General features: G+C 63.7%; 113 protein-coding genes, 1 tRNA gene and 1 pseudogene (2 of these 115 only partly in view). 79 read left to right on the forward strand and 36 right to left on the reverse strand.

The window, feature by feature from the left end; genetic code table 11:
* From F0185_RS14650 to F0185_RS14715, 13 genes are all read left to right on the forward strand, one after another.
* Window positions 1-183: the final stretch of a putative O-glycosylation ligase, exosortase A system-associated gene (locus tag F0185_RS14650; protein WP_167225565.1), read on the forward strand. It extends 1,152 nt beyond the left edge of the window; the window shows 183 of its 1,335 coding nt (coding positions 1,153-1,335); the start codon falls outside the window, past its left edge; its stop codon occupies window positions 181-183.
* Window positions 180-1,226 carry a polysaccharide deacetylase family protein gene (locus F0185_RS14655; protein WP_229477014.1) on the forward strand — a complete coding sequence of 349 codons (1,047 nt, stop codon included), beginning with the start codon at window positions 180-182 and terminating at the stop codon, window positions 1,224-1,226. The genes F0185_RS14650 and F0185_RS14655 overlap by 4 nt, the downstream gene beginning before the upstream one ends.
* A 255-nt stretch (window positions 1,227-1,481) precedes the next feature.
* Window positions 1,482-1,727, forward strand: a complete 246-nt coding sequence (locus tag F0185_RS14660; protein WP_099873596.1) for an acyl carrier protein — start codon at window positions 1,482-1,484, stop codon at window positions 1,725-1,727.
* On the forward strand, window positions 1,727-3,520 hold the full coding sequence (locus F0185_RS34825) for a hydrolase 1, exosortase A system-associated (protein ID WP_229477015.1): 1,794 nt from the start codon (window positions 1,727-1,729) through the stop codon (window positions 3,518-3,520). The genes F0185_RS14660 and F0185_RS34825 overlap by 1 nt, the downstream gene beginning before the upstream one ends.
* Before the next feature lie 58 nt (window positions 3,521-3,578).
* Complete coding sequence (locus tag F0185_RS14675; RefSeq protein WP_166891467.1) at window positions 3,579-4,205, forward strand: tetratricopeptide repeat protein; 627 nt, start codon at window positions 3,579-3,581, stop codon at window positions 4,203-4,205.
* Window positions 4,206-4,262: 57 nt separating this feature from the next.
* Complete coding sequence (locus tag F0185_RS14680) at window positions 4,263-5,474, forward strand: VanZ family protein (protein ID WP_167225567.1); 1,212 nt, start codon at window positions 4,263-4,265, stop codon at window positions 5,472-5,474.
* 59 nt (window positions 5,475-5,533) lie between these two features.
* Window positions 5,534-6,250, forward strand: a complete 717-nt coding sequence (locus F0185_RS14685; protein WP_167225569.1) for a tetratricopeptide repeat protein — start codon at window positions 5,534-5,536, stop codon at window positions 6,248-6,250.
* A gap of 164 nt (window positions 6,251-6,414) precedes the next feature.
* The gene (locus F0185_RS14690; protein WP_167225571.1) at window positions 6,415-7,230 is read left to right on the forward strand and encodes a tetratricopeptide repeat protein; all 816 of its coding nucleotides are present in this window, start codon (window positions 6,415-6,417) and stop codon (window positions 7,228-7,230) included.
* A gap of 269 nt (window positions 7,231-7,499) precedes the next feature.
* The gene (locus F0185_RS14695) at window positions 7,500-7,889 is read left to right on the forward strand and encodes a hypothetical protein (RefSeq protein WP_167225573.1); all 390 of its coding nucleotides are present in this window, start codon (window positions 7,500-7,502) and stop codon (window positions 7,887-7,889) included.
* A gap of 327 nt (window positions 7,890-8,216) precedes the next feature.
* Window positions 8,217-8,498, forward strand: coding sequence for a hypothetical protein (locus F0185_RS14700; protein WP_167225575.1), 282 nt, complete (start codon window positions 8,217-8,219; stop codon window positions 8,496-8,498).
* Window positions 8,499-8,501: 3 nt separating this feature from the next.
* Window positions 8,502-8,759, forward strand: coding sequence for a T6SS effector amidase Tae4 family protein (locus tag F0185_RS14705; RefSeq protein WP_167225577.1), 258 nt, complete (start codon window positions 8,502-8,504; stop codon window positions 8,757-8,759).
* Entirely contained in the window at window positions 8,756-9,166 is a 411-nt protein-coding gene (locus F0185_RS14710; RefSeq protein ID WP_229477017.1) for a hypothetical protein, read from the forward strand. Before F0185_RS14705 ends, F0185_RS14710 begins: the two co-directional genes overlap by 4 nt.
* A gap of 181 nt (window positions 9,167-9,347) precedes the next feature.
* Window positions 9,348-9,626: a hypothetical protein gene (locus F0185_RS14715; RefSeq protein WP_167225579.1), complete on the forward strand. Its 279-nt coding sequence runs from the start codon at window positions 9,348-9,350 to the stop codon at window positions 9,624-9,626.
* Between the two features lie 16 nt (window positions 9,627-9,642).
* Here F0185_RS14715 and prsR read toward each other — a convergent pair whose 3' ends face one another.
* From prsR to F0185_RS14740, 5 genes are all read right to left on the reverse strand, one after another.
* Complete coding sequence (gene prsR / locus F0185_RS14720; protein WP_370664017.1) at window positions 9,643-10,995, reverse strand: PEP-CTERM-box response regulator transcription factor; 1,353 nt, start codon at window positions 10,993-10,995, stop codon at window positions 9,643-9,645.
* Window positions 10,996-11,032: 37 nt separating this feature from the next.
* Window positions 11,033-13,108: an XrtA/PEP-CTERM system histidine kinase PrsK gene (gene prsK / locus F0185_RS14725; RefSeq protein WP_167225581.1), complete on the reverse strand. Its 2,076-nt coding sequence runs from the start codon at window positions 13,106-13,108 to the stop codon at window positions 11,033-11,035.
* Window positions 13,109-13,214: 106 nt separating this feature from the next.
* Complete coding sequence (locus F0185_RS14730) at window positions 13,215-14,621, reverse strand: TIGR03013 family XrtA/PEP-CTERM system glycosyltransferase (RefSeq protein WP_166891494.1); 1,407 nt, start codon at window positions 14,619-14,621, stop codon at window positions 13,215-13,217.
* Window positions 14,622-14,689: 68 nt separating this feature from the next.
* A complete protein-coding gene (locus F0185_RS14735) occupies window positions 14,690-15,727 on the reverse strand; it encodes an SDR family oxidoreductase (RefSeq protein ID WP_370664018.1) in 1,038 nt (345 codons plus the stop codon).
* Window positions 15,728-15,793: 66 nt separating this feature from the next.
* A complete protein-coding gene (locus tag F0185_RS14740; RefSeq protein ID WP_167225585.1) occupies window positions 15,794-17,086 on the reverse strand; it encodes a nucleotide sugar dehydrogenase in 1,293 nt (430 codons plus the stop codon).
* Window positions 17,087-17,952: 866 nt separating this feature from the next.
* Here F0185_RS14740 and F0185_RS14745 point away from each other — a divergent pair.
* Together F0185_RS14745 and F0185_RS14750 are read left to right on the forward strand one after the other, a co-directional pair.
* Entirely contained in the window at window positions 17,953-18,405 is a 453-nt protein-coding gene (locus F0185_RS14745; protein ID WP_167225586.1) for a hypothetical protein, read from the forward strand.
* A gap of 92 nt (window positions 18,406-18,497) precedes the next feature.
* Complete coding sequence (locus tag F0185_RS14750; RefSeq protein WP_166891505.1) at window positions 18,498-18,833, forward strand: aminoacyl-tRNA hydrolase; 336 nt, start codon at window positions 18,498-18,500, stop codon at window positions 18,831-18,833.
* Window positions 18,834-18,847: 14 nt separating this feature from the next.
* Here the strand turns inward: F0185_RS14750 and F0185_RS14755 are convergent, their stop codons facing one another.
* Entirely contained in the window at window positions 18,848-19,660 is an 813-nt protein-coding gene (locus F0185_RS14755) for an ATP-grasp domain-containing protein (protein ID WP_167225589.1), read from the reverse strand.
* Window positions 19,657-20,148, reverse strand: coding sequence for a hypothetical protein (locus tag F0185_RS14760; RefSeq protein WP_167225591.1), 492 nt, complete (start codon window positions 20,146-20,148; stop codon window positions 19,657-19,659). The genes F0185_RS14755 and F0185_RS14760 overlap by 4 nt, the downstream gene beginning before the upstream one ends.
* Window positions 20,149-20,281: 133 nt before the next feature.
* On the opposite strand from F0185_RS14760, the gene F0185_RS14765 reads away from it, so the two are divergent.
* Window positions 20,282-20,827: a tetratricopeptide repeat protein gene (locus tag F0185_RS14765; RefSeq protein WP_229477018.1), complete on the forward strand. Its 546-nt coding sequence runs from the start codon at window positions 20,282-20,284 to the stop codon at window positions 20,825-20,827.
* Window positions 20,828-20,848: 21 nt separating this feature from the next.
* Here the strand turns inward: F0185_RS14765 and F0185_RS14770 are convergent, their stop codons facing one another.
* The gene (locus tag F0185_RS14770) at window positions 20,849-21,160 is read right to left on the reverse strand and encodes a hypothetical protein (protein WP_167225593.1); all 312 of its coding nucleotides are present in this window, start codon (window positions 21,158-21,160) and stop codon (window positions 20,849-20,851) included.
* 121 nt (window positions 21,161-21,281) lie between these two features.
* Between F0185_RS14770 and F0185_RS14775 the strand changes: the two genes are divergently transcribed.
* Window positions 21,282-21,551, forward strand: coding sequence for a MoaD/ThiS family protein (locus tag F0185_RS14775; RefSeq protein WP_166891517.1), 270 nt, complete (start codon window positions 21,282-21,284; stop codon window positions 21,549-21,551).
* A gap of 2 nt (window positions 21,552-21,553) precedes the next feature.
* Entirely contained in the window at window positions 21,554-22,642 is a 1,089-nt protein-coding gene (locus F0185_RS14780) for a WD40/YVTN/BNR-like repeat-containing protein (protein WP_167225595.1), read from the forward strand.
* Here the strand turns inward: F0185_RS14780 and F0185_RS14785 are convergent.
* Window positions 22,621-23,259, reverse strand: a complete 639-nt coding sequence (locus tag F0185_RS14785; protein WP_167225597.1) for a TetR/AcrR family transcriptional regulator — start codon at window positions 23,257-23,259, stop codon at window positions 22,621-22,623. The genes F0185_RS14780 and F0185_RS14785 overlap by 22 nt on opposite strands.
* Before the next feature lie 126 nt (window positions 23,260-23,385).
* Here F0185_RS14785 and F0185_RS14790 point away from each other — a divergent pair, with 126 nt between their 5' ends.
* Window positions 23,386-24,423: an MBL fold metallo-hydrolase gene (locus F0185_RS14790; protein ID WP_187362532.1), complete on the forward strand. Its 1,038-nt coding sequence runs from the start codon at window positions 23,386-23,388 to the stop codon at window positions 24,421-24,423.
* A 324-nt stretch (window positions 24,424-24,747) separates the two neighbouring features.
* The gene (locus F0185_RS14795; RefSeq protein WP_167225600.1) at window positions 24,748-25,101 is read left to right on the forward strand and encodes an energy transducer TonB; all 354 of its coding nucleotides are present in this window, start codon (window positions 24,748-24,750) and stop codon (window positions 25,099-25,101) included.
* A gap of 53 nt (window positions 25,102-25,154) precedes the next feature.
* On the opposite strand, the gene F0185_RS14800 is transcribed toward F0185_RS14795, so the two are convergent.
* Window positions 25,155-27,608: a TonB-dependent receptor gene (locus tag F0185_RS14800; protein WP_167225602.1), complete on the reverse strand. Its 2,454-nt coding sequence runs from the start codon at window positions 27,606-27,608 to the stop codon at window positions 25,155-25,157.
* A 277-nt stretch (window positions 27,609-27,885) separates the two neighbouring features.
* On the opposite strand from F0185_RS14800, the gene F0185_RS14805 reads away from it, so the two are divergent.
* From F0185_RS14805 to F0185_RS14885, 17 genes and pseudogenes are all read left to right on the forward strand, one after another.
* Window positions 27,886-28,929, forward strand: a complete 1,044-nt coding sequence (locus F0185_RS14805) for a LacI family DNA-binding transcriptional regulator (protein WP_167225604.1) — start codon at window positions 27,886-27,888, stop codon at window positions 28,927-28,929.
* A gap of 198 nt (window positions 28,930-29,127) precedes the next feature.
* Entirely contained in the window at window positions 29,128-31,389 is a 2,262-nt protein-coding gene (locus tag F0185_RS14810) for a glycoside hydrolase family 65 protein (RefSeq protein WP_187362533.1), read from the forward strand.
* Window positions 31,386-32,030, forward strand: a complete 645-nt coding sequence (gene pgmB, locus F0185_RS14815) for a beta-phosphoglucomutase (RefSeq protein WP_167225608.1) — start codon at window positions 31,386-31,388, stop codon at window positions 32,028-32,030. Before F0185_RS14810 ends, pgmB begins: the two co-directional genes overlap by 4 nt.
* 69 nt (window positions 32,031-32,099) lie before the next feature.
* Complete coding sequence (locus F0185_RS14820) at window positions 32,100-33,311, forward strand: MFS transporter (protein WP_187362534.1); 1,212 nt, start codon at window positions 32,100-32,102, stop codon at window positions 33,309-33,311.
* 51 nt (window positions 33,312-33,362) lie between these two features.
* On the forward strand, window positions 33,363-34,373 hold the full coding sequence (locus F0185_RS14825) for a substrate-binding domain-containing protein (protein WP_167225612.1): 1,011 nt from the start codon (window positions 33,363-33,365) through the stop codon (window positions 34,371-34,373).
* A gap of 582 nt (window positions 34,374-34,955) precedes the next feature.
* Window positions 34,956-37,076, forward strand: a complete 2,121-nt coding sequence (locus F0185_RS14830) for a heavy metal translocating P-type ATPase (RefSeq protein WP_370664021.1) — start codon at window positions 34,956-34,958, stop codon at window positions 37,074-37,076.
* A gap of 133 nt (window positions 37,077-37,209) precedes the next feature.
* Window positions 37,210-37,670 (forward strand): annotated as a pseudogene (locus tag F0185_RS14835) (efflux RND transporter permease subunit); the annotation flags it as partial.
* Between the two features lie 250 nt (window positions 37,671-37,920).
* Entirely contained in the window at window positions 37,921-39,261 is a 1,341-nt protein-coding gene (locus F0185_RS14840; protein WP_167225616.1) for a reverse transcriptase family protein, read from the forward strand.
* 72 nt (window positions 39,262-39,333) lie between these two features.
* The gene (locus F0185_RS14845) at window positions 39,334-39,864 is read left to right on the forward strand and encodes a hypothetical protein (protein ID WP_167225617.1); all 531 of its coding nucleotides are present in this window, start codon (window positions 39,334-39,336) and stop codon (window positions 39,862-39,864) included.
* A complete protein-coding gene (locus F0185_RS14850) occupies window positions 39,861-40,433 on the forward strand; it encodes a hypothetical protein (RefSeq protein WP_167225619.1) in 573 nt (190 codons plus the stop codon). Before F0185_RS14845 ends, F0185_RS14850 begins: the two co-directional genes overlap by 4 nt.
* Window positions 40,434-42,809, forward strand: a complete 2,376-nt coding sequence (locus F0185_RS35460) for a S41 family peptidase (RefSeq protein WP_167225621.1) — start codon at window positions 40,434-40,436, stop codon at window positions 42,807-42,809.
* A gap of 42 nt (window positions 42,810-42,851) precedes the next feature.
* Window positions 42,852-43,076 carry a bifunctional polynucleotide phosphatase/kinase family protein gene (locus F0185_RS14860; protein WP_167225623.1) on the forward strand — a complete coding sequence of 75 codons (225 nt, stop codon included), beginning with the start codon at window positions 42,852-42,854 and terminating at the stop codon, window positions 43,074-43,076.
* Window positions 43,077-43,106: 30 nt separating this feature from the next.
* A complete protein-coding gene (locus F0185_RS14865; RefSeq protein WP_167225625.1) occupies window positions 43,107-43,364 on the forward strand; it encodes a hypothetical protein in 258 nt (85 codons plus the stop codon).
* The gene (locus tag F0185_RS14870; protein ID WP_167225626.1) at window positions 43,354-43,842 is read left to right on the forward strand and encodes a hypothetical protein; all 489 of its coding nucleotides are present in this window, start codon (window positions 43,354-43,356) and stop codon (window positions 43,840-43,842) included. Before F0185_RS14865 ends, F0185_RS14870 begins: the two co-directional genes overlap by 11 nt.
* Window positions 43,843-44,026: 184 nt before the next feature.
* On the forward strand, window positions 44,027-44,470 hold the full coding sequence (locus tag F0185_RS14875; protein WP_167225628.1) for an AAA family ATPase: 444 nt from the start codon (window positions 44,027-44,029) through the stop codon (window positions 44,468-44,470).
* Entirely contained in the window at window positions 44,460-45,218 is a 759-nt protein-coding gene (locus F0185_RS14880; protein WP_167225630.1) for a tRNA(His) guanylyltransferase Thg1 family protein, read from the forward strand. The genes F0185_RS14875 and F0185_RS14880 overlap by 11 nt, the downstream gene beginning before the upstream one ends.
* Before the next feature lie 126 nt (window positions 45,219-45,344).
* The gene (locus F0185_RS14885) at window positions 45,345-45,887 is read left to right on the forward strand and encodes a phage holin family protein (RefSeq protein ID WP_167225632.1); all 543 of its coding nucleotides are present in this window, start codon (window positions 45,345-45,347) and stop codon (window positions 45,885-45,887) included.
* A gap of 48 nt (window positions 45,888-45,935) precedes the next feature.
* Here the strand turns inward: F0185_RS14885 and icmF are convergent, their stop codons facing one another.
* From icmF to F0185_RS14900, 3 genes are all read right to left on the reverse strand, one after another.
* Window positions 45,936-49,223 (reverse strand): fused isobutyryl-CoA mutase/GTPase IcmF, encoded by a 3,288-nt coding sequence (gene icmF, locus F0185_RS14890; RefSeq protein ID WP_167225634.1) that lies wholly within the window; start codon window positions 49,221-49,223, stop codon window positions 45,936-45,938.
* Between the two features lie 247 nt (window positions 49,224-49,470).
* Window positions 49,471-53,034, reverse strand: coding sequence for an indolepyruvate ferredoxin oxidoreductase family protein (locus F0185_RS14895; protein WP_167225636.1), 3,564 nt, complete (start codon window positions 53,032-53,034; stop codon window positions 49,471-49,473).
* A 221-nt stretch (window positions 53,035-53,255) separates the two neighbouring features.
* Entirely contained in the window at window positions 53,256-54,188 is a 933-nt protein-coding gene (locus F0185_RS14900; RefSeq protein ID WP_167225638.1) for a LysR substrate-binding domain-containing protein, read from the reverse strand.
* Window positions 54,189-54,305: 117 nt separating this feature from the next.
* Between F0185_RS14900 and F0185_RS14905 the strand changes: the two genes are divergently transcribed.
* Complete coding sequence (locus F0185_RS14905) at window positions 54,306-55,526, forward strand: HD-GYP domain-containing protein (protein WP_167225640.1); 1,221 nt, start codon at window positions 54,306-54,308, stop codon at window positions 55,524-55,526.
* A gap of 67 nt (window positions 55,527-55,593) precedes the next feature.
* Here the strand turns inward: F0185_RS14905 and F0185_RS14910 are convergent, their stop codons facing one another.
* Window positions 55,594-56,634 (reverse strand): GGDEF domain-containing protein, encoded by a 1,041-nt coding sequence (locus F0185_RS14910; protein ID WP_167225642.1) that lies wholly within the window; start codon window positions 56,632-56,634, stop codon window positions 55,594-55,596.
* Between the two features lie 488 nt (window positions 56,635-57,122).
* Here F0185_RS14910 and F0185_RS14915 point away from each other — a divergent pair, with 488 nt between their 5' ends.
* The 16 genes from F0185_RS14915 to F0185_RS14990 all read left to right on the forward strand — a co-directional run bounded on the left by F0185_RS14915 (window position 57,123) and on the right by F0185_RS14990 (window position 71,333).
* The gene (locus F0185_RS14915) at window positions 57,123-57,305 is read left to right on the forward strand and encodes a Flp family type IVb pilin (RefSeq protein WP_166891577.1); all 183 of its coding nucleotides are present in this window, start codon (window positions 57,123-57,125) and stop codon (window positions 57,303-57,305) included.
* A 299-nt stretch (window positions 57,306-57,604) separates the two neighbouring features.
* A complete protein-coding gene (locus tag F0185_RS14920; RefSeq protein ID WP_167225644.1) occupies window positions 57,605-57,784 on the forward strand; it encodes a Flp family type IVb pilin in 180 nt (59 codons plus the stop codon).
* Between the two features lie 91 nt (window positions 57,785-57,875).
* Complete coding sequence (locus tag F0185_RS14925) at window positions 57,876-58,409, forward strand: A24 family peptidase (RefSeq protein WP_167225646.1); 534 nt, start codon at window positions 57,876-57,878, stop codon at window positions 58,407-58,409.
* A 107-nt stretch (window positions 58,410-58,516) separates the two neighbouring features.
* A complete protein-coding gene (locus F0185_RS14930; protein WP_187362535.1) occupies window positions 58,517-59,944 on the forward strand; it encodes a DUF8689 domain-containing protein in 1,428 nt (475 codons plus the stop codon).
* The gene (gene cpaB, locus F0185_RS14935) at window positions 59,941-60,834 is read left to right on the forward strand and encodes a Flp pilus assembly protein CpaB (RefSeq protein ID WP_167225648.1); all 894 of its coding nucleotides are present in this window, start codon (window positions 59,941-59,943) and stop codon (window positions 60,832-60,834) included. The genes F0185_RS14930 and cpaB overlap by 4 nt, the downstream gene beginning before the upstream one ends.
* 43 nt (window positions 60,835-60,877) lie before the next feature.
* On the forward strand, window positions 60,878-62,404 hold the full coding sequence (locus F0185_RS14940) for a type II and III secretion system protein family protein (RefSeq protein ID WP_167225650.1): 1,527 nt from the start codon (window positions 60,878-60,880) through the stop codon (window positions 62,402-62,404).
* Window positions 62,405-62,413: 9 nt separating this feature from the next.
* Window positions 62,414-62,686 carry a hypothetical protein gene (locus F0185_RS14945; RefSeq protein ID WP_167225652.1) on the forward strand — a complete coding sequence of 91 codons (273 nt, stop codon included), beginning with the start codon at window positions 62,414-62,416 and terminating at the stop codon, window positions 62,684-62,686.
* Window positions 62,683-64,179, forward strand: a complete 1,497-nt coding sequence (locus F0185_RS14950) for a pilus assembly protein TadG-related protein (protein WP_167225654.1) — start codon at window positions 62,683-62,685, stop codon at window positions 64,177-64,179. Before F0185_RS14945 ends, F0185_RS14950 begins: the two co-directional genes overlap by 4 nt.
* Complete coding sequence (locus F0185_RS14955; RefSeq protein WP_167225656.1) at window positions 64,176-64,670, forward strand: TadE/TadG family type IV pilus assembly protein; 495 nt, start codon at window positions 64,176-64,178, stop codon at window positions 64,668-64,670. Before F0185_RS14950 ends, F0185_RS14955 begins: the two co-directional genes overlap by 4 nt.
* A gap of 16 nt (window positions 64,671-64,686) precedes the next feature.
* Complete coding sequence (locus F0185_RS14960; RefSeq protein ID WP_167225658.1) at window positions 64,687-65,265, forward strand: TadE/TadG family type IV pilus assembly protein; 579 nt, start codon at window positions 64,687-64,689, stop codon at window positions 65,263-65,265.
* A gap of 32 nt (window positions 65,266-65,297) precedes the next feature.
* Window positions 65,298-66,473 carry a CpaE/TadZ family protein gene (locus tag F0185_RS14965; RefSeq protein ID WP_166892204.1) on the forward strand — a complete coding sequence of 392 codons (1,176 nt, stop codon included), beginning with the start codon at window positions 65,298-65,300 and terminating at the stop codon, window positions 66,471-66,473.
* Window positions 66,474-66,500: 27 nt separating this feature from the next.
* Window positions 66,501-67,847, forward strand: coding sequence for a TadA family conjugal transfer-associated ATPase (locus F0185_RS14970; protein WP_166892201.1), 1,347 nt, complete (start codon window positions 66,501-66,503; stop codon window positions 67,845-67,847).
* 8 nt (window positions 67,848-67,855) lie between these two features.
* Window positions 67,856-68,833, forward strand: coding sequence for a type II secretion system F family protein (locus F0185_RS14975; RefSeq protein WP_167225660.1), 978 nt, complete (start codon window positions 67,856-67,858; stop codon window positions 68,831-68,833).
* Window positions 68,834-68,842: 9 nt separating this feature from the next.
* On the forward strand, window positions 68,843-69,781 hold the full coding sequence (locus tag F0185_RS14980) for a type II secretion system F family protein (RefSeq protein WP_167225662.1): 939 nt from the start codon (window positions 68,843-68,845) through the stop codon (window positions 69,779-69,781).
* Between the two features lie 31 nt (window positions 69,782-69,812).
* Window positions 69,813-70,925: a tetratricopeptide repeat protein gene (locus tag F0185_RS14985; protein ID WP_167225664.1), complete on the forward strand. Its 1,113-nt coding sequence runs from the start codon at window positions 69,813-69,815 to the stop codon at window positions 70,923-70,925.
* Between the two features lie 96 nt (window positions 70,926-71,021).
* Window positions 71,022-71,333 (forward strand): BON domain-containing protein, encoded by a 312-nt coding sequence (locus F0185_RS14990; protein ID WP_167225666.1) that lies wholly within the window; start codon window positions 71,022-71,024, stop codon window positions 71,331-71,333.
* A gap of 37 nt (window positions 71,334-71,370) precedes the next feature.
* Here F0185_RS14990 and F0185_RS14995 read toward each other — a convergent pair whose 3' ends face one another.
* The 13 genes from F0185_RS14995 to petA form a co-directional block, all read right to left on the reverse strand.
* The gene (locus F0185_RS14995; protein WP_167225668.1) at window positions 71,371-71,574 is read right to left on the reverse strand and encodes a hypothetical protein; all 204 of its coding nucleotides are present in this window, start codon (window positions 71,572-71,574) and stop codon (window positions 71,371-71,373) included.
* Between the two features lie 163 nt (window positions 71,575-71,737).
* On the reverse strand, window positions 71,738-72,325 hold the full coding sequence (locus F0185_RS15000; RefSeq protein WP_167225670.1) for a hypothetical protein: 588 nt from the start codon (window positions 72,323-72,325) through the stop codon (window positions 71,738-71,740).
* 148 nt (window positions 72,326-72,473) lie between these two features.
* A complete protein-coding gene (locus F0185_RS15005; RefSeq protein WP_167225672.1) occupies window positions 72,474-72,998 on the reverse strand; it encodes a DUF2867 domain-containing protein in 525 nt (174 codons plus the stop codon).
* A gap of 133 nt (window positions 72,999-73,131) precedes the next feature.
* Complete coding sequence (locus F0185_RS15010; protein WP_167225674.1) at window positions 73,132-73,914, reverse strand: 3-hydroxybutyrate dehydrogenase; 783 nt, start codon at window positions 73,912-73,914, stop codon at window positions 73,132-73,134.
* Window positions 73,898-75,133, reverse strand: a complete 1,236-nt coding sequence (locus F0185_RS15015) for a DUF3734 domain-containing protein (protein WP_167225676.1) — start codon at window positions 75,131-75,133, stop codon at window positions 73,898-73,900. The genes F0185_RS15010 and F0185_RS15015 overlap by 17 nt, the downstream gene beginning before the upstream one ends.
* On the reverse strand, window positions 75,126-75,692 hold the full coding sequence (locus F0185_RS15020; RefSeq protein ID WP_167225678.1) for a carboxymuconolactone decarboxylase family protein: 567 nt from the start codon (window positions 75,690-75,692) through the stop codon (window positions 75,126-75,128). The genes F0185_RS15015 and F0185_RS15020 overlap by 8 nt, the downstream gene beginning before the upstream one ends.
* A 315-nt stretch (window positions 75,693-76,007) precedes the next feature.
* The gene (locus tag F0185_RS15025; RefSeq protein WP_167225680.1) at window positions 76,008-77,087 is read right to left on the reverse strand and encodes a Fic family protein; all 1,080 of its coding nucleotides are present in this window, start codon (window positions 77,085-77,087) and stop codon (window positions 76,008-76,010) included.
* 204 nt (window positions 77,088-77,291) lie between these two features.
* Window positions 77,292-77,367 (reverse strand) — tRNA-Thr (locus F0185_RS15030).
* 26 nt (window positions 77,368-77,393) lie between these two features.
* The gene (locus tag F0185_RS15035; RefSeq protein ID WP_167225682.1) at window positions 77,394-77,918 is read right to left on the reverse strand and encodes a ClpXP protease specificity-enhancing factor; all 525 of its coding nucleotides are present in this window, start codon (window positions 77,916-77,918) and stop codon (window positions 77,394-77,396) included.
* A gap of 105 nt (window positions 77,919-78,023) precedes the next feature.
* Window positions 78,024-78,635 (reverse strand): glutathione S-transferase N-terminal domain-containing protein, encoded by a 612-nt coding sequence (locus F0185_RS15040; RefSeq protein ID WP_054265664.1) that lies wholly within the window; start codon window positions 78,633-78,635, stop codon window positions 78,024-78,026.
* Between the two features lie 104 nt (window positions 78,636-78,739).
* On the reverse strand, window positions 78,740-79,501 hold the full coding sequence (locus F0185_RS15045; protein ID WP_167225684.1) for a cytochrome c1: 762 nt from the start codon (window positions 79,499-79,501) through the stop codon (window positions 78,740-78,742).
* A gap of 29 nt (window positions 79,502-79,530) precedes the next feature.
* Window positions 79,531-80,943 carry a cytochrome b gene (locus F0185_RS15050; protein ID WP_166892096.1) on the reverse strand — a complete coding sequence of 471 codons (1,413 nt, stop codon included), beginning with the start codon at window positions 80,941-80,943 and terminating at the stop codon, window positions 79,531-79,533.
* Between the two features lie 2 nt (window positions 80,944-80,945).
* Entirely contained in the window at window positions 80,946-81,551 is a 606-nt protein-coding gene (gene petA, locus F0185_RS15055) for a ubiquinol-cytochrome c reductase iron-sulfur subunit (protein WP_166892092.1), read from the reverse strand.
* 294 nt (window positions 81,552-81,845) lie between these two features.
* Here petA and mscL point away from each other — a divergent pair, with 294 nt between their 5' ends.
* The 5 genes from mscL (at window position 81,846) to F0185_RS15080 (ending at window position 85,291) form a co-directional block, all read left to right on the forward strand.
* Window positions 81,846-82,265 carry a large conductance mechanosensitive channel protein MscL gene (mscL, locus tag F0185_RS15060; protein WP_167225686.1) on the forward strand — a complete coding sequence of 140 codons (420 nt, stop codon included), beginning with the start codon at window positions 81,846-81,848 and terminating at the stop codon, window positions 82,263-82,265.
* Window positions 82,266-82,278: 13 nt separating this feature from the next.
* Window positions 82,279-83,427 carry a Do family serine endopeptidase gene (locus F0185_RS15065; protein ID WP_167225688.1) on the forward strand — a complete coding sequence of 383 codons (1,149 nt, stop codon included), beginning with the start codon at window positions 82,279-82,281 and terminating at the stop codon, window positions 83,425-83,427.
* A gap of 48 nt (window positions 83,428-83,475) precedes the next feature.
* Window positions 83,476-84,165, forward strand: coding sequence for a DUF2461 domain-containing protein (locus F0185_RS15070; protein ID WP_167225690.1), 690 nt, complete (start codon window positions 83,476-83,478; stop codon window positions 84,163-84,165).
* An 11-nt stretch (window positions 84,166-84,176) separates the two neighbouring features.
* A complete protein-coding gene (locus F0185_RS15075; RefSeq protein WP_167225692.1) occupies window positions 84,177-84,506 on the forward strand; it encodes a cupin domain-containing protein in 330 nt (109 codons plus the stop codon).
* Window positions 84,507-84,652: 146 nt separating this feature from the next.
* Window positions 84,653-85,291, forward strand: coding sequence for a type 2 periplasmic-binding domain-containing protein (locus F0185_RS15080; RefSeq protein WP_167225694.1), 639 nt, complete (start codon window positions 84,653-84,655; stop codon window positions 85,289-85,291).
* A 33-nt stretch (window positions 85,292-85,324) separates the two neighbouring features.
* Here the strand turns inward: F0185_RS15080 and F0185_RS15085 are convergent, their stop codons facing one another.
* The 5 genes from F0185_RS15085 to F0185_RS15105 form a co-directional block, all read right to left on the reverse strand.
* Window positions 85,325-86,365 (reverse strand): NAD(P)H-dependent glycerol-3-phosphate dehydrogenase, encoded by a 1,041-nt coding sequence (locus F0185_RS15085; protein ID WP_167225696.1) that lies wholly within the window; start codon window positions 86,363-86,365, stop codon window positions 85,325-85,327.
* Window positions 86,366-86,370: 5 nt separating this feature from the next.
* On the reverse strand, window positions 86,371-86,814 hold the full coding sequence (locus tag F0185_RS15090) for an SH3 domain-containing protein (protein ID WP_167225698.1): 444 nt from the start codon (window positions 86,812-86,814) through the stop codon (window positions 86,371-86,373).
* A 122-nt stretch (window positions 86,815-86,936) separates the two neighbouring features.
* Window positions 86,937-87,410, reverse strand: coding sequence for a protein-export chaperone SecB (secB, locus tag F0185_RS15095; RefSeq protein WP_166892068.1), 474 nt, complete (start codon window positions 87,408-87,410; stop codon window positions 86,937-86,939).
* Between the two features lie 148 nt (window positions 87,411-87,558).
* The gene (gene grxC / locus F0185_RS15100; RefSeq protein WP_166892065.1) at window positions 87,559-87,822 is read right to left on the reverse strand and encodes a glutaredoxin 3; all 264 of its coding nucleotides are present in this window, start codon (window positions 87,820-87,822) and stop codon (window positions 87,559-87,561) included.
* A 13-nt stretch (window positions 87,823-87,835) separates the two neighbouring features.
* A complete protein-coding gene (locus F0185_RS15105; RefSeq protein WP_167225700.1) occupies window positions 87,836-88,237 on the reverse strand; it encodes a rhodanese-like domain-containing protein in 402 nt (133 codons plus the stop codon).
* A gap of 148 nt (window positions 88,238-88,385) precedes the next feature.
* Here F0185_RS15105 and gpmA point away from each other — a divergent pair, with 148 nt between their 5' ends.
* From gpmA to F0185_RS15200, 19 genes are all read left to right on the forward strand, one after another.
* Complete coding sequence (gpmA, locus tag F0185_RS15110) at window positions 88,386-89,132, forward strand: 2,3-diphosphoglycerate-dependent phosphoglycerate mutase (RefSeq protein ID WP_166892059.1); 747 nt, start codon at window positions 88,386-88,388, stop codon at window positions 89,130-89,132.
* Window positions 89,133-89,183: 51 nt separating this feature from the next.
* On the forward strand, window positions 89,184-90,668 hold the full coding sequence (locus F0185_RS15115; protein WP_167225702.1) for a murein hydrolase activator EnvC family protein: 1,485 nt from the start codon (window positions 89,184-89,186) through the stop codon (window positions 90,666-90,668).
* Window positions 90,669-90,690: 22 nt separating this feature from the next.
* Window positions 90,691-92,193, forward strand: coding sequence for a S41 family peptidase (locus F0185_RS15120; protein ID WP_167225704.1), 1,503 nt, complete (start codon window positions 90,691-90,693; stop codon window positions 92,191-92,193).
* Window positions 92,194-92,218: 25 nt separating this feature from the next.
* Window positions 92,219-92,974, forward strand: a complete 756-nt coding sequence (locus F0185_RS15125) for a HesA/MoeB/ThiF family protein (protein ID WP_167225706.1) — start codon at window positions 92,219-92,221, stop codon at window positions 92,972-92,974.
* A 304-nt stretch (window positions 92,975-93,278) separates the two neighbouring features.
* Window positions 93,279-95,399 (forward strand): amidohydrolase family protein, encoded by a 2,121-nt coding sequence (locus tag F0185_RS15130; protein ID WP_167225708.1) that lies wholly within the window; start codon window positions 93,279-93,281, stop codon window positions 95,397-95,399.
* 268 nt (window positions 95,400-95,667) lie between these two features.
* Window positions 95,668-96,150 (forward strand): type II secretion system major pseudopilin GspG, encoded by a 483-nt coding sequence (gene gspG, locus F0185_RS15135; RefSeq protein WP_167225710.1) that lies wholly within the window; start codon window positions 95,668-95,670, stop codon window positions 96,148-96,150.
* A gap of 15 nt (window positions 96,151-96,165) precedes the next feature.
* Window positions 96,166-96,645 carry a type II secretion system minor pseudopilin GspH gene (gene gspH, locus F0185_RS15140; protein ID WP_267875869.1) on the forward strand — a complete coding sequence of 160 codons (480 nt, stop codon included), beginning with the start codon at window positions 96,166-96,168 and terminating at the stop codon, window positions 96,643-96,645.
* Window positions 96,646-96,674: 29 nt separating this feature from the next.
* Window positions 96,675-97,067 carry a type II secretion system minor pseudopilin GspI gene (gene gspI, locus F0185_RS15145; protein ID WP_229477020.1) on the forward strand — a complete coding sequence of 131 codons (393 nt, stop codon included), beginning with the start codon at window positions 96,675-96,677 and terminating at the stop codon, window positions 97,065-97,067.
* Entirely contained in the window at window positions 97,064-97,741 is a 678-nt protein-coding gene (locus tag F0185_RS15150; protein WP_167225714.1) for a PulJ/GspJ family protein, read from the forward strand. The genes gspI and F0185_RS15150 overlap by 4 nt, the downstream gene beginning before the upstream one ends.
* On the forward strand, window positions 97,741-98,754 hold the full coding sequence (gspK, locus tag F0185_RS15155; protein ID WP_167225715.1) for a type II secretion system minor pseudopilin GspK: 1,014 nt from the start codon (window positions 97,741-97,743) through the stop codon (window positions 98,752-98,754). The genes F0185_RS15150 and gspK overlap by 1 nt, the downstream gene beginning before the upstream one ends.
* An 18-nt stretch (window positions 98,755-98,772) precedes the next feature.
* Entirely contained in the window at window positions 98,773-99,990 is a 1,218-nt protein-coding gene (gspL, locus tag F0185_RS15160; protein ID WP_167225717.1) for a type II secretion system protein GspL, read from the forward strand.
* Window positions 99,987-100,520: a type II secretion system protein M gene (locus F0185_RS15165; RefSeq protein WP_167225719.1), complete on the forward strand. Its 534-nt coding sequence runs from the start codon at window positions 99,987-99,989 to the stop codon at window positions 100,518-100,520. The genes gspL and F0185_RS15165 overlap by 4 nt, the downstream gene beginning before the upstream one ends.
* Window positions 100,517-101,296: a type II secretion system protein N gene (gene gspN / locus F0185_RS15170; protein ID WP_167225721.1), complete on the forward strand. Its 780-nt coding sequence runs from the start codon at window positions 100,517-100,519 to the stop codon at window positions 101,294-101,296. The genes F0185_RS15165 and gspN overlap by 4 nt, the downstream gene beginning before the upstream one ends.
* Complete coding sequence (gspD, locus tag F0185_RS15175; RefSeq protein WP_167225723.1) at window positions 101,296-103,539, forward strand: type II secretion system secretin GspD; 2,244 nt, start codon at window positions 101,296-101,298, stop codon at window positions 103,537-103,539. Before gspN ends, gspD begins: the two co-directional genes overlap by 1 nt.
* A gap of 22 nt (window positions 103,540-103,561) precedes the next feature.
* The gene (gene gspE, locus F0185_RS15180; RefSeq protein WP_166892026.1) at window positions 103,562-105,007 is read left to right on the forward strand and encodes a type II secretion system ATPase GspE; all 1,446 of its coding nucleotides are present in this window, start codon (window positions 103,562-103,564) and stop codon (window positions 105,005-105,007) included.
* Between the two features lie 10 nt (window positions 105,008-105,017).
* On the forward strand, window positions 105,018-106,238 hold the full coding sequence (gspF, locus tag F0185_RS15185) for a type II secretion system inner membrane protein GspF (protein WP_166892023.1): 1,221 nt from the start codon (window positions 105,018-105,020) through the stop codon (window positions 106,236-106,238).
* A gap of 11 nt (window positions 106,239-106,249) precedes the next feature.
* Window positions 106,250-106,849, forward strand: coding sequence for a type II secretion system protein N (locus tag F0185_RS15190; RefSeq protein WP_167225725.1), 600 nt, complete (start codon window positions 106,250-106,252; stop codon window positions 106,847-106,849).
* 10 nt (window positions 106,850-106,859) lie between these two features.
* Complete coding sequence (locus tag F0185_RS15195; RefSeq protein ID WP_167225727.1) at window positions 106,860-109,094, forward strand: patatin-like phospholipase family protein; 2,235 nt, start codon at window positions 106,860-106,862, stop codon at window positions 109,092-109,094.
* 202 nt (window positions 109,095-109,296) lie between these two features.
* Complete coding sequence (locus F0185_RS15200) at window positions 109,297-109,551, forward strand: type II toxin-antitoxin system Phd/YefM family antitoxin (protein ID WP_167225848.1); 255 nt, start codon at window positions 109,297-109,299, stop codon at window positions 109,549-109,551.
* A 120-nt stretch (window positions 109,552-109,671) separates the two neighbouring features.
* Here the strand turns inward: F0185_RS15200 and F0185_RS15205 are convergent, their stop codons facing one another.
* Window positions 109,672-110,406: a helix-turn-helix domain-containing protein gene (locus tag F0185_RS15205; protein WP_166892008.1), complete on the reverse strand. Its 735-nt coding sequence runs from the start codon at window positions 110,404-110,406 to the stop codon at window positions 109,672-109,674.
* A 143-nt stretch (window positions 110,407-110,549) separates the two neighbouring features.
* On the opposite strand from F0185_RS15205, the gene F0185_RS15210 reads away from it, so the two are divergent.
* Window positions 110,550-111,125, forward strand: a complete 576-nt coding sequence (locus tag F0185_RS15210; protein WP_167225729.1) for an outer membrane beta-barrel protein — start codon at window positions 110,550-110,552, stop codon at window positions 111,123-111,125.
* 64 nt (window positions 111,126-111,189) lie between these two features.
* Here F0185_RS15210 and F0185_RS15215 read toward each other — a convergent pair whose 3' ends face one another.
* The 3 genes in view from F0185_RS15215 to hslU are tightly spaced (at most 11 nt apart) and all read right to left on the reverse strand, a layout consistent with a single transcriptional unit that may run on beyond the window.
* Window positions 111,190-111,387 carry a hypothetical protein gene (locus tag F0185_RS15215; protein WP_167225731.1) on the reverse strand — a complete coding sequence of 66 codons (198 nt, stop codon included), beginning with the start codon at window positions 111,385-111,387 and terminating at the stop codon, window positions 111,190-111,192.
* Window positions 111,384-111,584: a hypothetical protein gene (locus F0185_RS15220; RefSeq protein ID WP_166891999.1), complete on the reverse strand. Its 201-nt coding sequence runs from the start codon at window positions 111,582-111,584 to the stop codon at window positions 111,384-111,386. Before F0185_RS15220 ends, F0185_RS15215 begins: the two co-directional genes overlap by 4 nt.
* An 11-nt stretch (window positions 111,585-111,595) precedes the next feature.
* On the reverse strand, window positions 111,596-112,811 hold the 3' portion of the coding sequence (gene hslU, locus F0185_RS15225) for an ATP-dependent protease ATPase subunit HslU (RefSeq protein ID WP_306667699.1). 125 nt of this gene lie beyond the right edge of the window; the window shows 1,216 of its 1,341 coding nt (coding positions 126-1,341); its start codon lies beyond the right edge, outside the window — the gene reads right to left on this strand; the stop codon is at window positions 111,596-111,598.

Here is a 112,811-nt window from a genome sequence, read left to right on the forward strand (position 1 = left end):
AGCCTGCTGTATTACGACGTGCCCTATTACCTGATGGCGGCGGTGGTCAGCACCGGCTACATTGTCGAGAAAACCCTGGAGGCCGAGGCCGCCGCCGCCAAAGCGGCCGCGCGCGAGGCCGCCCGCGCCGCCCAGCTCGACGCCCATGCGCATGCCCAGGCGCACGGTGCGGCTATCCCATGACCCGTTTCACCACGAAAGAGCATGCCATGTCGCTACAGCGCACCGATCGCATCGATTCCGCGCCGGCAGGACCGGCCTGGGCCGGCATGGCCAGTCGCGCCATGCGTCATCTGGGATTTTTGGGCAGTGCGCGCCAGCGCTTGTCGATCCTGATTTTCCACCGGGTGCTGCCGCGCCAGGATGCGATTTTTCCGGACGAGGTCGATGCGCACCGTTTCGACGCCCAGCTGACCCAGCTGAAACAGTGCTTCAACATCATGCCGCTGGCCGACGCCGTGCGCGCCTTACAGGCGGGCAAGCTGCCGCCGCGCGCGGCCTGCATCACGTTTGACGACGGGTATGCCGATAACGCCACCATCGCGCTGCCGATCTTGCAGCGGCATGGGGTGCACGCGACGTTTTTCATCGCCAGCGGATTTCTGGACGGCGGGCGCATGTGGAACGACACGGTGATCGAGCTGATCCGCCGGGCGCCGGACCGGATCGACCTGCGCGCGGCCGGGCAGGACGCGTTCGAGCTCGATACGGTGGCCAAACGGCAGGCGGCGATTGCGACATTGCTCGGTGCGCTCAAGTATTTGCCGCTGGACGAGCGCCTGCGCCAGGTGGCGGCGCTGTGCGCGCTGGTGCCGGTTCAGTTGCCGACCGACCTGATGATGACCTCCGACCAGGTGCGCCAGCTGCACCGGGCCGGGATGGGCATCGGCGCGCATACGGTGAACCATCCGATCGTGGCGCGCATGGAGGCGGCTGCGGCGCGCCAGGAAATTGCCGACGGCAAGGCCGCGCTGGAAGCGATCATCGGCGCGCCGGTGACCTTGTTCGCTTACCCGAACGGCAAGCCGGGACAGGATTACCTGGCCGAGCATGTGGCGATCGTCAGGGAACTGGGGTTCGAGGCGGCGGTGTCGACCTCGTGGGGTGCGGCGCGGCCGGGAGGCGACCTGTTTCAATTGCCGCGATTCACGCCGTGGGACCGCAGCCAGTTCCGTTACATGCTGCGCATGATGCAAAATTTGCGGCGCAATGGCGACACGGTGTAAGGCGCGCACGCGGGGTGGCGGCCTGGACTGTTGGTCGGGACGCCGTGTACCATGTCACCCTGCTGATCCGGCGCCAGAATGCTGCGGAAGAACCGTTTGCCACGAACCGAAAATCCGTCGTTCCCGCGCAGGCGGGAACCCAATTTCGTAGATCAGCCTGGGTCTGCGGCACGAACTTGGGTTCCCGCCTTCGCGGGAACGACGGAGGAAAAGTTATCGTCAACAATATTTCACGTACCTCCATCTAGGATTTCCATGTATCTCGAAGACATCAAAACCATCCTCACCGACGTGCTCAGCCTGGGCGACGCCGGCAAGGAACTGAACGAACAATCGGCCCTGTTGGGCAGCATCCCCGAGCTCGACTCGATGGCGGTGGTGAACCTGATGGCCGCGCTCGAAGAACACTTCGGCATCACCATCGACGACGACGAAATCAGCGCCAGCACCTTCGAAACGCTGGGCAGCCTGAACGCTTTCGTCAAGCAAAAACTGGCCTGATGACTGCCCATCCCAAGCCGCCGGGGGCCGAGCCCTTCTTTCTCCAGACGGGCTTGGGACAACGTTTTTGCCTGTTCCACCCGCCCGCCGGCGCGCGCTGCCGTGGCGCGGTCCTGTACGTCCATCCTTTCGGCGACGAAATGAACAAGGCGCGCCGCATGGCCGCCGTGCAGGCGCGCGCGCTGGCGGCGCAGGGCTACGGCGTGCTCCAGCTCGACCTGGCCGGTTGCGGCGACAGCGGCGGCGAATTTGCCGAGGCCCGCTGGGACACCTGGAAAGGCGACTTGGCCGCCGGCTGCGCCTGGCTGTCGGCGCGCCTGGACGCGCCGCTGACCCTGTGGGGCCTGCGCCTGGGCGCCTTGCTGGCGCTGGACTACGCGCACGAGGCCGGTCATCCCATCGCCCGCCTGGTGCTGTGGCAACCGGTACAAAACGGCGCCACCTTCCTGACCCAATTCCTGCGCTTGCTCACCGCCAACGCCATGCTGGCCGAGGGCGGCGACGGCAAAGCGGCCGCCAAAAGCGGCGGCACGGCCGCCTTGCGCGCCACCCTGCTCGGCGGCGAGATGCTGGAAGTGGCCGGCTACGAAATCGCCCCCGCCCTGGCCGCCGCCATCGATAGCAAGGACGCGGGCACGCTGGCGCCGCTCGGCTGCCCGGTGCACTGGCTGGAAACGGCGGCCTCGGCCGAGCGCCCGCTCACGCCCGCCGTCTCGCGTCTGGCCGACGCCTGGCGCGAGGCCGGGGTCGACCTGCACCTGCAACAAGTGACCTGCACGCCATTCTGGTCAACCCAGGAAATCGCCGAGTCGCCCGAACTGCTGGCCGCCACCTCGGCCCTGTTCGACGCCGCGCCGCCAGCAGGGCAGCCCGGGCAGGCCGCAACGCACGGCACGCACGGAACGTACCCTGTGCCGCCCGCGTCAGTGACCCCGGGTCCCGCCGCCTGCCGTGAGGACGTGCTGCGCTTTAGTTGCGGCGGCGAGGCCCTGTTCGGCATTCTCAGCGTGCCCGCGCAACCGGCCAAACGGGCCGTGCTGATCGTGGTCGGCGGCCCGCAGTACCGGGTCGGCAGCCACCGCCAGTTCACCACGCTGGCGCGCGGACTGGCGGCGCAAGGCATCGCCGCGCTGCGCTTCGACTATCGTGGCATGGGCGACAGCCACGGCGCCATGCGCGACTTCGAGGTGGTCGGCGAGGACTTGCGCGCCGCCATCGATAACTTGTTCACGGCCCTGCCCGGCGTGGAAGAGGTGGTCATCTGGGGCTTGTGCGACGGCGCCTCGGCCGCGATTTTCTACGCCGCCGACGATGCCCGCGTGAGCGGGCTGGTGCTGCTCAACCCGTGGGTGCGCACCAGCGGCGGCCACGCCAAGGCCACCATCAAGCACTATTATCGCGCACGCTTGTTTGACCCGGAACTGTGGAAAAAGATCCTGCGCGGTCAATTGAATGTGGGTGCGGCGGCCGCCTCGTTCCTGCGCATCGCCGGCGCCGCTGCCGGCAAGGGCGCGGGGAAGGACCAGGCCGGCGCCGCGCCGGCCGCGCTGCCCGAGCGCATGCGGGCCGGCCTGGCGCGTTTTCGCGGCAAGGTGCTGTTGATCATCAGCGGCGCCGACCTGACGGCCCAGGAATTTCTCGACACCGCCGCCGGATCGGACCAGTGGCAAGCCGTGCTGGCCGCGCCGCAAGTGTCGCGCCAGACATTAGTTGAAGCGGACCACACATTTTCGCGCCGCGTGTGGAAAGACCAGGTGCTGCACTGGACCGGCGACTGGCTGCGCTCGTGGTAAGCCTGCGCTCGTGGTAAGCCTGCGCGCCGCCGCCTTCACGCCCCCCCAAAGGATATCGATGAAACTATTGCCTTACCTGTTAGCCGGCACTGTGCTGCTGACCTCGACCGGCGCCCACGCGCTCAATTATTGCGGCGAACTGAAGAATCACTTCGGTCCGCTCGATTACCGCAAGCGCGGCGAGGTCAACCTGGAAATCGTCGAGAACGCCCACTTCACGCCCGAGGTGGAAGCGGGCATCAAAGGCAACACCAGCTATCTCGGCGGCGACCTCGACTACACCCTGCGCGCCATTCCCAACCACCCGCGCGCGCTGGCCACGCTGGCCATGGTCGCCTTGCGCGACAAGCAAGTCAAAGTGCCGGCGACCAAGTGGCCGGTGGAATGCTATTTCAACCGCGCCATCCGCTTTGCGCCCGATGACGCCGCCGTGCGCGCCACCTACGGCACCTACCTGCTCGCGCTCGGCAAGACCGACGACGCGGTCGGCATGTTCGCCACCGCCGTCGAGATGGCGCCGGAAGACCCGACCATCAATTACAACGCCGGGCTCGCTTACCTGAAGAAAAAAGAGTACGCCAAGTCCAGATTGCACGCGAAAAAAGCGTACGCGCTGGGCTTTCCTTTGCCTGGGCTCAAGAACAAGCTGGTCGAGGCCGGCAAATGGGACGAGCCGGCGCAATGACGGGCACGCCGCCACCGGGCTGGCGCCGCCTTCCCGGCACCCACTAGGGCGCACCCGATGCGCCGCCTGGTCCTTGTCTTCCTGGTCCTGATCGTCTACGGCAGCCTGTATCCGTTCAGCGGCTGGAGCGAGCCGATCGCTCCCCTGTTTGGCTTCCTGTTCACCAGCCCCGCGCGGGTGGAAAAGGCCGACCTGGTCCAGAACGTGCTCGCCTACATGCCGTTCGGCCTGTTCATGGTCGCCTGGCTGATGCGCGGCACCCGCTTTCACGTGGCGCTGGTGACGGCGGCCGTGGCCGGCGGCTTGCTGAGCCTGTCGATGGAAGCGATCCAGCAATTCCTGCCCAGCCGCGACGCCTCGCGCATCGACCTGGCATTGAATATTTTCGGCAGCGTGGCCGGCGGCCTGCTCGCGTCCCTGCTGCACGGCCACACCCTGGCCGGGCCGCGCCTGGTGGCAGTGCGCGCGCACTGGCTGCGCAGCGGCACCCTGCCCAACCTGGGGCTGGCGACGCTGGCGCTGTGGGCCTTGTCGCAAACGAGCCCGCTGGTGCCGACCTTCGACATGGGACAGGTGCGGCACGGGCTGGCGCTGCTTTACCGCTCGCTGCGCGAACCAGAGACGATGCAGATCGCCCAACTGCTGACCTACGCCTGCTACCTCGCCGGGCTCGGCTTGCTGGCGCGCACCGTCACGCGCGAGGACAAGCCGGCCTTGCTGTTGTTCGGTTCGCTGGTTGCCTGCGTGCTCGTGCTCAAGATCATCGTCGAGGGACGCCAACTGTCGCTCGAAGCGGTGGCCGGGGCGTTTGCGGCGTGGATGTTCTTGCTGGTCGCCGGCCGCCTGCGCCAGGCCGCGTGGATGGGCATTGCGCTGATCGGCGCCGCTTTTGTCATCAGCGAACTGGCGCCGGGGCCGGACGGCATGGTGTACGGCTTTAACTGGATTCCGCTGGTGGGGCAGATGCGCTCCTTGTCGGGCTTGCAGAATATCCTGGAGATTTTCTGGCCGTTTTTCGCGATCGCGTATTTTGCGCGATTGCGCACGCCGATCGGGCGCCGCCAGCCGGTGGTGGTAATCGGCACGGTGGCCATTGCGGCGGTCGTGTTCTGGCTGGAATGGTCGCAGCAAGGCTTGCCGGGGCGTTTCGGCGATATTACCCAAGTGCTGCTGGCCTGCGCCGGATGGATGATCCCGTGGATGTTCGGCGGGCCGGACTTTAGCGGGACGCCTGCCGCAACAAGGGCGGCGGGCCGGATCGATCCCTGATTCCGCAAACCGTCGCGCCGCCATGGCACTGGCAGTCAAGCCATGGGGCTTTCTGTAAGATGGCAAGGTTCGCTTATGATCGAGATTCGGAAAACGAAAGGAAGAACCAGATGTTAATGTCAGAAGAACGCAAGATCCCGGCGCGCAGTCCGGAGCTGGCCCCGTTGAAACGCGCGGCCGAAGATGGCGACGCCGAGGCGCAGGTCGACTACGCGAAATACCTGCATCAGCAATTCGACGATCCGGCCGAGGCATTCCGCTGGCTGGAACGCGCTGCCGCGCAACAGCATCCGGAAGGCCTGTATATCCTGTCCTTGTTCTATCTTAACGGCTGGAATGGGGTGCAAAGCCCCGGCGTCGGGTTCAAGCTGATGGAGGCGTCGGCCGAGACGGGCTTCCCGGCGGCGCAACTGGACCTGGGCTTAATGTACATCAAGGGCACCGGCACCGCGCCTGATTTGCCGAAGGCGGCGCAATGGATTGCCAAAGCGGCGGCGGCGGGCCTGCCGGTAGCCGAGTATGAAATGGGTTTGCTGCATTTGAATGGCGAAGGGGTGGAACGCGATTTCCTGACAGCGCTGGGGTGGTTCAAGAAAGCGGCGGATCAGCATCATCCCGATGGTCTGTTCTATATCGGCGCCGCCGTGTACGAAGGGTTGGGGACGGATAAAAACCCGGCGCATGGCTGGGAGATTATTCAAGAGGCCTTGCGCATGGGGTCGACGGTGGCGCGAAACAACATCCAGAACTATCCGGAGCCCGCCGCCGCGCCCTGACCGGCGCTACCGGCGCTTGCCTGATCCAGATGAAGGGTTGCGCCGGACGCCACCCGAAGGCGTAAATATTTACACTCCCTCCATTCTCCTTTCTATAATGGGCCAACGGTCTGCAAGATAGCCGTCCGAACATATCCCGATGATGGTTTTGAAGGAGCGTCACCATGCAAAAAAATGAAAAAACCCGACAGCGGATCGGCAATGACCCGTTCAAGCGCCCTGCGCGTGGCGCGTTGAAAGCGCGCCTGCTGCTGTGCGCGGCAGTGTTGCTGGCCTGCGGTTCGGCCTCGGCCGAGGTGCAGAGGGCGGAAGCACAAAACCGCAAGACGATTGCCGAGGAACGCAAGATCCCTGCGCGCACGGCTGAACTGGCCCCGTTGAAACGGGCGGCCGAGGATGGCGACGCCGCGTCGCAGGTCCAGTATGCGAAATACCTGCATCAGCAATTCGACGATCCGATCGAGGGATTCCGCTGGATGGAACGCGCTGCCGCGCAAAACCACCCGGAAGGCTTGTATGGGCTGGCGCTGTACTACACCAACGGCTGGAGCGGCCTGAAAAGCCCGGGACTGGCTTTCAAGCTGATGCAGTCCTCTGCCGAGAAGGGCTATCACTGGGCGGAACTGGACCTGGGCTTGTTCTACATAAAAGGCACCGGCACTAAAAAGGATTTGAACAAGGCGGCGGAATGGATTTCGAAGGCGGCGGCCGCCGGCCTGCCGGTGGCCCAGTATGAAATGGGTTTGCTCAATCTGAATGGTGAAGGGGTGAAGCGCGACTTTTTGGAAGCACTGAGGTGGTTTGATAAAGCGGCACAGCAAAACCATCCCGACGCGATGTTCTATATTGGCGCCGCCATGTATGAAGGTTCGGGTACCGATAAAAACCCGGCGCAGGGCTGGGCAATGATCCAGGAAGCGCTCAGGTTAGGGTCGAAGGTTGCCAGCGACAATAGCAAGAACTACCCCAAGCCCCGCTAAGGCGCGTCCTTGATCAGTGCGAATGGCAAAGAGCCGGCCACCCCGGCTTTTTGCCTGCTTTCCACGCGATGTTGATGACTGAGAATGCCCACGGGGTCAGGGCCGACATTCGCACACGAACAGAACAGTTACGAAGAATAGGCTCTGTCGAATACAGTTGACGTCGGCTGCATATTCGCGCAGCGCGATTGTCCCGTTGGTGTGCGTTTGTCGGCACTAACCTCTCCCTTTGAAGCTGCTTTAAGATGGGTAGCTTGAGGAAGTCCGCGATGAAGAAAAAATATTTGCGTATCGTGATGATATTTCTAATTCTGATAGTCGCGGGCATTGTATTCATATCGCGAATGCCTCGACTCGATTCTGATGTGGCGGCATTTCAGCATGGCGAAAACAGCGCCACGATTTCATCATTAGGCACCGCTATTGAAATGTGGGGCAGGAAGCATGGGCGGGTTCCAACCGATGAAGAAAAATTCTCGGTACTTGGGTTGTCCGTCAGGACGATTGCAGATGGATGGCAGAGGCCTTTCATTTACAAAAGTCAGCGTACTCAAGGTCCACAGGCATTCTTGTTGTACTCACTCGGCCCTAATGGTATTGATGAAGGCGGGCATGGCGACGATATCGTCTACCGCCGAGAGCGGAGCGAGCAAAACTGAAGGGCTCTTCGCGCATGGTCAAAAAGCTGCCCGCACGCATGATTCCCTGCAGGGGAAGGGGCAGTGCCGACATTCGCACACGAACAGAGCCTTTAAGTAGAGTAGGCCATGTCAAGTACAGCTGACGCGACTGTCTTGTTCGTGTTCGTTTGTCGGCACTGACCGTCTCTCCACGGTGTTTCCCGACCAAACGCAATTTTGCCTGGAATTCTATAATGTCAAGTTGACAACGCGCCGTATGATGCCTATATTGGTTTGAGCGGCAGCACTGTCAGCGCAAAGGCAGTGTGGCGCGAAAAGGGAGCAGTTCTCCAGAATTTTAATTGAATGAAAATGAAGGATATCTTTGTGATCAAGCCAAATTTTCAGAGGCTATGGCTGGAGTTTCCAGACCATGTCCAATATAAGACGATGAAAGACTTGTACACCATGCTCGGCGGCGCCGCTGAGAAAAACATAAATTCGCCTGGTTTCGGGCCTACCGGAAATGCGTGTGCCAGTCGCTTGAGCGTGGCCTTCAACAAAGCCGGTGCTCCTATCAGCACAGCAATGGCGAATGCAGTCAACGCGCGCACGCTGGGTACAAGCGACGGTTCGCGAATTATCTAAGGCGTGGCCGACTTCAGAAATTACCTGCTCAAAGTCCTGGGCAAACCAAGCGTGGATAACATGAGTCCCTATGACGACGAGTTCAATAATCGCAAAGGTATTATCGCCTTCAGCGTCAATTGGACCGGTGCTACCGGACATATCGCTCTGTGGAATGGATCGAGCTATCGTGAGCCAGGCCACGATAATTATTCAAGCTATGTCAACCCGGCTAATCCTGACGTTAAAACGTCAAAGGGCGAATTTTGGGAACTTGCATGATGCGCGTGGTCTGCATCGCATGGGGGCTGGCGCTTGCCGGCTGCGCCTCCAGCGTGAATACGGCGGGCGCGCCACGGCCTGCAGTACAGCGCGACGTCGAAGGCTATGCAATAGCGAGCTGCATGACTTATCAAGCGGATGCTTTTACCAAGGATCAAGGCGATGCCTGGGCGTCCGTGATTGTGCAGCGGATGAAAGGCGATCTTGATGCCATGGTGGAGATCGCAGAGCAGGTCAAGCGGGAAAACGCAGCGAGTGGGGTGGCTGTGATGCGTGACGAGTCAGAGCCGCAAAAGGGCAAGGTGTTGCCTGTACTGCACTGTGTCGAGATGATCGACAGGCCAGCTGTGCGGGCAGCCATTCAAAAAGCCGTCGCGGCGCTTCGTCCATCGTACGGTCAGGAATAAGGGTCGGACGAGCCCAAGGGGCTTGTCAAATCCGTCGCCATGTCTGGCCAGTTCATCACCTGGCCCTTTGACGGGGGGAGGCCGGCAGCGCTGCGGACGGGGTAAGCGCCACCAGGGCGCTGTGAACCAGAATTGAGCAGTCACCCTTCAGAATCATCGTCATCATTCGAGAATTCCACCAATGACCCTGTCTACTATATTCCTCTGCCTGCTGGCAGCGAAAGCCATTTCCGAACTGCTCAGCCTGTTCCTGACCCACCCGCTGGTGGACCTTGGCGCCGGCCTGTTCTTTGGACTGGGTTCCGCCGCCATGCTGGCCGGGAGCCCGGGCAATGCGTTCGCCTGGGTCGCCCTGGCCCTTGCGCTGTACTGGCTGGTGCAAGGCGCTACCGCCCTGTCGCGGCAAAAAGGTCGCAAGGCCAAACTGGCTGGCGCCGCGTCAGCAGCCAGCGCCTCCTGAGCCCCATGAGCCGACCTTAAGCGCCGCCCGCCGCCGCCGACTTGATCGCGTGCCGGCCCATCAGGTCATACAAGGTCGGCCGGCTAATCCCCAGCAACTCCGCCGCCCGCACGATATTCCCATCGACCCGCGCCAGCGCCTTGACGATGGCCGCATACTCGGCCTCGTCGCGCACCTGGCGCAGGTTGATCGGCTGTTCCGGTTCCGCCGAGGCCGACAATCCCAGATCGTCCGCCGTAATCTGCGGCCCGTCCGCCATGATGATCGCGCGCTTGATGCAGTTTTCCATCTCGCGCACATTGCCCGGCCACGGATAGCTTTCGATCACGCCAATCGCTTCCTGGCTGAAATGCAAGGTCGGCCGCGATTCCTGCGCGCAGAACTTGTTCTTGAAATGGTGCGCCAGCAAGGCGGCGTCGCCCACCCGGTCGCGCAGCGGCGGAATGGTGACCACGATTTCCGACAGGCGATAATACAAATCCTCGCGGAAGCGCCCGCTGGCCGACAGCGCCTTCAAATTCTGGTGCGTCGCGCACACAATGCGCACATCGACCGCAATCTCTTCATGCCCGCCCACGCGCTCGATCACGCGTTCCTGCAAAAAGCGCAGCAATTTGGCTTGCAGCGACATCGGCAAGTCACCCACTTCATCGAGGAAGAAGGTGCCGCCATGCGCCAGCTCGACCTTGCCCTTGGTCTGCTTGGCCGCGCCCGTGAACGCGCCTTTTTCGTAGCCGAACAATTCGCTTTCGAGCAAGTTCTCGGGAATCGCCGCGCAGTTGATCGCCATGAAGCGCTGGTTGGCACGCGGACTCAACTGGTGCAGCGCGCGCGCCAGCACTTCCTTGCCGGTCCCGCTTTCGCCCAGCACCATTACCGACGCCGACGTCGGCGCCACTTTTTCGATATTGCGGCACACGCGCTGCATGCCGGCGTCGCGGCTGATCACGCCGCTCAGCGGCGAATCAACCTGCGACTGGCGCATGCGACGGTTTTCCTGCTGCAAGGCGTGCAGGTAGAAGGCGCGCTGCACCACCAGCCCCAGCATTTCTGGGTCGAACGGCTTCTGGTGGAAGTCGTACGCTCCCAAGCCAATCGCTTCGACCGCGTGCGCGTGATTCTGGTTCCCGGTCAGGACGATGACTTTGGTGTCTGGGGCCAGCGCCAGGATCTGGCGCAGGGTGGCCAGCCCTTCGGTGGCGCCGTCAGGATCGGGCGGCAAGCCCAGGTCCATGGTCACCACCGCCGGTTCGTGGCGGCGCACTTGCGCCAGCGCGGCGTCGCGGTCGCCCGCCACCACCACCTCGTAGGCGTCGAAGCACCAGCGCAGCTGCTTTTGCAGGCCGGGGTCGTCTTCGATGATGAGCATCTTCATTTTGTTTTGGGTCACAGCGATCCTCTGGCCGTCATGCGGCTTTATCGACAGTTTGAGTGTCCTGCTGGCAAAGCGGCAGGGTGATTCTGAACGTGGTGCCTTGCGGCGGCGTGCTGCTGACCTCCAGGTTGCCGCCGAGCTCGTGAATGTATTCGCGGCTCTCAAAGGCGCCAATCCCCATGCCGGCCGATTTGGTCGATTCGAACGGCTTGTACAGGCGCTCGCGGATGAATTCTTCGCTCATGCCTTCGCCGGTGTCGCGGATCTCGATGATAACCGAATCGCCCGCACGGCTGAGCGTAATTGCCACCTGGCCTTCCTTGGGCGTGGCTTCGATGGCGTTCTGGATCAGGTGGCCCACCACCCGTTCCAGGCGTTCCCAGTCGGCCACCACGCGCAGGCGCGGTTCGGCAATCGTGAGCAAGGGACGCGGTTCGAAGGCGGCCTTGTTGGCCACCGCCTGGGCCAGCAGTTTTTCGATCGACAGCGGGGCCGGGCGCTCCTGCGAGGCGCTGCGGCTGAGTTTTTGCAGCATCAGGCGCATCTTTTGCACCGACAGGGTCACCGTTTCGAGCATGTCGCGCTGGAATTCGGGGTTGTCCTTGTGCTTTTCGGCATTCGGAATCAAGAGGCCCAGTTGCGACACCAGGTTCTTCAAGTCGTGCACCACGAAGGTCGACATGCGGTTGAACGATTCGAACTGGCGCGCCAGCATCAGGGCGCTGGCCGCTTCATGCTGGGCCAGGTAGCTGGCGGCCTGGCTGCCGGCAATCTTGAGCAGGTCGATCACTTCCCAGTTCAGGGTGATCGCGCTGCGCGGCTGCAACAGCAGCATGAAGCCGAACAGGCGCCCTTGCAGCATCAGCGGCACCACCAGCCGTCCGCGCGGAAATTTACCCAGCCAATCGGGCAGCGCCAGGCCTTCGTATTTATCCGGGTCCGCGGTGAACTCCTGCAGGTCGACCACCCACTGGCGCGATTCCAGGAAGCGGCAGAAGGCTGAATCGTCCGGCTCGGACGGGGCCAGCTCCGGCATGTGCCAGTTGGCCACCGGTTCGCACAGGCCCGCTTCGCGCCGGATCCACAGCATGCCGCCGGAACTTTCGACCAGCTCGCCCACCGCTTGCAAGGTACGCTCGCCCAGGTTGGGACCGGCTTCCGACAGGGTGCGCGTAAAGCGCAGCCATTCTTCGCGGTAGTCGTAGTTGTAGCTGTAGAAATGCTTGCTGATGAATACTTTCAGCCAGGAGCGGAAAGTGCCCGAGAACAAAATGCCGGCCAGTAGCACCAAGGCGCCGAACAGGAAGGCCATCTGCATCAGCGAGCCCCACTGGCCGCCGAAGTAGCGCAGATAATAGCCGGCCGCGCCCATGGCCAGCAGGTAAGCGGCCGAGCCGAACAGGGCCGCTGAATGGAACAGCAGGCGGCGCGACACCGCGATGTGCGACGACCACGACGCGCTGCGCGCCACCGACACCGCGATCAGGGGCGCGGTCAGGGCGTCGACCACGCCGCGCGCGGACCAGATTTCGGGATTGATCTGACGCATCAGCAGGGCGTTGCTGTACAGATAGAAATCGAAGACGAAGATGCCGCCGATGCCGAGGCAAGCGAATTTGATGGCCCAGCGTTCCTGCACCGGCTTGTTGCGGTACAACTGTTCGACCAGCAGCATGCCGAGCACGGCCATGCCGATGCGCGCCATCACGCCCACGATGCCGCTTTGGTGGCCTAGCACGGCCGGCATGAATTCGGACAGGATCTTGTCGGCCAGCACCATCAGGTAGAGCAGGGCGATGGCTGGCAGGGCCGGGGTGCGGCGCAGCTGGCGCCAGCTGGTGCCTTCGAAGTGGCCCAGCAGCGACAGCAGCACCACGGTCCAGGCGCCGTTGCGCGCCACTTCCAGCAGTTCGCCGGCCCAGATGTGGGCCAGCACGCCCCAGGCCTGGGCCGCCAGGGCGCCGCCCCACAGCATGGTCAGCGCGCAGGCGCAGGCCAGCACGGACGCATGCTGGCGGCTGCGCCAGCGCGTCAGCAGGACGACGCCGAGCAGCGCAAACGCGAGCGCGGCGATTGAATAGCTCATGGTGGCGATGTTGCTCAGCATTCCGATGCGCTTGTCTTTCCGGTGTGGATCACGGTGTGGAGCAAGGCGCCGGGCGAGGCCGGCGCCAGGGCCTGCCCCAAGGAGGGACCCAAGGTGCAGGCCGCGGTCAACGCCCGTGACTGCCCATGACCACCTTGAGGGTGTCGATCAGGATCAGCAGGTCGAGGAACAGGCTGTTGTTTTTCACATAATACAGATCATACTGGAGCTTTTGCACCGCGTCATCGACAGATGCGCCGTAACCGTAGCGTACCTGGGCCCAGCCGGTGATGCCGGGCTTGATGCTGTGGCGTACGTTGTAGTAGGGAACCTGCTCGCTCAACTGTTCGACGAAGTAGGGCCGCTCCGGACGCGGACCGACAAAACTCATCTCACCCTTGAACACGTTGAGGATCTGCGGCAATTCGTCGATGCGGCATTTGCGGATGAAGTTGCCCACGCGCGTGATGCGCGGATCGTTCTGGGCCGCCCATTGCGGCTTGCCGCCCTTTTCGGCATCGTTGAACATGCTGCGGAACTTGAGCACCTTGAAGGTCTGGCCATTCGTGCCGACCCGTTCCTGCTGGTAAAAAATCGGGGCGCGGTCTTCGATGTAGATCGCCAGCGCGGTCAGGAACATCACCGGCAGCGATACCACCAGCAAGGTGCCGCTGACCACCAGGTCGAAGGTGCGCTTGACGAAGATGCGGATAAAACTCTGGTCGAAGCCGCCGCCGAATACCAGCCAGCTCGGCTGCAAGGAATCGACCCGGATCTGGCTCGTCTCGCGCTCGAAGAAGGTGGCGGCGTCGATTACTTTCACGCCGTACAGTTTGCACTCGAGCAAATCCTTGATCGGGAAGGCGCCGCCGCGGCGGTTTTCCACCGACACCACGATTTCCTCGACATCATGGCGGCGCGCCAGGGTCAGCAGCGATTCGCCGCCGCGCACTTCCAGCAGGGCCGAGGCCGGCACGCGCGAGTCCTCGGATGGCATGGCGATGAAACCGGCGATTTCGTAGCGGTGGTAGACCTGGTCGCGGTTGGCCAGTTCGCGGCATTCGTTGGCCAGGGCGCCGCCGCCGACGAACAGGATGCGCGATTCGAATTTGCGCGCTTCGGATGTCTTGAGGAAAATTGTGCGCGCCACAAAGATGCCGGCGGCCCCGATCATAAACACCAGCAACATGATGCCGCGTCCGAAGTACAGGTTCGGCACCACGTAGAACAGCAGTGTCAGGATGCAAAAGCCCATCGCGAACGAGGGCAGCAGCTTCTGGAAGAAGGGATTGCGCAAGCCTTCGGTCAGGTTCAGCTGGTACATGCCGAGCGCGCTCATGCTGAACACGATGGCGATGGCGTAGGCGATCGCCGAAATCAGGAAATTGTCCAGGTGCGGCGGCAGCGAGGTCTTGCCGTCTTCGTAAACGCGCAGCGCCGCGCCCGCGTACGCCGAGCCGATCAGGATCAGCACTTCGACAAACAGCAGCACGAACACGACGCGTGAGACATAGTGATTAGAAATCCGAAGCATTTTTCCACCCCTGGACAGGATAAGTGGCGTTGCATGGCGGGCACTGTGCTGCCTCCGCCGCAACGCTTTTAATTGTTATAAGTCAAATTCCGGATGTACCACGCCATGGCTTGTTGCATGCCCTCGCCGATCCGGTGGGTGGGGGCAAAGCCGAGCAACTTGATCGCTTTGGAAATATCGGCCTGCGAGTGACGCACATCGCCGGCGCGGAAAGGCGCGTACTGTGGCCGATGGTCGCGCACGTGCGGAAACTGTTCTGCCAGCAAGTCGCACATCATCGCGTGCAGCTGGTTCAGGCTGGTGCGCTCGTTGAGCGCGACGTTGTAGACCTGGTTGCTTGCTTCCGGGTTGTCGGCCAGGGCGGCCAGCAAGTTGGCCTGCACCACATTGTCGATGTAGCAGAAGTCGCGGCTGGTTTCGCCGTCGCCATTGATGAACAGGGGCTTGTTCTTGATCAGCGCGGCAATCCATTGCGGGATCACGGCGGCGTAGGCGCCATCCGGGTCCTGGCGCGGGCCGAACACATTAAAGTAGCGCAGGCCGATGGTCTGGGTGCCGTAGCAGCGCCCGAACACTTCGGCGTACAGTTCGTTGACATACTTGGTGATGGCGTACGGCGACAGCGGGCTGCCGATCTCGTCTTCGACCTTGGGCAGGGCCGGATGGTCGCCGTAGGTCGAGCTCGAGGCGGCGTACACGAAGCGTTTCACCTTGGCGTCGCGCGCGGCCACCAGCATGTTCAGGAAACCGGTGACGTTGGTGTCGTTGGTGGTGATCGGGTCTTCCATCGAGCGCGACACCGAGCCGAGCGCCGCTTCGTGCAGCACATAGTCGGCGCCGGCCACGGCCTTGGCGCAGTCGCTTGGGGTGCGGATGTCGCCGCGGATAAAGGTGAAGTCGGCCCAGGCCGCGCTGCCGACCAGCTCGCGCACCTGGTCCAGGTTGTGCTGGTGGCCGGTGGCGAAGTTGTCGAGGCCGGTGACCTTCTGGCCGAGCCGCAGCAATGCTTCGACCAGGTTCGACCCGATGAAACCGGCCGCGCCCGTAACCAGCCAGTGGCTGCGGTGCGCGCGCAAGTGCTGTTGAACCTCGATAAATTTACCCACGACAGACTCCAGTTTCTTATTCATGCTGCATACAGGGAAGCGCCAGCGGGCGCTTCCCGAAGGCCCCTACAGGCGCCAGACGGAAAAACCGGCGGCGCGCAAGGCGTCCTGGTCGAACAGCGATTTGACATCCATGAAGCAGCCGCCCTTGTTCAGTTTGGCCTGGAGGTCGGACAGCGGGCGCGCCAGCAATTCCTTGTGCGAGACCGCCGCGATGATGGCGTCCGCCTGCGGCAACTGTTCCCAGCTGTCGAGCTTGACGCCGTACTCGTGCATGGCTTCGGCGGCGTCGGCCACCGGATCGTGCACGTGCACCTGCACGCCGTAGGTTTCCAGCTCAGTGATGATATCGGCCACCTTCGAATTGCGCAGGTCCGGGCAGTTTTCCTTGAAGGTGAGGCCAATCACGTTCACTTTCGCGCCCTTGACGTTGAAACCGGCGGCAATCATGGACTTGACGGTCTTTTCGGCTACGAACTTGGCCATGCCGTCGTTGATGCGGCGCCCGGCCAGGATCACTTGCGGGTGGTAGCCGATCATTTCGGCCTTGTGCGTCAGGTAATACGGATCGACGCCGATGCAATGCCCGCCTACCAGGCCCGGGCGGAACGGCAGGAAGTTCCACTTGGTTCCCGCCGCCTTCAGCACTTCCAGGGTATCGATGCCAATTTTATCGAAAATGATGGCAAGTTCGTTCATCAACGCGATATTCAGGTCACGCTGGGTGTTTTCGATGACCTTGGCCGCTTCCGCCACTTTGACGGAGGATGCGCGATACACGCCGGCCGTGATGATCGATTCGTACAGCTTGGCCACTTCGTCGAGGGTCGCTGCATCGTCGCCCGACACCACTTTCAGGATGGTGGTGAGCGTGTGTTCCTTGTCGCCCGGATTGATGCGTTCCGGCGAGAAGCCGACGTGGAAGTCTTCCATCCACGTCAGGCCCGAATGCTGTTCGAGGATCGGAATGCAGACTTCCTCGGTCGCGCCCGGATATACGGTGGACTCGAAAATGACAATCGCGCCCTTCTTCAAATGCAGGCCGACGGTCTTGCTGGCGCCCGCGAGCGGGGTGAAGTCGGGATTGTGGGCGATGTCGACCGGGGTCGGCACGGCCACCACGATGTAGTCGGCGCCGGCGATGGCGGCCGGGTCGGCGCTGACGGTCAGGTGCTGCGCGGCGCGCAACTCTTCACTGCTCAGTTCGCCGGTAGGGTCGATGAAGCGCTGATAGCTGTCGATCTTGCTGGTCGACAGGTCGAAACCAATGGTCGTACGTTTCTTGCCGAATTCGACAGCCAATGGCAGGCCGACGTAACCGAGGCCAACGACGGCCACTACTTTTGCTGCTGCTTCCATCTGGGATTCCCTGTTCAAAACGTATTTTGTTATTATAGCAACAGAATTACGCCTGCAAAATTTACAACTTGAAAACAAACGTGCGCCCTGTCGTTGCAGGGCCCTCGCAAAGGCGGGCTCTGCCGGGACTGTGGCGTGGGCGCCGCGCGCTCCTGCCAGCGCCCGCTAAAGGCCATCCCCTTAACGCCGGCCAACGGTTTTTGGCCGACACGCGGCAGCTGTCGCCGAGCAATAAATAATGATCGGAACTGTATACTTAGGAATATACACTCTTTCCTTGCGAAATAGCAAAGTTCGTTACAACTTAACTAACTATTAGAGAAATGCTTGTTGTTATTTTTATGTGTCCATGACAGGGCGGGTCGTTCGCGGGAGCAGCGCACCCGGAGGCGTCCGGATGCGACGGCGCAAGCCGTGCCGCGTTCCGGAAAAGGCCGCATAAGTCGGGCCTGAATCCTTATTGTAATGACGTGCAAGCGGGCCAAAAAAGTATTATTGGTAACTGTTGCGTTTTTGCCCTGACAGTTCTTTCAGCTATGAGAATGGCTGGGTTGGCCCGGATTGACGCCCACGCATCCGGTCCATCGCAGCGCCATCAGGCGGCCGCTCCACCGTCGCCCCCGCGAAGGCGGGGGCCCAAGTTCTTGGCGCTGTCAAGGCCTTCCTGCCCGCGCGGCCGAACGGCCCGGCCCGAAGTGTCGAGTTTATCCACGAGCGGTATCAATCCGCGCTACCGTGCGCGATATTTCCTTTTTTGAAACCTTGTTACCTATACTGCGACTCATTCGAACTTGCAGTGCGTCAGCCAGACTGGATGACGCTGCAAGGGCGTGTTGCAGTGCGTTTTTACTCAGGAGATTGGTAACATGGTCAAGGCAAAACATATTCTGGCATTGGTAGCGGTATCGAGCCTGCTGTCGGCATGCTACGTCGTTCCGATCGATCAATATCCGCCGCGCGGCAACGGCAACTACAACAACAACGGCGGCGGTGTCGCCATCGTGCCGGTGCCGGCCATTCGCCCGATCTACACGGCGCGCCTGTACCCGTCCAACGACGAGGCATCGCGCATGGGCCGCATTTCCGGTACCATCAGCAATCCTGAACGCGGCCATGGCGAATTCTCGTTCGCGGCCGGCGGCGAAGCGTTTTCCGGCGAGGCGACGCGCGATCCGGGCGCGGCCAAGGGCGTGGCCAACGCTTCCGGCAACCGTGGCGGCTATGTGCGCTGCGACTACGTGATGACCCGCGCCGAAATGGGCTCAGGCACCTGCGTGTTTTCCAGCGGCGCCCGTTTCGACATGCACATCACGCAGTAAGCGGCGGCGCAGATACTGAACACGCAGGGTGGGGTGCATGACACCTGGCGTGGGCAGTATCTTTCCAATCCGCTTTGTGAGTAGCCGTAAAGATGAAAATGTATATCCTGGTGCGCGACGACGTGCCGCTCGGTTTTGCGATGGTGGCCGTGGCCCATGCCTCGCTGGCCGGCTACCTGAAGTTCAAGGACACGCCTGAGGTCCAGGCGTGGCTGGCCGGCCCGTTCTTCAAGGCGGTCTGCATCGTCAACGCCAAAGAGTTCGAGAATGCGAAGCAGGTGGCCGACCATGTCGTGCTGACCGAGTCCGCGCTCGAGAACCGCGAAGTGGCCATCGCCTTCCGTCCGCGCGAGGAATGGCCGAAGATGTTCAAGTTCCTCAAGCTGTACCGCGCGGCGCCCGTCATCGCCGTTGACGGCGGCACGTAACGACGCTCGCCGGTTCAGGCTGGCCTGCTGTCGAGCATCGCCATGAAACGCTCGACCGGCCACTGCTTGCGGTCCGATACCTGGCCGTCGCCCAGCTCGATCAGTCGCCGTGTCCCCTCGCTGGAAGCGACCACGTCAACCGAGAAAAACGGGCTGTCGATGCGGCTTGCCAGTGCGTGCACGAGCGCAGGCACCGTGCCGTCGCGGCCAAACGCCTGTCCGCGCAGCACGAAATAGCGCTCCTCGCTGTTGGCTTGCAACTGTTCAAATTTGCGGATGCACACGCCGCCCTCGACCGCGCCCCGGTAGCGTTCGATCAAGCTCACCACCTCCGCAATCTCGTGCGGCGTGGCCGCCACCGAGCCGCGCTGGGTGGTCAGCGATTTCACGTAGTCTTTCACGAAATAGGCGGGCCAGTTTTTGCCTTCCACGGCGGCGGCAAAGTCGGCGTCGCGCGCGACGATCACCGTTTCCGGCGTAAATTCTTCGCACAGCGGATACCACTCGGGCAGGTAGTGGCAATGGCGGTACTGGGCCGGACTGGTCAGCATCGCGCAATCCTGCCCGGCAATGGCCTGATGCAGGCGCGCGTAGCCATCCGGCGTCAGCATCCAGCCACGGTACAGCACGCTGACACCGGCGGCGAGGGCCGGCTGCGTCTTGAATTGCCCCGCTTCAAAATCTTCGAAGGAAAACAGCGAACAGGCGAATCCGGCCGCGCGCGCGGCGTCGTATTCCTCGCCATAGGCCTCGTCGGCAAGGCGTTTGTTGAATGGATCGCAGGGAAACAGCAGCTGCACCGATGGGGTAGGGTGGAGGTCGGTCATTTGTTCGGTAGCCCTTTGTAATAGTCGGCCACGTTATATCCAGCTCCCTTGCTGATGCGCTGAGATGCCTGTGTCCATGGCCAGAAGTTGGCCCCCGACCTGGTCCGCATTGCCGGCAGCGTTTTTCCCTCCAGCGTGGCCATGCCCCACACGCCGCCATGATTGAGGCGATAAACTTCACCCAGGTAACTGCCGTACATGCGCGCCACTGCCGTGACTTGCTCTTCCGAAGGGCGCGGCGATTTGGTGGTGTACGCGGTGTGGGCGCGCGCCAGTACGGCGTCAAGCTGGGCCATGCTGGCGTCGGTGCCGTCGAGCTTGATGCTGAACTGGTCGCGTGCGGTCGCTACGGCCTGCGCCGCGTAGGCCGTGGCTGCGCGCTGCACCGCCGCGTCGGGCGCGAAATCAGGAGTCGGCTTGTCGGCCGCCACTGCACCGGCACCGCTTAGCGTGGCGGAAACAAGCAGAAAAATTTTGATGGACGGCATACGCATTTTCTAGAGGGAACGATGCGATTTTAACACTGCAATATTGGCCCAAACAGCGTCTGCGTCCGTGCGGAGATGGGGGTTGCGAGAGGCGACGGGGGCGGATGTGGCGGCACGTGGCACAATCCGTCTCATGAAACCACGACGCACTAAGATTGCTCCCCTTGCACGTTACCTTGTCGCTTCGCTGCTCGTGTTATTGCCGCAGCCAGCCCATGCAGCTGCGCCACCCCAACTGCCCGATGCTGTCTCTGCGAAAGTCACCGCCCTGTCGACTAGCGGCGACGTCTTGGTCAAACAGGGAAAAAGCCGCGAGGGAGTGCAAGCGTACGTGAAGGCACTCAACCTTCTCCCCGAACCGGTCACGCAATGGGAAGCCGCCACCTGGCTGTTGGTGGCGATCGGGGATGCCAACTTTAAAGCCAAATATTATGAACAAGCCAGGGCTGCCTTGCAGGATGCCATGCACTGCCCTGGCGCCCTCGGCAACCCGTTTATCCATTTGCGGCTTGGCCAAGCCTACTTTGAGTTAGGGAATATGAGCAAAGCAGCCGACGAACTGGCACGCGCTTACCTCCAGAAAGGCAAGGCCATCTTCAAGGAAGAAGACCCGAAATATCTCGCCTTCATCAAATCCAGACTCAAGCCGCCGCCGGATGGCTGGCCCAGCGGCTGGTAGTTGCCTGAGTCTCTTGTGGGATCAGGTCCCAGCCTGCTTGCGCAGCCGGCTCAGCAGTTCCTCGACACTGTCGCTCACCGGCAAACCATGCTGGCGCAGCAATTGCAGATGCAGCACCAGGTTTTCCAGCACCAGTTTGGCCGACACCGCCAGCAAGGTCATCAGCCGGTCTTCGGTGCTGAAGTTGTCCATCGCGGCGGCCATCTCGCACAGGTGCGCCGCCACCAGTTCGCGCAGCTCGGCCTCGCCGAAGGGCAGGTCGGCGAAATCGATGGGGTCTTCCTGCTCGACTTCGTGCATCAGCGCGGCAAGTTCGTGAGGTTTGATCGGCATGCTCGTCTCCGGAAAGTTGACTCGCTTCCATTCTAGGCCCGCACGCGACAGCCACGCCGATCCGCGCTAAAATTAAGCGGCTTTGATTCCCCCATCGTCGTCAGCCACGTGATCGGATGCCATGGCGCGTCTCATTTTCACCCAGCAGCTTGCCCGGTTTACCGCCGTGCCGCAGGTCGATACCAGCGCCGCCACCCTGCGCGGCGGGCTCGACGCAGCCTTCGCCGCCAACCCTTTGCTGCGCGGCTACGTGCTCGACGACCAGGACCACCTGCGCGAGAACGTCGTCGTGTTCATCGATGGCCGCCGCAGCGACGAGCGCGTCCGCCTTGACGACCCGCTCGCCCCCCACAGTACCGTTTACATCCTGCAAGCACTTTCCGGAGGCTGAACATGCATGCGCTTGCCTATCTTTCCACCCGCAAGGGCCTGTTCGAACTCCAGCGCGGCAACGACGGATGGGAGTTCGGCCCCCGCCACTTCCTCGGCGAGCCGGTCTCGATCGCGCTGGCCGATCCGCGCGATGGCGCCGTCTACGCGGCGCTGAACCTGGGCCACTTCGGCGTCAAGCTGCACCGCAAGGATGCCGGCAGCGACGTCTGGACCGAAATCGCCGCGCCCGCCTATCCGCTCAAGCCCGAAGCGAGCACGGACAAGGTCGAGTGGAAGAATAAACTCATCTGGTCGCTGGAAGCGGGCGGCGCCGACCAGCCCGGCGTGTTGTGGGCCGGCACCCTGCCTGGCGGCCTGTTCCGGTCAAGCGACCGCGGCGCCTCGTGGGAGCTGGTGCGCTCGCTGTGGGACGTGCCCCAGCGCGCCGAATGGTTCGGCGGCGGCTACGACGTGCCCGGCATTCATAGCATCTGCGTCGATCCGCGCAACAGCGAGCACGTGCTGGTGGGCGTTTCCTGCGGCGGCGTCTGGCGCACCGAAGACGGCGGGGCCAGCTGGACCATCAGCGCCACCGGCATGCGCGCCGATTACATGCCGCCTGAGCTCAACGAAAATGAAGCCGTGCAAGATCCACACCGCATCGTTCGTTCGAAGGGCGACCCGGATGTGCTGTGGTGCCAGCACCATAACGGCATCTGGCGCTCGGCCGACAACGGCCACCACTGGACCGAAATCACGCAGGCGCCGCTGTCGAACTTCGGCTTTGCCGTGGCCGCCCATCCGCGTGACGGCGGCACCGCCTGGTTCGCTCCCGCCGAGGCCGACCAGCGCCGCATTCCGGTCGGCGCCGCGCTCGCGGTCACCCGCACTGACGATGGCGGCAACAGTTTCAAGGTAACAAACGCGGGCTTGCCGCAGCAGCATTGCTACGACCTGGTGTACCGCCACGGGCTGGCGGTGGCCGACGATGGCGCCACCTTGCTGATGGCTTCCACCAGCGGTGGGGTGTGGATGTCGGACAACGCGGGCGACAGCTGGCACACCGTCTCGACCACCCTGCCGCCGGTCTACGCGGCGTGTTTTGCCTGAGCGAAGTAGCTCAGGAACATGCTCACGGCGGCGTCGACCACGGCGCCGTGCAATTCCTGCGCCAGCGGCGGCGCGCCCATGGTCACTTGCGGCCAGAACGCCATCGCCTTGACCTGTCCTTGAAGCAAGGTGGCGGCGAAAACCGGGTCGCATTCCTTCAGTTTGCCGTCGGCCAGGGCCGCGCGGATCCAGCGCGTCACGCCTTCCTCGCGCTCGCCCAGGCGGGTCACGATGGCGCCCACCCGCTCCGGTTGGTGCATGGCCTCGGCAATGGCCACCCGCGCCAGGTCGAGAAAATCCTGGTCGGCCATCGCCCGTACTTTAATGGTCATCAATTCAGTCAACTGCGCGCGCAGGCTGGCGTCGCTGCGATAAGGCAAGTCCAGCCCGGCGGCGCTGCGCTCGAACAAGGCCACCAAGGTCTCGGCGAATAACTCGTCCTTGCTGGGAAAGTGGTTGTACACCGTGCGTTTCGACACGCCGGCATTGGCGGCGATCTTGTCCATGCTGCTCGCTTCGAAGCCGAGGCTGCGGAATTGCTCGGCGGCGGCGGTCAGGATAGCCAGGCGTTTGCGGTCGGTCAGGCGCTGGGGTGGGGTGATGCGGGGTGTGTTCATTCCATTATTTTACACCCACCAGTTTACTTTTCCAAAAAAGGAAACTACACTGTGTAGTGTACATTTCTGATTGGATCATCTGTGCACCGACTTTTTCTCAGCCTCCTGTTAATAGGGACATTCCTCATGGCCTCTTGCACCTTCGCCGGCAGCCCCGCGCCGCAGCATCCATCGCCCCAGTTCAGCGACGGCAAATTCCGCAATCCGGTTCCCATGTTCAAGCAGAGCCCCGCGCAACTCGTGCGTCTCAGCTGGACCTTTTTGATGGGCAAGAACAAGGATACGGTGCCGAGCGGCGTGATTCCGGTGCAAGCGCTGACCCGCGCGCAATTGCTGGCGGCGCCCGACAACACCCTGTTCCGCCTCGGCCATTCGACCTTGCTGCTCAAGCTCGACAACGCGTTTTACCTGACCGACCCGGTGTTTTCCAAGCGCGCTTCGCCGGTGCAATGGGCCGGTCCGGCGCGCTTTCACCAGCCGCCGATCAGCATCGAGGAACTGCCGCCGCTCAAGGCCGTGATCCTCTCGCACGACCATTACGATCACCTCGACCATGCATCGGTGCTGGCGCTGGCCGCCAAGACCGAGCACTTTCTCACCCCGCTGGGCGTGGGCGAGCGCCTGGTGGCCTGGGGCATCGACGCCGCCAAGGTGACCGAGCTCGACTGGTGGCAAGAGCGCAAGGTCGGCAATGTGCGCCTGATCGCCACCCCGGCCCAGCATTTTTCCGGACGCAGCCTCACCGACGGCAACGCGACCTTGTGGGCGTCGTGGGTGTTTGTGCATAAAGACCTGCGCGTCTTTTTTAGCGGCGACACCGGCTATTTCGACGGTTTCAAGGCCATCGGCGACAAGTTCGGCCCTTTCGACGTGGCCATGGTGGAAACCGGCGCTTACGACGAGCAGTGGCCCGACGTGCACATGCAGCCGGAACAAACGCTGCAAGCTTTCCTCGACCTCAAGGGTAAATGGCTGATGCCGGTGCATAACGGCACCTTCGACCTGAGCCTGCATCCCTGGCACGAACCCTTTGACCGCATCGCCGCGCTCGCCAGCGCGCGCGGGGTGCGCCTGGCTACCCCCGAAATGGGGCAGGCGCTCGACCTGAAGAACCCGGCGCCCGGCCAGGCGTGGTGGAAACGGGTCGATCCGGCACCCGGCTGAAAACTATTTGCATTGTGCGTCGCATAATTTCCACACACTAATACAACGCACTACAACAGGGTTTCGCTATAAATCGGGGCCATTGAAACCGGTTTTGTGACTATATGCACCAACATAGATCGCGCATAACTGGTATGCGGTTGGTGAATGCTATATGTTGGTGCAAGGCAATAAGTTATGCGAAACTGACATAACCGCCATTGGGATAATAAATTGAGAAAATATGCTGCGCCGCAGTATATTTTGAACTGTCAGCTGGCTACCCAGCAGACGATTCGAGCGCCAGAAGCGCCGGATTTATCCATCATCCCCTCTGGAGGTTTTATGTTTGCCACTACCCGCTTCGCTACCGTCCTGTCCGCAACCCTGCTGTGCCTGAGCGCGACCCACGCCATGGCTGCGGACCGCCCGGCCCGTCTCGATGTAGCCGGCTGCGAAAAACCGGAATTTCCAGTGCGTTGGCAGGATGACGGCGAAACCGGCACCGTGACCGTCGCTTACCTGATCGATACCGATGGCAAAGTGGTGCAGTCGAAAGTGGTGGAATCGAGCGGCGCGGTGCGCGTCGATCGTGCATCGGTCCGCGCCGGTGCCCGCTGCAAGTTCGAACCGGGTGCAAAAGACGGCCAGGCTGCGCTGGCTTGGGCCAAGGTCAAGTATTCGTGGGTCGTCGAGTAAATGGGCTGTGGCCCCGGCGTGGACATGCAGGATGTCCACGCCTGTCGTCTGCTCTAGAAGCGGTACAGCACCGACGCCTCCACCGCGCGCCCGAAAATCGGCCGTGCATTGATCGGACCGCTGCTCTGCGCCCCGGTCAGGCGCGAATTACCCTCCGTCAGCCCCAGTTCATTGCCCAGGTTCGTGCCCGCGAGCCGGAATTCCCAATGCGTGCCCACCGATGCCAGGATGCCCGCGTCCACCGTTTGATACGAGGGCAGGTACGACAGATTGGCCTGGTCGGCCCAGCGGCTGCCCACGTGCGCGTAGGTGCCATACAGTTTCAGTGAATTGTCGCCCATCGGAATGCGGTAGCTTGGGGACAGGCGGAACTGCATCTTCGGCTGGCGCTGCACCAGCTTGCCGGTAATGGCCGGATTGTCGCGGTATTTCGATTCCTGATAGTTGCCCATCAAGCTCACCTGCAGGTTTTTCACCGGCCGCACGGCCAGTTCGAACTCCACGCCATGCCCGCGCGAACCGCTCACCGAGTTCAGCACCGCGTCGGTCGTGATCTGCTGGAAGGAAATGCCGGTAAAGTCCGTGTAAAACCCGTTGATGTACGCGCTGTACATCTCGCCCACCGTCTTGAAGCCGACTTCGTACTGCGTCACTTTCGGCGTCGGCACGCCTTTGCGGTCGTTCAGCGCGGCCTGGGTGCCGGCGTTGCGCATGTCGTCGAAATAGATGAAGGTGTGGCCGGTATTGGCGCGCGCAAACACGCTCATATCCTTGGACAACTTGTAAATCCCGCCCACGGTGAAGGAATTGACGCTGTCGTCGCGGCTGAGCTGGGTGTTGGTGCCAGTCGGAACCGAGGTGCCGTTGTTGTATACGGTCAGCGGATTGGCGTCCGTATCCATCGAGGTCAGGTTCGAGATGGTCGCTTTCAGGCTCTGCTTTTCGCGGCGCGCACCCACGTCCACCTTGATCTGCTCGTTCACTTTCCACTCATTGGCCACGAACAGGGCGGTATTGTTGCCCTTGTACGATGCCACCGGCGCATAAAACACATTCCCGTCCACCCCGTTGCGCGAAACAATGGTGCCGTTGCTCAGTTGCACATTGATCAGGCTGGCGTTGGGCGTGGCCGTCATCAGGTGGCTGTTGCCCAGGTACCATTCGTCATTCGACTTGTAGCGCGCTACATACGCGCCGACGGTGGTCGTGTTGTTCTTGAGTAGCTCGCGGCTGAGACGAAATTCGTTGGTGAACGAGCTCAGTTTCTTCTCGACCGACCACAATCCGGCTTGCACCACTTGCTGGTTGGGATCGACCACGCCGCCCTTCACATAGCTGATGCTGCCCGATCCGGCTGCCGCCAGCGGATTATGGGTCGCGTTGGCGTTGGCCAGGTACGCCGCCGCCGTCAGCGGGTTGTTCCCTGTGAACATCGAGATCGTGTTCAGGTCGCCGCTGAAGTAATTCGCCTTGTTCGACACATCCCAGCCGCCCAGTTTTTGCTCGTACTCGGCCCCGAAGACGGTCGCATCCATGCCGCGCCCGTCGGCCAGGTCGCGCGTGAGGGTCTTGCCGGGCGCCGCGTCGATGGTGAAGTGGCGCATTTCATTGCTCATCAAGGTGCCGGTGAGCGGATCGAAGCCGGGAAATTCCGTGATCGTGCGTCCGTTGTCGCTTGAAATGAGCGGCACGCCGGTGTAAAACGCGTTCTTTTCCTTGGTGGTGCGTACGTAGGCGGTCACTTCGCCTTCATCGAGCTTGCGCGTGATGGACGCGGTCAGCTGCTTGCCGTCGTCGGCCTTGAATTGCGGATCGCGCACGCCCTGGGTCTGGCGCGCGAAGCCGCCGATGGTCCCGTACCAGCCGTCGGCAATCTTGCCGCCCACAAAAGCGTCGAGCCGGCGCAGCTTGCCGGTGCCGGTGCTAAAGCGCAGGGTAGCTTCCGGCGTGTCTTCACCCTTTTTCAGGATGAAATTCATGGTCGCGCCGGGCTGGCCGACCGAGTAGATCGTGCTCGGCCCGCCGCGCAGCACTTCCACCCGCGCCACCGTGTCGTCCAGGCGGAACGCCGACGATCCCTCGAAGAACGACAGCACCGGCACCGGATACAGGGGATTGCCGTTCATCTGGACCGATACGAAGGGCGAATCGCTACCCGACGGAAAGCCGCGCACCTCGATATTCGCGCCCGACTGGCCGCCGGTCGACTCCGCATACACGCCCGGCACCAGTTTGAGCACGTCGGCGGTGCTGCTGGGCGAGGCCGATTTGAGTTGCTCTTCGGTCGCCGTGGTGATCGAAAAACTGGTGTCGATCTTGCGCGTGCCGCGTGCCGACGCCGTGCCGGTCACCACCACCTGCTGGATTTCGGTCGCCACGGCTTCGGCGGCCGCGGCGTCGGCGGCCGGGGCAGGGGGCGCGGCCTGGCCGGCTGCCTGGGCTTGGTTCATCAGGGTCAGCACGGCCAGCGTGACTGAGGAAAGCAGGAAGTGCTTGTGACTGTTCATCGTTATGCTCGCTTTTTTATCTGTGCTCTTGTTGAAATCCGTCTCCTGGACTGGCTGGCTGTGTGCCTGCCGCATGCATGTCCCCTGTCTTTCGTCGCCGCGCCCCGTACCAGCCGGTCTGCAATTTATTATGATGGCAAGAAAAGACGAATCATTGAAACAAGAAATGATATCGATGTCAATCGAAATGTTATCGATGTCATTTGGCCTGTGGCGAGGCGTAAACCTGTCATAATGCGGCGGTGTCGTTGTTTTCCTACCAAAATTGAGCGTTTCCATGGCCGCAAACAAGGCTGCAAGCAAGACTGCCGCGCCGGCAGCAAGCACGATCGCGCCGCGCAAGAACGACGCCGCCCTGACGATGGAAGACCTCGCCAGCCTGGCGGGCGTTTCCACGATCACGGTATCGCGCGCGCTGCGCGACAGCCCGCTGGTGACGGAAAAGACGCGCGAAAAAATCCGTCGCATCGCCGACGAGCAGGGCTACCGCCTCAACATCAGCGCGCGCAACCTGCGCATGCGGCGTAGCTACTCGGTCGCGGTGGTGGTCGAAATGACGCCCGTGAAGGGCCGCCCCATGTCCGACCCGTATCCGCTCGAACTGTTGGGCGGCATCACCCAGGAACTGACCACGGCCGGCTACAGCGTGGTGCTCACCTCCAAGCAGTTGATGGACACGGCGCCGGTGCAGGGCGCCGATGGCCTGATCTTGCTCGGCCAGGGTTCCCACGGCGAAGCGGTGCGCTTCCTGCAAAAAGCCAAGCTGCCGCTGGTGGTGTGGGGCGCGCCGGAAGCCGGCGCCACCACCATCGTGGTCGGCAGCGACAACCGGCGCGGCGGCGCCAGCGTGGCCGAACGCTTTTTGGCGCAAGGCCGGCGCAAGCTGGTGTTTTTGGGCGATGTCGATCACGCCGAAGTCCAGGAGCGCTGCGCCGGCTTCATCGACGCGCTGGGCGGGCAGGGCACGGTCCACATCATCCGCCCCAAGGCCTTCACCTTCGAATCGGGCTTCGACAGCATGACCGCGCTGCTCAAGAAAAAGGGCCACGCCTTCGACGGCGTGTTCGCCGCCAGCGACCTGCTGGCCATGGGCGCGATCCGCGCGCTCACCGAACATCAATTGCGCGTGCCGGACGACGTGTCCGTCATCGGCTACGACGATACGCCCGGCGCGGCCAGCTTCGTGCCGCCGCTGACCAGCGTGCACCAGTACCTGCGCGATGGCGGCGTGCTGCTCGCCAAAAAAATGCTGGCGCTGATGAACGGCGAGCAGGTCGAGTCCGAAATGCTGCCGACCACCCTGATCGCCCGCCAGACCTGATTTTCCCGACCAAATCTAAATAAATTGACATTCCAAACCGATTTGAAATAGACTCGGCTCGAATCCAAACCGGTTTGAAACGCAAATTTCAAAAGACAGACAAAGGACAAAACCGTGCCGCACGCTAGCTCCCCACACGTTCTCCCGCTTGACCCATGGTGCCTTCGCGAGACCTTCTTCGACCCCGCCACGCACTTTTTGAACGAGACCCTGTTCGCCCTCGGTAACGGCTACATCGGTCTGCGCGCCACGCCCGAAGAAGGCTACAGCGGCCCGGCCGGCACCTCGCTCGACGGCACCTACCTCAACGGCTTTTACGAGTCCGAACCGATCGTCTATCCGGAAGCGGCGTTTGGCCTGGCCAAGACCAACCAGTTCATGCTCAACGTGCCCAACGCCAAAGGCATCGAAGTCTGGCTCGGCGACGAGCGCTTCGACCCTTTGCAAGGCACGCTCGATCGCTACGAGCGTGTGCTCGATTTTCGCACCGGCGTGCTGCGCCGCAGCCTGGAATGGACGTCGGCCAGCGGCAAGCGCCTTGGCCTGGTCACCCGGCGCGTGGTTTCGCTGGCCGACAAGCACCTGTTCGCGCTCGATGTCGAACTGACCGCGCTCAATTTCTCCGGCCAGGTGCGCGTGGTCTCGACCATTGACGGCGCCGTGCGCAACCAGGAAGCCGGCGACGACCCGCGCATCGGCTCGGCCGTCTCCGGCCCGGCGCTGCACCTGCTGGCGGTGGAGCAGGGCGCCACCATGTCCAGCCTCACCCAGCGCACCCACAACAGCGGCTTCACTTTGGTGAGCGCGATCGAGACCGTGGCGCCGGTGGCGGGCAGCGCCAGCCACCAGGACCTGGCGGCCAGCCACAGTTTTACGTTCGACCTGGACGTGATGCTGCCGCAAAGCCTGACCAAGTACGGCGTCTACTTTTCGTCGCGCGACTATCCCGAGGCCGAACTGGCGGGCCTCGCCAGGGACGCGCTGGCCAAGGCCAGGCTTGATGGCTTCGACGCCCTGTGCGCGCGCCAGGCCGCGTACCTGGCCGACTTCTGGGAGCGCGCCGACGTGGAAATCGCCGGCGACGACGCGCTCCAGCAAGGCATTCGCTTCAACCAGTTCCACCTGCTGCAATCGGTCGGCCGCGACGGCAAGACCAACATCGCCGCCAAGGGCGTGACCGGCGAAGGCTACGAAGGCCACTACTTCTGGGATACCGAGATCTACATCTTCCCGTTTTTCTTGTACAGCAAACCGGAAGTCGCCAGGCAGTTGCTGGCCTACCGCTACGCCGGCCTGGAACAAGCCCGCGCGCGCGCGCGCCAGATGTCGCACGCCAAAGGCGCGCTGTACCCGTGGCGCACCATCGCCGGCGAAGAATGCTCGGCCTACTTCCCGGCCGGTACCGCGCAGTACCACATCAACGCCGACATCGCCTACTCCATCAAGCTGTATCTGGACGCCACGGGCGACCTCGATTACATGGCGCAGGCCGGCGCCGAAATCGTATTGGAGACCGCGCGCGTCTGGATCGGCATCGGCAACTACGACCGCGCCGGGCGCTTCTGCATCAACGAAGTCACCGGTCCCGACGAATACACGGCGCTGGTCAACAACAACTACTACACCAACGCCATGGCGCAGATGCACTTGCGCTTCGCGGCGGAGATTGTCGACAAATTGCGCGGCGCGCGCCCGCACGATTTCGAGCGCATCGCGCAAGCCATCGGCCTGGACGACGCCGAACCGGCCGCCTGGCGCCGCGCCGCCGGCCGCATGGCGCTGCCCTACGACGCCGCCCTCGGCATCCACGAGCAGGACGACAGCTTCCTCGGCAAAAAGCCATGGGACTTCGCCGCCACGCCGAAAGAAAACTATCCGCTGCTGCTGAACTACCACCCGCTGGTGATCTACCGCCACCAGGTCTGCAAGCAGGCCGACGTGGTGCTGGCGCTGTTGCTGCTGTCCGACCAGTTCACGCAGGACGATAAAAAGCGCGACTTCGACTACTACGAAGCGGTGACGACGCACGATTCGTCGCTCTCGTCCTGCATCTTCAGCATCATCGCGTCCGAGGTGGGCTACCACGACAAGGCCTACGACTATTTTCTCGAGACCGCGCGCCTGGACCTGGACGATACGCACGGGAACACCCACTACGGCGTGCACACGGCGGCCATGGCCGGCACCTGGATGGGCGTGGCCTACGGCTTTGCCGGCATGCGCGTGGCCGACGGCGCGCTGCGCTTCGCGCCCACCTTGCCGGCGCGCTGGCAGCACTACCAGTTCCAGATTCACATCCACGGCGCGCTGCTGCAAGTGCGCATCGACGTCGCCGAAGCGCGCTACACGCTGGTCGACGGCGACGCGCTGACGTTGACGCACTGCGGCGAGCGCGTGTCGCTCACGCGCGCCGCGCCATCGGTATCGGTCACGCGCCCACTTCAGGAGAAAAAGGCATGAGCAGGTTCAAGGCAGTGATTTTCGATCTGGACGGCGTCATCACCGACACCGCGCACTATCATTACCTGGCGTGGAAGCGGCTGGCCGAAGCGGAAGGCGTGCATTTCGACGAAGCCTTCAACGAACAGTTAAAGGGCATCGACCGCATGGGCTCCCTGGACCTGATCCTGGCCGGCGCGAAGCGCACTTACAGCGATGCCGGGAAGCTGGCGCTGGCCGACGCCAAGAACCGGCACTACCAGGAGCTGATCGCCACCATGTCGGCGGCCGACCTGCTGCCCGGCGCTGTCGATGCGCTGGCGGCGGTGCGCGTGGCGGGCCTGCGCATCGGCCTGGCCTCGGTCAGCAAGAACGCCTTCACGGTGCTTGAACGGCTGGGCATTCGCGATCGCTTCGACTATGTGGTCGACGCCGCGCTGATCGCCAACAGCAAGCCGCATCCGGAGATCTTTTTGACGGCCGCGCGCGAACTGGGCGTGGACCCGGCAGATTGCCTGGGCGTGGAAGACGCGGTGGCCGGCGTGGCATCGATCAAGAGCGCCGGCATGTGGGCGCTCGGCATCGGCAACCCGGACGTGCTCACGCGGGCCGACCGGGTGATTCCGGCGCTGGACCGCTTCAAGCTGGAGGATTACCAGTAAGCGTCAGTGGCAGGAAATAGCACACCAAAACAAAAAAATATTGGAGACCGTGTGAAAAACCAACGCATCATGTTAGCCCTTTTTTTGATTTACTTCGTCTTTGCGATCCTGCTTAACAGCGTCGGCACGGTCATCCTCCAGGTCATCGGCAACTATGGTGTGAGCAAATCGAGCGCCAGCAACCTCGAAGCATTCAAGGACTTGCCGATCGCGGTCGTATCCTTCCTGGTGGCGTCCTTCCTGCCCCGCATCGGCTACAAGAACGCCATCCTCGCCGCGCTGGCGCTGGTCACCGCGGCCTGCATCGCCATGCCGCTGCTGCCCGCCTTCTGGACCGCCAAACTGCTGTTCCTCTGCGTTGGCGTGGCGTTCGCGCTGGTCAAGGTGTCGGTGTATTCGACCCTGGGCCTGATCGCGCGCGACCGCCGCCACCATGCCGGCATCATGAATACCCTGGAAGGCGTGTTCATGGTCGGCGTGTTGAGCGCCTACTGGATCTTCGGTTACTTTATTGATTCCTCCGATCCCGCCTCGCACAGCTGGCTGCAGGTGTACTGGGTGCTGGCCGCGCTGTGCGCCGTCACCTTCGTGCTGGTGCTGTCCACGTCTTTCGACGAAGGCATGGCGCAGCTGCCGGAAGGGCGCAGCCGCTGGGACGACTTCACCGCCATGCTCAAGCTGTTCTTCAAGCCGCTGGTGTGCGTGTTCGTCATGACCGCGTTCCTGTATGTGCTGATTGAGCAGAGCGTCGGTACCTGGCTGCCAACCTTTAACAACGAAATCCTCAAGCTGCCGGCGGCCATGAGCGTGCAGGTGACCAGCATCTTCGCCGCCTGCCTGGCGATCGGCCGCCTGTCTGCCGGTTTCGTCATGCGCCGGATGAACTGGTACCCGGTCATGAACATCTGCGTGATCGGCATGGCCGCCACGGTGCTGCTGGCGCTCCCGCTCACGCACGACGTGGTGGCCGACCCCAACATCACCTGGTCCAGCGCGCCGCTGGCGACCTTTTTGTTCCCGCTGATTGGCCTGTTCATGGCGCCGATCTACCCCGGCATCAATTCGGTCATGCTCAGCTCCCTGCCGCCGCACCAGCACTCATCGATGACCGGGCTGCTGGTGATTTTTTCGGCGCTGGGCGGCACCACCGGCTCGTTCATCACCGGCTACGTGTTCGGCAATTTCAGCGGCCACTTCGCGTTCTACCTGACGCTGGTGCCGATCACGCTGGTGCTGGTCACCTTGTACTTCTTCAAGCGGCAGGTCGATCATGCCGCTTGACCGTATTGCTATAATTGCAGTCTTTACACCATCTTCCAACGAAGTTCGACCATGAATCTCAAGAGCCTGGCCCGTACGCTCGGGATTTCGAAGACCACTGTCAGCCGTGCCCTGAACGGCTACCCGGAAGTCAATGTCCACACCCGCGAACGCGTGCTGGCCGCCGCCAAGGAAGCCGGCTACGAAGCCAATCCGATGGCGCGCAGCCTCGCGGTGGGGCGTACCAATGTCTTCGGCATCATCTATCCGCTGCTGCCGAGCGACCTGGGCGACCCGATGTTCCTGGGCGTGGTGGGCGGCATGTCGGCCGCGCTCGAAAAGAACAAGATGAACCTGATCATCGCGCCGGTCTCGCCGCAAAACGAGCTGCCCTCGTACGAGCAGATGGTGCGCGGGCGCCGGGTCGACGGGCTGGTGGTCAGCCGCACGCTGGTGCACGACGAGCGCATTGCGTACCTCGTGAAGAAGGGCTTTCCGTTCGTGGCGCACGGACGCACCGAACTCAAACAGCCGTACGCCTGGTTCGACTACGACAACGAAGCCGGCATCGGGCTGGCCTGCGCGCACCTGATCGAACATGGCCACCGCCGCATCGCGCTGGTGAGCGCACCGCTCGAACTCAATTTTGCGTGCCAGCGCAAGAACAGCTTCATCGCCTGCATGACGCAAGCGGGTCTGGCCGTCGATCCGCGCCACCTGGTCGAGAATACGCTCGACCGCCGCACCGGCTACCAGGCCATGCAGGAGCTGCTGGCTTGCTCGCCACGGCCGACCGCCGTCATCGTCGACAACCACCTCTCCGGCGTGGGCGCGGTGCGCGCGCTGCTCGACGCCGGCATCGAGATCGGCAAGGACATGTCCGTCATCGTCTGGGGCAGCATCGAGGACAGCCTGGTGGGATCGAACGTCACCACCATCGACCAGCCCGGCCCCAACGAAGCCGGCGCCAAGATGACCGAAATGCTCTCGGCGCTGGTGGCGGGCACGCCGCCGGCGCAGTTGCAGGTCCTGTGGCAGCCGGTGCTGCTGCCCGGCGCTACGGTCGGGCGCTGCATCGCCTGACTTGCGGCGCGGCAGTCGCATTGACGTTCATGCAAAATGGCCTTACTCTCTACGCGGGCGGATCCTTCAAGCCGGCCTGTTCTTTCCTTGTGGAAGGACATGCCTCTGCGGGGCTACCCCGTGGGATATATATTGCTGTGCAATTCACCGCATGAGCCGCCGTGCGCTGGCGCGCACGACTGCTCGCGCTTCACGAGACTGGTTGAAGGCACTCCGCCCCCTTAAAGCTGACAACTGAGTCGAAACAATAAAGTCGGGCGGGCTAAGTCGGTAGCAAGGGCGTTACCTGCAAATCGAGATTGTTGGATGTATTGACCTTGACCTGTGGAAGCGCTAGGGGAAAATTACCTAGACAGAGAATTCGAGAGTCCCGCTCGATGTATCAAAAAGCGCCTGCCAGCCAGCGGCTTTCGCTTTTTAGGGACTGTCGCTTCATATATGCACCCGATCTGTTGGATCAGCTGTGGCTTGCCAGGATGGTTCGATGACGCACTGACACTGCTCAAGGGACACCCTAGACTAGTTGCAGATTGGCAAACCAAGCAAGTTCGCTGGGACCAACTTCGCTCGGGCATGCAAAAAATGAAAAATCAAGAAGCCTTCAGTGCCGAAAATACGTCTCGTTCACCCACAAATGTGCCGCATGCCGACGAAACCGCGGGCGATGCCAGTCACGGCGGTGCCGAACACGCGCATGGCGGCATCTTCGGTGCGAATACGGAGCTGGTCTTCGTGGCGCTCGCGGGCGTCTTTCTGCTGGCCGGCTGGCTGCTTGGGCGCAGCGGTCAGGGCAACGGCTGGATGCCGATCGCGCTGTTAGTTATCTCATACTTCTTCGGAGGATATTTCACGCTGAAGGAAGCCGTGGGTAACCTGCTTGCGCGCCGCTTCGAAATTGACACGCTGATGCTGGTCGCGGCGGTTGGCGCCGCCGCATTGGGCGAATGGGCAGAGGGCGCCTTGCTGCTTTTCCTGTTCAGCCTCGGTCACTCCCTGGAACACTATGCGATGGGCAGAGCGCGCCGCGCAATTGAGGCGCTGGCCGAGCTGGCGCCCGAAACGGCGAACGTGCGGCGCGACGGTGCTGTCGTCGAAGTCGCAGTAGCCGAACTTCAGGTTGGGGACGTCATCGTGGTGCGCCCGAATGAGCGCCTCCCAGCTGACGGAATTGTTACTGTTGGCACCACGAGCGTCAACCAGGCGCCGGTCACCGGCGAGAGCGTGCCGGTAGAAAAGCAGCCTGCCCCGGATCCCGCAGCCGCGATCGCCACGTTCGACCGCGCCAAGGCCGAGCATCGCGTGTTCGCCGGCACAATCAATGGGACGGGTGCGATTGACGTGATGGTCGCCAGGAAAGCGGACCAGTCGACCATGGCGCGCGTTGTCAACATGGTGGCCGAAGCGGAAGCCCAGCGTTCGCCTACCCAGCAATGGACTGATCGCTTCGAGCGGATTTTTGTTCCGGCAGTCCTGGCCCTGGTCGGACTGTTAATGCTCGCGTGCTTGGTCATCGATGAACCATTTTCTGTGAGCTTCTACCGCGCCATGGCGGTCCTGGTCGCGGCCAGCCCTTGTGCATTGGCGATCTCGGTGCCAAGCGCGGTTCTGAGCGGTGTGGCGCGTGCCGCGCGCGGCGGCGTCTTGGTCAAGGGAGGAGGACCGCTGGAAAACCTGGGTTCACTGACTTCGATCGCCTTCGACAAGACCGGCACGCTCACAGAGGGGAAGCCGAGGCTGACAGACGTTGTGCCGGCGGATGGCGTAACGGAACAAGAGCTGCTGTCGGTGGCACTGGCCGTCGAACAAAGCAGCGATCATCCTCTGGCGTCGGCCGTGGTGGCCGGCGCGAAAGAGCGGCTGGGCCCAACCGTGGAAGTCCTGGCCGCTATGGAAGTGACAAGCATCACAGGGAAAGGTATCCAGGCGGTGGTGGGCGGGGAACGCGTGGTCATCGGAAAGCCAAGCCTGTTTTCCGAGCAGCCAGGATCAACCGTGCCGGCAGGTGTCACCGAGTCGAATGCCGGTTTGGTGGCGACAGGCCGGACCACCATGATGATCCAGAAAGGAACGCGCTTCTTGGGTGTTATCGGGGTCATGGACACGCCAAGGCCGGTGGCGCGCAAGGTGATGGATGAATTGCGCGGCCTGGGGATCGAACGCCTCATCATGATCTCCGGCGACAACCAGCAAGTGGCCGATGCCGTCGCCAAAGCGGTCGGGCTGACCGAAGCGCAGGGGAACCTGATGCCCGAGCAGAAGGTAGAGGCGATCAAGGCGCTGCGGGACAAGCACGGTAAAGTGGCGATGGTGGGCGACGGAGTGAACGATGCACCGGCCATGGCCAACGCGACGGTAGGTATCGCGATGGGCGCTGCGGGATCGGATGTGGCGCTTGAGACCGCTGACGTGGCGCTCATGTCCGACGACCTGGGGCATTTACCGTTTGCTGTCGGACTGTCGCGCCGCACCAGCCGCATTATCAAGCAGAACCTTTGGGTGAGCCTCGGTGTCGTAGCGGTGCTGATCCCGGCGACGATATTTGGTCTCAATATCGGAACCGCCGTCCTGTTTCATGAGGGATCCACCTTGCTGGTCGTCGTCAATGCCCTGAGACTGCTCGCCTACCAAGGGCCGGGTGCCGCCCCGGACAGCACCGCGGCCACCGTGTCGGCGCAGGCAGAGGGAGCCGCAAGCACGATGTAGTCGGGCGATTCGACCGACGCACAATGGTCATGTCGAAAGCGCCGGAGGAGGCCTTCGGGCCACCGGTTCAATCCGTAAAGCCCTCGGAACTGGAACGGGCCAGACCATGCAAGATGCCGCAATCCTTGGCGGCACGGCGAACGTGCGCGAACGCGACATCGGTTCCTTTGTCGCCGATGCCCAGAAGGCGTTCATCAAGGGTGTCAAGCTTCCTTCCGGCTACTGGAGCGCTTGGGGCGGCCAGTTCGAACACCTGCAGAACGCCGCCACGCGGCGGAAAGTGGTCGTGCCGGCATCCCTGGCTATTTGCCCTGCTGTTCCTAATGTTCAATAACGCCAAGGACGGGATGCTGGTGTTCAGCGGCATCCCATTCGCGCTCACCGGCGGCATCTTCGCATTGTGGGCACGGGGCATCCCGATGGCGATCGCGACGGGAACGGGGGCCGAGGTGCAGCGGCCACTGGCCACCGTGGTGATCGGGGGCATGCTGTCGTCGACAGCCCTGACCCTCCTTCTATTGCCTCATGTACCTGCTGGTACATCGGCGCGAAGCGAAGGAATCGGTCCCGATGGGCACCGCAACTGCCGAGTAAGAGGAGTCTCCCGGCAACGCGCAGTGCGAGCATGGCTAAACGTTGTCATAATCAAACAGAAAGGACGGAATCAATAGACCAGGTCGGCGGCACTTTCCGAATTGAACCTCAACCGACTTTGGTGGTTGGGCTCGCGCTGCTGTCCGCACGTATAGTTTCTCGACCAACTTTGCTCGTTTAAATGCGGATATATTAATCAGACACTTAGCGAAATTGTCCCGACCAACCTTATTGTTTCGAGTCACAACCCATGATTCCCAAAGACGCCATCGCCCTGGCGCTCGCCGACACCATGCTGGCGCGCGACGCTACGCTCGCCGGCCTGATCGCCAGCGCGACCTGGGCGTTCGACCATCCGTGGCCGTGGATACCGGCCTTGTGCGAGCAAATCCACGCGCGCACCGCCGAACACTTTTACTATTTCAGCCGACATGAACTGGCGCGGATCATTTTTAACCTCGACGTATTTCACGATGCGTGGGAGGGCGAGGGACCCGCACCGCAACTCAAACACTACTGCCTCGACCTGCCCGTGGTGCCGCCAGCGCCCGACTGGCTGGCCGCGCTCGCGCTGCCGGCACTGCCGTCCGAGGGCGAGCTTGCGCAGTGGCTGCAACTGCGTCCCGGCGAACTTGACTGGTTCGCCAGCCAGTGGCGCATGGAGCCGACGCCGGCCACGCAGCTGCAGCACTACCACTATCGCTGGGTACCCAAGCGCAGTGGCGGCGTGCGCCTGATCGAAATTCCCAAGCAGCGCCTGCGCGCCATGCAGGCGACCATCTTGCGCGACCTGCTCGACCGCGTGCCCGCGCATCCGGCCGCGCATGGCTTCCGGCGCGGGCATTCGTGCGTCACCCATGCGGCCCTGCATACCGGCCAGCGCGTGGTGATCCGGATGGACCTCAAGGATTTCTTCCCCAGCATTCCGGCCTCGCGCATTCACGCGCTGTTCGCCAAACTCGGTTACTCGCAGAGCGTGGCGGGCGTGCTGGCGCGCCTGTGCGTGAACCGTGTGCCGGCTGGCGTGCTGCGCGAACCGGCCGGCGAGAACGCGCTCACATGGGCGCAGCGCCAGGCACTGCGCGCACCGCACCTGCCGCAAGGCTCGCCCTGTTCGCCCGCGCTGGCCAATGCCTGCGCATGGCGGCTCGACGTGCGCCTCGAGACGCTGGCACAATCGCTCGGCGCGCGCTACAGCCGCTATGCGGACGACCTGGTGTTTTCCGGCGGGGGCGAACTGGAACGGGCGCTGGACCGCTTCCACGCGCAGGTCGGCGCCATCGCCATCGAAGAAGGTTTTGCGATCAACACGCGCAAGACACGCATGATGCGCGCGGGCGTACGCCAGCAGGTCACCGGCATCGTGGTCAACCGCCATCCCAACATCGCGCGCGACGAGTTCGATGTGATCAAGGCGACCCTGACCAACTGCGTGCGCCACGGTCCGCAGGGGCAGGATCGCGACAAGCGGCCGGATTTTCGCGCCTGGCTGGCAGGGAAGGTGGCGTATGTCACCATGGTCAATCCCCAGCGCGGTGGGCGCTTGCAGCGCCTGTTCGATGCCATCGCCTGGCCACATCCTCCGTTGTAACGCAGGATCGACACACTTGGCTGCTATCGCAGCGTGGACTAAAAACTAATTACCCCTTTCGCAGAGCGCATAGTGACACCGACCTCCCCCAATCCCTATTCCGCGCCCACCGCATCCTTCGATGGCGTACAGACTGGATTATGCCGGCGCGAAGGACCCATTCTGGTCGCCTCGACGGCGGAACACCTGCCGCCGCGCTGCGTGAAGTGCAACGCACCCGCCACGATGGACAAGCCGCGCACCTTCGAATGGCACCATCCCGGCTGGTATCTGCTGGTTCCCTTGGTGGTGTATGCGATCGTGGGCCGCTTCGTGCGCAAGAAGGCGACCCTGGTGCTGGGCCTGTGCGACCGGCACCGCCGCCAGCGCCTTCATCTGTCGCTGGCATCGCTCGGCGTGTTTTTCCTGGGTCTCGCCGGACTGTATACGACCGCCCAGTCGCGTAACTCCTTGCTGTTGCTGCTGTCCGCCCTGATGATCCTGGTCAGCCTGCTGATGCGCGTCGCCGCCATGCGCACTCTGCGTCCGGTGTTCATCGACCAGCACGACATCCGCCTGAAAGGCTGTGGCGCCGACTTTCTCGATTCGCTCCCGGGCCGATGAGTAAAACGCCCGCCTCCCTCAATCCGTATGCACCGCCGAAAGCCGCATTCGCATCCGGGACCAGTGTCTCCAACGCGCCCGACGCCTCGGAATGTTGGCGCAAGGACGATATCCTGATCGCTCCCGTGGATGCGCATCTGCCGCCGCGCTGCGTCAAGTGCAATCAGCCGGCCACCATGGACAGTCCGCGTGCCTATCTGTGGCACCATCCCGGCTGGTATGCCCTGATCCCCGTGCTCGTCTACTTGGTCGCCTGCCTTTTCGTCAGAAAACGGGCGGTGGTCGTGTTGGGGCTGTGCAGTGAACATCGCAGCCGGCGCCACACGTTCTCGACCATTGCGCATGTCGCTTGCCCGCTTGGCGCCATCGGACTGCTTGGCGCATGCGCACTGGGCAATTACTGGGCGATGCTGCCTGCCGGGGTGGTGCTGTTGATCGGTATCCATTTTGTACTCCACAGCACGCGCCTGCTGGCGCCGGTGCGAATTACCAACGAACACATCCACCTGAAAGGATGCGCGTCCGCCTTTCTCGACTCGCTCCCCACGCTGCAACAACAAAGGAAATAAGTGGAAGCCATTATCTTCGTCGGCCTGCAAGCAAGCGGCAAGTCGACTTTTTACAAGAACCACTATTTCTACACGCACCAATCTGGTGTCAGGTCTGATATTCAGACACGGCCTCATCATTATCACTGCCTCCGCCCAGGCCTGACGCGCAGGGGTGTGGATGGCTTGACCGCGACCGGGCGTCGCGTGTTGCGCCTCGCCAGGCTTGGCCTTTTGCTGGCTTGCTGTCTCACTGGCGCCGTACGCGCCGCCGGGGCCGGCGCCGTCCTGCCCGATGCCGCCCGCCTGTGGAGCGCGGCCAAATACACGCATCCGCAACTGGCCGACGGTCGCATCGATTGGGATCGCGCCCTGGTGGACGCCATGCCGGCCTTGCTCGCCGCGCACAGCCGCGGCGACACCGGGAGCGCCGTGGCGATCCTGATGGCGCCCCTGAAAGACCCAACCTTGCGCATTCATGCCGGCGCCGCCCCTGAGCTGGTGCGCTGGCCGGCCGGCAGTCCCGAGCTCGCATGGCTGCCCGGCGGCGTGGCCTTGCTCCACCTTCACGCAGGCATCCCCACCCCTGCGCAGATGGATGGCCTTGGCTCTGCACGCAAGCTCATCCTCGACCTGCGCCCCGCGCTGCCGGTCCGCGACGAGGACTGGGAAGCGGCCCTGCATCAGCTTGTCGCGCGGCTGATCGACCAACCGCTGTTGCTGCCCGCCGAACGCTATCGGGTCGCCTCCGGCCCGCGCCCGGCCGACGGCTGGGAAGGTATGCCGGGCGCTTTCCTGACGCTGGAAGCGGAGCGCGTGATGCCCGCAGCCGATGCCAGGGCGCGGCCGATGGTGTTTATCGTCAATGATACGGAACCGGTTCCCAAAGTCGTGCTGGCCTTGCAGCGTGCGGGCCTGGCCATGATCGTCGCGGAAGAAGGGGCTTCCCGTATCCGCAGCGGCCCGCTTCAGACCGTGGCGATGAACGGCATGCTCGTGGAGTTCAGCGCGGGCGAACTGGTGTTGCCGGACGGGCGCGTGGACCTGCGCGCCGACCGCGTGCTGAACAAGGACCGAAACAGTGGCGCCGCCAGCGCACCGGTGCGGGCGGCGTTGGCGCTGCTCGGCAACAAATGGCGTCCGCGTGCGCGCTCCGCCAGCCCGGCGCCGGCGTTTGCGGTACGGCAGGAGGAACCCGCCTATCGCGAGATGGCCTATCCCGGCCCTGCCTGGCGCTCGCTCGCGGCGATCAAGCTATGGTCGGTGATGGACCGGCATTTTCCGGCCAAGCGTTTGATGAGTTCGTCTTGGGACGATGCGCTGTCCGCCTGCCTGGAACGGATGGGCACCGTACAGGACGCCTTTGAGTACGGACGCGCCCTGGAAGACATGGCTGCGGCCCTGGACGACAGCCATGTGGTGGTGTTCAGCCGCGCCCTCAATCTTGAGCGTGGCAAGGGCACGCTCGGGGTCCGGGTCGGACTGGTCGAGGGCCGCTACGTCGTCACCAGCGTTGCCCACGCCGGCGTGGGTGACGGGGAGCGGCTGCGCATCGGCGACGACGTGCTGTCGCTCGATGGCGAAAATTTCAGCGCAAGGGTGGCGCGCCTGGCGCCGCGTGTGGCAGCCTCTACGGCCGCCGGCAAGACCCGCAATGCGATCGCGCGGGCTTTGCGCGGCGCGCCGGGGAGCACGGCGCTGCTTGAATTGAGCGGGGCCGACCGGGAACCGCGCAGCGTGCGTTTGCCGTACACCGTCATCGACGAAGAAGAACCTGTCCGTGGCGACCGGCCCATCATCGATATCCTGGCTGGCAACATCGCTTACGTCGATTTGGACCGGCTGGAACCCGGCGAGGTCGACGCCATGTTTCAGACGGTGATGAATACGCGTGCTCTCATCCTGGACATGCGCGGCTATCCGCATGGGGTGGGGCAGGCGCTGGTAGCGCGCCTGAATGTCAACGGGGCGTCGTCCGGACCGGTCACTGCGCAGAACCTGGTGACGGCCTACGATGCGGCGAAAGGCGCGCGGCTGCTGTTTCCGGGCATAATTTCTCCGGCCAGGGGACCGCTGTATCGCGGCAAGGTCATCATGTTGATTGACGAGCACTCGCAGAGCCAGGCGGAACATCTGGCCATGGAAGTGGAGGCGGCCACGCCCGTTCAATTCGTGGGCACGCCAAGCGCGGGCGCGAACGGCGATATCCGCACCGTTGCCTTGCCGGGCGGCGTGTTCGTTTCGTACTCCGGCTACGAAGTGACCCATGCGGATGGGCGGCAGTTCCAGCGCATCGGCATTGTGCCGCATGTGCTGGTAGCGCCCACGGTCGACGGCATTCGCGCGGGCCGCGATGAAGTGCTCGAGGGCGCGATAGCGCGTGCAAAGGAAGGGTAGCCGCCGCCCCGCTGCCTGAACGCTCACTACGAAAGGACGTCTTTGGAAGCCATCATCTTCGTCGGCCTGCAAGCCAGCGGCAAGTCGAATTTTTACAAGAATAACTATTTCAACACGCACCTGCGCATCAGCAACGATCTGTTGAAAACCAAATACCGCGAGAAAAAGCTGCTCGACATTTGCCTGGAAACCAGCATGCCCTTCGTGGTCGACAACACCAATCCCACGCGCGAGGTGCGGGCGAAATATATCGATGCCCTCAATTAGCGTTTGCTTTGCTGACTCACGATCGCCACCATGTCAATCTTCGGTGTCGGTGTCGTCGGATTGTTACTGGCCATCGGCGCCGAGGACGTCAGCCGCGTGTACGGCGTAGCGGTGCTCGTTGGCGTCATGCTGGTCATGATGGGTTCGCGCGTACTGATGCCGGACCGAATCACGGCCGACGAATTTCCTAAAATATTTTTAAGATGTGTGAAATATATCGTTAAGCTTAATTATAAAATTCTATTTATGATAGGTAAATTAATGGTGTTGCAAAAACATGCCGATTGAACGAAAAATACTATTTGCTTATACCGTCACGCTAGTAATTTTATCTATATGTTTGTTTGCGGCATACGTGGAAGTTCGCCATCTTTCTGAGCGTCTTGGAAAAATAGAGACACTGGTACATATACGGGAGGAAGCAGATCCGCTGGTTCCGCCAGAGTGTGAATTTTCTCCGCACCACTGCACAGTATCGTTTAAAAGATTGATTTCAGACCCGCGACTTTTTCATAATAGAAAAATTACTGTCACTGGAATATATGTTCTTGGTTTTGAAGAGTCTGCTTTGTATCCTCCAGGAACTGAAATTTTTGATTCGAACGAGTCTGCAATCTGGATTTCAAACCCAGAACATATGAAAGAAAATATGAGTTCCGTCACCATAACCGGAGTATTTAAAAGAGGACCGTCTGGACATTTGATGTCATATTCTGGAGAATTAAAGAGCATTAACATGGAAGTAAATCAACCTGGTAAGCGCTGATCAATTGATGATTTAGCTGGCGTTACTATTTGCTTCCCTGGTGATATTGGCCAGCCTGCTGCGGCGTCGCTGCCGTGAGCATTGTGCGGCCCGTGTTCATCGACCAGCACCAAATTCGCCTGAGAGGCTGCGCTCCCGCCTTTCTCGATTCGCTCCCCGAGCGCTGACGAACGAAAGAAATCATTTGGAAGCCATCATATTTGTCGGCCTGCAAGCCAGCGGCAAGTCGACTTTTTACAAAAATAACTATTTCAACACGCACCTGCGCATCAGCAACGATCTGTTGAAAACCAAATACCGCGAGAAAAAGCTGCTCGACATTTGCCTGGAAACCAGCATGCCCTTCGTGGTCGATAACACCAATCCCACGCGGGAGGTGCGGGCGAAATACATCGATGCCCTCAAAGGCAGCAAGTTCAAGATCCGCTGCGTGTACTTTCGCATCGACCTGGAGCGCTCGCTGACGTGGAACCGCAGCCGCAGCGGCGCCGCGCTGATCCCGGACGTCGGCATTTTCGACACCCACAAGCGCATCGAGCTGCCCACCATGGCGGAAGGCTTTGACGAGATGCATTACGTCGATATCATCGATAACCAATTTACTGTAAAGGCATGGAATGAAATTTGACGAACTCGACGCGATAATGCGCGCCTACGAAACCGCGAGCGACCGCTATGTCGAGAAGGGCGTGTACTTGGTGGCACGCATCGACGGCCGCAGTTTTACCAAGCTGACCAAGGAAAAGGTCAGTTTCGAGGCGCCGTTCGACGTGCGTTTTCGCGACCTGATGGCCGAGACCACGCGCCATCTGATGAACTGCGGCTTCAAGGTCGTCTACGGGTACACCGAAAGCGACGAAATCTCGCTGCTGTTCGACCTGGATATCGACCTGTACGGCCGCAAGCTGCGCAAGTACACGTCGATCCTGGCGGGCGAGGCCTCGGCCAAGTTCAGCCTGATGCTGGGCGAGCTGGCGGCGTTCGATTGCCGTATTTGCGAACTGCCGGACCGTAAAACCGTGGTCGATTATTTCCGCTGGCGTAACGAGGACGCGCACCGGAATGGCTTGAACGCGCACTGCTACTGGATGCTGAGAAAAGAAGGCGCGGCCAAGGGCGCCGCGGCGGCGCAGATCGAAGGCAGGAGCATCGAGGACAAGGTGGCGCTGCTGGCCAGCCGCGGCATCGATTTCGATGCGCTGCCGTCGTGGCAGTTGCGCGGGACCGGGTTTTACTGGGTGGACGAGGAAAAGCGCGGCTACAACCCGAAGGAACAGGTGGAGGTGGTGTCGAGCAAGCGGGCGATCAGGACTGATCCCGATTTGCCCCGGGGCGAGGCCTACGGCGATTTTGTGCGCAGTATCCTGGGTTGCTAAGCTTGTTGTATCTTCCTCATCGCGCAGCTCGGTAAAGTAGGCAATAAAACAACACGACGACCAAATAGTTTCTGGTTATTACTGATTGTTGATTAAGATGCCAGCCTTACCATGAAGGAGTACTGTGTGAACGATATGCCGAACAATCCCTATGCAGCACCCAAGGCACTGAGTTCGCCAATGGTGTCTTCCGAGTGTTATCGCGACGGCAACATTCTGGTGGTGCCGCTCAATCACGATTTGCCGCACCGTTGCATCAAATGCAACGCGCCCGCCGAGATGGATAAGCCGCGCATGTTTACCTGGCACCCGGCGGGCTGGTATTTGTTCTTTTTGATCAATTTCGTAATCTATATCGTGGTGGCCGCCCTGGTCCAGAAAAAGGCCCGGTTGTCGATCGGCTTGTGCGAGCAGCACCGTGCGCGCCGCCGCAACTACAAGATCGCCGCGTGCGTCGCGGTGGGCGTGGGCAGCGCAGCCTTGTTCGCCGCAATGAACGAGGATGGCAACGGCAACCTGTACGGCGTGCTCAGCGCACTGTCGTTCCTGATCGCCCTTGTGCTGGCCATGGTCGGCACGCGCGCGCTCACGCCGGTACGAATCACGCCCCAGGAAGCGCGACTGAAAGGCTGTGGCGAAGAATTTCTGGCCAGCCTGCACAGCCGCTGACACGCACGGCGCCGTCTGCGCGACGGCGCCTCCTGCTTGCAGCGCCTGTTACATATTGCGCCGGTACTGTCCACCTACCTCGAACAGCGCCGTCGTGATCTGCCCCAGCGAGCAGACACGCACCGCTTCCATCAGCTTCTCGAACACGTTCGCATTGTCGATCGCGGCCTGCTGCAAGGCGGCCAGCACCTGCGGCGCCTGGTCGGCGTTGCGGCGATGGAAGTCGTCCAGGCGCGTCAACTGCGACTGCTTCTCGTCGTCGGTGGAACGCGCCAGTTCGATCTTCTGCGGCGTGTCGTTGGCCTTCGGATTGCGGAAGGTGTTCACGCCGATGATCGGCAGGGTGCCGTCGTGCTTCTGGTGCTCGTACAGCATCGACTCTTCCTGGATCTTGCCGCGCTGGTAGCCGGTTTCCATCGCCCCGAGCACGCCGCCACGTTCGGCGATGCGTTCGAATTCCTGCAGCACCGCTTCTTCCACCAGGTCGGTCAGTTCCTCAATGATGAACGAGCCCTGGTTCGGATTCTCGTTCTTGGCCAGGCCCCATTCGCGGTTGATGATCAACTGGATCGCCAGCGCGCGCCGTACCGATTCGTCGGTCGGCGTGGTGATCGCCTCGTCGTACGCATTCGTGTGCAGCGAATTGCAGTTGTCGTAGATCGCGATCAACGCCTGCAAGGTGGTGCGGATATCGTTGAAGTCGATCTCCTGCGCGTGCAGCGAACGGCCCGAGGTCTGGATGTGGTACTTGAGCTTCTGGCTGCGATCATTGGCGCCGTACTTGTCGCGCATGGCCACTGCCCACAGGCGGCGCGCCACGCGGCCCAGCACCGTGTATTCCGGGTCCATGCCATTACTGAAGAAGAACGACAGGTTCGGCGCAAAATCGTCGATGTGCATGCCGCGCGCCAGGTACGCTTCGACGAACGTGAAGCCGTTCGAGAGCGTGAACGCCAGCTGCGAAATCGGGTTCGCGCCCGCTTCGGCGATGTGGTAGCCCGAGATCGACACCGAGTAGAAATTGCGCACCTGGTGGTGTACAAAATACTCCTGGATGTCGCCCATGACTTTCAGTGAAAACTCGGTCGAGAAGATGCAGGTGTTCTGGCCCTGGTCTTCCTTCAGAATGTCGGCCTGCACCGTGCCGCGCACGTTCTGCAGCACCCAGGCGCGGATCTTGGCCGCTTCGTCATCGGTCGGCTGGCGCTTGTTCTCGACCACGAACTTGTCGATCTGCTGGTCGATGGCGGTGTTCATGAACATCGCCAGAATGGTCGGCGCCGGGCCGTTGATCGTCATCGACACCGAGGTGCTCGGGCTGCACAGGTTAAAGCCGTCGTACAGCACCTTCATGTCGTCCAGGGTGGCGATCGAGACGCCCGAGTTGCCAACCTTGCCGTAGATGTCCGGGCGCAGCGCCGGGTCGGCGCCGTACAGGGTGACGGAATCGAACGCGGTCGACAGGCGCTTGGCGTCCATGCCTTCCGACACCAGCTTGAAGCGGCGGTTGGTGCGGAACGAATCGCCTTCGCCGGCGAACATGCGGGTCGGGTCTTCGCCTTCGCGCTTGAACGCGAACACGCCGGCCGTGAACGGGAACGAGCCCGGTACGTTTTCCAGCATCAGGAAGCGCAGCACTTCGCCGTGGTCTTCATAGCGCGGCAGCGCCACCTTGCGGATTTTGGTGCCCGACAGGGTGTGGGAGATCAGGCGCGTGCGGATTTCCTTGTCGCGGATCTTGACCACGTAATCGTCGCCCGCGTACGCGGCCTGCATCTCGGGCCACATCGCCAGCAGTTTCTTGGTGGTGGCGTCGAGGGCGTTGTCGCGCTCCGTAATCAGTTCGTCGAAGTCCGCCGTTTTGGACGCCAGCGCCAGCATGCGTTTCGCTTCCGTGAGCTGTTGGCGTTCGCGCGCCAGCTTGACCTGTTTCGACGCGTTTTTGTGGTAGCCGCGCACGGTGTCGGCGATTTCGGCCAGGTAGCGCGCACGCGCCGGCGGCACGATCACGTGCTTGCCGCTCGAATGGCGGATGTCCGCCTGCGGCAGCTTGCCCGGCGTGATGGTCAGGCCGAATTCGCCGAGTTTCGGCAGCAGGCCGTGGTACAGGGCGGTGACGCCATCGTCGTTGAAGCGCGAGGCCTGGGTGCCGTACACGGGCATTTCTTCCGGGCGCTTGCTCCACATTTCGCGGTTGCGCTGGTACTGCTTGGCCACGTCACGCAGGGCGTCGAGCGAGCCTTTGCGGTCGAATTTGTTAATCGCGATGAAGTCGGCGAAGTCCAGCATGTCGATTTTTTCGAGCTGCGAGGCGGCGCCGAATTCGGGCGTCATCACGTACATCGACACATCCACGTGCGGCACGATGGCGGCGTCGCCCTGGCCGATGCCGGAGGTTTCGACGATCACCAGGTCGAAGCCGGCCACTTTGCAGGCGGCGATCACGTCGGGCAGCGCCTGCGAGATTTCGGAGCCGGCTTCGCGCGTGGCGAGCGAGCGCATGAATACCCGCGCCTGGCCGTTCCACGGGTTGATCGCGTTCATGCGGATACGGTCGCCCAGCAGCGCGCCACCCGATTTGCGGCGCGACGGGTCGATCGAGATGATCGCGATGTTGAGCGCGTCGTTCTGGTCGAGGCGGATGCGGCGGATCAGTTCATCGGTCAGCGAGGACTTGCCGGCGCCGCCGGTGCCGGTGATGCCCAGGGTCGGCACGTGCAGGCTTTCGGCCGCGTCGACGATGGCCTTGCGCAGTTCGGGCGTGGCTTTGTCGTTTTCGAGCGCGGTGATCAGCTGCGCCAGCGGGCGGTGGCGCGAGGCCACGTCGCCTTGCTGCAGGGGCGCGAGCGTGGTCGGGGAATAGGTGGACAGGTCGATGTCGCAGGTCTGGATCATGGACTGGATCATGCCCACCAAACCCATGCGCTGGCCGTCTTCGGGGCTGAAAATGCGGGTCACGCCATAGGCATGCAGGTCCGCGATTTCGTCGGGGACGATTACGCCGCCGCCACCGCCGAACACCTTGATGTGGGCGCCGCCGCGTTCGCGCAGCAGGTCGATCATGTACTTGAAGTATTCGACGTGGCCACCCTGGTAGCTGGAGATGGCGATGCCCTGCACATCTTCGGCCAGGGCCGCGGTGACGACTTCGTCGACCGAGCGGTTGTGGCCGAGGTGGACCACTTCGACGCCGTTCGATTGCAGGATGCGGCGCATGATGTTGATCGATGCGTCGTGGCCGTCGAACAGCGAGGCGGCGGTGACGAAGCGGACTTTGTTGGCCAGTTTCGGCTGTTCGGGGAGATTCAGTTTGGCGGCGGAGGTCAGGTCGTTCATGATGATCCTTGCGATAGCGTTCTTGTAAGGTATATGACGTTTACGTAAACGTCAAGCGACGTGTCCGTAAGAGGAGGCGCGAGATTAGCCGCCGTCTTCCCCGCGAAGGCGGGGATCCATAGCACATATGAGTAGAGACGGTACGTGCACTTGCCATGTGTACCTCTGAGCTACCGTGCTATGGATCCCCGCCTGCGCGGGGAAGACGAGGCTGAGGCTAGCGGTGGGAGCCGGCGTCAGCGACGAGTTACGCCGCGTGCTGGCGCGCCCCATCTCCCAGCAGCCGCGCTTTCTCCACGCGGAACTGCGCCACAGCCTTTTCCTTCACATGTCCATACCCGCGAATCTGCTCCGGCAAATTCGCCAGTTCCACCGCGGTCGCATGATTGTCGGCATTCAGGCCAGCGATCAAGCCTTCGATCATCTGGCGATACTCCACGATCAGCGCGCGCTCCATCTTGCGCTCTTCGGTGCGACCGAAAATATCGAAAGTCCCGCCGCGCAGGCCCTTGAACTTGGCCAGCAGCGCAAACGCCTTCCACATCCACGACCCGAATTCGGCCTTCACCAGGTGTCCCTTGGCGTCCTTCTTGGCGAACATCGGCGGCGCCAGGTTGAACTTGACCGAAAAATCGCCCTCGAACTGCGACTTGAGCTGCTCCACGAAGCGCCCGTCGGTGTACAAACGCGCCACTTCATACTCGTCCTTGTACGCCATCAGCTTGAAGTAGTACTTGGCCACGGCCGTCGACAGGCGGTTGCCCAGCCCTTGCGCCGTTTCCGCCGCGCGCACTTTGGTCACCAGCTGCTCGTACAAGGCCGCATACGCGCCATCCTGGTACGCGGTCAGGAACTCGACCCGCTTCTTGATCACGTTTTCCAGGCTTTGCGGCATCTGCACCACGATGGCCTGGGTCGGCGTGGCGACCTTCTCCACGCGCTTGAGGTCCACGGCGGCGCGGCGGCCCCACAGGAAGCTCTTCTTGTTCGGCTCCACGCCCACGCCATTTAACTCGATGGCGCGCAGCAGCGACGCTTCGGTCAAGGGAATGCGGCCCTTCTGCCATGCGTAACCCATCATGAACAGGTTGGCGGCGATCGAGTCGCCCATCAGCGCCGTCGCTAATTTTGTCGCGTCGATGAAGTCGGCGGCGTCATTGGCAGGCGCACCCACCGACTCCATGATCAGCGCGCGTACTTCGGCGGCCGGATACTCCCAGTCGGCTTGCTGCGCGAAGGTGCCTGGCGGCTGCTCGTGCAGGTTGATCACGGCCATGGTGCGGCCCGGGCGCATCTTGGAAATCGCATCCTGCGCGCCCGCCGTGAGCATGTCGCAGCCGAGGATCAGGTCCGCCTCGCCGGTGGCGATGCGCTGTGCGCGCAGGTGCTCGGGCGAACGCGCCACCTTCACGTGCGAGGTGACCGAGCCGTTTTTCTGCGACATGCCGGTCATGTCCAGCACCGACGCGCCCTTGCCTTCGAGGTGGGCGGCCATGCCCATCAGCGCGCCGACGGTGATCACGCCGGTGCCGCCAATGCCGTTGATCAGGATGTTGTACGGCTGGTCGATGTTCGGCAGCACCGGTTCCGGCAGCGCTCCGAAACCATCGTCCACATTGCCCTTGGTGACGCCGGTCTTGGTTTTCTTGAGCGTGCCGCCTTCGACGGTGACGAAACTCGGGCAGAAGCCCTTCACGCACGAGTAGTCCTTGTTGCAGGACGACTGGTCGATGGTGCGCTTGCGACCGAATTCGGTTTCCTTCGGCAGGATCGAGACGCAGTTCGACTGCACGCCGCAGTCGCCGCAGCCTTCGCACACGGCGTCGTTGATGACCATGCGCTTGTTCGGGTCGGGGAACTCGCCTTTTTTGCGGCGGCGGCGCTTTTCGGCCGCGCAGGTCTGGTCGTAGATCAGTACCGATACGCCCTCGACCTCGCGCAGCTCGCGCTGGACCGCGTCCATGTCCTTGCGGTCATGCAGGGTCACGATGGCCGGCAGCGAGGAGCGGTCGCTGTAGCGCGACAGGTCTTCGGTTACCAGTGCGATGCGCTTGATGCCTTCGGCCGCCATCTGCTGGGCGATCATCGGCACCGAGGTCTGGCCGTCGACTGGCTGGCCGCCCGTCATCGCCACCGCGTCGTTGTAGAGAATCTTGTAGGTCATGTTGACCTTGGCCGCCACCGTCGCGCGGATCGCCAGGTAACCGGAGTGGAAGTAGGTGCCGTCGCCCAGGTTCTGGAACACGTGCGGCACTTCGGAGAACGCCTGCTGGCCGATCCACGGCGCGCCTTCGCCGCCCATGTGGGTGGTCAGCTTGTTCATGCCCGGATAGATCGCGGTGGCCATCACGTGGCAGCCGATGCCGGCCAGCGCGAAGCTGCCGTCCGGGACCTTGGTGGAGGTGTTGTGCGGGCATCCGGAGCAGTAGAACGCGGGACGGAACGGCGTGTTGATGGCCTTGCGCAGCACCGCATCCTTGGCGTCCAAAAAGCTCAGGCGCGCCTTGATCAAGTCGCAGGTGCGCGCATCGGTGATCAGGCGCGAGATGCGCGAGGCGATCACGCGCGCCACTTGCGAGACCGAGAAGTCGGCCTTGGAGGTGAGCAGCCACTCGCCGCGCGGCGCCACCCATTCGCCCTTTTCGTCGAACTTGCCGATGACCTTCGGGCGCACATCGTCGCGCCAGTTGTACAACTGCTCCTTGAGCTGGTATTCGACGATCTGGCGCTTTTCTTCGACCACCAGGATTTCGTCGAGGCCCTGCGCGAATTCGCGCACGCTGTCCGGCTCGAGCGGCCAGGGCATGGCGACCTTGAACAGGCGCAGGCCGACGTCGGCCGCCATTTTCTCGTCGATGCCCAGTTCTTCCAGGGCTTCGAGCACGTCCAGGTAAGACTTGCCCGAGGCGATGATGCCCAGCTTGGCGTTGGCGCTGTCGATGGTGGTGTGATTGAGCTTGTTCTCGCGCGCATAGGCCAGCGCCGCGTAGATCTTATAGTCCTGCATCAGCGCTTCCTGCTTGCGCGCCTGCAGGCCGAGCGGGTCGGACGACAGGCGCGTATTGAGGCCGCCTTCGGGCATGACGAAATCCTGCGGAATTTTCACTTGCACGCGGAACGGATTGGCGTCCACCGAGGCGCTCGATTCGACCGTGTCGGCCAGCGCCTTGAAGGCCACCGTGCAGCCGGAAAAACGCGACATCGCCCAGCCGTGCACGCCCAGGTCCAGGTATTCCTGCACATTGCATGGGTACAGCACCGGCACCATGCAGGCCGAGAAAATATGGTCCGACTGGTGCGGCAGGGTCGAGGAATAGGCGCCGTGGTCGTCGCCGGCCACCAGCAGCACGCCGCCGTGCTTGCTCGTGCCGGCGTGGTTCATGTGCTTGAAGACGTCGCCGCAGCGGTCCACGCCCGGGCCTTTGCCGTACCACATGGCGAAGACGCCGTCGTACTTGGCCGGGCCGATCAGGTCCACCGTTTGCGAGCCCCAGACGGCGGTCGCGGCCAGGTCTTCGTTTACGCCCGGCACGAACTTGACGTGGTGGGCTTCGAGGTGGGCCTTGGCCTTCCACAGGTTTTCATCGAGGCCGCCCAGGGGCGAGCCGCGGTAGCCGGAAATGAAACCGGCCGTGTTCAGGCCGGCGGCCTGGTCGCGTTCGCGCTGCATCATCGGGAGGCGCACCAGCGCCTGGATACCGGACAGGAAAATATTGCCCGTGGTCGCCGTGTATTTGTCGTCGAGGGTGACCGTGGTCAGGCGTGATGCGACGTCCTGCTTGACAGGCGTCGTTGCCGTGGTATCTGGCATGGTGTGTCTCCAAAAGGGTATTCGGGGTGTTGCCCCGCCAGGACGGCGCCGGGTAGGCGCCTGGATGACGGGGTAGGGTGCTGTTATAGGCAGCTTGATTCTACAAGACTCTCCGGTATGGAGCGCCTTTGGCGTGGAGTGTATGACCTTCCCGTCCGTAGGGGAAATACGGTTTTCGGATGGGGGTATAAGAAAAAGTGATGGCTCGTGGCCGCTGCGACTTATTTGAGCAGGCGCGCACCCGGCCAGGCACCGCCGGCGCACAGCTCGGCGGTCACCTGGTGCACCAGGCGCTTGACCGCCGCCGCCGCGTTGGTGAGCGGAATATTGCGCGAGGCGCACAGGGTGACGGTGCGCGCCAGCGCCGGGCTGTGGATCGGGCGGGCCAGCATGGCGCCGCGTTCGATGTCGGCCAGCAAGGGGGCGACCGGCAGGATGGTGGCGCCCATGTCGGCCAGGATCGCCGACTTGAGGATCGCGATCGAGTTAATTTCAATCACGTTCGAGAGGCGCAGGCCGGCTTCGCGCGCCACGTTTTCGATGCGCGGGCGCACGCCCTGTTGCTGGGCCGGCAAAATCAGGGTGGTGGCCAGCGCGTCGGCCAGCGCCACCGTGTCGCCCGGCGGGCTGAAGGCCGAACCGGCGCGGCAGATGAAACTCAGTTCTTCTTCCACCAGCGCGCTGCTGGCAAAGGCGCCCAGCTGGCCGTCGTCGAACAGCACCGCCAGGTTGATCCGGCCCGATTTCAATTGTTCGTTCAGGTTGCCGGACAACTCCTCGGTGAGCTGCAGGGTGATCTCGGGAAAAGTGCTGCGCGCCGCCATCAACAAGGGCAGGGCGAGCGCGCCCGAGATGCTGTGCGGCAGTCCCAGGGTGACACTTCCCGAGGGCCTGGTGGTAGACTGGATCACGGCCGAACGGGCGTCTTCGACCTGCTTGAGGATCGCCTGTGCATGCTCGTAAAACACCTTGCCGGCGTCGGTGGTGAGCACGCCCTGGGCCGAGCGGTGCAGCAGTTGCGCGCCGAGCTCGTCTTCAAGCTGGCGCAACTGCTGGGTCAGGGCCGGCTGGGCCACGTGCAGCACCAGCGCCGCGCGCGACAGCGAGCCGTGATCGACAATGGCGACGTAATAGCGCAGCTGGCGTAATTCCATGTGGGTCCGGGTGCGATTAGTGAGTTACGGAAAGCATAGATGCACCAAAGAAATATTGACGTTATACTGGGCGTGTTGCCGCAATTGCGCGAGATTACACCACAGACGGACAGAAAAATGCTGAAGAAAGTCGATGCTAGCCACCTCAAGACAGGCATGTATATCCATGACCTGAGCTGCGACTGGATGACGCATCCGTTCGTGCGCAATCGTTTCTTGCTGACCAGCGAGGATGAAATCCGCAAGATCATCGACGCCGGCATCCACGACGTGGTCATCGATTGCGCCAGGGGGCTCGATGTCGACCATGCGCCGACCCTGGAAGAAACCCGCCAGAGCACCGAAGCGGCGCTGGTGGACATCGCCGCGCGGCCGCTGATCGTCACCCGCACCACCCTGGGCGAAGAGCTCAAGCGCGCCGCCGTGATCCGCCGCCAGGCCACCGGCCTGGTGCGCACCGTGATGCAGGATGCGCGGCTGGGCAAGGCCATCGAACTCGACAGCGTGTCGCCGATGGTGGAAAACATCACCGAATCGATCCTGCGCAATCCCGGCGCGCTGATGGGCATGCTGCGCATCAAGAACAAGGATGACTACACGTTTTTGCATTCGGTCAGCGTGTGTACCTTGCTGGTGGCGTTTTGCCGTTCGCGCGGGATGGATGCCGAGACCACTTACCAGGCCGGCCTCGGCGGCTTGCTGCACGATACCGGAAAAGCGCTGGTGCCGGACCATATCCTCAACAAGCCGGGGCCGCTGACGGACGAGGAATTTGCCATCATCAAGAAGCACCCGCGCGACGGCTACGATATTTTGCTCAAGTCGCCCGCGATCGGTCCGATTCCGCTCGACATCACCCTGCACCACCACGAGCGGCGCGACGCCAGCGGCTATCCGGACAAGCAGGGCGAGGGCGCGATCAGCGAGCTGGCGCAGATGGCGGCCATCGTCGATGTGTACGACGCCATCACGGCCGAGCGCTGCTATCACAAGGGCATGTCGGCGGCCGAAGCGCTGCGCAAGATTTATGAGTGGAGCAAGTTCCACTTTCATCCCACGTATGCGCAGGAATTCATGCGCTGCGTCGGGATTTATCCGGTCGGCACCATGGTAATGCTCGAATCGGGGCGGTTGGCCGTGGTGATCGAGCCGCACGAAACCAACCTGCTGGCGCCCAAGGTGAATGTGTTTTTCAACACCAGGCGCAATGTCTACATCAAGCCGGAAACCGTCGATTTGTCGCGCCCGCTCGGTTTTGGGGGCGGCGACAAGATCGTGCGCCCCGAGTCGCCCCAGAAGTGGAATGTGGACCCGATGCGCTTCATCAGCGTCGGCTAGGCTCGGCAGCAGGTGATCCGTCGCCCCCGCGCAGGCGGGGGCCCAAGTTTCTTCGCGCAGCCGCGTCCTAGAAAAACTCGGCCGTATCGTTCGACGCCACCGCGTGCAGCAGGCCGCCCGAGACCAGCTGGTCGTAGTGGCAGGCCTGGTTACGCCCGTGGCTCTTGGCGTAGTACAGCGCCTGGTCGGCATGCCCGAGAATGATCACCGGCGACTCGTACGGGCTGATGCTCACAAAACCCACGCTCACCGTCACCTGTCCCACCTGCGGGAAATCGTGCGACTCGACATTGGTGCGGAAGCGGTCGATGATCTTTTGCGCATTGTCCAGGGTCGTCGAGCGCAGCAGCACCACGAATTCCTCGCCGCCGAAGCGGAACACCCGGTCTTGCGAGCGGAACGACGATTGCATCAGGTTGGCGATCAGGATCAGCACTTCGTCGCCGTACAGGTGGCCGAACTTGTCGTTGACCAGCTTGAAATGGTCGACATCGACCACTGCCAGCCACTGCTTTTCGGCATCCGAAGGCTGGCGCCGTTCTTCCCGGCCCGGTTCCAGCGACTCTTGCTCGGCCGTGACGTGCAGCATCTTGGCCAGCTGGTCGTCGAAGGTCTTGCGGTTGAGCAGCCCGGTGAGCGAGTCGCGCTCGCTGTAGTCGAGCAGGTTCTGGAAGTTGCGGTACACGCTGACGATCCCGCCGATGACGTGGATGGTGTCGCTCGTGTACGGGGTCGGGTGCAGGATTTCGAGGCAGGTGTCGACCTTCTCGCCGATCCAGATCGGCAGCCACAAGGTGCGCTTGCCGTCTTCCGACAGGCTTTCGGCGCTGGTGTCGTTGCGCGCGATGCAGGCGGCCAGGGCCGGGTAGCTGCTGATCGGCTCGCCCAGCGCATTCACGTCTGCAGGCTCTTCCATGCGCGCCACGCCGCCGGCGCAGATGCTGGCGCGTGCGCGCACGTACTGCTGGCCGCGCACATGCATGATGGTCAGCACGCGCGTCTGCGACGCCCGCGCCAGTTCCTGCACCGCCGAGATCACCGAGATGTCGAGCATCGTGTGGTCGCGGTGGCCAGTCATGTCCACCATGTGTTTAAGAAGGGAATCCATGTCGTTCTCGGAAATGTGAATCAAACTACTACCACGGTGCGGAGGCATGTCCATCGACACGGCGAGCTAGTCTACCTGATTGCCGGACTCCCTCGGCTGGCGCGTCGCCTTGGCGCCTCGCCTTGGCGCTTCGCCTTGGCGCCGCGTCCCGCGCCAGGCGACGCTGTGCACGATAACCTCATTTTGCTTTTTAGGCAATTGTCATGCATAAACGCTTGCGTTCACCCGATTCTACCGTTGTGTGACGGCTTACGGCTCACCGCACAGCAACTTTTTCGCCATCGTGTCGTATATCGACAGTTTCCATAATAACAAAAATAGTACCAATAAGAAAGTTGTGTTAAGTCAAGTTGCAGTTTCTTCGGATCTTTATAGTGAACTCAATGGCGGGAAAATTGAAGTACAGCAGCAACGTACCTCAAGGTAAGGCAGTAGCGCAGCCGCACCCTGTGCCAGAAGTTGGCAGTTTTAACTAACCGGAGGTCACCATGAGCACCATCACCACCGCAGTGCAAGCCTTTATCAACGACGAAGACGGCGCCACCGCCATTGAGTATGGCTTGATCGCCGCGCTGATCGCTGTTGCGATTGTATCGTCGTTGAAGTCAGTGCAAGACCAGCTGAAAACCTTGTTCGGTAAAGTTGTCACCGGCTTGACGGTTACGCCGTAATCCCTTGCAGCTCGGATAAGCCGTCCATTCACCCCACCGCGCTTCCCGGAACAGGGCCCTGTTCCGGGAGCTTTTTCACGTCCGCCGCCATGTCCTTCCGCCCCGCGCACTTCCATTTTCTTTGCTAAATATTTCCATCAAAAAAAGTTGTCTCGCGTCAAGTTGTCGCTACCCAACATCTCTATAGTCAACTCAATGGCGGAAAGTTGGAGTACAGAAGCAACGTACCTCCACGCTAGGCAGCAGCGCTGCCGCACCTGGGCCAGAAGTATGCAGTTCTAATCTAACCGGAGGTCACCATGAGCACCATACCCACCGCAGTGCAAGCTTTTATCAACGATGAAGATGGCGCCACCGCCATCGAGTATGGCCTGATCGCAGCGTTGATCGCTGTCGGACTGGTCACGGCCCTCACCAATGTGAAGACCCAACTGGTTGCCTTGTTCCAGCAGATTGTCACCGATCTGACCGTGTCGTAACGCCATCCCGGCGCTGATCAGCCATCGTTCGCCACACCTCGCTTCCCGGGACGGGTACTCCTGTTCCGGGAGCTTTTTACGTGAGCCGCCCATGCCCGCCTTGTCTCTTTCCCAATTGGTCCTGATCGCCCTGCTGTTGGGCGCCGTCGCCACCGACCTGGCCTCGCGCCGCATTCCCAACCGCCTGCTGGCCGCCGCCCTGGCCTGCGCCGCCATCCTGCACCTGTGTTGCGGAAGACCCTTGGCCCTGCTCGACACCGGCCTGGCCGGCTTCGCCACCGGCCTGCTGCTGTTCCTGCCCTTGTACTGCCTGCGCGGCATGGCCGCCGGCGACGTCAAGCTGATGGCCACCGTGGGCGCCTTCACCGGTCCCGCCATGGCCGTGCAGATCGCACTTGCCGCCTTTTGCGCCGGCGGCTTGATGGCGCTCGTCATGATCCTCGCCAGCGGTCGCTTGCGCGACACCGGCGCCAACCTGATGGCGTTGCTGCGCCCCCTGTTCCTGCGCCTGTGTGGCATGCCGGTCGTGGCCGAGCCACTGCCGACCCCGAGTGTGGGAAATATGCCATACGCGCTCGCAATTGCCGGCGGCACCTTTTTCACTCTGGCGCAGCCTTGGCTTTAAGTTTCCGTGCGGCCATAGCTTGTTCCGTATCAAGCCGGTACAGGGGCCGGTGGCTAAAATAAATTGTGGCTTTTGGAAACGCCACTTGTCTTTGCGAGGAACCCGACATGAGTTATACCGCCCCGACCGGCGCGCTTCCGCCCAGCGGCTTACGGATCCGTGCTGCGTCACCCGACTATGCCGGCGGCAGCGCGCCGCCGCAACCGCGCTGCGTGCGCGACACCGGCCTGGAACTGAGCCTGATCGTCGAACTGGTCGCCAAGGCGATGTATTCGATCGGCAAGATCCACCTGCCTGTCCTTACCGGCAAGCTCAAGCTGTCAATCAATGTTTTGCGTGAAGCGCTCGACGCCATGCAGGCCGGCCACCTGGCCGAAGTGGCGGGGCGCGGCGATTCCGACCTCGACGTGCACTACCAGCTCACCGAGGGCGGACGCCTGCGCGCGGCCGAGTTCCTGGCGCGCTGCCGCTACGTCGGCCCGGCCCCGGTCACCCTGCAAGCCTACCGCGACCTGGCCCAGCGCCAGTCGGGCCGGCAGGCCGGGGCCGCACAGGTCGGCATGGCCGAGATGGCCGCCGCCTTTGCCGACGACGTGCTCGAGGCGGGCGTGCGCGACCTGCTCGGCGCGGCCCTGCAGTCGCGCCGCCCGCTGTTGCTGCACGGCCCGTCCGGCAGCGGCAAGACCACCCTGGCGCGCAAGTTGGGGCGGCTGCAAACCGGGCTGGTGGCCATTCCGCATGCGATTTTGGTCGAGGGCCATATCGTGCAGTTCCACGATCCCGCCGTCCATATCCCGGCCCCGCCCCAGCATGCGCGCCACAGCGAAGAGCGGCGCAACCCGGATGCGCGCTGGATAATGTGCCAGCGCCCGCTGGTCCAGGTCGGCGCCGAGCTGGGCTACGAGATGCTCGACCTGCGCCTCGACCACGCCAGCGGCGTGTACCGCGCGCCGCCGCACTTCATGGCCAATAACGGCATCCTGCTGATCGACGACCTGGGACGCCAGCGCCTGCCCACAGAAGAATTGCTTAACCGTTTCAGCGCTCCGCTCGACAGCGGCTGCGACCAGCTCACCATCGAAGGCGGCTACAAGATCGCGGTGCCGTTCGACGTCACGCTGGTGCTGGCCACCAACCTCGCGCCGCAGGTCTTGCTAGACGAATCGTTCCTGCGCCGCATCGGCTACAAGATCCTGGTCGGGCCGCTGTCCGAGGCGTCCTATGCGACCTTGTTCCGGCGCCAGTGCCACCAGCATGCGCTGGCCTGCGACGAAGACGTGCTGTACTACCTGATCACGCGCCTGCATTACGGCAGCGGGCGGCCGCTGCTGGCCAGCTACCCGGCCGAGCTGCTCGGGCGCCTGCACGATTTTGCCGCCTTCGCCGGCACCACCGCGCGCCTCTCCGCGGCGGCCATCGAACAAGCCTGGCGCAGCATGGCGCTGGACCAGGCCGCGCCGGCTCCCGGCGCGCCCCCGTCACCGATGACTTTTTCCGCCGATAGCGGCACCACCCTGTACGAGAGGATCATATGAAAAACAAACGCGCATTGCTGACCATGGGCGTGGCGGTCCTGCTGGGGATCGCCGCGGTTGTCCTCGCGTCGCTGTGGCTGCTCCGGCAGCCGGGCAATGCCTCCAGCCGCATCGTGGTCGCCAGCGGCGATATCAGCCGCGGCCAGCGCCTCTCGCCCGACATGCTGCGCCTGGTCGACTGGCCGGCCGCCACCACGCCCAAGGATGGTTTCAAGGACAGCCTGAAACTGAGCGACCGGGTGCTCAAGGCGAACGTCCTCAAGGGCGAGCCGCTGACCGAAGCCAAGCTGGCCCCGGCCGGCACCCTGGGCGGCTTGTCGGCCCTGATCAGTGAAGGCAAGCGCGCCATCACGGTGCGCGTCAACGATGTCATCGGCGTGGCCGGCTTTGCGCTGCCGGGCAATTACGTGGACGTCATCGTGCACACCGAGCGCGATCCGGACGAACACGCCAAACAGTCGCGCAACGGGCTGCACATTTCGAAGATCGTGCTCGAACGCATCCTGGTGCTGGCGGTGGCGCAGGAAGTGGGGCGCGATGAAACCAAGCCGAAAGTGGTCAACGCCGTCACGCTCGAAGTCACGCCGGAACAGGCCGAAGCGCTCGACCTGGCGCGCGGGGTCGGCTCGCTGTCGCTGGCGCTGCGCAACCAGGTCGATCCGGGCTCGCCGCAGACCAGCGGCGCCACCAAGGCCAGCCTGCTCGACGAGCTGGCCGCCGCCGCGAGCGCCGCCGCGCCGGCGCCGGCGACCAAAAGCGCGGCGCCGCCGGCCAGGCCCAAGATCCCCGCGCGCGCCGCGCCGCGCAGCGCGCCGGTGGTGGTGGCGCACGCCCGCCGCGACTGCGTCAGCGTATTGAATGGCGTGACCACGTCACAAGAATGTTTTTGATGTTCGCGCACTTACCTTTCAGTCACCTCACAGGATGGCCGCTATGAACAACTGCAACAAGCAAGGCAAGATGAACCGGGCCGGCACGCTCGCGCTGCTGCTGGCGCTGGCCGGCGGCGCGCACGCCGCCGACAAGCAAGCCCAACCACAGGCCGAACGCGCCGACAGCGGCCCGCGCTGCAGCGGCCAGGCTGCGCGGCCCGGCAATATGACCTTGTTGGTGGGCAAGTCGAACCTGATGCGCCTGCCCGAACCGGTACGCAACCGCAGCATCGGCAACGCCGCCGTGGTGCAAGCCATGCTGGTCGCGCCCGACACCCTGTATCTGCTCGGGGTCGATGTCGGCACCACCAATATGATCGTGCAGGGTAAAAGCGGGGCTTGCAGCATCATCGACATCGTGGTCGGCATGGACCCCGCCGCGCTGCAGGCCAGCCTGGCCACCCTGATGCCTGAAGAAAAAGAGATCCGCGTCCATAGCGCCGCCGATTCGCTCGTGCTCAGCGGCACCGTGGCCGACGGCGCCGCCGTGCTGCGCGCGGTCGAACTGGCGACCGCCTTCGTCAGCCGGCCGCGGCGCTCGCTGGCGCAGCAGGGCGGCGACCCCGCCACCGGCGGCGCGGCCGCCACCACCGGCGCCGGCAGCGGCGCGAGCGGCGGGGGCGGCGCGGCGCCGGCGGCGCGCGTGATCAACCTGCTGGCGGTCGGCGCACCCCAGCAAGTGATGCTCGAAGTGAAGATCGCCGAAGTCTCGAAAAGCTTGCTCGAACGGCTGGACGGCGGCGTCAAGTGGGGCTTCGGCTCGGGCAGTTGGGCCACCACCCTGCTGGCCGATTTCATCACCGGCAATGCCCAGGCCGCGCTCGGCGTGCGCCGCGCCAGCGGCAAGGGCGTCACCCTCGAGGCCCAGAAGCAAGATGGCATCGTGCGCGTGCTGGCCGAGCCGAACGTGATGGCCGTCAGCGGCCAGGAAGGCAGTTTCCTGGCCGGCGGCAGCATCTTCATTCCGGTGGCCCAGGATAACAACAAGGTCACGCTGGAAGAGAAGGAGTTCGGGATCGGCCTGCGCTTTACCCCGACGGTGCTGGCCGGCGGGCGCATCAACCTGAAGGTGGCGCCGCAAGTGTCGGAAGTCTCGCACGAAGGGATCGGCATCTCGGCTGCAGGCTTTAGCGGCGGCGCGGTCCTGCCGCTGATCACCACCCGGCGCGCCAGCACCACCTTGCAGCTGCACGATGGCCAGAGTTTCGCCATCGGTGGCCTGATCAAGAACAACCTGATCGCCAACCGCAAGGGCTTGCCGCTGCTGGGCGAAGTGCCGGTGCTGGGGGCGCTGTTCCGCAGCACCGATTTCCAGCAAGACCGCACCGAACTGGTGTTCGTGGTCACGGCCCACCTGGTCAAGCCGCTGCCGCCCAACTACACCTTGCCCACCGATGGCCTGGCGCCGCTCTCGCGCAGTGAGGCGCTGCTGGGTGCGCGCTTGGAAGGACAGCCGCGGCCGCCGGCCGCCGCGGCCCCCGTCGCTTCGGCCACGCCGGCCACCCACAGCGGTTTTGAATTGAAATAGGAGAATGCCATGAACACACGCATCGTTCGCCGCATCGCCAGCCTGCTGGCAGCCACGCTCTGGCTGGGCGCTTGCTCGAGCACGCCGCACTGGGACGCGCGCTTCGGCCAGTCGCTGCGCGCCGCGCTGGCGGCCCAGGCCATCGACCCGGGCGCGGCGGGCGCCAACCGTCCTGTCAATGGACTCGACGGCAAGGCCGCGGCCGCCGCCTACGAGCGCTACCAGCATTCGACGGACGCCCCCGCCGCGCTGGCGCCACTGGCCATCGGGGCCGCAAAATGAAGCGCTCGCGTGTCCCGCCCGGGCGCCACCAGCGCGGCGCCTATGTGATCGTCTTCGCGCTGTTGCTGATGCCGCTGATGCTGCTCGGCGCCTTGGCGATCGATCTGTCGATGGCCTTCATGCGGCGTACCGACCTGCAGACCGCCGCCGACGCGGCCGCGCTGGCCGCCGCGCGCGGGCTCGACGGCAGCGCGGCCGGCATCGACAAGGCAAACGCGCGGGCCGAGGCTGTCATTATTTCCAGCGCCGTCGGCTATACCGCGCTGAGCTGGTCACCGGACGCGCTGCGCTTTAGCGACCAGCCCGGCAGCGATGCCGACTGGCTGCCTGCCAGTTCCGCCAACACCGCCGCGAATGCCTCCCGGATGCGTTATGCGCGTATCGACACGAGCAAACTGTCCCCCGAGTTCGGCAGCGTGCGCACCGTGTTCGCCGGCGCCATCGGCCCTGACTCTCTCTACGCCACCCTCAAGGTGAGCACCGTCGCGGTGGCCGGACGCAGCCAGGTCCAGGTCACCCCGCTGGCGGTGTGTGCGCTCGATAACCAGCGCTACGGTTCGCGCAACAACGGCGGCGGCCTGGTCGAGTGGATCGAACACGGCTTCCGGCGCGGGGTTAGTTACAATCTGCTCGATCTCAATCCCGGCATTGCCGGCGCGGCCCCGCTCAATTACCAGGTCAACCCGGTCGATTTTCCGCCCGCGGCCGAAAGCGAGTCGAACCGCACGCTCGACGCCCTGCGCCCGATGGTGTGCAGCGGCACCCTGGCGCTGCCGTTCCTGCCCGACAATGCGACCGTGTATGTGCGCCAGAACTTCCCGTCAGAACTTGCCGCACAACTCAATTCGCGCTTCGGCCCGCTTGGCGCCGGCGCCCCGGCCTGCGATCCGGTGGCGGCCCCGGCCGATACCAACATCAGGGAATTCATGCTGCCCCCGTTCTGGATGGCACTACCGACGCAGCCTCCCACGCCGACTGCCTTGTCCGGCAGCGCGCTAGCGCGCGTGATTGCCGGTCGGCGCGTGACGATTGCCGACGTGAGCGGGGCGACCCCGTCCACCGACCGGACCAGTTACGGTCCGCTGTGGACGTTTGCCAAGCCGCTGCTCTATCAGGGCGCGGCCCCGGTCAACACCGGTGCCAAATTTTCCAAGACCAACTGGGCCACCCTGTACCCGATCGCGACGAGCGAGCAAATGCTGGCCAACGCCAGCGCCCCGGCCGACGGCGACGCTCTTCCCTACGATTCGACCCTGCCCATCTTCAGGACTGCGCCAGGCGGAGCCAGCGCCCCCGGTCTGAAGGGGCGCAGGGTCCTGAATATCCCTCTGCTGTCGTGCCCGGTTAACGCGGACGGCACGGCCAACGTGCTGGCGGTCGGGCGCTTCCTGATGACCTCGCGCGCGAGCAGCACGGCGCCCGCGGTGTACGGCGAATTCGGCGGCCTGGCCACGCCTGACAGCCTCTCTTCGGCCACGGTCCTGTTCCGATGAAAGCGTCTTCCATCATGCCGCCTGCCTGTGCGCGCCGCGTGCGCGGTCTCGCCCATATCGAGCTGGCCCTCATCCTGATGACCATGGCAGTGCTGTTGCCGCTGGTGTTCAGCTTTGGCCGGGTCTTCTACGTGTATTCCGTGGTCAAGCAGGCCAACAGCGACGCCGCCGCCTCGCTGGCTACGGTGCCGATGAGCGAGTGGTCCATCAGTGAGGACGAAAGTAGTCCGATGAAGGCGCGCGCGCGCCAGATCGCCCGGCAAGCCTTGCTCGAGGCCAGCATCGCGCCCGCCATCAACCTGGTGGGAACGCACATCAGCTGCATGCGCCCTGGCCTGTTGGGATCGAGGGAATGCGGCGGCCCGAACCGACCCTCGTCCATTACGGTCGCCTTGGGCGTGCGCGTCCCGGTCACCGGGGTGATGAATATGTTCAACATCGGCGAGTCGATCGAGATATCGACCACCGTCACCGTTCCCTACACCAACTGAGCGCCCGGAGTTGCCGATGAAACCTACCCCTCTGGATCGCGGCGCCGCGCGCGGCGTCACAACAGTCGAGTTTGCGTTGACCTTACCGATTTTTCTGCTGTTCATGCTGGGCCTGCTTGAAGTGGCGCGCGCCATGTACCTGTGGAATGCGCTGTCGGACGCTACCCGCGGCGTGGCGCGCGCCGCGGCCATGACCAATCCGGCCGACAGCGACGCCCTGGCGGCACTGTCGGCCAGGGCCAGCGTGGCGGCGCGCGCGGCCGGCATGTCGCTCGGCGCCGCCGGGCTGGACGGGAAGATCGTGATCGCTCACCTGCGCAGCAATTTCAACCCGGTGAGCGCGCGGCCGGCCTGCCCGTCGCGCAACATTATCAACTGCAATGCCAATCCGAACGGGGAGACGTGCGTGCGTTTCGTGCAAGCGCGCCTGTGCGCGCCCGGCAGCGGACCCGAGTGCACACCGGCCTACTACAAGCCGCTGTTCAGCGGCAAGCTGTTGAACTGGAGTTTTGCCTACCCGACCTTTGCCACCGTTACACCGGCCGGCTCGCTCGGCCACCAGAGCGGCGTCACCGAAGCCTGCCCCGCTTTCTGACCGAAGCGCGCCACCACCCACGAGGATGTTCCATGAAAGCTTTACTGATTACCCACGACAGCCAGCTGCAAGCCGAAATCGCCGCCCAGGGCGCCGCGCGCATGCCGCCCGTGACCCTGGTGGCGGTGCGCAGCCGCCTGCGCGATGCGCTCGAGCGGGTGTTACCCGACAGCCCGGCGCTGGTGATCGTCGACGCCAGCGGCCTCGATGAAGACGAAGCCGAATTGCTGGTGCGCCTGGCCAAGCTGTACCCGGGCGCGACCTTCATGCTGCTCACCCGCGACCAGCAGCAAAACCTGTTGATCCGCGCCATGCGCGCCGGCGTGCGCGAAGTGCTGCAACTGCCGCTGGTGCACAGCGCCTTCCACGACGCCATCAACCGCATCGCCGACGCAGCCAATGCGGGCAAGGTGTGCGACGGCAAGGTGCTGGCCTTCATTTCCTGCAAGGGCGGCAGCGGCGCCACCTTTTTGTCGACCAATTTCGCCTATGCCCTGGCCAGCCTGGCCGACAAGAAAGTGATCCTGATCGACCTGCACGGCCAGTTCGGCGACGCCACCCTGTATGTGTCGGACCAGAAGCCGGCCATGACCCTGTCCGACGTGTGCAGCCAGATCGCGCGCATCGACGGCGCCTTTCTCGATTCGTGCCTGGTGCACGTGACGCCCAATTTCGGCATCCTGGCCGCGGCCGACGACCCGGCCCACGCGGTCGAACTGAAACCGGAGCAGATGGACGTGATCCTGCGCGTGGCGCGCCAGCACTACGATTACGTGGTGCTCGACGTGGGACGCCAGATCGACGCCATTTCGCTGCGCGCGCTCGACAACGCCGACGCCATCTACCCGGTGCTGCAGCTGGCCCTGCCCGACCTGCGCGACGGGCGCCGCCTGCTCGACATCTTCCGCTCGCTTGGCTACGCCATCGAAAACACGCGCCTGATCGTGAACCGCTACGAAAAGGGCGGGCGCCTGCGCCTGCAGGACGTGCAAGCCTCGCTTGGGGCCGAGGTCATGCACACCGTCCCCAACGATTACGTGAACGTGACCGATTCGGTGAACCAGGGCGTGCCGGTGCTGCAACTGTCGCGCGCCAGCCCGGTGGCGCGCAGCCTGGCCGAGCTGGTCGAGCTGGTCACCGCGCGGCGCGTGCCGGAAGCGAAGGGCTTGCTCACGCGCCTGTTCGGGCGCGCCGAAGTCGAACAATAATCGAAGCGTCACCCCCAGGAGAATCCCATGACCTTGCGCGAACGCCTGACGGCGACCGAGGACAGCCGCCACATCCAGCCGGCCGAGCCGGAAACGTCCAACCACGCCTACCACGACCTGAAGAAGAACATGCACCAGATGGTGCTCGACCGCATCGACCTGGAGCGCCTCAAGCGCCTCACGCCCGAGCAGTTCAAGCACGAGCTGGGCCTGCTGGTGCAGCACATCATCGAGGAAGAGCACATCGTGCTCAACCAGCACGAGCGGCACGACCTGGTGCTCGACATCCAGCACGAAATGCTCGGCTTCGGCCCGCTCGAGCCGCTGCTGGCCGACCCGACCGTCTCGGACATCCTGGTCAACACCTACAACCAGGTCTATGTGGAGCGGCGCGGACGGCTGGAGCTGACCGACATCACCTTCCACGACAGCGCCCACCTGATGAAGATCATCGACAAGATCGTCTCGCGGGTCGGGCGCCGGGTCGACGAATCGAGCCCGATGGTCGACGCCCGCCTGCCGGACGGCTCGCGCGTGAACGCGATCATCCCGCCGCTGGCGGTCGATGGCGCGATCCTGTCGATCCGGCGTTTTTCGGCCACCCCGCTCACCGTCGAGAACCTACTGCGCTACAAGAGCATGACCCCGCCCATGGTGCAGGTGCTGCAGTCGCTCGGGCATTCGAAGATCAACATCCTCATTTCGGGCGGCACCGGCAGCGGCAAGACCACCTTGCTCAACCTGCTGTCGGGCTTCATTCCGGCCAACGAGCGCATCATCACCATCGAAGACGCGGCCGAACTGCAGATGCGCCAGCCGCACGTGGTGCGCCTGGAAACGCGCCCGCCCAACATCGAAGGCAAGGGCGAGGTGACCCAGCGCGCGCTGGTGCGCAACGCGCTGCGCATGCGCCCCGACCGCATCATCCTGGGCGAGGTGCGCGGGGCTGAAGCGATGGACATGCTGCAGGCCATGAACACCGGGCATGAAGGCTCGCTGGCGACGATCCACTCGAACACCCCGCGCGACGCCCTGGCGCGCCTGGAAAACATGGTCGGCATGGCCGGCGTGACCCTGACCCCGCGCGCGGTGCGCCAGCAGATCTGCTCGGCCATCACGGTGGTGTTGCAGGTAACCCGCCTGACCGACGGCGCGCGCAAGCTGGTCAGCCTGCAGGAAATCACCGGCATGGAAGGCGAGATGATCGCCATGCAAGAGATTTTTTGCTTCGAGCAGACCGGGGTCGACGCCGAAGGCAAGGTGGTCGGACATTTCCGTGCCACCGGGGTGCGCCCGCGCTTCGCCGACCGCCTGCGCCTGTTCGGTGCGCCCGTGCCCGACTCGGCCTTCGACCCCAGCCGCATTTTCGAATAGGAGCGGCCATGGATTATGTCTTCTATGCCTTTGCCGTGCTGCTGTTCGCGGCCGTGATCCTGATGGTCGAGGGCGGCTGGCTGCTGTGGTCGGAAACGCGCGGCGGCGGCGCCCTGCGCATCGCGCGCCGCCTGCGCGTAATGTCGGGCGGCACCGACACCGAGGGCGGCACGGTCTCGATCCTCAAGCGGCGTCGCTTCAGCGCGTCCGATACGCTCGACGGCATGCTGCACCGCCTGCGCATGGCGCAGGCGATCGATCGCCTCCTGATGCAGGCCGGGGTCAACTGGATGGTGGCGCAGTTCCTGGCGGCCTCGCTGGTGCTGCTGTGCGCCGCAGGGCTGGCGGCGCATACGTGGGACACGCCGGCGCTGCTGACCTGGGCGCTGCTGCTGGCCGGTGCGAGCCTGCCGTATGGCATGTTGCGGCGCACGCGCGCCAAGCGCCTGGGCAAGATCGAGCAACAGTTACCCGAGGCGGCCGACTTCCTGGCGCGCGCCATGCGCGCCGGGCACTCGTTTACCAACGTGTTGCAAATGGTCGGCAGCGAACTGCCCGAGCCGCTCAGCGGCGAATTTCGCATCGTGCACCAGGAAATCAACTACGGCGTGCCGATGAACGAAGCGCTGTACAGCCTGGCCGAACGGGTTCCCCTGACCGACCTGCGCTACATGGTGATCGCGGTGCTGATCCAGCGCGAGTCGGGCGGCAACCTGGCCGAAATCCTGGGCAACATCGGCCACATCATCCGCGAGCGCCTCAAGCTGCTCGGCCAGATCCGGGTGCTGTCGGCCGAAGGGCGCATCTCGGCCTGGATTTTGGGCCTGCTGCCGTTTGGCGTCACCGGCATGATGTACTTTGCTAATCCCGAGTACATCAGCATGCTGTGGACCGACCCCGACGGCAGGCGCTTGCTCGGCTACGCCGGGGGGATGATCACCATCGGCGTGCTGTGGCTGCGCAAACTGATTCATATTCGCGTCTAGGAGAAAGCCATGAGCGGCTCGCAATTATTGTTTTTGCTGATCGTGTTCGCGGTCGTGGTCGGCCTGGCGGCGCTGGCGATGGCGACCTTCTGGCCCGGCTACATGCGCCAGCGCCTCAAGCGCGTGGGCGCCACCGCCGCCGACACCAGCGTCGGACGCAACGATGGCTGGGTGGAAAAGGTGGCCAAGGTGGCCCAGCCTTTCGGCGTCCTGTCGCTGCCCGAGCAGGGCTGGGAAAAATCGCCCCTGCGCACCCGCTTCATGAACGCCGGCTGGCGCGGGCCGTCGGTGGCGCCCCTGTATTTCGCCGGCAAGACCTTGCTGGCGCTGTTGCTGCCGGCGCTGGTGGGACTGTGGATCGCGCTGTCGAGCGAGGTGATGCGCGGACAGATCATCATGCTGATGCTGCTGGGCGCGGCCACCGTCGGCTACTACCTGCCCAACGTCGTGCTCGAAATCACGGCGCGCAAACGCCGGCGCGAGATCTTCGAATCGATTCCCGATGCGCTCGACCTGCTGACGGTGTGCGTGGAAGCGGGCCTGAGCCTGGAGCGCGCGCTGATCAAGGTGGCCGGCGAAATCCACATCAAGTCGATCGTGCTGGCCCAGGAAATGCAGCTGGTGCTCATGGAAATGCGGGCCGGCTTCAGCAAGGAAAAGGCGCTGCGAAACTTCGCCCTGCGCAGCGGCGTGGAAGACGTCGACACGCTGGTGGCGATGATGATCCAGTCCGAGCGCTTCGGCACCAGCATGGGCACCTCCCTGCGCGTGCACGCCGACACCTTGCGCACCAAGCGCCGCCAGATGGCCGAGGAACAGGCGGCCAAGATCGGCGTCAAGCTGATGTTCCCCCTGATTTTCTTTATCTTCCCGACCCTGCTGATGGTCTTGCTCGGCCCCGCCGGCATGCAGATCATGCGCACCCTCAGGTCGGTCAACGGACAGTGACGTCCTTGTTATGCCTTTACCGGAGCCGCTCATGCGACGCACCCTGACCAGTACCACCCTGCTGATCGCCGGCGCGCTGCTGCTGGCCTGCGCCGGTCCGCGCAGCCGCGTCGAGGGCGCCCATGCGCCGGCGGCCGCGCCAGTCAGCGCCGAGGACGCTTATCTGACGGGGCGCGGCGCCCACCTGGCGCGCCGCCACGACGCCGCGCTGGCCGCCTATCGCGCTGCGCTGGCGCGCGATCCGGCCCACCTGAAGGCGCGCAACGGCCTGGCCACCCTGTACGCCGAGCAGGGCGATTTTGCGCGCGCCATCGCCCTGTGGCAAACAATGACGCGCGAAGGCGAGGGCGCCGACGGGCAGGTCAGCGCCTTCCTGTTCAGTAATCTCGGCTATGCGCACTTCCTCAACGGCCAGTTCGAACAAGCCCTGGCGGCCCTCGAAAAAGCTTGCCTGCTCGACCCGCTCAACGAGCGCGCCTGGGACCACCTGGGCGGCGCGCTCGAGAAGGTCGGGCAGCACCAGCGCGCACAGCAGATGTACCGCCAGGCCAGTGCCCTGCGCACGCACGATCTCAAGGCCGACTATGCGGTTGCCGGGCACGCCGGCGTGGCCGCCATCGACAGCGCGCTCAAGGCCGGTAGCCAGGCGCCGGCGCCAGAGCCGCAGTGGGACCGGACCGAGGTTCGCCAGGACGCTTCCGGCGTGTTCGTGGTGCAGCGCGTGGGCGCGGTCATGGCGGCTATGCCGACGCCGGCGGCGGCGATCGCGGCGCCGGTGCCGGCGGCACGCTCCGGCCAGGCCCTGCTGGAAATCCGTAACGGCAATGGCGTGGCCGGCATGGCGCGCTCGCTGGCCGGCACGATGGACGAGCGCGCCCTGCGCGTGGTGCGCCTGAGCAATCAGAAAGGATTCGGCGTGCGCCAGACCCGCATCGAATACCAGCCGGAATTTCGCGAGGCCGCCGAGCGCCTGGCCCAGCGCTTCGGCGCTGCGCGCGTGGTGGCCGTGGGCCAGATCGGGCGCGCCGACGTGCGCCTGGTGATCGGGCGCGACATGGCGTCGGGCGCGCTCACCGCCGCGCCAGCGGACGCTGCCGTCGCCGCCGCCGCCGCGCGCACCAGGCCGCTGCCGGGGCAGGGCTGATGCGGCATTGAGGGCTGGTCCGTTTGTGCCATATCAAATCCGGGGTGGACGCTCACGTGACAATAGCGTGATCGAACCACTTACCGGAGTATTTCCATGAACTTTGCAGAACGTTTTATCCGCTTCCTGTGCGGCCTCGCACTGCTGGCGCTGGTTGCCTGCGCACCCACGCCGCAGCGCGAAGGCACGGGCGAATTCATTGACGACACCATCATCACCGGCAAGGTCAAGGCCGCGCTGGTGGCCGACCCCGACCTCAAGGCCACCCAGATCAATGTCGAGACCTTCAAGGGCACGGTGCAACTGAGCGGCTTCGTGCCGGCCGAGCACATCGGGCGGGCGGTGTCGCTGGTGCGCAGGATCGACGGCGTCAAGGACGTCAAGAACGACATGGTGCCCAAGCGCTGACGCGGCTCTGGCGGCGCTGGCCGGCCGGTGTTCTTGCTCAGCCTTTCAGCAGGGCTTTTTCGGCTGCGCTCAGGCGCTTGGCGCTGACGGTCACGACGGTCATGTTGGCGTCCGCGCCGGCTTGCACGGCGACCGTCGGGGCAAGGCGCGGAGCCGGTCCGCTGGCGGTGGCAAAGCTCGTTGCGGAGACCACGACGAGGGCGGCGACGAAGATGGTTTCCATGTTTTTTGCGATGTTCATGATGTTTTCCTGTGTGTGAAGTTCGTTGGGTTGAGTGAACTATAGCGACAGGGGCGATTGTCAACACCGCGATTGCGACGAAGCGCCGGTTTGGCGGGATGGAGCGTCAAATTGAGGGTAAAAGCGTGCCTGGCGGCCGCCTGCCGGCGGCTGAGGCAGGCGCTTATTTCTTGAAACGGATGGTCATTTCGGGACGCTGCTCGAGGCTGCCGATTTTCCACGAATAGGTGCCGATCAGGCCGAAGAACGACGGGGTCGAGGTGGCATTGTGCGAGAGCACTTCGGCGCTGATCGGCACCGTCACCAACAGCTTGCCCTCGAGCTTGATGCCGAGTGCCGCCATGCTGGCTTTTTCCTTGTCATCGAGCTTGCCCGCCTGCAGGGTCAGCACGCCATCCGGGCCGGTGTGAACGCGCAGCATGCCGAGCAGGTCGAGCGCCTGGCCGCGCTGGCGCCTGCCTTCCACGCTCAGGTCGTAGCGCGCGTTGCCGTTGTACGCGGCCTGGCGGATCTCGTCATTGCGCTCGAGCTTGGCCGCCTGGTCGTGCATGCCCGCTTCCGCTTTCGGGCCCAGCTTGTTGCCATTGGCCATTTGCCCGGCCGCCAAGGTATGCACGGCGGTGCCGGCGTAGGAATACTCGTAGCTGCCATCGGACTGAAACGCAGTCCGGGCGGTAAAGCGTTCGGGGACCAGGCATCCGGTCAGCAGCAGGGCGGCGCACGCGCCTGCGTACAGGAGTCGACAGCTCATCGGGCAATCCATGGAAGGTCGGAAACGCGCAGTGTAGCTCAGTCAATACAATCTTGTCAGAGTAGACAAATTTGCTTACAAGGTGCAACGTCACTTACCGGGCGCGCGGGCAGTGCCTGGCCCGTGCTACCCTCGTGCTACCCCCGTGTTACGCTCGTGCCGCGCCCCTGAGCACCGCCGGCGCGATGATGCGGTGCATCGGTGTCACCGGCAGCATGTAGAGCCGCCCGAGCCAGTTATGCACATGGACCACGGTCGACACCGTGGCCAGCACCTTGCCGCTGCCGGCATCGACCGTCTTGTACACCGACAGGATCACGTCGAGGTGCTTGTCCTTGTCGCCCAGCAGGACTTCGTCGGGCGTGTTGGCGAACAGGGTAAAGATGCCGACCCGGTCGCCGACCTGGTAAGCCGAGGCCGGCTTGGCCGGATCGAGCATGGACAAGGTGCCGAGGTTTTTCAGGCCCAGCAGCGATACCACCCGGTTGCGCAAGGTCATCAGTCGGTTGACCCAGCGCGGCGTGCCGGCCGCCGCTTTCAAAAACAAGTCGAGCGCGCTGGCGCCGCTGTCCAGCGGCGCAATCGCCCAGGCGTCGTGGAAATACGCGCCAGGCAGCGACGCCGCCAGCGCGCTGGCTGCGGGAATGGTGGTTTCAAGGGGTTTGGCGTGCATGGCGTCCGCGCGGAAGGGCAGGTCGTGCCGGTCCGGTCGGACGCGCGGCAGCTCGGCTGGCGAGCATGCCATCTTAATACGGAAGCGCGCGCCGCGCACGGACCTCATCGATCCGCTCGGCGCCCGCCTGCGTTTACTGCATGAACCAGCCGTGGCTGACCACGATCGACTGCCCGGTCAGCGCATTGCTCGGGAAGGCCGCCAGGAACAGGGCGGTCTGCGCCACATCCTCGACGGTGGTGAATTCGCCATCCACGGTTTCCTTGAGCATCACGTTCTTGACCACATCCTCTTCCGAGATGCCGAGCGCCTTGGCCTGCTCGGGAATCTGCTTTTCGACCAGCGGCGTGCGCACGAAGCCCGGGCAGATGACATTGGCGCGCACGCCGTGCGCCGCGCCTTCCTTGGCGACCACCTTGCACAAGCCGATCAGGCCGTGCTTGGCCGTCACATAGGCCGACTTGAGCGGCGACGCTTCTTTCGAATGCACTGAGCCCATGTAGATCACGCTGCCGCCGCGCCCTTGCGCATACATCACTTTCAGGCAGGCGCGGGTAGTCAGGAAGGCGCCGTCCAGGTGGATCGCCAGCATTTTCTTCCAGTCGTCGAAGGCAAAGCTCTCGACCGGGGCCACGATCTGGATGCCGGCGTTCGAGACCAGCACGTCGATACCGCCGAAGCGCGCCGCGACGGCCGCGATGCCCGCCTCGACTTCGGCTTCGCTGGTCACGTTCATGGCCACTGCCATGCTGCGCTCGCCCGAAGGATCGAGCTCTTTTGCGGTGGCCTCGGCCGCTTTGAGGTCGAGGTCGGCGATGACGACCTTGGCGCCGCTCTCAAAATAGACCTTGGCGATATGTTTGCCGATGCCGCTGGCGGCGCCGGTGATGACAGCAACTTTATCTTGCAGGTTCATGGGATTCCTCTTTCAGCAAATTGGTGGCGGCACTCGTGTGCCGGGAGGTCAGGAAATCGTAAATGGCGGGGCTCTTGTCGACCGGCGGCAAGGCCAGGATCTGCGGATGCGACAAGGTCAGCGCGGCGTCATCGTAGCCCGAACGCCAGTGTTCGTTCATGGTGACGCGCGAAAATTCGAAGTCCTTCGACTGGCCTTCGTAATTGCGCGAGCGGTACACCAGCTGGACGATGTTGTAGACCGCTTCGTCGGACGCTTCGGCCAGCAGGCGCGCCTGGGGCGTGCCGGCCAGCGCGGGCGGCATCTGGGCCAGCAGCTCGTTAAACGCGGTGCGCAGCTCGGCCAGCTTGCGGAACTTGTCGGTGGCGGCCCGCGTGCGGCTGGAAAACTGCACTTCCTTCATGCGCACGGCCACCTCGGTCAGGTCGCGCGGCAGCGCGCCGCTGGCACTCCACAGGTCGACCTGCAGCACCAGGGTATCGACCCCCGAGTGCGACGACAGCACCCAGTCGAGCGGGGTATTCGAGACCAGCCCGCCATCCCAGTAATGCTCGCCGTCGATTTCGACTGCGTCGAAGCCCGGCGGCAGGGCGCCGCTGGCCATGATGTGTTTGGCGGCGATGGTGTCGACCGCGTTGTCGAAGTAGGCGAAGTTACCGGTACGCACGTTCACCGCGCCGACCGACAGGCGCATTTCGCGGCTGTTGATGCGGTCGAAATCGACCAGCTTGTTTAGCGTGCCTTCCAGCATCGAGGTGTCGTAATAGCTGGTGGCGCCGCGGTTGGCCATCGGCAGGTACGGCGGCGGCATGCGCGGCTCGAAAAAGCCCGGCACGCCGTGCGACAGGACACGCCCGGCCGCCATCTGGTTGGCCCAGCCGCGCAGGGTGTCGCCGGTGAGCAGGCTGGTCCACCATTCGCCGGCGCCGCCGTCGCCGGCATTGCTGACCGTTTCCCAGAAGCTGCGCAGTTTGGCGACCCGGTCCGCGCGCGGGTTGCCGGCGATGATGGCGCTGTTGATGGCGCCGATCGAAATGCCGGCGATCCAGGTCGGCTCGATGCCCGCTTCCAGCAAGCGCTCGTAGACGCCGGCCTGGTAGGCGCCGAGCGCGCCGCCGCCCTGCAACAACAGGGCGATGCTGCCGAAGGCCGAGGCGCACGGGCGCGCCGCTTCGGGTGGCGCGGTGGCGCGGTTATGCAATGTTGAGCCGTCACGCATGTTCGGGCACCGGAACGTCGAAACCATTGAGCGTGGTCGATACCATGGAATAGAGTCCGACCAGGTAGATTAGTTCATTGGCGCCCTTCTGGCCGAAGGTGGCCAGCGCCAGGCGATAGATCGGCTCGGGCAACAGGCCGCCGCGGCACAGGGCGTAGGCGAGGTCGTAGGCGACGCTTTCTTCCTTGTTCAGGTCGGAGGGCTTGAGGTCGGCCACCAGGGTCGCCAGGCGTGCCAAAGGCATGCCTTCGGCCTCGGCCACGGCGATGTGGGCGTACAGCTCGTAGGCGGCGTCGAAGCGGGCGCCGACCACCAGGATGGCGATCTGGCGCACGTTATCCGGCAACACGGCGTTGGCGGTCATGGCCAGGGTCAGGTTCCAGATCGCCTTGCCGATGGCGGGCTCGTGCAGCCACGGGTTCCACGGCCCCATCAGGGCGCCATCCTCGCGCTGGGAGACAAAGGCGTTGAAGTTCGAGGCAATGCCTTTGCGCATGTCGTCGTACAGGGGCTGTTGTTCGGGGGTGAGGTCGGAAGGGGCGATCAGGGGCAGGCGCATGCTGGCTTTCTGGCGTGGTTGGCAAGGGGGAAGCCGAACCGGTCCGTGCAGGTGGCGCGCGGCCTTCACCGGCGCGGGAGGATCGTTTCAGCTCGTTGCCAAAGAATACACCGGCTTACTTAGGCGAAAATTGGTTCGTGCGCGAGTCGATTGCGCGAGCGGCGTGAAAGGTCGATGGCATGCCATGCAGACGGAAAGTCGCCAGGGCGCGCACGTTTATCGCGACAATTCCTTTACTTGATGTGCGTATCATGTAAAAGAATAGCGCCTTTTTTTACATGATGGCGTCGTCATGTGAACAAAGTGAGCGTGAGCTCACCGCGTCAATATGTTGAAAAATTCTTCGTTGATGAAGTAGTTTTCTCGCCATACGGACTGCTCCCGCAGCAGCCCGGCACTGACAAGAGCGCGCAGGTACTTGGTACAGGTTGGTCTGGAGCCCAGTTCTGCTTCCTCGAGAAACTTGACTTTACAGTAAGGGTGGCGAAACACGACTTCCAGAATCCCCGCTACTTGAACCTTGGGCAAGACTTTTTCGGCCCTGGATGCGGCGTCACGCATCAGCTGCTCGATCCCCAAGATGCGTTCAGTGGTCATTCGTGACGTGCTTTCAACGGCTCTCAGCATAAAGAGAACCCAGGACTCCCATTGGCCGTGTTCCGTCACCCCAGCCAGCCCACGATAGTAATCGCCCTTGTGGTCCATGATGTAGCGCGATAGATAAACGATGGGAACATCAAGCAGTTTTTCTGAAAGTAGAAGCAATATATTGAGAATCCGGCCAACTCTGCCGTTGCCGTCGGGGAATGGGTGGATTGCTTCAAATTGGTAGTGCATGACCGCCAGCTTGACCAAGGGGTCCAGTTCCGAAGGCGTGTTGATGAAAATCTCCAGATTTGCCAGCTTGTCGCGAATCACCCCTTCACCCTCGGGAGGCGTGTAAATTGTTTCGCCGAGAGGATTCGACAATCGGGTACCGGTCAAGCGGCGCACACCATCATCTGCTTGTTTGATCAGGCAGTACATGTCCTCAAACAGGCGCGTTGTCAAAGGCATGTCGCTTTTCACCCACTGAAACCCCTGCCACAGCGCGTCCTTGTAATGCAGGACCTCCTTGGTCTGTGCATCGGAGCCTTCACCGCCATTGGCAAATCCTTGAAAAAGGGCATCGTTGGTGGTGACAATGTTCTCGATCTCGCTGGACAGCTTCGCTTCTTGCAGCCCCAGCGCTTGGATCAATACGCCTTGATTTGGCAGCTGCTTGGCTGCCCCTTTCAAGTCCGCCAAGGCGGCACGCGCGGCAATTGTCTGCTTGAGCACCGCCTTGGTTTCCAGCTCCGTAGCCGGAGGCAGCAAGGGCAGGTCGTTGAATGGCTTGTTCCGATCGAATGGCATGAGCACCTTCTCAGAAAATATCCGCGGTTTTGCCAGGCTTCTACCGACGAAAGCCGGACAACGTCCAGCCGATATCATACTGCTTCCCGCAAACTGGGAACGTCCGCATGCAAAAGCTAAAGGTGTGCAAAGCTGGGGCTTGCCTGCATGGACAGCAGATAGCAAAAAGCCCAGCGGATGAGGCTGGGCTAAATGCTTGAATATTGGTGCCGACTGCCGGTTTCGAACTGGCCACCTGATGATTACAAATCAACTGCTCTACCAAATGAGCTAAGTCGGCGAAACTTTTACAGCCGCGATTATACGCTATTTGATGCGCGTGAGCGTCGGACGGCCACCTTTTTTAGGCGGATCGTTGTTGTCGTCCGGACCCGGCGCGCTGGCCGGCACGCCCGTCGGCGCACTGTCCGATGCCGTCACCGGCACGCTCGACAGTCCCACCGGCGCTGGCCTGGACGGCGACGGCACGCTCGACAGCGGGCTGTCGGTCGGCTGCCCGGCGGCGTTCTCGGACGCCGTGCTGCTCACCTCGAACGCCATCCCCTGGCCGTTCTCGTTGCCGTAGATCGCCAGCACATTTTGCACCGGTACGTAAATCTCGCGCGACACGCCGCCGAAGCGGGCGTGGAACTGGATCGCTTCATTGTCCATCTTCAAGCCCGAGGTGGCGCCGAAGCTGATGTTGAGCACGATTTCGCCTTTTTTGACGAATTCCATCGGCACCGTCGTGGCGGCGTCGACCTTGACGGCGAGGTAGGGCGTGAACCCGTTGTCGGTGCACCACTCGTAAATGGCGCGCAGCAGGTAGGGCTTGGTTGAGATCTCGGACATGTTCTGTAATGGTGTGGTGCGACGCGTACACGCCAGTCTACTGCGATTCGCCCGCGCGCGGGCCAACTGGCGTGTAAGGAAAGTTGCAGCTGGCGCCAGGGGCGATCAGCGGCGCATGACTTTCTCGGACGGGGTCAGCGCTTCGATGTAGGCCGGACGCGAGAAAATGCGCTCGGCGTACTTCATCAGCGGCGCAGCCGTCTTCGACAGTTCGATGCCGTAGTGATCCAGGCGCCACAGCAGCGGGGCGACGGCCACGTCGAGCATCGAGAATTCGTCGCCGAGCATGTACTTGTTCTTGAGGAACAGCGGCGCGAGCGTGGTCAGGCGGTCGCGGATTTCGGCGCGCGCCTTGTCGTGGCTCTTGTCGTTGGCCTTGGCGCGCTCGCTCTCGAGCACGTGCACATGGACGAACAATTCTTTTTCGAAGTTGAACAGCATCAGGCGCGCACGCGCGCGCATCAGCGGATCGGCCGGCATCAGTTGCGGATGCGGGAAGCGCTCGTCGATGTATTCGTTGATGATGTTCGATTCGTACAGGATCAGTTCGCGCTCGACCAGGATCGGCACCTGGCCGTACGGATTCATCGTCGAGATGTCTTCTGGCTTGTTAAACAGGTCCACATCGCGCACTTCGAAGTCCATGCCTTTTTCGAACAGGACCAGGCGGCAGCGTTGGGAGAACGGGCACGTGGTGCCGGAGTAGAGAACCATCATTTTTATAGTTCCTTAGAAACAAAGGGGGTGAAACGACGAGCGGATCACCCCGAAATGTGCCCGCTGAATGACTCAGCGGGCAATGAATGAAGCGTGCAGCCTGCTTACTTGACTTCTTTCCAGAACGATGCGCTCAGGCGCCATGCGAACAGGGCGAAGATCGACATCAGGAACAAGACCCACACGCCCAGGCTCTTGCGGGTGGCGGCGGCCGGCTCGGCCATCCACTCGAGGTAGGCCACCAGGTCGGCCGTCGCTTCGTCGAACTGGAGCGGCGTCATGGTGCCGGGCGTGACTTGCGTAAAGCCAGCGAACTTGTGCACGGTTTTGTTTGCATCATGCGGATCTTTGACCTCATCCATCTTGATGGTACGCACACCCTGCTGTTGCCACATGACGTGCGGCATGGCGACGTTCTCGACCACCAGATTGTTCCATCCGGTCGGACGGGTATCGTCCTTGTAGAAGGTACGCAGATAGGTGTACAGATAGTCGGGGCCGCTGCCGTGCGAGGAAGCCTTGGCGCGCGCGATCACCGACAGGTCGGGCGGTACCACGCCGAACCATTGCTTGGCGTCGGCCGGGCGCAGCGCGGTAGTCATCAGGGCGCCGACTTTTTCACCGGTAAACAGCAGGTTTTCCTTGATTTGATCTTCCGTCAGACCCAGGTCTTTCAGGCGGTTGTAGCGCATCGAGGAAGCCGAGTGGCAGTTCAGGCAATGGTTGACGAACAGCTTGGCACCGTTTTGCAGCGAGGAGAGGGTCGGACGCGCCGGCGCCTTGTCCAGCGGATGGCTGCCACCGCTGGCCAACGCCAGGCCCGGCAGCAATGCCAGGATCGCGATCAGTTTTTTCGGAAAATTCATGTAATGTCCTTTTGCTGTGATGTCGTCGATTAGTGCGGATGGAACGTCACACGTTTCGGCACGGGCTTGAAGGTGCCCATCGAGCTCCACCAAGGCATCAACATGAAGAAACCGAAGTACAACAGGGTGCACACCTGCGACGCGGCCGTGAAGAAGGCGGTCGGCAACTGGGTGCCGAGGTAGCCGAGGATCACGAACGAGAGGCCGAACACCATGTAGACATACTTGTGCCAGTCAGGACGGTAGCGGATCGACTTGACCGGCGACTGGTCCAGCCACGGCAGGGCGGCGATGATCATCACCGACGAACCGAACAGCACCACGCCCCAGAATTTCGCGTCCAGCACCTGCGGCAGCATGCCGATGATGACCAGCAGCGCGAAAGCGGCGATGCCGGCCTTGACGATGAACGGCAGGCGCGTCTTGACCCAGATGAAGGCCACGTACAGGGCGATCGCACCCATCAGCACATACATGAAGTCGGCCGTGGTGGCGCGCAGCACCGAGTAGAACGGCGTGAAGTACCAGGTCGGGGCGATGTGCGCCGGGGTCTTGAGCGAATCGGCCGGGATGAAGTTGTTGTACTCCAGGAAGTAGCCGCCCATTTCCGGGGCAAAGAACACCACCGCGCTGAAGATCAGCAGGAACACCGACACGCCGAACAGATCGTGCGCCGAGTAGTAAGGATGGGACGGGATCGAATCGAGCGGATGGCCGTCCGGACCCAGGGTTTCCTTGACTTCGATACCGTCAGGATTGTTCGAACCGACTTCGTGCAGCGCGATCAGGTGGGCAGCAACCAGGCCCAGCAGAACCAGCGGAATCGCGATCACGTGGAAGGCGAAGAAGCGGTTCAGGGTGGCGTCGGAGACTACGTAGTCGCCGCGGATCCACAGCGACAGGTCAGGGCCGATGAAAGGAATCGCACCGAACAGGTTGACGATCACCTGGGCGCCCCAGTACGACATCTGGCCCCATGGCAGCAGGTAGCCGAAGAAGGCTTCGGCCATCAGGCACAGGAAGATCGCAAAGCCGAACAGCCAGATCAGTTCGCGCGGTTTGCGGTAAGAACCGTACAGAAGGCCGCGCGTCATGTGCAGATAGACGATGATGAAGAAGGCCGAGGCGCCGGTCGAGTGCATGTAACGCACCAGCCAGCCCCACGGTACTTCGCGCATGATGTATTCGACCGAACCGAAGGCCAGGTTGGCGTCCGGCTTGTAGTGCATGGTCAGGAAGATGCCGGTGACGATCTGCAATACCAGCACCAGCATCGCGAGCGAGCCAAAGATGTACCAGAAATTGAAGTTTTTCGGGGCGTAGTACTGGCCCCACTGGTCGTTCCACAGCTTGGTCAGGGGAAAGCGATCGTCCACCCAGCCCAGCGCCTTGTCGGCCACCGGCGCATTCGCGGGGAACTTGGTTTCTTTAAAAGCGGCCATGGTTATGCCTCGCCTTTCTCGTCTTTACCGATGATCAACTTGTCGCCCACGAACATATGGCGCGGCACTTCCAGGTTGTCCGGCGCCGGCTTGTTCTTGAACACGCGACCGGCCAGGTCGAAGGTCGAACCGTGGCAAGGGCACAGGAAGCCGCCGTGCCAGTCGTCCGGCAGGTTCGGCTGGGCGCCTTCGGTGAACTTCGAGGTTGGCGAGCAGCCCAGGTGCGAGCAGATGCCGACCGCGACCAGCAGCTCGGGCTTGATCGAACGGTGTTCATTGCGTGCGTACTCGGGCGTGAGCGCGTCGGGCGTGCGCTCCGACTTCGGATCGGCGACCGCGCCGTCGGTCTTCTTCAGCGAAGCGACCATTTCCGGCGAACGCTTGAGAATCCACACGGGCTTGCCGCGCCATTCCACGGTTTTCATTTCGCCGACCACCATGCCGGCAATATCTACTTCTACCGGCGCGCCAGCGGCTTTTGCCTTCTCCGACGGCTGGAATGTGCTTACCAAGGCTCCCGCCGTGGCCAAACCGACAACACCACCCGCCGCGCACGTAGCGGCGAGCATGACGCGTCGGCCCGGATCGACCTGCTTTTCGTTACTCATACCAACCCCAATCAGTCAAAATGCGAAATCTTAAAAAGCTACTTAGAGCTTCTAGCAACCTTAAATTATAAGGGAATAGGGGGGCGAGTTAAAGAAAAAATGTTGCTCGTGCGCCTGTCAAGAGAGAATCATCGCCAATTTGAAACGAATCAGACGCCCGTTGCGCGCATTTCGCGCCAGTCAGCCCTGTTTGCAGGACGATCGCGCTTGGCCGGGAACCGATGACACGGTTTGGTTTCTAATAGCGGTAAGGTATGATCCGGATGGCTATTTCACAATCTTTGGGGGGCGATAATGACGATGATGAGCGAGTTCCGGCAGTTCGCAATGAAGGGCAATGTGGTCGACCTCGCGGTCGGCGTGATCATTGGTGGTGCTTTCGGCAAGATTGTCGATTCATTGGTGCAAGACATCATCATGCCGCCCATCGGCCGCCTGTTCGGCGGGCTCGATTTTGCCAATTATTATTTGCCCTTGAACAACCAGGCCATGAACCTGACCCTGGTCGAAGCCAAGAAAGCCGGCGCGGTGCTTGCCTACGGTAACTTCCTGACCATCCTGCTCAATTTCATCATTCTCGCCTTCATCATCTTCCAGATGATCCGCCTGATGAACAAGCTGCGCCGCGCCGAGGAACCGCCGGCGGTGGCGGCCTCCCCGACCCCCGAAGACGTGCTGTTGCTGCGCGAGATACGCGATTCGCTGAAAAAATAGACGGGAGGGCGCGATGCGGCGCTTGTGGTTGCTGTTTGCCCAGGTGGTCACGATGGCACTGGCGCTGTACCTGGTGGCCGCGGCCGTGCGCCCGGACTGGCTGGCGTGGCCGGCGCGCCGGCTTGAACCGGCCAGGGTCGCCGGCAACGTGCCGCTGCTGCAGGCCCCGGGCGCGGTCCCGGCCGCGGGCAGCTACCGCGAGGCGGCCGCGCGCGCCATGCCGGCCGTGGTCAACATTCTCACCAGCAAGGATCGCGGGCGCGAGCATCCGCTGCTGAAAGACCCGTTCTTCCGCCGCTTTTTCGGCGACCGCCTGCCGCCCGAGGAGCAGCAGGCCAGCCTGGGCTCCGGCGTGATCGTCAGCCCGGACGGGGTCATCCTTACCAACAACCATGTCATCGAAGGCGCCGACCAGATCCAGGTGGTGCTGGCGGACGGGCGCAAGGCGCCCGCGCGCGTGGTCGGCAGCGACCCGGAGACTGATCTGGCGGTGATCCGCATCGATGTGCGCAAGCTGCCCGCGATCGTGCTCGGCAACGATGCGGCGGTGCGCGTGGGCGACGTGGTGCTGGCCATCGGCAACCCGTTCGGGGTCGGCCAGACGGTTACCCTGGGCATCGTGTCCGCGCTCGGGCGCAACAACCTGCACATCAACCAGTTCGAAAACTTCATCCAGACCGACGCCGCAATCAACTTCGGCAACTCGGGCGGGGCCCTGGTCGATACCAACGGCCACCTGCTCGGCATCAATTCGGCCATTTATTCGCAAAGCGGCGGCTCGGTCGGGATCGGCTTCGCGATTCCCGTCACCACCGCCAAAACGGTGCTCGACGCCATCCTCCGCCACGGGGCCGTGGTGCGCGGCTGGATCGGCATCGAAACCCAGGACATCACGCCCGAGCTGGCGGACAGCTTCGGGCTCGAGCGGCAAAGCGGCACCATCATCGCCGGCGTGGTGCGCAATGGCCCGGCCGACCGCGCCGGGCTGCGTCCGGGCGACATCTTGCTGGCCGTCGACGGCAAGGACGCCGGCAGCACCAACGACACGCTGAACCTGATCGCGCAACTGGCGCCGGGCGGCAAGGCTACAATGACCGTGATGCGCAAGAACCGCCCGGCAACGGTCGACGTCACCGTCGGCAAGCGCCCGCGTCCGCAGTAGCCATTCCGCTGTAGCTTTCCTTGTCTTACCTTTTCTTCCGGACCCACAATGCATTTGCGCGACCTGACGCAGTTTCTGAACGAATTAAGCGAAAATAACAACCGTCCCTGGTTCATCATGAACAAACCGCGCTACGATATCTTGCGCGAAGAATTCCTGGCCGTCGTGACCGAACTGATCCGCGAACTGAGCAAGTTCGATAAGCAGGTGGCGGCCTGCAATCCCAAGAAAGCGATGTTCCGCATCAACCGCGATATTCGCTTTGCCAACGACAAGCGCCCGTACAAGACGCGCTTCTCGGCCGGCATCACGCCCAAGGACCTGCGGCGGCCGAGTGCCGGTGGCGGCTCCACCTATTATTTTCAGATCGAAGGCAATGGCACATTGCAGTTCGGGGTCGGCGAATACCTGCCGCCGGCGCCGCGCCTGAAGGCAATTCGTGAGCAGATTGTCAACGACGCGACAGGATTTGCCAAAGTGCTGAAGAATAAACAACTGCGCGCCACCTACGGCGACCTGCTGGACGAAGACAAGCTGCAGCGTCCGCCCAAAGGCTTCGATCCGCAGCATGTGCATATCGAGTATCTGAAGCTGAAAAGCTTTTTCGTCTGGACCGAGATCGACCTGAAGATCAATCAACCGGACCAGCTGGTGCCGGACCTGGCGCGCGGATTCAAAGATGCCTTCGCGCTGGTGACGTGGTTGCGCGGCGTGGAGATGAGCAACGTAGAAGAATAAAGGGAAACATCATGGCCTTGCAACATGCCGCCTCGGGCGAGCTGATTCCACTTCAACGCGGCGACGACGACATCGCCCATTTCACCTCGGTGGCGCTGGCCAAGACCGGGAACATGGAGCTGATCCGGCTGGTGCTGCCCAAGGACCGGGACATGCCGGTGCACAAGGTCGATGGCGAAATCACCTTGCTGTGCTTGCAGGGCGAGATCGTGTGCGATGCGCACGGCAAGAGCGTGGTGCTGCGTCCGGGCGAGATGCTGTACCTGCTCGGCGGCGTGCCGCATGGCTTGCGTGCGAATGACGATGCGGTGGCGCTGTTGACCATCTTGCTCACGTCCTGAAGCCTTGACCGTGGCAAGGGACAGGTTAAGATGATACTGAGCACATTCCTCCGGAGAATCCCGTGGACCGCCACCGTTTTTTGATACTCGCGCTGGCCTTGAGCCTACTGGGTGCAGGGGCCGCTGCCGCTGCCGAGACCAGGGAAATGCACGTTTCCACCCTGGTCGGCAGTGATCCGTCCACCAACATCGCCGAACTGGTCATGGCCGAAGCCTATCGCCGCATCGGCCGGGTGCTGGTGTTGCACAAGCTGCCGGGCGAACGCACCCTGATGATGGCCAACGAAGGCAGGATGGATGGCGAGCTGTATCGAAAGGTCGGCATGGAGCGGGAATATCCGAACCTGATGATCGTTCCCGTGCCCTTGCTGACCTATGAGATCGTCATCTTCACGCGCGGGACCGAGTTCATCGTCAACGGCTGGGAAAGCCTGCGACCGTTCTCGATCGGCTATGTGCGCGGCATCAAGATCGTCAAGGAAAATACGGTGGGCATGAAGACCGAAGCGGTGCCTACCATGGAACAAGCTTTCCAGAAGCTGAGCATGGGACGCACCGATGTCGTGGTCGGCAACCGCTTGTCGGGACTGGCCGCCGCCGAGATCCTCAACATCGACGATGTGCGCGCGCTCTCGCCCGCACTGGCCTCGTTTCCGGTGTACCACTACGTGAACAAGAACCACGCCGCGCTGGTGCCGGCACTGGCGGCGGCCCTGCAGGCAATGAAGGCGGACAAGACCATCGAAAAACTGCAGAAACAGGGCGCGCGCGGCGCAACGCCCTGATGTCCGGCGGCGGCGACCTGCTCGCCTGACCCTTCAGCTCAATTCATCGCGCGGATCGCGCGCCAGCAATTGCGCCAGCATCGCCTGGGGCGTGTCGCCATCGAACAGCACGCCGGCCACCGCATTGGTGATCGGCATGTCCACGCCCAGCGTGCGCGCCAGCGCGCGTACCGCTTTCGCGCATGGCACGCCTTCGGCCACATGCCCGAGCTCGGCCACGATGGTGTCGAGCGCCTTGCCTTGCGCCAGGCCCAGGCCCACGCGGCGGTTGCGCGACAGGTCGCCGGTGCAGGTCAGGATCAGGTCGCCCATACCGGTCAATCCCATGAAGGTGGCCGGAATGCCGCCCAGCGCCGTGCCCAGCCGCGTAATCTCGGCCAGCCCGCGCGTGATCAAGGCCGCGCGCGCATTCAAGCCCAGCCCCAGCCCGTCGGCCACGCCGGTGGCGATCGCCAGCACATTCTTGACCGCGCCGCCCACTTCCACGCCGACCAGGTCGTCGCAGGCATATACGCGGATTGGGCCGCCATGCACCGTGGACACCACCCGCTCGCGCAGCATGTCCGAGCGCGACGCCACGGTCAGCGCACACGGCAAGCCGCGTGCCACTTCCTGCGCGAACGACGGTCCCGACAGCGCTGCGCCGGCCACCCCGGCGCCCAGCACCTGCTGCACCACCTGGTGCGGCAACAGGCCGGTATCGCCCTCGAAGCCCTTGCAAAGCCAGACGATATGCGATATTGCGTGCGCTTGCAGTTGCAGCAAGAGCGGGCGCAGCCCGGCCACCGGGCAGGCCGCGATCAGCAGCGGCGCCTGGTCCTCGGGCGTGCCGAGCACGTGCGCCATGGCGGCGTCGAAATCGGCCGTGACCCGCAAGCCGGGCGCAAACGCGCAGCCGGGCAGGTAAGCACGGTTCTCGCGCGCCAGCGCCATGGCGTCCATGGCGGCGCCATTGCGGCCCCACATCAGCACATCATGGCGCCCCGCCAGGGCAATCGCCACGGCGGTGCCCCAGGCCCCGGCGCCCAGGACGGTAATCTTGCGGGGTGAAACCTTGTGCGTGCTGGTCGGCATGGGGCTCAGATGCCCCACACGTCGGCGGCGCGCATATAGCCGGTGATGCCGTCACGATGACGGACTTTGACCCAGCTTGACGCCGGCGCATCGACCAGTTCCAGCAGCACGCCCTTGTCGGCGGTCATCACCGGATTGGCGTCGGCGTCGGCCGCGCTGCGCACTTTGGCGTTGGCGCTGCGCACCACCAGGGTGCGGCGCGGGCTGAGCGACTTGGCTTCGGCCCAGGCCAGGTCGCCGCTGACATCGCGCAGCTTGACCCATTCGCCATAGGTGAGCACGACTTCGACCGGCATGCCGCGCGGCGCGATGAACAGCCGGGTGCCTTTGAGCGAGGGCGCGTCATACAGGATCAGGCTGGCCGCGCCGACGCTCTTGAATTCGAGCGCGTGCGCCGAGGCCGAGGCCAGCACGAATGCGGCACTGAGGAGAAAACGGGGAATTGTCATTGCGTGGCCTTCGCCGTGAGAGTGCAGGGTGGCGGCCGCCAGGGGCGACGGAGATCCGTGCCCGGACAGGACCCGCGCGCAACTGCTGCGCGCGGGCGGCCCGGCCCACCCTGCGGTCGTGCTTAGTGTGCTGCGGTGTCCGCTGGGGCAGCGGCGGCTGCATCAGCCAGCGCCTGACGACGCTGCTGGTAGAACACTTCGAAATTGATCTCTGCCAGATGCACAGGCGGGAAGCCGGCACGGGTGATCACGTCGGCGATATTGCCGCGCAGGTAAGGGTAAACGATGTTCGGGCAGCCGATTCCCAGCAGGGGATCCATCTGGTCCGCAGGAATGTTGCGTGCTTCGAAGATACCAGCTTGCTTGCCTTCAACCAGGAACGCAACCTTGTCCTTGACCTTGGCGGTCACGGTGATGGTGACGGTCGACTCGTAGATACCGTCGGCGATGGCTTCGGCGCCAACGTCCAGCGACACTTCGATCGACGGCGCTTCTTGCTCGAGGAAGATGGCTGGGGAATTCGGCTGTTCCAGCGACATGTCTTTCAGGTAGACGCGTTGGATTTGGAATACGGGTTGCAGATTTTCGTCAGACATGGAACGCTTTCGTTGAGAAATTAACAGAACGGCGACACGCCGTTCCCTCTGTGCTTGGACTTCAAACGCGACGGCAATTGTAGCAAAATCATACGACTTGAAATAGTTTTGCGCAATCGATTAGCGGTAACCCGGGACTATATGCCGATCAAAGCCCTTTTAACAAGGGATCGAGGCGTCCTTGTTGATCGAGCGCATACAAGTCATCGAAACCGCCGACGTGCGTCTCGCCCACGTAAATCTGGGGCACGGTGCGGCGGCCGGTCTTGTTCATCATGACCGTTTTTTGTTCCGGGTCGAGGTCGACGCGGATTTTCTCGATGTCGGTCACGCCCTTCGCTTCGAGCAGGCGCTCGGCGCGCACGCAGTACGGGCAGGAGGCGGTATGGTAGAGCACTACATGGGCTGTCATGGTGTTTCCTTTCTCACTTTGCAATCGGCAAGCCAGCGGCTTGCCATGCGGTCTGGCCACCATCGAGGCTGAACACGTCGGTAAAACCGGCGCCTTCGAGGATCTTGATGGCCTTGTCGGCGCGTGCGCCGGTCTGGCACACGACGATCACGGTTTTGCTTTTCGCCTTGTCGAGCTCGGCGATGCGGGACGACAAGTCTGCCAGCGGAATGTTTTTCGCGTCGCGCAAATGCCCGAGTGCAAATTCTTCAGCCGTGCGCACGTCCACCAGCACGGTCTTGCCGCGGTTGATGAGCTGGGTCACCTGCAGCGAAGAAGCACGTTTGCCGCGTGGTTGCAGCGCCGGCCAGAGCAGGGCGCCGCCCGACAGCACGACGATGCTGACGATAAAAATATGGTCAATAATGAATTTCACGGGGTTCCAATGGTTTAGGACAATCCCCGCATTATAAAATAGAAGCCGGATCTGCTATAACTTACCCTTTGCCGCATCATTGACAGGCTGTGGCGCTCACCATTTTCGCATCGCACCCCTTTTCCTCACTCTTCTGAAAAACTTGCTTATGTACAAAATTGTCTTCATGCGCCACGGCGAATCCACCTGGAACCTCGAGAACCGCTTCACCGGCTGGACCGACGTCGACCTGACCGAAAAAGGCGTGCGCGAAGCGCGCAGCGCCGGCCAGGTGCTCAAAGAAGCCGGCTTCACCTTCGACGTCGCCTACACCTCGGTGCTCAAGCGCGCCATCCGCACCCTGTGGCTGGCGCTCGACGACATGGACATGATGTGGCTGCCGATCAAGAACGACTGGCGCCTCAACGAGCGCCACTACGGCGCCCTGCAGGGCCTGGACAAGGGCGAAACCGCCGCCAAGTACGGCGACGCCCAGGTGCTGGTCTGGCGCCGCAGCTACGACACGCCGCCGCCGGCCCTGGAAGCGTCCGACGAGCGCACCTCGTTCAACGATCCGCGCTACGCCGGCGTGCCGAAAGACAGTATTCCCCTGACCGAATGCCTGAAAGACACCGTGGCGCGCGTGATGCCAGTGTGGGATGAAGAAATCGCCCCGGCCATCCGCGCCGGCAAGAAAATCCTGATCTCGGCCCACGGCAACAGCTTGCGCGCCCTGATCAAAATGCTCGACGGCATCAGCGACGAGGACATCGTCGGCCTCAACATCCCCAACGGCCAGCCGCTGGTGTACGAGCTCGACGCCGACCTGAAACCGATCCGTCACTACTACCTGGGCGACCAGGACGCCATCGCCGCCGCCGTCGCGGCGGTCGCCAATCAAGGGAAGGCCAAGTAAGTTTTGTCTTTTAAGTTCAAGCAGTTAGCGGCCGGGGCGCTATGCGCGCTCGTGGCCGTCGCCACATGCGGCGCGGCCCCGGCGACCGCGTCGGCTCCCCGCCAGACCGAACGCAGCAAGCAGAAAGCGCTGGCGGAGAAGACGCGCGCCGGCATCCAGCAAAAGCTGGCCGAGCTCAAGCGCGAAGTCAGCAAGACCGAAAGCGAGCGCGAGGATGCGGCCGACACCCTGGCCGAGTCCGAGGAAGCCATTTCCGACGCCAACCGCGTGCTGCGCGAGCTCGCCGACGAACAGAGCGACACCAACGCCAGCGTGGCCGCCCTGGCCGCCTCGCAAGAGCAACTGGGCGCCACCATCGTCAGCCAGAAACAGCAACTGGCGCGCCTCTTGCGCGAGCAATACGTTGCCGGCAACGAAGACCGGATCAAGCTGCTGCTCTCGGGCGACAATCCGAACCGCATCAACCGCGACTTGCAGCTGATGGCCTATGTGTCGAAAGCCCAGGCCAGGCTGCTCGGCTCCTTGCACGGCAACCTGGCCGCCGTCGCCAGCAACCGCGACAAGGCCGAAAACGCGCGCGAGGAACTCGATGAAATCGCCCGCGAAGAGCGCGAGCAGAAAGCCGTGCTGGTCAAGGAAAAGGCGCGCCGCGCCGCCTTGCTCGGCTCCCTGTCGGAACGGCTCTCCGAGCAGCGCAAGGAAATCGGCGGCCTCGAGCGCGACGAACAACGCATGGCCGGGCTGGTCGACAAGCTCTCCAAGCTGATCAAGGAACAAGCCGAAGCGGCGGCCGCCGAGCAACGGCGCCAGGAAGCGCTGGCCGCCGCGCGCGCCAAGGCCGCCGAGGAAGCGCGCCTGCTGGCCGCCGCCAAGAAAGCCGAACGCATGGCCGCACGCAAGGCTGAACGCGAGCGCGCCATCGAGCGCGAACGCGAACGCCTGGCGCGCGAAGCAGCCAAGAAGCCGCCCAAGATCGACCCGCGCACCGGCGCCAAGACCCCGCCGGCGCCGGTCCCGGTCCCGGTGCCGATGGACCCGATCGACGACGACGAAGCGCCGGTGGTGGCACGCGTGCCCGAGAAACCGGAACCGGCGCCGCCGCGCAAGCCCGACATCGCGCTCGCGCCGGCCATGCTCGACGGCGCTTTCGCCAGCCTGCGCGGCAAGCTGCGCGCGCCGGTGTCCGGCAAGCTGGCGGCCCGCTTCGGCGCCAAGCGCGGCAGCGGACCGAGCTGGAAAGGCATGTTCATCAAGGCCGCCGAAGGCAGCGAAGTGCGCGCCGTGGCCGGCGGGCGGGTGGTGTTCGCGCGCTGGATGCGCGGCTTCGGCAACCTGATCCTGGTCGACCATGGCAGCGAATATCTCTCGATCTACGGCAACAACCAGGCCCTGCTGAAACGCGAGGGCGACGCCGTCAAAGGCGGCGACCCGATCGCCAGCGCGGGAAACACCGGCGGCAACGAGGAATCGGGGCTATACTTTGAAATCAGGCACAAGGGTGCGGCAGTCGATCCGGCGGGCTGGGTGAATTTCTGACGGTATTACTATAGGTAGAAGAATGAAAGTCAAAAGTATCGGCCTGATCGGCATGGGCATGGTGGCCGGCGTGGCCGCGTCCTTCCAGTTTTCGGCCATGGCGCAAAAACCCGGCAGCGCGCCCCTGCCGCTTGACGAGCTGCGCCAGCTCACCGATGTGTTCGGCCTGATCAAGTCCGACTACGTCGAGCCAGTCGAAGACCGCAAGCTGCTCTCGGAAGCGATCACCGGCATGGTGGCCTCGCTCGACCCGCACTCGGTCTACCTCGACAAAAAAGCGCTGCGCGAAATGCAGGAAAGCATGCAGGGCCGCTTCGTGGGCCTGGGCATCGAAGTGGCCATGGAAGAGGGCTACGTCAAGATCGTGACCCCGATCGAAGATTCGCCGGCGTTTCGCGCCGGGATCAAGGCGGGCGACCTGATCACCCGCATCGACAGCACCCCGATCAAGGGCATGTCGCTGGACGAAGCGATCAAGAAAATGCGCGGCGAGCCGAAAAGCCGTGTGGTGCTGACGATTGCGCGCAAGGGCGACGACATGCCGTGGATCGTGCCGCTGACGCGCGAAGAAATCCGCGTGCAAAGCGTCAAGGCCAAGATGGTCGAGCCGGGCTACGGCTGGCTGCGCATCAGCCAGTTCCAGGAACAGACCGTGGACGACATGGTGAAAAAGGTCAACGCGCTGTACGCCCAGGACCCCAAGCTCAAGGGCCTGGTGCTGGACCTGCGCAACGATCCGGGCGGCTTGCTGCCGGGCGCGATCGGCGTGTCGGCCGCGTTCCTGCCGCATGACAAGCCGATCGTCTCGACCGCCGGCCAGCGGCGCGATTCGAACGAAGTGTTCTACGGCCGCCGCGAATTCTACGCCGCCAGGAATGGCGCCGATCCGCTCGCCAAGCTGCCGGCCGCGCTGAAAAACGTGCCGGTGATCGTGCTGGTCAACACCGGTTCGGCCTCGGCTTCCGAAATCGTCGCCGGCGCCTTGCAGGATTACAAGCGCGCCATCATCATGGGCACCCAGACCTTCGGCAAGGGCTCGGTGCAAACGCTGCGCCCGCTCACCAAGGACACCGCCGTCAAGCTCACCACCGCGCGCTACTTCACCCCGAACGGGCGCTCGATCCAGGCCAAGGGCATCGTGCCCGACGTGATGGTCGACGAAACCGCCGAGGGCGACGGCTTGAACAGCCTGCGCGTGCGCGAAGCCGACCTGGAGAAGCACCTGTCCGACGGCAGCGGCAAGGACAGCGTCGACCCCGGCAAGGCGCGCCGCGACGAAGTCGAAGAAGACCAGCGCGCCCAGGCGCTCGCACGCACCCGCAAGCCGCTCGAATTCGGCGGCAAGGACGACTTCCAGCTGGCCCAGGCCCTGAACCATTTCAAGGGCTTGCCGGTCAAACTCTCCAAGGTCGAACCGATTCACGACAAGGAAGGCGAGAAGGCGAAGGACAAGGCGGCGCCGGGTGTCAAGGTGCCGGCAACCGAGGTCAAGCCGCCCGAACTCAACAAAGGCGACAAGAAATAATGCAGCAAGGTACGGCCCGCATCCGATGAACGACGACCAGCTGCTGCGCTACTCGCGCCATATCTTGCTCGACGAAATCGGCATCGAAGGCCAGCAGAGGGCGCTGGCGGCGAGCGCGCTCGTCATCGGCGCCGGCGGGCTCGGTTCGCCGGCGGCCTTGTACCTGGCCTCGGCCGGGATCGGGCGCATCGTGCTGGTCGATGATGACGATGTCGACCTCACCAACCTGCAGCGCCAGATTTTGCATACCACCGGGCGGGTGGGGCAAGCCAAGGTCGACTCCGGGCGCACCGCGCTGCTGGCGATCAATCCCGATATCGACGTCGTGGCCTTGCGCGAGCGGGCCGATGACGCGCGCCTGGCCGAGCTGGTCGGGCAAGCGTCGGTGGTGCTCGATTGCAGCGACAACTTTGCCACGCGACACGCCGTCAATCGGGCGTGCGTGGCGCACAAGGTGCCGCTGGTGTCGGGCGCGGTGATCCGTTTTGACGGGCAGATCAGCGTGTTCGATGCGCGCCGCGACGATTCGCCGTGTTACAGCTGTTTGTTTCCCCAGGATCAGCACTTTGAAGACGTGGCGTGCAGCACCATGGGTGTGTTCGCGCCCTTGGTGGGCGTGGTCGGCGCGATGCAGGCGGCCGAGGCGCTGAAATTGGTGATGCAGGTCGGGCAATCGCTGGCAGGACGCCTGCTGCTGCTCGACGGGCGCGCCATGGAGTGGACCAGCATCGGCGTGGCGCGTCATGCGGGGTGCCCGGTGTGCGGGTGCGAGCCAGTCTGACCACCTACTTTCTTAGTAACTTCTACACTGAAAACCGTCGTTCCCGCGCAGGCGGGAACCCAATTTCGTGCCGTAGCCATTAGCGGCTCGACAAACTTGGGTTCCCGCCTGTGCGGGAACGACGGTTTTGGGGGTAGCGCTTAGTCGAGCACTGCTGCCTTTTTCGGCCCCTTTTCACCCCTCTCCCTCCTCCAACATAGTCATTTGTGCATTTGTCTTTCTGACATTGCTCTAGACCGTACTTCGCCGTGCTATTCTTGCGACCCAGCACAATTCCCACCATGCCGCCCAGGAGATGCATCACATGAAACGTCCGCTCGTCCTTGCTGTCGCTGCCGCCCTGAGCTGGTCGGCCCACGCCGCCACCCAGACCATCCGCTACGAAATGCATGCCGAGAACGGCAAGCGCATCGGTGAACAGGTCGTCGAGCGCGACGACGATGGCCTTACCCGCGTACGTTTCATCTACAAGGACAACGGCCGCGGCCCCGAGCTGACCGAACAATTCCGCCTCGGCGCCGACGGCACCATGATCGACTACACGGTCAAGGGCAACTCGACCTACGGCGCGGTGGTGGACGACCGCTTCGAACGCAAGGGCGACCAGGCCAGCTGGCAATCGACCTCCGAAAAAGGCGCCAAAGCGATCACCGGCCCGGCCCTGTATGTGCCCCTGAACGGCTCGGCCGAAATGGCCTCGATCGCGATCACCGCCCTGGCCGCCAGCCCGAGCGGCAGCCTGCCGCTGCTGCCTTCCGGCACCCTGACCCAGCGCAAGCTCGACGAAGTGGAAGTGTCCGCCAACGGCAAGACGCGCAAGGTCCAGCTGTTCGCCCAAACCGGCCTGGGCATGTCGCCGCAGTTCTACTGGGCCACCACTGACGCCAAGCCGCGCCTGTTCGCCATGGTCATCCCCGGCTTCATGACCGCCGCCGAAGAAGGTTGGAACAGCGTCGGCAAGGTGCTGGGCGAACGCCAGAAACTGGCCGAAAGCAAAATGCTGAACGACCTCGCCAGCGCTCTCCAGCACAAGCTGACCGGCTTGACGGTGGTCAAGAACACGCGCATCTTCGACAGCGAAAAAGCCACCGTCGGCGCGCCGTCCGACGTCTACGTGCTGCGCGGGCGCATCAGCGCCATCCTGCCGGCCGGCGCCCCGGTGCGCGGCGCCGTCAACGAAATCGACGCGGCCGGGCGCATCATGTTGCCCGGCCTGTTCGACATGCACGGCCACGTGGACCGCTGGGACGGCGGCTTGAACCTGGCCGCGGGCGTGACCACGGTGCGCGACATGGGCAACGATAACGCGCAATTGCAACAGATCCTCGACGAAATCGCCGACGGCCGCCTGCTCTCGCCGCAAGTGGTGCCGACCGGTTTCCTGGAAGGCGAAAGCCCGTTCTCGTCGAACGGCGGTTTCGTCGTCAAGGACTTGCCGGCGGCTAAAAACGCGATCGACTGGTACGCCGAACACGGCTATCCGCAGCTGAAGATCTACAACTCCTTTCCCAAGGCGATCCTGAAAGACACCGTGGCCTATGCCCACAGTCGCGGCATGCGCGTCTCCGGCCACATCCCGGCCGGCCTGCGCGCGCATGAAGCGCTGGACGCCGGCTACGATGAAATCCAGCACATCAACCAGGTCATGCTCAACTTCCTGGCCACGCCGGAGACCGAAACGCGCACCCTGGAACGCTTCATTTTGCCATCCGAAAAAGTGGCCGGCCTGGACTTCGATTCGCCCAAGGTCAAGCAATTCATCGCGCGCCTGGCAGCGAAGCAAATCGTGATCGATCCGACCCTGGCCACGTTTGCCTTCCTCAAGCAGCGCGACGGCGACCTCAACGAGCCGTTCGTGGCCGTGGCCGAGCACATGCCGCCGGATGTCAAGCGCGGCTTTTATGTCGGCACCATGAAGATCGCCGACGAAGCGTCCCAGAAGCGCTACGAAAAATCCTACGCCAAGATGGTCGACTTCGTCGGCCGCCTGTACAAGGCGGGCGTGCCGATCGTGGCCGGCACCGATGAAATGGCCGGCTTCACCCTCCAGGCCGAACTCGAACTGCTGGTCAAGGCCGGTCTCACGCCGGCCCAGGCGATCCAGGTCGCCACCCTCAACGGCGCGCGCTACACCCGCACCCTGGCCGACCGTGGCACGGTCACGCAGGGCAAGCTGGCCGACCTGGTGCTGGTCGATGGCGACCCGACCAAACAGATCGGCGATATCCGCAAGGTGGCGGCGGTGATCACGCGCGGTTACGTGGTCTACCCGCATGAAGTCGACAAGGCACTCGGCATCGTGCCTTTCGTCAAGGATGCGCCGATGGTGAAAGCGCTCGCGCCGGTCTCGAGCAACCTGGCCGAGGGCGGCAATGATGGCGCCCTGCATCGCATTACGGGCAGCAGTGCCAGGCATCACCACTAAGCGTCGACAGCGTGCGCGCGTCGGCGCTGTCGATTCGTCCATCATTGGAAAGCGCCGCCGCACTGCCTTACAATTGACCAGTCGCAGCGCGCATCCGATGGCGCTGCCGGGTGTGCCAGGGTAACTTGTATGACGTCCGGCAACGCAAGCTTACACGAGCGCAATTATGACGGTGGGATGACGCAAAAATGCCCGCAGTTGTATAGCGACGGCGGGCCTCATTGGCCTTATACTCCGACTTCATCGTAGAACTTATTACAGACTGACTATGAAACTAGCTGCAAAATTTTCTCTCCGCCAGCGCCGCGCGCGCGGCATTCGCGCCCCGGGCATTCGCGCCCCGGGCTTCACCCTGGTTGAAATCATGGTGGTGGTGGTTATCATCGGCATCCTCGGCGCGCTGGTCGTGCCAAAGCTGATGGGCCGCACCGTCGAGGCGCGCATCACCGCCGCCAAGAGCGATATCGCCAGCCTGAGCCAGGCGCTCAAGCTGTACAAGCTGGACAACCAGCGCTACCCGACCACCGAGCAAGGCTTGCAATCGCTGGTCGCCAAGCCGAGCAACGGCCCGAGCGCGAACGGCTGGAAGTCGGGCGGCTATCTCGACAAACTGCCGAACGATCCGTGGGGCCATCCGTACCAACTGCTCTCGCCCGGCGTGCAGGGTGAGATCGACGTGTTCTCGCTGGGCGCCGACGGCTTGCCGGGCGGTACCGGTGACGACGCCGATATCGGTTCCTGGGAACAGTAAGCCAGGCCGGCTCGCTTGAACGTGACAAAGGCAGTGCGCGGCGCCCGCGGCTTCACCCTGATCGAGGTGATGGTGGTGCTGGTCATCATGGGCATCGTGCTGGGCATGGTGTCGATCAATGCCATGCCGAGCCCGCGCCAGAACCTGGAAAACGAGGCGCGCCGCCTGGCCTTGCTGCTGCAACTGGCGCGCGACGAAGCCATCGTGCGCAACCGCCTGGTCGCTTTCGAAGCCGATACCGAACGCTATCGCTTCCTGGTGCGTAACGAATCGATCTGGGAGCCGGTCACGCGCGACGACCTGCTGCGCGAGCGGCCCTTCAAGAGCGCGCCGGTGCAGGTGCTGCTCGACCCGCCGGTGTCGGTCGGCGGCGGCCCGGTGCGCATCACCTTCGGGCGCGAGCCGGTCGACAAGCCGTTCGTGCTGACCCTGGCGAGCGGCGACGACCGGGTCGCCATCCGGGCCGACGGTATCGGCCACTTTGTCGTTGAGTAACTTTGTCGTTGATCAAACCAGCCGAAAGAATGATGCGCGCTCCTGAACGTTGTCCATCCTCCCGCCAGTCCGGCTTCACCCTGCTCGAAGTGCTGGTGGCGCTCGTCATCATCGGCACCGCGCTGGGCGCCTCGCTGCGCGCGGTGGGCAGCCTCACGTCCAACAGCGCCGGCTTGCGCGCCGCCATGATGGCCACCTGGTCGGCCGAAAACCGGCTGGTGCAGATCCGCCTGGCCAAGGAATATCCGGCCATCGGCAAGAACAGTTACGAATGCCCGCAGGGCGACCTCAAGCTGCTGTGCCAGGAAGAAGTGCTGGCCAGCCCGAATCCGCGCCTGCGCCGGGTCGAGGTCAGCGTGTTCGACAGCACCAGTCCGGAACGCCGCATCATCAAGCTGGTCCAACTGGTGCTCAACGAATGAGTCGGCGCGGGCAGTACGGCAAACGGCAGCGGCAGCGTGGTTTCACCCTGATTGAACTGCTGGTGGCGATCAGCATCCTGGCCATCGTGGCGGTGCTCGGCTACCGCGGCCTGGACAGCATCGTGCGCGCGCGCGAAGCGCTCACCGCCCAGCTCGAGTCGGCGCGCGGCATGCAGCTCGCCTTTGCCCAGATGCAGAGCGACTGCGAACACCTGGCCACGCCCGGCCTGTTGCAGGGCCGTCCCTACCTGCTGTCCGCGCCCGACCGCCTGACCCTGGTGCGCAATGTGTACAACGAAAACGACGCGGCCCGGCTGCAAGTGGTCACTTACCGCGTCGTCGAGCGCATGCTGACGCGGCGCGAAAGCAATGGCACGCGCGACCTGGTCCAGCTCGACGTGATGTGGCAGGCCGCCATCAGCAATGCCGACACCAGTGCCTCGGTCACCCTGCAGTCGGGCGTGAGCGCGATGCAGGTCATGACCTGGGAAAACAATGGCTGGCGCCAGAACACGCAGCCGGTGGCGCAGGCGGTGCCCGACCCGTCCCAGCTTGCGCCCACCGGAGCGAGCAACGTGGCGCCGACCGTGGCGCCGACCGGGCTGCAGGTGCAGCTCCAGATCGACAATGTGGCCGCCGTGATGACCAAATCGTTCCTGTTGGGGGGCATGTGATGCGCCGCCCGTATCCGCGCCGCCCGTATCCGCGCCGCCAGCAGGGGGTGGCCATCATCACGGCCCTGCTGCTGACCATGCTGTCGGTGACCATCGTCGCCAGCCTGTTCTGGCAGCAACAGGTCCAGGTGCGTTCGATGGAAAACCAGCGCCTGCACTTGCAGACCAAGTGGATCCTGCGCGGCGCGCTCGACTGGGCGCGCCTGGTGCTGCGCCAGGACGGCATCGACAACCGCACCCTGACCACCCTGAACGCGGTATGGAACACGCCGCTGGCCGAAACCCGGCTCGACCAGTACATCGAACGCGAACGGATCGAGGGCGAGGTGTTCGACGCCACCCTGTCGGGCCAGATTGCGGACGCCACCGCGCGCTACAACCTGCTCAACCTGGCCAACGGCCGCGATGTCGACAAGATCCACGTCGGGATCTACCAGCGCCTGCTGCAAAACCTGCAGCTCGATCCGGCCCTGGCCCAGCGCACCGCGCTGGCGATGGCCGCGGGCGCGGCGCCGGTCGCGCAAGGCCTCGACTCGAACGGCCAGCCGCTGCCGAAAGACCCCGACGTGGTGACGGTGCCGGTGTCGAGCGGCACGGCGCCGCTGGCCCTGACCCAGCTCGACGACCTTCTCTCGATTCCCGGCTACACCATCGAGACGGTCAACCGCCTGCGCCCGTTCGCCATCGTGCTGCCGGAAAAAACCGCGATCAACGCCAACACCGCCCCGGCCGAAGTGCTGGCCGCGATCGTGGTCGGCTATTCGGTATCGGAAGCGACCGCCCTGGTGGCGCGCCGCAAAACCGCGTCTTTTCGCCATGACGACGGTTTCAAGGAACAGTTGTACGGCCACGCCGAGGACCTGATCAAGAAAACCTATAGTTTCAAGAGCGAATTTTTCCTGGTAAAAAGCCGGATCCGCCTGGACCGGGCCGCGCTCGACGCGGAAGCGCTGGTCCAGCGCAGGCTGGACGATCGTGTGACCACCACGACCGTTTGGGTACGGCAAAATTGAGAACGAAAGCGAGATAGTTTGACTACTTTATATATCCGGCATCCGGCCAGGGCGGACAGCGAAGGGGCATTGGCCCGCTTCGCGCTGGTTGCCGACGGTGGCGCCCTGATGCAGCAGGGCGAGGGTGTGCTGAAAGGCATGGGCGACCTGGTCGCGTCGAGCCGGCGCGTGGTGTTGCTGCTGGCCGCGGCCGATGTGACCTTGCTGCACATTAAAGTGCCGCCGCTGTCGGCCGCGCGCCTGCGCACCGCGCTGCCCAACCTGGTCGAAGAACAAGTGCTGGGCGACCCGGAAGATTGCGTGCTGGTGGCCGCGCCCGCCGCCGCCCCGGACGGCTTGCGCGCCGTCGCCGTGGCCCAGCGCGCCTGGCTCGAAGCGCTGGTGCGCTCGCTGCTGGCCATGGGCGCGCGCTCGGTGGCCGCCTTTCCCGGCCAGCTGTGCCTGCCGCTGGCGCCGGGCAATGCCTCGGCCGCCATCGATGGCGGCGGCATCACCATCCGCCATGGCCAGTATCACGGCCTGGGGCTGGCGCTGGCCGGCGAACCGGCGCTGGCCCTGCAAACGGTGCGCGCGCTGGCCGGCGACACGCCCTTGACCTTGTACGTACACGAGCAGCAGTTGGGCGAATACCAGGCCCTGCTGGCCGAAGCGGGACCGGCCGTCACGCTCGAAGCCGACCACTGGGCGCACTGGATCGCCGGTTCGAAAAGCACGGTGCTCGACCTGGTCCCCGGCCTGGGCGCGGCCGGCGCGCGCACGCGCGACTGGCAGCGCTGGAAGTGGCCGGTGCGCCTGGCCCTGCTGGCGGTGGCGGTCAACCTGGCCGGCCTCAATTACCAATGGCTGCGCTTAAAGCGCGAAGCCGACAACACGCGCACGGGCATGGTGCAGGTGTTCCGCGCCGCCTATCCGAAAGAAACCGTCCTCAGCAACAACCTGGAGCGCCAGATGCAGCAGAAAATCGCCCAGGCCCGGGGCGCCTCGGGCCAGGTCGGCCCCGATGAATTTACGTTCCAGGCCGCCGCCCTGGGCGACGCCATGCGCACCTTGGGCAAGCCGCCCGAGCTGGCCTCGATCACCTTCCGCGAGCGCAGCATGACGGTCAAGGTCAAGCCCGAGGGCGCCGATCCGGCCCTGGTCGCCAACCTCAAGCCGGGCTTGCAGAAGTACAAGCTCGACGTCAGTGAAGTGGCCGCCAACACCATCCTGGTACGCACCCCGGGAGCGAAGCCATGAGCGCCCTGACCGTCGTCGGCGGTTTCAAGGACAAGCTGGCGCTGTACTGGATGGCGCGCACCGAGCAGGAGCGCAAGTTCCTCGGCATCGGCGGCGCCATCGCGCTGCTGGCGCTGGTGTACGGCGTGTTGCTGGCGCCCGCGCTGGAAGGCAGCGCGCGCCTGCGCAAGGAATTGCCCCTGCTCAAGCAGCAAAAGGCCCAGCTCGAAGCGATGGCCAAGACCGCCGCCGAACTGGCCGGCCAGACGCCGCCGCAAGTGACTCCCATGTCGCGCGAGACGATCAACGCCAGCTTGAGCGCGCGCGGCATCAAGCCCGAGTCGGTCAGCATCACGGGCGAGTACGCCAAGGTCCAGGTCAGCGGCGTGGCGTTTTCCACCCTGGTCGCCTGGCTCGACGCGCAGCGCCTCGAACACCGTATCAGCGTGCTGGAAGCGGCCATTACCGTCCCGACCACCGCCTCGCCCCCGGCCGGCCAGGTCGACGCCAGCATGACCTTGCGCCAGAACGCGGATGCGGGTTCGCGATGATGCGCGCCGTGCTATGGTTGGGCGCGATCGTGCTGGCCGTCGTCCTCACCGTGCTGGCGTTCGCGCCGGCCACCTGGCTGGGCGACGTGGTCGAGCGCCAGACCGGCGCGCGTTTGACTCTGGGGGATGCGCAGGGTACGCTTTGGCGCGGCTCGGCCTTTCTCGGCGGCGCGCCCGGGCCGGGTGGCTCGGTCACGCCGCTGCTGCCGGGGCGCTTTGCCTGGACCCTGTCGCCCCTGGCCCTGCTCGGCCAGGTCGACATGACCCTGGAAAACCCGCTGGCCCTGACGCAGCCGGTGCGCCTGACCGGCAGCTGGTCGCAGTGGCAAGTCAGCCCGGCCGCGCTGCTGCTGCCGGCCGAAGGCCTGGCCGGCCTGGGCGCGCCGCTCAACACCTTGGCGCTGTCGGGCGACATGCGCCTGTCCTGGACCACGCTCGGCCTGGCCACGGTCAATGGCGGCAAGGCGGTCGCGGTGGATGGGGTGACCACCCTGGAACTGAACGAGATGGGTTCGCGCATGGCCCCGATCAAGGTGCTGGGCAGCTACAAGATGACCATGGATTGGCAGGGTCAGCAGGCACAACTGAATTTGAAGACCGAACGCGGTGCCTTGTTGTTGGCGGGAAAGGGCAGCCTGAACCAGGGCCGCTTCCAGTTTTCCGGCACGGCACAGGCCGCCGATGGATATGAAGAAACGCTGGGCAATCTCCTGAATTTACTGGGCCAGCGCCGAATGGTGGACGGCAAGAAAACTATCGCCTTAGAGTTTAAATGATGAAAAAACAGTCACTGAGCACTTTCCCTTCCCCGGCGTTGCGCCGCATCGCCGCCGGCGTCCTGTTGTGCTGCGCGGTCGCGGGAGCCCCGGCGCCCGCGCTGGCGGCCCCGGACGAGTCGGCCGCCCTTAATTTCGTCGGCGCCGACATCGAATCGGTCATCAAGGCGGTCGGCCATTACACCGGCATGACCTTCATCATCGATCCGCGCGTCAAGGGCACCCTGACCGTGACGTCGGAAAAACCGGTCACCAAGGCCCAGGCCTTTGGCCTGTTGACCTCGGCGCTGCGCCTGCAAGGCTACGCCGTGGTCACCGGCGATGGCTACGCCAAGGTGGTGCCGGAAGCCGAAGCGAAGCTGCAATCGTCGCCGACCCAGGTCGGGGTGGGCGGCGCCAAGATCAAGGGCGACCAGATCGCCACCCAGATTTTCCACCTGAGCCATGAATCGGCGGCCAACCTGACCGCGGTCTTGCGCCCGCTCATTTCGCCGAACAATTCGATCATGGCCAATCCGGGCAATAACAGCCTGGTCATCACCGATTACGCCGACAACCTGCGCCGCCTGGCCAAGATCGTCGCCGCGCTCGACGCCCCGGTGGCGGCCGACCTCGACGTGATCCCGGTGCGCCACGCGATCGCCTCCGACCTGGCCACCATGGTCAACAAGCTGATGGAGCCGAGCGCCGGCGGCGATTCGGGCCGCATCTCGGTGGTGGCCGATCCGCGCACCAACGCGGTAGTGCTGCGCGCGCCGTCGGCGGCGCGCGCCAACCTGGCCAAGTCGCTGATCGCCAAGCTCGACCAGCCGACCTCGGAAGCGGGCAATGTGCACGTGGTGTACCTGAAAAACGCCGACGCCACCAAGCTCGCGCAAACCCTGCGCGCGGTGGTCTCGTCCGACTCCTCGGCCTTGCCCCAGCAACAGCAGGGCACCACCGGCGGCAGCGTGGCCAGCGGCGGCGGCGCCGCCAACAGCATGACCGGCGGGAATAACCAGAACAGCGGCGCCGGCAACAGCATGGCGCAGCAAAGCCAGACCAGCGGCGGCAGCGGCGGCAGCGGGGCCGGCTTCATCCAGGCCGACGCCTCCACCAACACCCTGATCATCACCGCCCCGGACGCGGTGTACCGCAACCTGCGCGCCGTCATCGACCAGCTCGACGTGCGCCGCGCCCAGGTGTATATCGAATCGCTGATCGTCGAAGTGAACGCCGAAAACGCGGCCGAATTCGGGGTCCAGTGGCTCGGCATCACCGGCAACGAAAACAGCAAGTACCGGGTCGGCGCGCTGCAAAATTCGACCACGGTGGCCGGCAACAACGCCTTGCTCAAGCTGGCCGCGGCCGGGCGCGCGGCCACGCCGGGCGCGGGCCTGTCGATCGGCGTGTTCAAGCAGATCGCGGGCGAACTGGGCCTGGGCGCGATCGCCCACGCCCTGCAAACGACCGGCAACGCCAACATCCTGTCGACCCCGAACATGCTGACCCTGGATAACGAACTGTCGACCATCAAGGTCGGCCAGAACGTGCCGATCATTACCGGCAGCTTCACCACCAACACCGGCGGCGCCGCCGGCGGCAACCCGTTCCAGACCATCGAGCGCAAGGATGTGGGCCTGACCCTGAAGGTGCGTCCGCAGATTTCCGAAGGCGGCACCATCAAGATGGCGATTTACCACGAGACTTCGAACGTGGACCAGTCCTCGCTGTCCGCGCCCTCGGGCGTGACCACCAACGTGCGCATCATCGAAAACAATGTGATCGCCGACGATGGCCAGATCATCGTGTTGGGCGGCCTGATCAAGGACGACACCAGCGACAACGAAGAGCGCGTGCGCGGCCTGGCCGACATTCCCGTGCTCGGCAACCTGTTCAAGTACCGCAAGCGCGGCCGCACCAAGACCAACCTGATGGTGTTCCTGCGCCCGGTGATCGTGCGCAGCAAGGAAGACAGCAACGTCATCGCCGCCGACCGCTACGACTTCATGCGCTCGGCCGGCCAGGCCGTGGGCGGACCGAAAGACAATATCGTCATGCCCGACTACGGCACCCCGGTGCTGCCGCCCTTGACCAACGGCCAGCCGCCGCCGGGCGGCACCATGGCGCCGATGCTGCAGCGACCAAGCCAGCCGCCCGCCACGCCGGCCCCGGCGCCGGGCAGCACCACCGAGCGTCCCTTGAGCGCCCCGGCCACGATCAACCCGGCCGATGTGAACATGTATCGTCCGGCGACAAAATGATGAAGAAGCGGACTATCCAGCGATGAGCAACCTCTTACCTTACGCCTTCGCGCGCGACTTCGGCGTGCTGGCGCGCTCGCCCGACAATGGCGAGCATCCGATCGAAGTGTGGGTCTCGGGCGCGACCGCGCCGGCGGCCATCGCGGAAGTGTCGCGCCGCTTCGGGCGCATCGCGCTGCGTTCGATGGAGCGCGCCGAGCTGGAAGCGGCCATCGCCAGCGCCTACGCCGGCGCCGGCGGCGACGCCTCGCAGGTGGCCGATGAATTCGACGCCGACCTCGACCTGACCAAGCTGTTGCAGGACGTGCCGGCCATCGAAGACTTGCTCGAATCGTCCGACGACGCGCCGGTGATCCGCATGATCAACGCGCTGCTGACCCAGTCGCTGCGCGAAGGCGCTTCCGACATCCACATCGAGCCGTTCGAGCAAACCTCGGTGGTGCGCTTCCGCATCGACGGCTCGCTGCGCGACGTGGTCCGTCCGCGCAAGGCCATCCACGCCTCGCTGATCTCGCGCATCAAGATCATGGCCCAGCTCGACATCGCCGAAAAGCGCTTGCCGCAGGATGGCCGCATCACCCTGCGCGTGGGCGGCAAACCGGTCGACGTGCGCGTTTCGACCCTGCCGACCGGGCATGGCGAGCGCGCCGTGCTGCGTTTGCTCGACAAGGAAGCCGGCCGCCTCGACCTGTCGCACCTGGGGATGAACGCGGCCCTGCTGCCGCAGTTCGATGAGCTGATCAACCAGCCGCACGGGATCGTGCTGGTCACCGGGCCGACCGGCTCGGGCAAGACCACCACCCTGTACGCGGCCTTGAGCCGCCTGAACGCCTCGACCACCAACATCCTGACCGTGGAAGACCCGATCGAGTACGACCTGATCGGCGTCGGCCAGACCCAGGTCAACGCCCGCATCGACATGAGCTTTTCCAAGGCCCTGCGCGCGATCCTGCGCCAGGATCCGGACGTGATCATGATCGGCGAGATCCGCGACCTGGAAACGGCGCAGATCGCGGTCCAGGCCTCGCTCACCGGTCACCTGGTGCTGGCCACCCTGCACACCAACGATGCGGCGGCGGCCGTCACGCGCCTGCTCGACATGGGGATCGAACCGTTCCTGCTGTCGTCGTCCTTGCTGGGCGTGATGGCGCAGCGCCTGGTGCGCAAACTGTGCGAGCACTGCAAGGTGCGCGACGAAGTCGAAACGCCGCAGGGCCGTTCGGTCCAGTGGAAGGCGGTCGGCTGCGACAAGTGCGGCCAGACCGGTTACCACGGCCGGGTTGGCGTGTACGAACTGTTAGAGACGAACGACAAGATCAGCGCCCAGATCCACAACCGCGCGTCCGAAGCCGAAATCCGCACCGCGGCCCAGGCCAGCGGCATGAAAACCATGCGCGAGGATGGCCAGCGCTGGCTCGACAACGGCACTACCACGCAGGCCGAATTGCTGCGCGTGACCAAGGACTAGGCCGAGAACGATGCCCGCATTCCGTTATGAAGCCGTCGATGGCGACGGCAGCACCCGCAAGGGCGTGGTTAACGCCGACAGCGCCCGTTCGGCGCGCGCCGACCTGCGCCTGCAGGGCTTGACGCCCTTGATGGTCGAAGCCATCGCGGCCCAGCTCGACGCCTCCGGGGCCGAGAAAAGCCGCGGCTTCGGCGAGCGCCTGTCGCAGGTCGAACTGGCCCTGTTCACGCGCCAGCTGGCCAGTTTGCTCGAGGCCGGCCTGCCGCTCGAACAAGCCTTCACGGCCCTGCTGGAACAGGCCGAGCGTCCGTATGTGCGCGACCTGGTGGCCTCGATCCGCTCGGAAGTGATGGGCGGGGCGCCGTTTTCCGACGCGCTCTCGCGCCACCCGCGCGACTTTGCCGAGATTTACCGCGCGCTGGTCGCCTCGGGCGAGCAGATCGGCCACCTGGCGCGCGTGCTCTCGCGCCTGGCCGACTACATCGAACGGCGCAACGCGCTGGTGCAGAAGGTGCGCCTGGCGTTCACCTATCCGGCCATCGTCACCGTGGTGGCGTTCGCGATCGTGATCTTCCTGCTCACCTACGTGGTGCCGCAGATCGTCTCGGTATTCGCCAACACCAAGCAAAAGCTGCCGCTGCTGACGGTCATGATGCTGGGCGTATCGAATTTCGTGCGCGCCTGGGGCATCATCGTCGGCATCCTGATGGTGGGCGCGTTCTGGATGTGGCGGCGCGCGCTGCGCAACCCGGTGCTCAAGCGGCGCTGGCATACCTGGCTGCTCACGGCGCCCATCTACGGCAAGTTCGAGCGCAGCCTGAACACGGCGCGCTTCGCCAGCACCCTGGCCATCACCACCGGCTCGGGCGTGCCGATCTTGCGCGCGCTCGACACCAGCCGCGACACCTTGTCGAACCTGGCCATGAAGGAGCTGGTCGAGCAGGCCAGCGCCAGCGTGCGCGAGGGCGTCAGCCTGGCGCGCGCGCTGTCGGCGCAAAAGCACTTTCCGCCGATGCTGATCCACATGATCCGCGCCGGCGAGATCACCGGCGAACTGCCGGCCATGCTGGAACGGGCCGCCAATTCGCAGCAGCAGGACCTGGAGCGGCGCACGCTCACCATCGCCGGCCTGCTCGAACCGGTGCTGATCCTGGCCATGGGCGTGGTGGTGCTGCTGATCGTGCTCGCGGTGCTGATGCCTATTATTGAAATCAATCAGCTGGTGCGGTAAAAAGGAATGTAATGAAGCGTTTGCCAATAGTTTTCAGCCTGCTCGCCGTGGTTCTCCTGTCGGCCTCGATCGCGTACTGGGCCATGCAGTTCATCAAAGGCGAGCAGCGCCCGATCGTGGCGGCCGCCAGCGCGCCCGATCCGGTGCCGGCGCCGGATGCCGCCGCCACCTTGTTCGGCGGCCAGGCCGCCGCCGTGGTGGTCAGCAATTACCAGCTGACCGGCGTGATTTCGGCCGGGCGCGACAGCGCCGCCATCCTGGTGGCCGACGGCCAGCAGCCGCGCGCGCTCAAGGTCGGGCGCGAAGTCGCCGCCGGCGTGACGGTCAGCGCGGTGTTCCCGCGCTACGTGATCCTGTCCGAAGGCGGCGTCGAGAAACGCATCGAACTGGCCACCGACGCCAAGGCCGGCCCCGAGATGGCGCCGCCGATGGCGGCCCCGCCGCCGCCGCTGCCGCAGGGCGAGAACGCCAATCCGGCGCCGGGCGCGCCGCCGGAACCGGCGCAAGGGCTCTCGCCAACGCCGCCGACGACCGTGCCGCCGCCGCAGATGCCAGGGCCGACCCGTACCGTGGTCAGCCCCGGCAACAACAACCAAGCACCAACCCAATAAGGCCACCGCCATGAAGCGATTGCGCGTGCTGGCCGCGGCCTGCGCCCTGGGCCTGCCCGCGGGCGCCGCCCTGGCGCAGCCTGGCGCCGCGCCGCAGCCTGAGGCCGGCGTGGCGGTGACGGCGCGTCCGCGCGTGGCGCTGGTGCTCTCCGGCGGCGGCGCACGCGGCTTTGCCCACATCGGCGTGCTGCGCGTGTTGCGCGACATGCGGGTGCCGGTCGACATCGTGGTCGGCACCAGCATGGGCAGCGTGATCGGCGGCGCCTACGCGGCCGGCTCCTCGGTGGCCGACCTGGAACAGATGGCGCGCCACACCGACTGGGACCGCGTGGTGGCCGACCGGCCGGCGCGCGAAGACCTCGAATTCCGGCGTCGCGAAGAAGACGTGCTGCTGCCGTCGCGCATCGAGTTCGGCCTGCACCGCGATGGCATCTCGCTGCCGCCGGCGGCGGCCGGCAACGCCGCGCTGGAACTGGCGCTGGCGCGCCTGCTGCCGGCCGGCACGCGCGACCGCCCGGTCAATCAACTGAGCCTGCCGTTTCGCTCGGTCGCCTCCGACCTGGTCACGGGCGACCTGGTCGACCTGGTCGACACCCCGCTGTTTTTGACCATGCGCGCCTCGCTCGCGGTGCCGGGCGTGTTCGCGCCGGTGCGGGTGAACCAGCGCCTGGTGGTCGACGGCGGCCTGGTGCGCAACCTGCCGATCGACCTGGCGCGCAAGATGGGCGCCGACATCATCATCGCGGTCAATGTCGGCACCCCGCTGGCGCCCGAGAAAAACCTCGGCAGCGCGCTCGGCGTGGCGCAGCAGATGATCAACATCCTGACCGAGCAGAACGTGCAGCGCTCGATCAGGGAACTCGGCCCGGGCGATGTGTTGATCTCGCCGGAATTGAGCGGCACGAGTTTTCTGGACTTTCGCAATATCGACAGCGCCATCAAGGGCGGCGAGGCGGCCACGCGCGCGCTGGCGCCGCGCCTGGCGGCGCTGGCGCTGCCCGAGGCCGAGTACGCGCTGTTCGAAAACAACCGCCTGGCCACGCCGCCGCTGTCGGACACGCCGATGCTGTTGACCGAGGTCAAGGTCGAGAGCAGCGGGCGCATCAATCCGAAAATCCTGCAGGTGCAGTCCGGCCTGGCGCAGGGCCAGACCCGCACGCGCGACCAGGTGCGGCGCGCCGCCAACAGCCTGTACGGACGCGGCGACCTGGAGCGGGTCGAGACCGACATCGACGACGAAGGCGGCCAGCGCGCGGTGGCCATCCGCGCCACCGAGGCCGGCTGGACCAACAGCCGCCTGCGCGTGGGGCTGGAACTGGCCAGCGACTTCGACGACGCCAACCGCTTCGCGCTGAAAGTGATGCACGTGCGTTCCTCGATGAATCCGTGGGGCGGCGAGCTGCGCACCACGGCCCAGATCGGCGACGAGCGCGGCATCGGGGTCCAGTTCCACCAGCCGCTCGGCCCCGGTTCGCCCTGGTACGTGGCGCCGGCGCTCCAGTACGGCTCGACCTCGCTCGACTTCTTCAGCGAAGGGCGGCGCAAGGTGCGCTATGCCTACTCGCAGCGTTCGGTGCGCTTGGTGCTGGGGCGCGAACTGGGGACCTGGGGCGATGTGCAGTTCGGCGTCGTCAAGCAGCGCCTCGGTGCGCGCGCGCTCATTCCCGAGGATGCGGCGGGCGAGCATGCATCGAACAGCTATCAATACTTCCGTTACCGGGTCGACACGCTCGACTCGCTCGGCTTTCCCAGCCGCGGCTACCTGGTTGACGCCCAATTGGCCGGCACCGGTATCGGCGCCGATGGGGCCACGCCGCTGGCGCAGTTTTCCCTGCTCGGCATGAGCGCTTTCCGCACGCGCGACTGGGCCGGCCATGTGTACGGCGAATACGCGGTCGCCAGCAGCGGCGACGCGCCGCTCAGCCTGGGTGGATTCTTGCGTTTGTCGGGCTCGATGCCGGAATCGGTCGAAGGCAACCGCATCGCCTTCTGGCGGCTGGTGATGGCGCGCCGCATCGGCGCCTTGCCGGTGACCCTGGGCGGCACCCTGCGCGCCGGCTTTTCGCTGGAAGCGGGCGGCGCGTTCGACCGCCGCCAGATCGTGCAGGGCGACGTCACCGCCTTCAAGCAGGCCGTCAGCGGGTTTTTGTCGGTCGACACGCGCTTCGGCCCGGTGTACGCGGGCGCCGGCAAGACCGTACACGGCGGCAGCACCGCCTACTTGTTCCTCGGGCCGATCTGGTAAACGAACTGACCGGAGTCGATCTGACCGAGTGAACGACATATCGTTTGGCAGGTCATATGGAGATGAGGCGAAGGGACTTCACCGAGCGGCATTTGGCTCTGATGAGGCTCTGGTGCGATCGTTTGTCACCCAATGACGAGGATATCCACTTGTGTCCGCCAGACTCAACATCCTGGCACTTGATTGAGGCAGCCAATATATGATGAACATCATAACATTCAGCGACGCGCAGACTAGTTTGAAGACGGTGATGGACGACGTATGCAAAGACCACAACCCGACATTGATTACTCGTGTCAATGGAGAACACGTTGTCATGTTGTCCCTCGCAGACTTCAATAGCATGGAAGAGACAATGTATCTTCTGAGCTCGTTGAAGAACGCGAACCGCTTGATGGAATCCATTGCGCAACTCAAGACTGGCCAGGTCCACACCAAGACGCTAATACGCAATTAGCAAGTAGGCGGTCAACAACAAGATTCGTAAGACGATGCCATAAGCGTTGCCACAACTGCTTGCGGCATTGCTTGTGGCAACGATGAGGATCCGACTTGGATGAGGTCAGCCAGACACGGCTTACGCGCGGCGCAGCGCGGTAAACGCGCTCGACTCCCATGATTGAAAGCCGAGCAGCAAGGTCACGCCGTCGCGCTCGTCGCGGGCCAGGCGGCGGTCGGCCTGGTGCAGGCGCGCCAGCTCGGCCGCCAACTGCTGGATTTTCAGCAGCAGTTCGCGCGAGCTGCCCAGCGACAGGCGCGCGGGCAGGCACAGCAAGGTTTCGCCGGCGCCGTCGAAGCGCCCGCTGAAGTAATCCTCCACCACATGCTCGCGGAAATACTGCTGCACCGGCCCGTCCGGCAGCCAGCGGAAGGTGGTCGAGACGCGCATGCTGTAGCGGTTCAGGGGTTTGAGTTCGATCAGGCCGAGGCGGTCGAGTTCGACCATCAGGCCGATGCATTCCGGCTCGCTCAGCTGGTAGGTTTCGATGATCTGGTCGAGCGTCCAGTTGCCCAGGCAACAGATGGCGACCAGCAGCAGGCGCGGATTGGCCATCAGCGACTTTTCCTGGGTGGGCGTGAGGGTGTCGGCCTGGGGACGGGCATCGGCGGCGCGGCGCAGCACGTCTTCGAGCGGCACCCCGGCCGCCTTGCAGATTTGCGCCAGGCGCGACAGGGCCATATCTTTCTGCCCGAACATGCGCTTGACGCTCGACTCGCTCATGCCGATGCGTGTCGCCAGCGCCTTGTAGGTGATGCCCGCCGCGCGCAACTCGGCGCGCAGCACTTGTATGACCAGCTCGGGTGAGCTCATGCGATTCCTTTAAGGGCAAAATGTAGTGTTATCCGATACTGAATGTACCGAATTTCGGTGCTTCGCACAAGAAGATAGTACTTTTTGCGGAAAAGCAGGACACTGTACTCAGCCCAGAAACATCCCTGACCGAAAGTGAACCGATGCAGAAACTCCCGCTGCTTGCCGTCCTCCTGCTGACCGTGTTCAGCGGTGCCGCCAGCGGCGCCAGTTACGGCGACACCAGTCCGATCTATGCGGGTGGCGGGGCGGGGCGGATGCAGTTGAGCGCGCCATGCGGCGGCGCGGATGGATGCAAGGGACAGGACAACGGCAGCGGCAAGCTGTTCGCCGGTTTCAACTTTGCGCCGTTCAGCGCGTGGCAGGGTTCGGAGTTGACCAGTTCGGTCGAGCTGGTGGGCTACCGCAGCGGCAAGATGAACCTGGCGCGCGAGCGTGGCGCGGCGTCGCTGCGGGGAGCGGGGCTGTCGTACCGGATCAGTTCACGCGAGACCGATGCGCTGTCGGTGCATGCCAGGGCGGGGCTGACCCGCTTGTCGGGCAAGTTCGATGGCGAGTCAAGCGCGTCGACCGGCCTCATGGGTGGCTTGGGGATCGCGTATGCGCTCGACAAGCATCTGTCGCTGACGGCCGATTACGATGTGCTCAGGGCCGGCTTCGGCGCGCTGGCACGCACGCATGTGCATTTGATGACATTAGGCGCGGCCTGGAAGTTCTAGGCGGCGCATACAAGATGGCCTGATCGCGGGCGCCCACCAGGGCGCCCGCTGGCGGCCCTCGGAATCACCCGGCGTACTCGAGCGCCGGCTTCGTCAACGCTTCCATATACAGTTCACAGCAATTGTGCAAGTCTTCAAGCGTTTCGCCCCATGGCGCCGCTGGTTCCACGCTCGAGCTGGTCACATTGCCCTGGTCGTCGTAATACACCGAATAGACCGCCAGTTCCCCGGCCTTGTTCATGACCCGGTAATTCCACGTCATTCGTCCTCCGGCACCAGCCTGGCCTTCTTGAGCGCGCGCTTGGCCGCCTGGCGCTCCTGCGCCGGGCCCTTGGCGTGCGGCCCGGCGGCGCGCAGCTTGGCTGCCACGGCCACCGGATTGCGCACCTTGGCAACCTGCTGGGTCGGCTTGACCGTGATGCGCATCTTTTGCCGCGTCGCCAATGCCTTGTTCGCCATCGCGCGCCTCCTTACAGCACGTAGCGCGACAAGTCTTCGTTGTCGGCCAGTTTGTCCAGGCGCTCGTTCACGTACGCGGCACTGATCGCCACCACGCTGCCGCCGGTCTCGCTGGCGGTAAACGACACTTCTTCCAGCAACTTTTCCATCACCGTGTACAAGCGCCGCGCGCCGATGTTCTCGGTGCGCTCGTTGACCGAAAACGCAATCTCGGCCAGCCGCGTGATGCCGTCCGGCGCAAACTCGATTTTCACATCCTCGGTCGCCAGCAAGGCCTCGTACTGCTTGGTCAAACAGGCGTCGGTGCTGGTGAGAATGCACTCGAAATCGGCAATCGACAGCGATTCGAGCTCGACCCGGATCGGAAAGCGCCCCTGCAACTCGGGAATCAGGTCCGACGGCTTGGCCAGGTGGAACGCGCCCGAGGCGATGAACAGAATATGGTCGGTGCGGATCATGCCGTACTTGGTGTTGACCGTGGTGCCCTCGACCAGCGGCAACAGGTCGCGCTGCACGCCGGCGCGCGACACATCGGCCCCGCCCATTTCGGAGCGCGACGCGATCTTGTCGATCTCGTCGAGGAACACGATGCCGTTCTGCTCGACGTTGGCGATCGCCTTTTGCTTCAACTCGTCATCGTTGACCAGCTTGGCCGCTTCTTCATCGATCAGGATCTTCATCGCTTCGCGGATCTTGATCTTGCGCGGCTTCTTGCGCGCCGCGCCGATGCCGGAAAACATGGACTTGATCTGCTCGGTCATTTCTTCCATGCCGGGCGGGGCCATGATTTCCATCTGGGGACCGGGCTCGGCCACTTCGAGCTCGATTTCGCGGTCGTCCAGCTCGCCTTCACGCAGGCGCTTGCGGAAGGTCTGGCGCGTGCCGTCGCCTTCCTTGGTTTCAAGCGGCGCCGGCGTGACGTTAAAGCCGAAGTCGCGCGCCGGCGGCACCAGGATGTCGATGATGCGGTCTTCGGCCGCGTCTTCGGCGCGCTGGCGCACTTTTTTCATTTCGCTGGCGCGGGTCTGCTTGATGCCGATGTCGATCAGGTCGCGGATGATGGTGTCGACGTCGCGCCCCACATAGCCCACTTCGGTGAACTTGGTCGCTTCGATCTTGATGAAGGGGGCGTCGGCCAGCTTGGCCAGGCGCCGTGCGATCTCGGTCTTGCCGACCCCGGTGGGGCCGATCATGAGGATGTTCTTGGGCGTGATTTCATGGCGCAGC

The sequence above is a fragment of the Massilia rubra genome (assembly GCF_011682065.1).
GTDB classification, from domain to species: Bacteria; Pseudomonadota; Gammaproteobacteria; order Burkholderiales; family Burkholderiaceae_D; genus Telluria_A; species Telluria_A rubra.

Coding starts and splice junctions, on each gene's coding strand:
- F0185_RS14955 (WP_167225656.1), top strand. CDS start 64,176: ATGAAAGCGTCTTCCATCATGCCGCCTGCCTGTGCGCGCCGCGTGCGC.
- petA (WP_166892092.1), bottom strand. CDS start 81,551: ATGAGTAACGAAAAGCAGGTCGATCCGGGCCGACGCGTCATGCTCGCC.
- F0185_RS15020 (WP_167225678.1), bottom strand. CDS start 75,692: ATGCGCCTGCCCCTGATCGCCCCTTCCGACCTCACCCCCGAACAACAG.
- F0185_RS15220 (WP_166891999.1), bottom strand. CDS start 111,584: ATGGCGAACAAGGCATTGGCGACGCGGCAAAAGATGCGCATCACGGTC.
- prsR (WP_370664017.1), bottom strand. CDS start 10,995: ATGCTCATCATCGAAGACGACCCCGGCCTGCAAAAGCAGCTGCGCTGG.
- F0185_RS15000 (WP_167225670.1), bottom strand. CDS start 72,325: ATGAGCTGTCGACTCCTGTACGCAGGCGCGTGCGCCGCCCTGCTGCTG.
- F0185_RS14680 (WP_167225567.1), top strand. CDS start 4,263: ATGCGCCGCCTGGTCCTTGTCTTCCTGGTCCTGATCGTCTACGGCAGC.
- gspN (WP_167225721.1), top strand. CDS start 100,517: ATGATGCGCGCCGTGCTATGGTTGGGCGCGATCGTGCTGGCCGTCGTC.
- F0185_RS14800 (WP_167225602.1), bottom strand. CDS start 27,608: ATGAACAGTCACAAGCACTTCCTGCTTTCCTCAGTCACGCTGGCCGTG.
- mscL (WP_167225686.1), top strand. CDS start 81,846: ATGACGATGATGAGCGAGTTCCGGCAGTTCGCAATGAAGGGCAATGTG.
- F0185_RS14990 (WP_167225666.1), top strand. CDS start 71,022: ATGAACTTTGCAGAACGTTTTATCCGCTTCCTGTGCGGCCTCGCACTG.
- F0185_RS14930 (WP_187362535.1), top strand. CDS start 58,517: ATGAGTTATACCGCCCCGACCGGCGCGCTTCCGCCCAGCGGCTTACGG.
- F0185_RS15040 (WP_054265664.1), bottom strand. CDS start 78,635: ATGATGGTTCTCTACTCCGGCACCACGTGCCCGTTCTCCCAACGCTGC.
- gspK (WP_167225715.1), top strand. CDS start 97,741: ATGCGCCGCCCGTATCCGCGCCGCCCGTATCCGCGCCGCCAGCAGGGG.
- secB (WP_166892068.1), bottom strand. CDS start 87,410: ATGTCTGACGAAAATCTGCAACCCGTATTCCAAATCCAACGCGTCTAC.
- F0185_RS14975 (WP_167225660.1), top strand. CDS start 67,856: ATGGATTATGTCTTCTATGCCTTTGCCGTGCTGCTGTTCGCGGCCGTG.
- F0185_RS15050 (WP_166892096.1), bottom strand. CDS start 80,943: ATGGCCGCTTTTAAAGAAACCAAGTTCCCCGCGAATGCGCCGGTGGCC.
- F0185_RS15210 (WP_167225729.1), top strand. CDS start 110,550: ATGCAGAAACTCCCGCTGCTTGCCGTCCTCCTGCTGACCGTGTTCAGC.
- F0185_RS14770 (WP_167225593.1), bottom strand. CDS start 21,160: ATGCCGATCAAACCTCACGAACTTGCCGCGCTGATGCACGAAGTCGAG.
- F0185_RS14965 (WP_166892204.1), top strand. CDS start 65,298: ATGAAAGCTTTACTGATTACCCACGACAGCCAGCTGCAAGCCGAAATC.
- F0185_RS14675 (WP_166891467.1), top strand. CDS start 3,579: ATGAAACTATTGCCTTACCTGTTAGCCGGCACTGTGCTGCTGACCTCG.
- F0185_RS15090 (WP_167225698.1), bottom strand. CDS start 86,814: ATGACAATTCCCCGTTTTCTCCTCAGTGCCGCATTCGTGCTGGCCTCG.
- F0185_RS14960 (WP_167225658.1), top strand. CDS start 64,687: ATGAAACCTACCCCTCTGGATCGCGGCGCCGCGCGCGGCGTCACAACA.
- pgmB (WP_167225608.1), top strand. CDS start 31,386: ATGAGCAGGTTCAAGGCAGTGATTTTCGATCTGGACGGCGTCATCACC.
- F0185_RS15085 (WP_167225696.1), bottom strand. CDS start 86,365: ATGCCGACCAGCACGCACAAGGTTTCACCCCGCAAGATTACCGTCCTG.
- gspI (WP_229477020.1), top strand. CDS start 96,675: ATGATGCGCGCTCCTGAACGTTGTCCATCCTCCCGCCAGTCCGGCTTC.
- F0185_RS14940 (WP_167225650.1), top strand. CDS start 60,878: ATGAACAACTGCAACAAGCAAGGCAAGATGAACCGGGCCGGCACGCTC.
- F0185_RS14685 (WP_167225569.1), top strand. CDS start 5,534: ATGGCAAGGTTCGCTTATGATCGAGATTCGGAAAACGAAAGGAAGAAC.
- F0185_RS14840 (WP_167225616.1), top strand. CDS start 37,921: ATGATTCCCAAAGACGCCATCGCCCTGGCGCTCGCCGACACCATGCTG.
- F0185_RS14790 (WP_187362532.1), top strand. CDS start 23,386: ATGGCCTCTTGCACCTTCGCCGGCAGCCCCGCGCCGCAGCATCCATCG.
- F0185_RS14655 (WP_229477014.1), top strand. CDS start 180: ATGACCCGTTTCACCACGAAAGAGCATGCCATGTCGCTACAGCGCACC.
- F0185_RS14850 (WP_167225619.1), top strand. CDS start 39,861: ATGAGTAAAACGCCCGCCTCCCTCAATCCGTATGCACCGCCGAAAGCC.
- F0185_RS14780 (WP_167225595.1), top strand. CDS start 21,554: ATGCATGCGCTTGCCTATCTTTCCACCCGCAAGGGCCTGTTCGAACTC.
- F0185_RS14765 (WP_229477018.1), top strand. CDS start 20,282: ATGAAACCACGACGCACTAAGATTGCTCCCCTTGCACGTTACCTTGTC.
- F0185_RS14970 (WP_166892201.1), top strand. CDS start 66,501: ATGACCTTGCGCGAACGCCTGACGGCGACCGAGGACAGCCGCCACATC.
- F0185_RS15035 (WP_167225682.1), bottom strand. CDS start 77,918: ATGTCCGAGATCTCAACCAAGCCCTACCTGCTGCGCGCCATTTACGAG.
- F0185_RS14950 (WP_167225654.1), top strand. CDS start 62,683: ATGAAGCGCTCGCGTGTCCCGCCCGGGCGCCACCAGCGCGGCGCCTAT.
- gpmA (WP_166892059.1), top strand. CDS start 88,386: ATGTACAAAATTGTCTTCATGCGCCACGGCGAATCCACCTGGAACCTC.
- F0185_RS14915 (WP_166891577.1), top strand. CDS start 57,123: ATGAGCACCATCACCACCGCAGTGCAAGCCTTTATCAACGACGAAGAC.
- F0185_RS14710 (WP_229477017.1), top strand. CDS start 8,756: ATGATGCGCGTGGTCTGCATCGCATGGGGGCTGGCGCTTGCCGGCTGC.
- F0185_RS15070 (WP_167225690.1), top strand. CDS start 83,476: ATGCATTTGCGCGACCTGACGCAGTTTCTGAACGAATTAAGCGAAAAT.
- F0185_RS15005 (WP_167225672.1), bottom strand. CDS start 72,998: ATGCACGCCAAACCCCTTGAAACCACCATTCCCGCAGCCAGCGCGCTG.
- F0185_RS15195 (WP_167225727.1), top strand. CDS start 106,860: ATGAAGCGATTGCGCGTGCTGGCCGCGGCCTGCGCCCTGGGCCTGCCC.
- F0185_RS14985 (WP_167225664.1), top strand. CDS start 69,813: ATGCGACGCACCCTGACCAGTACCACCCTGCTGATCGCCGGCGCGCTG.
- gspD (WP_167225723.1), top strand. CDS start 101,296: ATGAAAAAACAGTCACTGAGCACTTTCCCTTCCCCGGCGTTGCGCCGC.
- F0185_RS15045 (WP_167225684.1), bottom strand. CDS start 79,501: ATGAATTTTCCGAAAAAACTGATCGCGATCCTGGCATTGCTGCCGGGC.
- F0185_RS14820 (WP_187362534.1), top strand. CDS start 32,100: ATGTTAGCCCTTTTTTTGATTTACTTCGTCTTTGCGATCCTGCTTAAC.
- F0185_RS15080 (WP_167225694.1), top strand. CDS start 84,653: ATGCACGTTTCCACCCTGGTCGGCAGTGATCCGTCCACCAACATCGCC.
- F0185_RS14910 (WP_167225642.1), bottom strand. CDS start 56,634: ATGGATTCCCTTCTTAAACACATGGTGGACATGACTGGCCACCGCGAC.
- F0185_RS14700 (WP_167225575.1), top strand. CDS start 8,217: ATGAAAATGAAGGATATCTTTGTGATCAAGCCAAATTTTCAGAGGCTA.
- F0185_RS14785 (WP_167225597.1), bottom strand. CDS start 23,259: ATGAACACACCCCGCATCACCCCACCCCAGCGCCTGACCGACCGCAAA.
- F0185_RS14715 (WP_167225579.1), top strand. CDS start 9,348: ATGACCCTGTCTACTATATTCCTCTGCCTGCTGGCAGCGAAAGCCATT.
- F0185_RS14995 (WP_167225668.1), bottom strand. CDS start 71,574: ATGAACATCGCAAAAAACATGGAAACCATCTTCGTCGCCGCCCTCGTC.
- F0185_RS15075 (WP_167225692.1), top strand. CDS start 84,177: ATGGCCTTGCAACATGCCGCCTCGGGCGAGCTGATTCCACTTCAACGC.
- F0185_RS15205 (WP_166892008.1), bottom strand. CDS start 110,406: ATGAGCTCACCCGAGCTGGTCATACAAGTGCTGCGCGCCGAGTTGCGC.
- F0185_RS14905 (WP_167225640.1), top strand. CDS start 54,306: ATGCTGAAGAAAGTCGATGCTAGCCACCTCAAGACAGGCATGTATATC.
- F0185_RS14690 (WP_167225571.1), top strand. CDS start 6,415: ATGCAAAAAAATGAAAAAACCCGACAGCGGATCGGCAATGACCCGTTC.
- F0185_RS14755 (WP_167225589.1), bottom strand. CDS start 19,660: ATGACCGACCTCCACCCTACCCCATCGGTGCAGCTGCTGTTTCCCTGC.
- F0185_RS14775 (WP_166891517.1), top strand. CDS start 21,282: ATGGCGCGTCTCATTTTCACCCAGCAGCTTGCCCGGTTTACCGCCGTG.
- F0185_RS14880 (WP_167225630.1), top strand. CDS start 44,460: ATGAAATTTGACGAACTCGACGCGATAATGCGCGCCTACGAAACCGCG.
- F0185_RS15190 (WP_167225725.1), top strand. CDS start 106,250: ATGAAGCGTTTGCCAATAGTTTTCAGCCTGCTCGCCGTGGTTCTCCTG.
- F0185_RS14900 (WP_167225638.1), bottom strand. CDS start 54,188: ATGGAATTACGCCAGCTGCGCTATTACGTCGCCATTGTCGATCACGGC.
- F0185_RS15150 (WP_167225714.1), top strand. CDS start 97,064: ATGAGTCGGCGCGGGCAGTACGGCAAACGGCAGCGGCAGCGTGGTTTC.
- F0185_RS15010 (WP_167225674.1), bottom strand. CDS start 73,914: ATGAACCTGCAAGATAAAGTTGCTGTCATCACCGGCGCCGCCAGCGGC.
- F0185_RS14750 (WP_166891505.1), top strand. CDS start 18,498: ATGAAAATGTATATCCTGGTGCGCGACGACGTGCCGCTCGGTTTTGCG.
- F0185_RS14795 (WP_167225600.1), top strand. CDS start 24,748: ATGTTTGCCACTACCCGCTTCGCTACCGTCCTGTCCGCAACCCTGCTG.
- F0185_RS15200 (WP_167225848.1), top strand. CDS start 109,297: ATGAACATCATAACATTCAGCGACGCGCAGACTAGTTTGAAGACGGTG.
- F0185_RS34825 (WP_229477015.1), top strand. CDS start 1,727: ATGACTGCCCATCCCAAGCCGCCGGGGGCCGAGCCCTTCTTTCTCCAG.
- gspF (WP_166892023.1), top strand. CDS start 105,018: ATGCCCGCATTCCGTTATGAAGCCGTCGATGGCGACGGCAGCACCCGC.
- F0185_RS14730 (WP_166891494.1), bottom strand. CDS start 14,621: ATGCTTCGGATTTCTAATCACTATGTCTCACGCGTCGTGTTCGTGCTG.
- icmF (WP_167225634.1), bottom strand. CDS start 49,223: ATGAACGACCTGACCTCCGCCGCCAAACTGAATCTCCCCGAACAGCCG.
- gspE (WP_166892026.1), top strand. CDS start 103,562: ATGAGCAACCTCTTACCTTACGCCTTCGCGCGCGACTTCGGCGTGCTG.
- F0185_RS14925 (WP_167225646.1), top strand. CDS start 57,876: ATGCCCGCCTTGTCTCTTTCCCAATTGGTCCTGATCGCCCTGCTGTTG.
- F0185_RS15165 (WP_167225719.1), top strand. CDS start 99,987: ATGAGCGCCCTGACCGTCGTCGGCGGTTTCAAGGACAAGCTGGCGCTG.
- F0185_RS14745 (WP_167225586.1), top strand. CDS start 17,953: ATGGTCAAGGCAAAACATATTCTGGCATTGGTAGCGGTATCGAGCCTG.
- F0185_RS14980 (WP_167225662.1), top strand. CDS start 68,843: ATGAGCGGCTCGCAATTATTGTTTTTGCTGATCGTGTTCGCGGTCGTG.
- prsK (WP_167225581.1), bottom strand. CDS start 13,108: ATGCTGAGCAACATCGCCACCATGAGCTATTCAATCGCCGCGCTCGCG.
- F0185_RS14945 (WP_167225652.1), top strand. CDS start 62,414: ATGAACACACGCATCGTTCGCCGCATCGCCAGCCTGCTGGCAGCCACG.
- F0185_RS14695 (WP_167225573.1), top strand. CDS start 7,500: ATGAAGAAAAAATATTTGCGTATCGTGATGATATTTCTAATTCTGATA.
- F0185_RS15065 (WP_167225688.1), top strand. CDS start 82,279: ATGCGGCGCTTGTGGTTGCTGTTTGCCCAGGTGGTCACGATGGCACTG.
- F0185_RS14760 (WP_167225591.1), bottom strand. CDS start 20,148: ATGCCGTCCATCAAAATTTTTCTGCTTGTTTCCGCCACGCTAAGCGGT.
- F0185_RS15025 (WP_167225680.1), bottom strand. CDS start 77,087: ATGCCATTCGATCGGAACAAGCCATTCAACGACCTGCCCTTGCTGCCT.
- F0185_RS14740 (WP_167225585.1), bottom strand. CDS start 17,086: ATGGAAGCAGCAGCAAAAGTAGTGGCCGTCGTTGGCCTCGGTTACGTC.
- F0185_RS14870 (WP_167225626.1), top strand. CDS start 43,354: ATGCCGATTGAACGAAAAATACTATTTGCTTATACCGTCACGCTAGTA.
- F0185_RS15120 (WP_167225704.1), top strand. CDS start 90,691: ATGAAAGTCAAAAGTATCGGCCTGATCGGCATGGGCATGGTGGCCGGC.
- cpaB (WP_167225648.1), top strand. CDS start 59,941: ATGAAAAACAAACGCGCATTGCTGACCATGGGCGTGGCGGTCCTGCTG.
- F0185_RS14895 (WP_167225636.1), bottom strand. CDS start 53,034: ATGCCAGATACCACGGCAACGACGCCTGTCAAGCAGGACGTCGCATCA.
- F0185_RS15015 (WP_167225676.1), bottom strand. CDS start 75,133: ATGCGTGACGGCTCAACATTGCATAACCGCGCCACCGCGCCACCCGAA.
- F0185_RS15130 (WP_167225708.1), top strand. CDS start 93,279: ATGAAACGTCCGCTCGTCCTTGCTGTCGCTGCCGCCCTGAGCTGGTCG.
- F0185_RS14825 (WP_167225612.1), top strand. CDS start 33,363: ATGAATCTCAAGAGCCTGGCCCGTACGCTCGGGATTTCGAAGACCACT.
- grxC (WP_166892065.1), bottom strand. CDS start 87,822: ATGACAGCCCATGTAGTGCTCTACCATACCGCCTCCTGCCCGTACTGC.
- F0185_RS15215 (WP_167225731.1), bottom strand. CDS start 111,387: ATGACGTGGAATTACCGGGTCATGAACAAGGCCGGGGAACTGGCGGTC.
- F0185_RS14805 (WP_167225604.1), top strand. CDS start 27,886: ATGGCCGCAAACAAGGCTGCAAGCAAGACTGCCGCGCCGGCAGCAAGC.
- F0185_RS14865 (WP_167225625.1), top strand. CDS start 43,107: ATGTCAATCTTCGGTGTCGGTGTCGTCGGATTGTTACTGGCCATCGGC.
- gspG (WP_167225710.1), top strand. CDS start 95,668: ATGAAACTAGCTGCAAAATTTTCTCTCCGCCAGCGCCGCGCGCGCGGC.
- F0185_RS14830 (WP_370664021.1), top strand. CDS start 34,956: ATGAAAAATCAAGAAGCCTTCAGTGCCGAAAATACGTCTCGTTCACCC.
- F0185_RS15125 (WP_167225706.1), top strand. CDS start 92,219: ATGAACGACGACCAGCTGCTGCGCTACTCGCGCCATATCTTGCTCGAC.
- F0185_RS14920 (WP_167225644.1), top strand. CDS start 57,605: ATGAGCACCATACCCACCGCAGTGCAAGCTTTTATCAACGATGAAGAT.
- F0185_RS14660 (WP_099873596.1), top strand. CDS start 1,482: ATGTATCTCGAAGACATCAAAACCATCCTCACCGACGTGCTCAGCCTG.